This window comes from Microbacterium sp. I2, assembly GCF_051364985.1.
Lineage (GTDB): Bacteria > Actinomycetota > Actinomycetes > Actinomycetales > Microbacteriaceae > Microbacterium.
On record NZ_JBLWIH010000010.1, the window covers coordinates 57116 to 169737 of the forward strand.

General features: G+C 69.4%; 108 protein-coding genes, 5 tRNA genes and 1 other RNA gene (2 of these 114 running past the window's edge). 72 read left to right on the forward strand and 42 right to left on the reverse strand.

What is annotated here, in order from left to right; all coding sequences use genetic code 11:
- The 3 genes from ACLKM7_RS09410 to ACLKM7_RS09420 form a co-directional block, all read right to left on the reverse strand.
- Window positions 1-14, reverse strand: partial view of a hypothetical protein gene (locus ACLKM7_RS09410; protein ID WP_436446941.1) — the beginning only. It extends 289 nt beyond the left edge of the window; the window shows 14 of its 303 coding nt (coding positions 1-14); its start codon is at window positions 12-14; the stop codon falls past the left edge of the window.
- A 119-nt stretch (window positions 15-133) separates the two neighbouring features.
- Window positions 134-1117, reverse strand: a complete 984-nt coding sequence (locus tag ACLKM7_RS09415; RefSeq protein ID WP_436446942.1) for a hypothetical protein — start codon at window positions 1115-1117, stop codon at window positions 134-136.
- Between the two features lie 74 nt (window positions 1118-1191).
- Window positions 1192-1884, reverse strand: a complete 693-nt coding sequence (locus ACLKM7_RS09420) for an NTP transferase domain-containing protein (protein ID WP_436446943.1) — start codon at window positions 1882-1884, stop codon at window positions 1192-1194.
- Window positions 1885-2079: 195 nt separating this feature from the next.
- Between ACLKM7_RS09420 and ACLKM7_RS09425 the strand changes: the two genes are divergently transcribed.
- Genes ACLKM7_RS09425 through ACLKM7_RS09435 form a run of 3 tightly spaced genes read left to right on the forward strand, consistent with a single transcriptional unit; the run spans window position 2080 to window position 5368 of the window.
- On the forward strand, window positions 2080-3519 hold the full coding sequence (locus ACLKM7_RS09425; protein WP_436446944.1) for an ABC transporter ATP-binding protein: 1440 nt from the start codon (window positions 2080-2082) through the stop codon (window positions 3517-3519).
- Window positions 3495-5060 (forward strand): hypothetical protein, encoded by a 1566-nt coding sequence (locus ACLKM7_RS09430; protein ID WP_436446945.1) that lies wholly within the window; start codon window positions 3495-3497, stop codon window positions 5058-5060. The genes ACLKM7_RS09425 and ACLKM7_RS09430 overlap by 25 nt, the downstream gene beginning before the upstream one ends.
- A 41-nt stretch (window positions 5061-5101) precedes the next feature.
- The gene (locus tag ACLKM7_RS09435) at window positions 5102-5368 is read left to right on the forward strand and encodes a DUF3039 domain-containing protein (protein ID WP_168914262.1); all 267 of its coding nucleotides are present in this window, start codon (window positions 5102-5104) and stop codon (window positions 5366-5368) included.
- Between the two features lie 19 nt (window positions 5369-5387).
- Here the strand turns inward: ACLKM7_RS09435 and ACLKM7_RS09440 are convergent, their stop codons facing one another.
- Window positions 5388-6737 carry a nicotinate phosphoribosyltransferase gene (locus ACLKM7_RS09440; protein WP_436446946.1) on the reverse strand — a complete coding sequence of 450 codons (1350 nt, stop codon included), beginning with the start codon at window positions 6735-6737 and terminating at the stop codon, window positions 5388-5390.
- A 41-nt stretch (window positions 6738-6778) separates the two neighbouring features.
- Here ACLKM7_RS09440 and murI point away from each other — a divergent pair, with 41 nt between their 5' ends.
- From murI to rdgB, 3 genes are read left to right on the forward strand one after another with little or no spacing between them, the layout of a single operon-like run.
- Window positions 6779-7642, forward strand: coding sequence for a glutamate racemase (gene murI / locus ACLKM7_RS09445; RefSeq protein ID WP_436446947.1), 864 nt, complete (start codon window positions 6779-6781; stop codon window positions 7640-7642).
- Window positions 7643-7656: 14 nt separating this feature from the next.
- On the forward strand, window positions 7657-8403 hold the full coding sequence (rph, locus tag ACLKM7_RS09450; RefSeq protein WP_436446948.1) for a ribonuclease PH: 747 nt from the start codon (window positions 7657-7659) through the stop codon (window positions 8401-8403).
- Between the two features lie 17 nt (window positions 8404-8420).
- The gene (gene rdgB, locus ACLKM7_RS09455) at window positions 8421-9059 is read left to right on the forward strand and encodes an RdgB/HAM1 family non-canonical purine NTP pyrophosphatase (protein WP_436446949.1); all 639 of its coding nucleotides are present in this window, start codon (window positions 8421-8423) and stop codon (window positions 9057-9059) included.
- Between the two features lie 11 nt (window positions 9060-9070).
- Here rdgB and ACLKM7_RS09460 read toward each other — a convergent pair whose 3' ends face one another.
- Window positions 9071-10687, reverse strand: a complete 1617-nt coding sequence (locus ACLKM7_RS09460; protein ID WP_436446950.1) for a CocE/NonD family hydrolase — start codon at window positions 10685-10687, stop codon at window positions 9071-9073.
- Between the two features lie 105 nt (window positions 10688-10792).
- On the opposite strand from ACLKM7_RS09460, the gene ACLKM7_RS09465 reads away from it, so the two are divergent.
- Window positions 10793-11704 carry a cation diffusion facilitator family transporter gene (locus tag ACLKM7_RS09465; protein WP_436446951.1) on the forward strand — a complete coding sequence of 304 codons (912 nt, stop codon included), beginning with the start codon at window positions 10793-10795 and terminating at the stop codon, window positions 11702-11704.
- An 11-nt stretch (window positions 11705-11715) separates the two neighbouring features.
- Here ACLKM7_RS09465 and ACLKM7_RS09470 read toward each other — a convergent pair whose 3' ends face one another.
- Window positions 11716-14310 carry an ATP-dependent DNA ligase gene (locus ACLKM7_RS09470; RefSeq protein ID WP_436446952.1) on the reverse strand — a complete coding sequence of 865 codons (2595 nt, stop codon included), beginning with the start codon at window positions 14308-14310 and terminating at the stop codon, window positions 11716-11718.
- A gap of 46 nt (window positions 14311-14356) precedes the next feature.
- On the opposite strand from ACLKM7_RS09470, the gene ACLKM7_RS09475 reads away from it, so the two are divergent.
- Entirely contained in the window at window positions 14357-15295 is a 939-nt protein-coding gene (locus ACLKM7_RS09475) for a Ku protein (RefSeq protein WP_436446953.1), read from the forward strand.
- A gap of 27 nt (window positions 15296-15322) precedes the next feature.
- Here the strand turns inward: ACLKM7_RS09475 and ACLKM7_RS09480 are convergent, their stop codons facing one another.
- The 4 genes from ACLKM7_RS09480 to ACLKM7_RS09495 all read right to left on the reverse strand — a co-directional run bounded on the left by ACLKM7_RS09480 (window position 15323) and on the right by ACLKM7_RS09495 (window position 17813).
- Complete coding sequence (locus ACLKM7_RS09480; protein WP_436446954.1) at window positions 15323-16102, reverse strand: DedA family protein; 780 nt, start codon at window positions 16100-16102, stop codon at window positions 15323-15325.
- Between the two features lie 57 nt (window positions 16103-16159).
- A tRNA-Leu gene (locus tag ACLKM7_RS09485) sits at window positions 16160-16241 on the reverse strand.
- 68 nt (window positions 16242-16309) lie between these two features.
- On the reverse strand, window positions 16310-17518 hold the full coding sequence (locus ACLKM7_RS09490; protein WP_436446955.1) for an NAD(P)/FAD-dependent oxidoreductase: 1209 nt from the start codon (window positions 17516-17518) through the stop codon (window positions 16310-16312).
- A gap of 82 nt (window positions 17519-17600) precedes the next feature.
- Complete coding sequence (locus tag ACLKM7_RS09495; protein ID WP_436446956.1) at window positions 17601-17813, reverse strand: PLDc N-terminal domain-containing protein; 213 nt, start codon at window positions 17811-17813, stop codon at window positions 17601-17603.
- Window positions 17814-17915: 102 nt separating this feature from the next.
- Here ACLKM7_RS09495 and ACLKM7_RS09500 point away from each other — a divergent pair, with 102 nt between their 5' ends.
- The 7 genes from ACLKM7_RS09500 to ACLKM7_RS09530 all read left to right on the forward strand — a co-directional run bounded on the left by ACLKM7_RS09500 (window position 17916) and on the right by ACLKM7_RS09530 (window position 22418).
- Window positions 17916-19064 carry a CpaF family protein gene (locus tag ACLKM7_RS09500; RefSeq protein ID WP_436446957.1) on the forward strand — a complete coding sequence of 383 codons (1149 nt, stop codon included), beginning with the start codon at window positions 17916-17918 and terminating at the stop codon, window positions 19062-19064.
- Entirely contained in the window at window positions 19061-19918 is an 858-nt protein-coding gene (locus tag ACLKM7_RS09505; RefSeq protein ID WP_436446958.1) for a type II secretion system F family protein, read from the forward strand. The genes ACLKM7_RS09500 and ACLKM7_RS09505 overlap by 4 nt, the downstream gene beginning before the upstream one ends.
- Window positions 19906-20844 carry a type II secretion system F family protein gene (locus ACLKM7_RS09510; RefSeq protein ID WP_436446959.1) on the forward strand — a complete coding sequence of 313 codons (939 nt, stop codon included), beginning with the start codon at window positions 19906-19908 and terminating at the stop codon, window positions 20842-20844. The genes ACLKM7_RS09505 and ACLKM7_RS09510 overlap by 13 nt, the downstream gene beginning before the upstream one ends.
- A 38-nt stretch (window positions 20845-20882) precedes the next feature.
- Entirely contained in the window at window positions 20883-21071 is a 189-nt protein-coding gene (locus tag ACLKM7_RS09515; RefSeq protein ID WP_436447222.1) for a hypothetical protein, read from the forward strand.
- Window positions 21072-21158: 87 nt separating this feature from the next.
- Window positions 21159-21509, forward strand: a complete 351-nt coding sequence (locus tag ACLKM7_RS09520) for a TadE/TadG family type IV pilus assembly protein (RefSeq protein WP_436446960.1) — start codon at window positions 21159-21161, stop codon at window positions 21507-21509.
- Window positions 21510-21588: 79 nt separating this feature from the next.
- Window positions 21589-21975: a TadE family protein gene (locus tag ACLKM7_RS09525; protein WP_436446961.1), complete on the forward strand. Its 387-nt coding sequence runs from the start codon at window positions 21589-21591 to the stop codon at window positions 21973-21975.
- Window positions 21972-22418, forward strand: a complete 447-nt coding sequence (locus ACLKM7_RS09530) for a pilus assembly protein TadG-related protein (protein WP_436446962.1) — start codon at window positions 21972-21974, stop codon at window positions 22416-22418. The genes ACLKM7_RS09525 and ACLKM7_RS09530 overlap by 4 nt, the downstream gene beginning before the upstream one ends.
- A gap of 34 nt (window positions 22419-22452) precedes the next feature.
- On the opposite strand, the gene ACLKM7_RS09535 is transcribed toward ACLKM7_RS09530, so the two are convergent.
- A complete protein-coding gene (locus tag ACLKM7_RS09535; protein WP_436446963.1) occupies window positions 22453-22806 on the reverse strand; it encodes a hypothetical protein in 354 nt (117 codons plus the stop codon).
- A gap of 196 nt (window positions 22807-23002) precedes the next feature.
- Here ACLKM7_RS09535 and ACLKM7_RS09540 point away from each other — a divergent pair, with 196 nt between their 5' ends.
- On the forward strand, window positions 23003-23827 hold the full coding sequence (locus tag ACLKM7_RS09540; RefSeq protein ID WP_436446964.1) for a serine protein kinase RIO: 825 nt from the start codon (window positions 23003-23005) through the stop codon (window positions 23825-23827).
- 170 nt (window positions 23828-23997) lie between these two features.
- Here the strand turns inward: ACLKM7_RS09540 and ACLKM7_RS09545 are convergent, their stop codons facing one another.
- Window positions 23998-27852: a S8 family serine peptidase gene (locus tag ACLKM7_RS09545; RefSeq protein WP_436446965.1), complete on the reverse strand. Its 3855-nt coding sequence runs from the start codon at window positions 27850-27852 to the stop codon at window positions 23998-24000.
- A gap of 118 nt (window positions 27853-27970) precedes the next feature.
- On the opposite strand from ACLKM7_RS09545, the gene ACLKM7_RS09550 reads away from it, so the two are divergent.
- Window positions 27971-28945 (forward strand): transcriptional regulator TrmB, encoded by a 975-nt coding sequence (locus tag ACLKM7_RS09550; protein ID WP_436446966.1) that lies wholly within the window; start codon window positions 27971-27973, stop codon window positions 28943-28945.
- An 18-nt stretch (window positions 28946-28963) separates the two neighbouring features.
- Here the strand turns inward: ACLKM7_RS09550 and ACLKM7_RS09555 are convergent, their stop codons facing one another.
- Window positions 28964-30265, reverse strand: coding sequence for an MFS transporter (locus ACLKM7_RS09555; RefSeq protein WP_436446967.1), 1302 nt, complete (start codon window positions 30263-30265; stop codon window positions 28964-28966).
- A 26-nt stretch (window positions 30266-30291) separates the two neighbouring features.
- Here ACLKM7_RS09555 and prfB point away from each other — a divergent pair, with 26 nt between their 5' ends.
- From prfB to smpB, 4 genes are all read left to right on the forward strand, one after another.
- On the forward strand, window positions 30292-31401 hold the full coding sequence (gene prfB / locus ACLKM7_RS09560) for a peptide chain release factor 2 (RefSeq protein WP_436446968.1): 1110 nt from the start codon (window positions 30292-30294) through the stop codon (window positions 31399-31401).
- A gap of 67 nt (window positions 31402-31468) precedes the next feature.
- The gene (gene ftsE / locus ACLKM7_RS09565) at window positions 31469-32641 is read left to right on the forward strand and encodes a cell division ATP-binding protein FtsE (RefSeq protein WP_436446969.1); all 1173 of its coding nucleotides are present in this window, start codon (window positions 31469-31471) and stop codon (window positions 32639-32641) included.
- Entirely contained in the window at window positions 32638-33552 is a 915-nt protein-coding gene (gene ftsX / locus ACLKM7_RS09570; protein WP_168914244.1) for a permease-like cell division protein FtsX, read from the forward strand. The genes ftsE and ftsX overlap by 4 nt, the downstream gene beginning before the upstream one ends.
- 72 nt (window positions 33553-33624) lie before the next feature.
- Entirely contained in the window at window positions 33625-34101 is a 477-nt protein-coding gene (gene smpB / locus ACLKM7_RS09575) for an SsrA-binding protein SmpB (protein ID WP_168914243.1), read from the forward strand.
- Window positions 34102-34110: 9 nt separating this feature from the next.
- On the opposite strand, the gene ACLKM7_RS09580 is transcribed toward smpB, so the two are convergent.
- A complete protein-coding gene (locus tag ACLKM7_RS09580; RefSeq protein ID WP_436446970.1) occupies window positions 34111-34785 on the reverse strand; it encodes an SIMPL domain-containing protein in 675 nt (224 codons plus the stop codon).
- Window positions 34786-34952: 167 nt separating this feature from the next.
- Between ACLKM7_RS09580 and ssrA the strand changes: the two genes are divergently transcribed.
- Window positions 34953-35323, forward strand: a transfer-messenger RNA (tmRNA) gene (gene ssrA / locus ACLKM7_RS09585).
- A gap of 335 nt (window positions 35324-35658) precedes the next feature.
- On the opposite strand, the gene ACLKM7_RS09590 is transcribed toward ssrA, so the two are convergent.
- Both ACLKM7_RS09590 and ACLKM7_RS09595 read right to left on the reverse strand, forming a co-directional pair.
- Window positions 35659-36093, reverse strand: a complete 435-nt coding sequence (locus tag ACLKM7_RS09590; RefSeq protein WP_436446971.1) for an N-acetyltransferase family protein — start codon at window positions 36091-36093, stop codon at window positions 35659-35661.
- A gap of 1051 nt (window positions 36094-37144) precedes the next feature.
- Complete coding sequence (locus tag ACLKM7_RS09595; protein WP_436446972.1) at window positions 37145-38341, reverse strand: epoxide hydrolase family protein; 1197 nt, start codon at window positions 38339-38341, stop codon at window positions 37145-37147.
- Window positions 38342-38403: 62 nt separating this feature from the next.
- On the opposite strand from ACLKM7_RS09595, the gene ACLKM7_RS09600 reads away from it, so the two are divergent.
- On the forward strand, window positions 38404-39438 hold the full coding sequence (locus ACLKM7_RS09600; protein WP_436446973.1) for a helix-turn-helix transcriptional regulator: 1035 nt from the start codon (window positions 38404-38406) through the stop codon (window positions 39436-39438).
- Window positions 39439-39603: 165 nt separating this feature from the next.
- Window positions 39604-39831, forward strand: a complete 228-nt coding sequence (locus tag ACLKM7_RS09605; RefSeq protein WP_436446974.1) for a hypothetical protein — start codon at window positions 39604-39606, stop codon at window positions 39829-39831.
- Between the two features lie 107 nt (window positions 39832-39938).
- Here ACLKM7_RS09605 and ACLKM7_RS09610 read toward each other — a convergent pair whose 3' ends face one another.
- The 3 genes from ACLKM7_RS09610 to ACLKM7_RS09620 form a co-directional block, all read right to left on the reverse strand.
- Entirely contained in the window at window positions 39939-40610 is a 672-nt protein-coding gene (locus tag ACLKM7_RS09610; protein WP_436447223.1) for a Type 1 glutamine amidotransferase-like domain-containing protein, read from the reverse strand.
- Between the two features lie 145 nt (window positions 40611-40755).
- Window positions 40756-42084, reverse strand: coding sequence for a flavin monoamine oxidase family protein (locus ACLKM7_RS09615; protein WP_436446975.1), 1329 nt, complete (start codon window positions 42082-42084; stop codon window positions 40756-40758).
- Between the two features lie 13 nt (window positions 42085-42097).
- Window positions 42098-43150: a helix-turn-helix transcriptional regulator gene (locus tag ACLKM7_RS09620; protein ID WP_436446976.1), complete on the reverse strand. Its 1053-nt coding sequence runs from the start codon at window positions 43148-43150 to the stop codon at window positions 42098-42100.
- A 107-nt stretch (window positions 43151-43257) separates the two neighbouring features.
- Between ACLKM7_RS09620 and ACLKM7_RS09625 the strand changes: the two genes are divergently transcribed.
- Window positions 43258-43680, forward strand: coding sequence for a VOC family protein (locus tag ACLKM7_RS09625; protein WP_436446977.1), 423 nt, complete (start codon window positions 43258-43260; stop codon window positions 43678-43680).
- 39 nt (window positions 43681-43719) lie between these two features.
- On the opposite strand, the gene ACLKM7_RS09630 is transcribed toward ACLKM7_RS09625, so the two are convergent.
- Window positions 43720-45117 carry an MFS transporter gene (locus ACLKM7_RS09630; protein WP_436446978.1) on the reverse strand — a complete coding sequence of 466 codons (1398 nt, stop codon included), beginning with the start codon at window positions 45115-45117 and terminating at the stop codon, window positions 43720-43722.
- 62 nt (window positions 45118-45179) lie between these two features.
- Here ACLKM7_RS09630 and ACLKM7_RS09635 point away from each other — a divergent pair, with 62 nt between their 5' ends.
- Complete coding sequence (locus ACLKM7_RS09635; protein ID WP_168914227.1) at window positions 45180-45605, forward strand: winged helix-turn-helix transcriptional regulator; 426 nt, start codon at window positions 45180-45182, stop codon at window positions 45603-45605.
- Between the two features lie 30 nt (window positions 45606-45635).
- On the opposite strand, the gene ACLKM7_RS09640 is transcribed toward ACLKM7_RS09635, so the two are convergent.
- The 4 genes from ACLKM7_RS09640 to ACLKM7_RS09655 form a co-directional block, all read right to left on the reverse strand.
- Entirely contained in the window at window positions 45636-46214 is a 579-nt protein-coding gene (locus ACLKM7_RS09640) for a TetR/AcrR family transcriptional regulator (RefSeq protein WP_436446979.1), read from the reverse strand.
- Entirely contained in the window at window positions 46214-47095 is an 882-nt protein-coding gene (locus tag ACLKM7_RS09645) for an alpha/beta fold hydrolase (protein ID WP_436446980.1), read from the reverse strand. The genes ACLKM7_RS09640 and ACLKM7_RS09645 overlap by 1 nt, the downstream gene beginning before the upstream one ends.
- Before the next feature lie 61 nt (window positions 47096-47156).
- Window positions 47157-47696: a YaeQ family protein gene (locus ACLKM7_RS09650; protein ID WP_436446981.1), complete on the reverse strand. Its 540-nt coding sequence runs from the start codon at window positions 47694-47696 to the stop codon at window positions 47157-47159.
- Window positions 47697-47707: 11 nt separating this feature from the next.
- On the reverse strand, window positions 47708-48253 hold the full coding sequence (locus tag ACLKM7_RS09655) for a CGNR zinc finger domain-containing protein (protein WP_436446982.1): 546 nt from the start codon (window positions 48251-48253) through the stop codon (window positions 47708-47710).
- A gap of 401 nt (window positions 48254-48654) precedes the next feature.
- Between ACLKM7_RS09655 and ACLKM7_RS09660 the strand changes: the two genes are divergently transcribed.
- The 7 genes from ACLKM7_RS09660 to ACLKM7_RS09690 all read left to right on the forward strand — a co-directional run bounded on the left by ACLKM7_RS09660 (window position 48655) and on the right by ACLKM7_RS09690 (window position 56586).
- On the forward strand, window positions 48655-49161 hold the full coding sequence (locus ACLKM7_RS09660; RefSeq protein ID WP_436446983.1) for an SRPBCC family protein: 507 nt from the start codon (window positions 48655-48657) through the stop codon (window positions 49159-49161).
- The gene (locus ACLKM7_RS09665) at window positions 49158-50633 is read left to right on the forward strand and encodes a phytoene desaturase family protein (protein WP_436446984.1); all 1476 of its coding nucleotides are present in this window, start codon (window positions 49158-49160) and stop codon (window positions 50631-50633) included. The genes ACLKM7_RS09660 and ACLKM7_RS09665 overlap by 4 nt, the downstream gene beginning before the upstream one ends.
- A 79-nt stretch (window positions 50634-50712) precedes the next feature.
- On the forward strand, window positions 50713-52614 hold the full coding sequence (gene nhaA, locus ACLKM7_RS09670) for a Na+/H+ antiporter NhaA (protein WP_436446985.1): 1902 nt from the start codon (window positions 50713-50715) through the stop codon (window positions 52612-52614).
- Between the two features lie 11 nt (window positions 52615-52625).
- The gene (locus ACLKM7_RS09675; RefSeq protein WP_436446986.1) at window positions 52626-54260 is read left to right on the forward strand and encodes an FAD-dependent oxidoreductase; all 1635 of its coding nucleotides are present in this window, start codon (window positions 52626-52628) and stop codon (window positions 54258-54260) included.
- 28 nt (window positions 54261-54288) lie between these two features.
- Window positions 54289-54642 (forward strand): UBP-type zinc finger domain-containing protein, encoded by a 354-nt coding sequence (locus ACLKM7_RS09680; protein WP_436446987.1) that lies wholly within the window; start codon window positions 54289-54291, stop codon window positions 54640-54642.
- A gap of 22 nt (window positions 54643-54664) precedes the next feature.
- Window positions 54665-55549: an aminoglycoside phosphotransferase family protein gene (locus ACLKM7_RS09685; protein WP_436446988.1), complete on the forward strand. Its 885-nt coding sequence runs from the start codon at window positions 54665-54667 to the stop codon at window positions 55547-55549.
- A gap of 71 nt (window positions 55550-55620) precedes the next feature.
- On the forward strand, window positions 55621-56586 hold the full coding sequence (locus ACLKM7_RS09690) for an SDR family NAD(P)-dependent oxidoreductase (RefSeq protein ID WP_436446989.1): 966 nt from the start codon (window positions 55621-55623) through the stop codon (window positions 56584-56586).
- A gap of 31 nt (window positions 56587-56617) precedes the next feature.
- Here the strand turns inward: ACLKM7_RS09690 and ACLKM7_RS09695 are convergent, their stop codons facing one another.
- On the reverse strand, window positions 56618-57124 hold the full coding sequence (locus tag ACLKM7_RS09695) for a DUF2231 domain-containing protein (protein WP_436446990.1): 507 nt from the start codon (window positions 57122-57124) through the stop codon (window positions 56618-56620).
- Window positions 57125-57377: 253 nt separating this feature from the next.
- Between ACLKM7_RS09695 and ACLKM7_RS09700 the strand changes: the two genes are divergently transcribed.
- The gene (locus tag ACLKM7_RS09700) at window positions 57378-58259 is read left to right on the forward strand and encodes a manganese catalase family protein (RefSeq protein WP_436446991.1); all 882 of its coding nucleotides are present in this window, start codon (window positions 57378-57380) and stop codon (window positions 58257-58259) included.
- A 21-nt stretch (window positions 58260-58280) separates the two neighbouring features.
- On the opposite strand, the gene ACLKM7_RS09705 is transcribed toward ACLKM7_RS09700, so the two are convergent.
- Window positions 58281-58871, reverse strand: a complete 591-nt coding sequence (locus ACLKM7_RS09705; RefSeq protein WP_436446992.1) for a hypothetical protein — start codon at window positions 58869-58871, stop codon at window positions 58281-58283.
- Window positions 58872-58968: 97 nt separating this feature from the next.
- Window positions 58969-59793: an inositol monophosphatase family protein gene (locus ACLKM7_RS09710; protein ID WP_436446993.1), complete on the reverse strand. Its 825-nt coding sequence runs from the start codon at window positions 59791-59793 to the stop codon at window positions 58969-58971.
- Window positions 59794-59887: 94 nt separating this feature from the next.
- On the opposite strand from ACLKM7_RS09710, the gene ACLKM7_RS09715 reads away from it, so the two are divergent.
- The 10 genes from ACLKM7_RS09715 to ACLKM7_RS09760 all read left to right on the forward strand — a co-directional run bounded on the left by ACLKM7_RS09715 (window position 59888) and on the right by ACLKM7_RS09760 (window position 68910).
- Window positions 59888-59963: transfer RNA gene (locus ACLKM7_RS09715), tRNA-Lys, on the forward strand.
- 191 nt (window positions 59964-60154) lie between these two features.
- Entirely contained in the window at window positions 60155-61366 is a 1212-nt protein-coding gene (locus ACLKM7_RS09720; RefSeq protein ID WP_436446994.1) for a substrate-binding domain-containing protein, read from the forward strand.
- A 19-nt stretch (window positions 61367-61385) separates the two neighbouring features.
- A complete protein-coding gene (locus ACLKM7_RS09725) occupies window positions 61386-62171 on the forward strand; it encodes an ABC transporter ATP-binding protein (RefSeq protein ID WP_436446995.1) in 786 nt (261 codons plus the stop codon).
- Window positions 62168-62884 (forward strand): ABC transporter ATP-binding protein, encoded by a 717-nt coding sequence (locus ACLKM7_RS09730; protein WP_436446996.1) that lies wholly within the window; start codon window positions 62168-62170, stop codon window positions 62882-62884. The genes ACLKM7_RS09725 and ACLKM7_RS09730 overlap by 4 nt, the downstream gene beginning before the upstream one ends.
- Complete coding sequence (locus ACLKM7_RS09735) at window positions 62881-63756, forward strand: branched-chain amino acid ABC transporter permease (protein WP_436446997.1); 876 nt, start codon at window positions 62881-62883, stop codon at window positions 63754-63756. Before ACLKM7_RS09730 ends, ACLKM7_RS09735 begins: the two co-directional genes overlap by 4 nt.
- A 68-nt stretch (window positions 63757-63824) precedes the next feature.
- Entirely contained in the window at window positions 63825-64877 is a 1053-nt protein-coding gene (locus tag ACLKM7_RS09740; protein ID WP_436447224.1) for a branched-chain amino acid ABC transporter permease, read from the forward strand.
- A gap of 13 nt (window positions 64878-64890) precedes the next feature.
- Complete coding sequence (locus ACLKM7_RS09745; protein WP_436446998.1) at window positions 64891-66522, forward strand: class I adenylate-forming enzyme family protein; 1632 nt, start codon at window positions 64891-64893, stop codon at window positions 66520-66522.
- Window positions 66519-67211, forward strand: a complete 693-nt coding sequence (locus tag ACLKM7_RS09750) for a TetR/AcrR family transcriptional regulator (protein ID WP_436446999.1) — start codon at window positions 66519-66521, stop codon at window positions 67209-67211. The genes ACLKM7_RS09745 and ACLKM7_RS09750 overlap by 4 nt, the downstream gene beginning before the upstream one ends.
- Window positions 67208-67960: a 3-hydroxybutyrate dehydrogenase gene (locus ACLKM7_RS09755; RefSeq protein WP_436447000.1), complete on the forward strand. Its 753-nt coding sequence runs from the start codon at window positions 67208-67210 to the stop codon at window positions 67958-67960. The genes ACLKM7_RS09750 and ACLKM7_RS09755 overlap by 4 nt, the downstream gene beginning before the upstream one ends.
- A complete protein-coding gene (locus ACLKM7_RS09760) occupies window positions 67957-68910 on the forward strand; it encodes an alpha/beta fold hydrolase (protein ID WP_436447001.1) in 954 nt (317 codons plus the stop codon). Before ACLKM7_RS09755 ends, ACLKM7_RS09760 begins: the two co-directional genes overlap by 4 nt.
- Window positions 68911-68927: 17 nt before the next feature.
- Here ACLKM7_RS09760 and ACLKM7_RS09765 read toward each other — a convergent pair whose 3' ends face one another.
- Window positions 68928-69716 carry an IclR family transcriptional regulator gene (locus tag ACLKM7_RS09765; RefSeq protein WP_436447002.1) on the reverse strand — a complete coding sequence of 263 codons (789 nt, stop codon included), beginning with the start codon at window positions 69714-69716 and terminating at the stop codon, window positions 68928-68930.
- A 105-nt stretch (window positions 69717-69821) separates the two neighbouring features.
- Between ACLKM7_RS09765 and ACLKM7_RS09770 the strand changes: the two genes are divergently transcribed.
- From ACLKM7_RS09770 to ACLKM7_RS09780, 3 genes are read left to right on the forward strand one after another with little or no spacing between them, the layout of a single operon-like run.
- Window positions 69822-70622: a CoA transferase subunit A gene (locus ACLKM7_RS09770; RefSeq protein WP_436447003.1), complete on the forward strand. Its 801-nt coding sequence runs from the start codon at window positions 69822-69824 to the stop codon at window positions 70620-70622.
- A gap of 1 nt (window position 70623) precedes the next feature.
- Window positions 70624-71277, forward strand: a complete 654-nt coding sequence (locus ACLKM7_RS09775; protein ID WP_436447004.1) for a CoA transferase subunit B — start codon at window positions 70624-70626, stop codon at window positions 71275-71277.
- On the forward strand, window positions 71274-72455 hold the full coding sequence (locus ACLKM7_RS09780; protein ID WP_436447005.1) for an acetyl-CoA C-acetyltransferase: 1182 nt from the start codon (window positions 71274-71276) through the stop codon (window positions 72453-72455). The genes ACLKM7_RS09775 and ACLKM7_RS09780 overlap by 4 nt, the downstream gene beginning before the upstream one ends.
- A gap of 3 nt (window positions 72456-72458) precedes the next feature.
- Here ACLKM7_RS09780 and ACLKM7_RS09785 read toward each other — a convergent pair whose 3' ends face one another.
- Window positions 72459-72713 carry a hypothetical protein gene (locus tag ACLKM7_RS09785; protein WP_436447006.1) on the reverse strand — a complete coding sequence of 85 codons (255 nt, stop codon included), beginning with the start codon at window positions 72711-72713 and terminating at the stop codon, window positions 72459-72461.
- A 135-nt stretch (window positions 72714-72848) separates the two neighbouring features.
- Between ACLKM7_RS09785 and ACLKM7_RS09790 the strand changes: the two genes are divergently transcribed.
- From ACLKM7_RS09790 to serA, 11 genes are all read left to right on the forward strand, one after another.
- Window positions 72849-74369, forward strand: coding sequence for an alpha,alpha-trehalose-phosphate synthase (UDP-forming) (locus ACLKM7_RS09790; protein ID WP_436447007.1), 1521 nt, complete (start codon window positions 72849-72851; stop codon window positions 74367-74369).
- The gene (gene otsB, locus ACLKM7_RS09795) at window positions 74366-75157 is read left to right on the forward strand and encodes a trehalose-phosphatase (protein ID WP_436447008.1); all 792 of its coding nucleotides are present in this window, start codon (window positions 74366-74368) and stop codon (window positions 75155-75157) included. The genes ACLKM7_RS09790 and otsB overlap by 4 nt, the downstream gene beginning before the upstream one ends.
- Window positions 75158-75167: 10 nt before the next feature.
- Window positions 75168-76874, forward strand: coding sequence for a dihydroxy-acid dehydratase (ilvD, locus tag ACLKM7_RS09800; protein WP_436447009.1), 1707 nt, complete (start codon window positions 75168-75170; stop codon window positions 76872-76874).
- 44 nt (window positions 76875-76918) lie between these two features.
- Window positions 76919-78721 carry an acetolactate synthase large subunit gene (locus ACLKM7_RS09805; RefSeq protein ID WP_436447010.1) on the forward strand — a complete coding sequence of 601 codons (1803 nt, stop codon included), beginning with the start codon at window positions 76919-76921 and terminating at the stop codon, window positions 78719-78721.
- Window positions 78722-78724: 3 nt separating this feature from the next.
- A complete protein-coding gene (gene ilvN, locus ACLKM7_RS09810) occupies window positions 78725-79234 on the forward strand; it encodes an acetolactate synthase small subunit (RefSeq protein WP_436447011.1) in 510 nt (169 codons plus the stop codon).
- A gap of 53 nt (window positions 79235-79287) precedes the next feature.
- On the forward strand, window positions 79288-80313 hold the full coding sequence (gene ilvC / locus ACLKM7_RS09815) for a ketol-acid reductoisomerase (RefSeq protein WP_436447012.1): 1026 nt from the start codon (window positions 79288-79290) through the stop codon (window positions 80311-80313).
- 108 nt (window positions 80314-80421) lie between these two features.
- The gene (locus ACLKM7_RS09820; RefSeq protein ID WP_436447013.1) at window positions 80422-81144 is read left to right on the forward strand and encodes a copper homeostasis protein CutC; all 723 of its coding nucleotides are present in this window, start codon (window positions 80422-80424) and stop codon (window positions 81142-81144) included.
- 105 nt (window positions 81145-81249) lie between these two features.
- Complete coding sequence (locus ACLKM7_RS09825) at window positions 81250-84558, forward strand: lamin tail domain-containing protein (protein WP_436447014.1); 3309 nt, start codon at window positions 81250-81252, stop codon at window positions 84556-84558.
- Window positions 84555-85085, forward strand: coding sequence for a DNA polymerase III subunit gamma/tau (locus tag ACLKM7_RS09830; protein WP_436447015.1), 531 nt, complete (start codon window positions 84555-84557; stop codon window positions 85083-85085). Before ACLKM7_RS09825 ends, ACLKM7_RS09830 begins: the two co-directional genes overlap by 4 nt.
- On the forward strand, window positions 85082-85456 hold the full coding sequence (locus ACLKM7_RS09835; protein ID WP_436447016.1) for a bacitracin resistance protein: 375 nt from the start codon (window positions 85082-85084) through the stop codon (window positions 85454-85456). Before ACLKM7_RS09830 ends, ACLKM7_RS09835 begins: the two co-directional genes overlap by 4 nt.
- Window positions 85457-85589: 133 nt before the next feature.
- Window positions 85590-87194, forward strand: a complete 1605-nt coding sequence (serA, locus tag ACLKM7_RS09840) for a phosphoglycerate dehydrogenase (RefSeq protein WP_436447017.1) — start codon at window positions 85590-85592, stop codon at window positions 87192-87194.
- Window positions 87195-87201: 7 nt separating this feature from the next.
- Here serA and ACLKM7_RS09845 read toward each other — a convergent pair whose 3' ends face one another.
- Entirely contained in the window at window positions 87202-87747 is a 546-nt protein-coding gene (locus ACLKM7_RS09845) for a TetR/AcrR family transcriptional regulator (protein ID WP_436447018.1), read from the reverse strand.
- A 63-nt stretch (window positions 87748-87810) separates the two neighbouring features.
- On the opposite strand from ACLKM7_RS09845, the gene ACLKM7_RS09850 reads away from it, so the two are divergent.
- From ACLKM7_RS09850 to ACLKM7_RS09870, 5 genes are all read left to right on the forward strand, one after another.
- Window positions 87811-89352: an MFS transporter gene (locus ACLKM7_RS09850; protein ID WP_436447019.1), complete on the forward strand. Its 1542-nt coding sequence runs from the start codon at window positions 87811-87813 to the stop codon at window positions 89350-89352.
- A gap of 7 nt (window positions 89353-89359) precedes the next feature.
- A complete protein-coding gene (locus tag ACLKM7_RS09855; RefSeq protein ID WP_436447020.1) occupies window positions 89360-90442 on the forward strand; it encodes a 3-isopropylmalate dehydrogenase in 1083 nt (360 codons plus the stop codon).
- 65 nt (window positions 90443-90507) lie between these two features.
- On the forward strand, window positions 90508-91614 hold the full coding sequence (locus ACLKM7_RS09860) for a branched-chain amino acid aminotransferase (RefSeq protein ID WP_436447021.1): 1107 nt from the start codon (window positions 90508-90510) through the stop codon (window positions 91612-91614).
- A 9-nt stretch (window positions 91615-91623) separates the two neighbouring features.
- Entirely contained in the window at window positions 91624-92391 is a 768-nt protein-coding gene (locus ACLKM7_RS09865; RefSeq protein WP_436447022.1) for a fumarylacetoacetate hydrolase family protein, read from the forward strand.
- A gap of 8 nt (window positions 92392-92399) precedes the next feature.
- Window positions 92400-93695 carry an MFS transporter gene (locus ACLKM7_RS09870; protein ID WP_436447023.1) on the forward strand — a complete coding sequence of 432 codons (1296 nt, stop codon included), beginning with the start codon at window positions 92400-92402 and terminating at the stop codon, window positions 93693-93695.
- Window positions 93696-93721: 26 nt separating this feature from the next.
- Here ACLKM7_RS09870 and ACLKM7_RS09875 read toward each other — a convergent pair whose 3' ends face one another.
- Entirely contained in the window at window positions 93722-94786 is a 1065-nt protein-coding gene (locus ACLKM7_RS09875) for an aminotransferase class V-fold PLP-dependent enzyme (protein WP_436447024.1), read from the reverse strand.
- Between the two features lie 82 nt (window positions 94787-94868).
- Between ACLKM7_RS09875 and ACLKM7_RS09880 the strand changes: the two genes are divergently transcribed.
- From ACLKM7_RS09880 to ACLKM7_RS09890, 3 genes are all read left to right on the forward strand, one after another.
- Window positions 94869-95852 (forward strand): LysR family transcriptional regulator, encoded by a 984-nt coding sequence (locus ACLKM7_RS09880; RefSeq protein WP_436447025.1) that lies wholly within the window; start codon window positions 94869-94871, stop codon window positions 95850-95852.
- 11 nt (window positions 95853-95863) lie between these two features.
- Window positions 95864-97393, forward strand: a complete 1530-nt coding sequence (gltX, locus tag ACLKM7_RS09885; RefSeq protein ID WP_436447026.1) for a glutamate--tRNA ligase — start codon at window positions 95864-95866, stop codon at window positions 97391-97393.
- 69 nt (window positions 97394-97462) lie between these two features.
- Window positions 97463-97534 (forward strand) — tRNA-Gln (locus tag ACLKM7_RS09890).
- A gap of 342 nt (window positions 97535-97876) precedes the next feature.
- On the opposite strand, the gene ACLKM7_RS09895 is transcribed toward ACLKM7_RS09890, so the two are convergent.
- The 6 genes from ACLKM7_RS09895 to ACLKM7_RS09920 all read right to left on the reverse strand — a co-directional run bounded on the left by ACLKM7_RS09895 (window position 97877) and on the right by ACLKM7_RS09920 (window position 105133).
- Window positions 97877-99166, reverse strand: a complete 1290-nt coding sequence (locus ACLKM7_RS09895) for an APC family permease (RefSeq protein WP_436447027.1) — start codon at window positions 99164-99166, stop codon at window positions 97877-97879.
- A gap of 41 nt (window positions 99167-99207) precedes the next feature.
- Window positions 99208-100563: a dipeptidase gene (locus ACLKM7_RS09900; protein ID WP_436447028.1), complete on the reverse strand. Its 1356-nt coding sequence runs from the start codon at window positions 100561-100563 to the stop codon at window positions 99208-99210.
- On the reverse strand, window positions 100560-100997 hold the full coding sequence (locus ACLKM7_RS09905; RefSeq protein ID WP_436447029.1) for a hypothetical protein: 438 nt from the start codon (window positions 100995-100997) through the stop codon (window positions 100560-100562). The genes ACLKM7_RS09900 and ACLKM7_RS09905 overlap by 4 nt, the downstream gene beginning before the upstream one ends.
- Entirely contained in the window at window positions 100994-102484 is a 1491-nt protein-coding gene (locus tag ACLKM7_RS09910) for an APC family permease (RefSeq protein WP_436447030.1), read from the reverse strand. Before ACLKM7_RS09910 ends, ACLKM7_RS09905 begins: the two co-directional genes overlap by 4 nt.
- A 284-nt stretch (window positions 102485-102768) precedes the next feature.
- Window positions 102769-103905, reverse strand: coding sequence for a M24 family metallopeptidase (locus ACLKM7_RS09915; protein WP_436447031.1), 1137 nt, complete (start codon window positions 103903-103905; stop codon window positions 102769-102771).
- Between the two features lie 301 nt (window positions 103906-104206).
- Complete coding sequence (locus ACLKM7_RS09920; protein WP_436447032.1) at window positions 104207-105133, reverse strand: aminoglycoside phosphotransferase family protein; 927 nt, start codon at window positions 105131-105133, stop codon at window positions 104207-104209.
- A 74-nt stretch (window positions 105134-105207) separates the two neighbouring features.
- On the opposite strand from ACLKM7_RS09920, the gene ACLKM7_RS09925 reads away from it, so the two are divergent.
- Genes ACLKM7_RS09925 through ACLKM7_RS09940 form a run of 4 tightly spaced genes read left to right on the forward strand, consistent with a single transcriptional unit; the run spans window position 105208 to window position 109334 of the window.
- Entirely contained in the window at window positions 105208-105987 is a 780-nt protein-coding gene (locus tag ACLKM7_RS09925; protein WP_436447033.1) for a DeoR/GlpR family DNA-binding transcription regulator, read from the forward strand.
- Window positions 105984-106922: a 1-phosphofructokinase gene (gene pfkB / locus ACLKM7_RS09930; RefSeq protein WP_436447225.1), complete on the forward strand. Its 939-nt coding sequence runs from the start codon at window positions 105984-105986 to the stop codon at window positions 106920-106922. Before ACLKM7_RS09925 ends, pfkB begins: the two co-directional genes overlap by 4 nt.
- A 29-nt stretch (window positions 106923-106951) precedes the next feature.
- Window positions 106952-109015, forward strand: a complete 2064-nt coding sequence (locus tag ACLKM7_RS09935) for a PTS fructose transporter subunit IIABC (RefSeq protein ID WP_436447034.1) — start codon at window positions 106952-106954, stop codon at window positions 109013-109015.
- Between the two features lie 49 nt (window positions 109016-109064).
- A complete protein-coding gene (locus tag ACLKM7_RS09940; protein WP_168914177.1) occupies window positions 109065-109334 on the forward strand; it encodes an HPr family phosphocarrier protein in 270 nt (89 codons plus the stop codon).
- A 70-nt stretch (window positions 109335-109404) separates the two neighbouring features.
- On the opposite strand, the gene ACLKM7_RS09945 is transcribed toward ACLKM7_RS09940, so the two are convergent.
- Window positions 109405-110043, reverse strand: coding sequence for an MBL fold metallo-hydrolase (locus tag ACLKM7_RS09945; RefSeq protein WP_436447035.1), 639 nt, complete (start codon window positions 110041-110043; stop codon window positions 109405-109407).
- A 98-nt stretch (window positions 110044-110141) separates the two neighbouring features.
- Between ACLKM7_RS09945 and ACLKM7_RS09950 the strand changes: the two genes are divergently transcribed.
- Both ACLKM7_RS09950 and ACLKM7_RS09955 read left to right on the forward strand, forming a co-directional pair.
- Window positions 110142-110217, forward strand: a tRNA-Glu gene (locus ACLKM7_RS09950).
- Window positions 110218-110262: 45 nt separating this feature from the next.
- Window positions 110263-110338, forward strand: a tRNA-Glu gene (locus ACLKM7_RS09955).
- Window positions 110339-110580: 242 nt separating this feature from the next.
- Here ACLKM7_RS09955 and ACLKM7_RS09960 read toward each other — a convergent pair.
- The 4 genes in view from ACLKM7_RS09960 to ACLKM7_RS09975 are tightly spaced (at most 32 nt apart) and all read right to left on the reverse strand, a layout consistent with a single transcriptional unit that may run on beyond the window.
- On the reverse strand, window positions 110581-110937 hold the full coding sequence (locus ACLKM7_RS09960; RefSeq protein WP_436447036.1) for a DUF202 domain-containing protein: 357 nt from the start codon (window positions 110935-110937) through the stop codon (window positions 110581-110583).
- Window positions 110934-111296, reverse strand: a complete 363-nt coding sequence (locus ACLKM7_RS09965; protein ID WP_436447037.1) for a YidH family protein — start codon at window positions 111294-111296, stop codon at window positions 110934-110936. Before ACLKM7_RS09965 ends, ACLKM7_RS09960 begins: the two co-directional genes overlap by 4 nt.
- Window positions 111297-111328: 32 nt before the next feature.
- Entirely contained in the window at window positions 111329-112516 is a 1188-nt protein-coding gene (locus ACLKM7_RS09970; protein ID WP_436447038.1) for a DUF4349 domain-containing protein, read from the reverse strand.
- A protein-coding gene (locus ACLKM7_RS09975) for an RNA polymerase sigma factor (RefSeq protein WP_436447039.1) crosses the window boundary here: on the reverse strand, window positions 112513-112622 show its 3' portion. Its footprint extends 448 nt past the window's final position; the window shows 110 of its 558 coding nt (coding positions 449-558); its start codon lies off the right edge, out of view — the gene reads right to left on this strand; it ends in the stop codon at window positions 112513-112515. The genes ACLKM7_RS09970 and ACLKM7_RS09975 overlap by 4 nt, the downstream gene beginning before the upstream one ends.

Genomic DNA, 112622 nt, shown 5'->3' on the forward strand with positions numbered 1-112622 from the left:
AGAGCGTGCAGCATGGCGGCCACCGTAGGAGCCGGAGCCGACGCCAGGGACGGGATTCCCCGGTCATCGGAGCGCGCTGTGCAAAGTCCCCGGCGGGGCCCTGCGGCGTCAGTGCAGGGGAGGAGCCGCGAACTCAGCGATCGTCGGGGCGAACCTCTGGATCGGACGCGAGCTCGTCGAGGTCCGCTTCGAACCCGTCCGGGCCGCTCGAGCCCTCGATCTCACGCTGCGGACGGCGCACGACTCTGCTTCCGAGCCGGCCGACGGCACCCGCGCTCCGTGTCACACCGCCGACCACCGCCGCACCCGCTCTGCGGATGCCCACGCCCGCCGCGCGCTCCAGGCGCTGGGCTCCAGGACGCGGTTCGAGGTCGGGCGGAAGGACGGATGGAGGCGGGCCGAACGCTCGGCGGGCATTGACCAGCACACGCCTGCCCAAGATGTTGTTGCCCGCACCGCCGATCGCCGCGCCGATGCCGAACGGCAGAGCCTTGCCGATCCAGGATGCTCCGCCTCGCGCGGCGAACTGATGGATGAACGTGGTCTTGAGCCGGTCAACGAGCGGGCCCACCGCGGCGCGGGGGAGCGTCTTGGTGACGAGCTCACCCCAGTACTTGTCGCGAGACGGGCCGCGTCCGGCTACCTGACCGGCGAGCTGGGCGACGAGGTCGACGCCCTCCTTGCCGAGCATGAGTGTGAGCACGAGGGCGCGGGCGCGGTCAGGGTCCGCCACGGGAATACCGTGCACCTCGGTCACCGATTGCGCGAAGAGCGCGGTGGCCTCGAGGAACGCCACCGTCTCCACGCCGCTGAGGGCGAGGGTCACGCCCGTGCCGATGCCCGGTACGACCGCGGTCGCCCCCACGGCGGCACCACCGGTCGTCACGGCGGCGAGATAGCGACGCTCGAGGATCCTTACGATCTCCGCGGAGGATACATCCGGATGCCGAAGGCGAATGCTCCGCAGATGTGCGAGCACGACCGGGCGCTGGATGGCGAGCACCCGATCGAGTGCACGGATCGATCGAGGATGTTCGTCCGAGCCGGCAGGCGGCAGCCCGCCCTGCCACGGAGAGTCTTCGGGCAGGGTGTGGATACGGTGCACCTTGTCGGCCATCGCGCCGATCCTAACCGCCGCGGCTGTCGATCGACGGGGGTTGACACGCCCCGTGAGGGCCGCGCGACGGAGGCTCAGACGAACAGGTTCGCGCGCTCGAGGTCTTCGGCGAAATCGACCTCGACGGCGTACAGGTCCGAGATGTCCAGCGGCTGGAGGAGAAGTCCATCCTCGACGATCGCCAGCTCGAGGCCGCGCTCGAAGTAGTCCTGGTCGTCGACGCGGCTCAGCTGCCGCATGAACGCCTTCTTGTCGCGGCTCGAGATGTAGTTGATGCCGACGGCCTCGCCGATCCCGCCCTTGACGGTCTTGGAGAGCTCCTTGATGTGCCCCTCGGGCGTGACCGTGTACTTCACCTCTTCGTCGCTCACCTTGGACGTGTTCACGGTGACGAACGACTGATCGCGCTCGATGAGCTCGATCGCGCGCCCGAGGACGCGGGGGTCGAAGACGACGTCGCCGTTCATCCAGAGCACGCCACCCTTGCCGGTCTTCGCGAGGGCGCGAAGCAGGCTCTTGGATGTGTTGGTCTGGTCGTAACGGTCGTTGTACACGTAGTGAACATCGGGGAACGCCTCGACGATCGCCTCGGCGCGGTAGCCCACAACGGTGGTGATCTCGGCGTCACGGCCGAACGCGGCACGGATGTTGTCGTGCTGCTGCTGCATGATGCTGCGGCCGTCGCTGAGCTCGGTCAGCGGCTTGGGCAGGCTGCGCCCGAGCCGCGAGCCCATTCCGGCTGCGAGGATGACGGTTTGAAGGGTCAAGGTAACTCCTGAAGTCCGCGATTCACTGTCGGTTCACCGACAAGACACCCCTTCGTGCCTGGCCCATGGTAGCGATGACGCCTGGGAACGTGCAGAATGATCGGCCGCCGTTGCTGATTTGTGACATAACGCGGATGCCGAGATTCGGCGTCACCGACTTCCCCGTCTGACGGGGGCCCTTGATACGTTTGTTTGGTGACAGCCTCCCTCCCGGTGCCGAATGACATCGATCCGGAAGAGCCGGACGGTCACGCCAGTGCGCCGGTCGTCCGGCTTCCCGCAACGGTGAAGCCAGCCTCTGACGCGCATGAATCCCCCCGCAAGCCGCGGCCTAAGGGCGGGCGCAAGCCTGCAGCCAAGACCAAGCGTCCGACGCAGGCTGCGACTCCGGTTGCGGATCCGGGCCCGCCACCCCCGTTGCCGACGGACCTGGATGTCGCAGCGATCGTCGCGGCCGACATAGTTGTGCCCCCGAAGCCGCCGCTTCCCGCGCCGCCCACCGACCCACATCCTCCCGCGGCCGCGGAATCCGGGATCGGTGTCCCGACCGAACCCGAGACCGTTCCGGTCGAGCCCGAGATCAAGCCCGAAGCCGAGGCCGAGCCCCAGGCTGAAGCCGAGTTCCAGGCCGAGACCCATCCGGCGGACGCAGTCGCGGCAGAGCGTGAATCCGAGTCGGTTCCGGCGGCGGCCGTCGTCGAGGAAGAAGTAGCCGCGCCGGTCGAGCTCCCGACGGTGGTCGAAGCGGAAGACGCGTCGGCCGCGCCGGATATCGCTCCAGCACGCGAGTCCGAGCCCGAACTCGAGCCTGAGCTCGAGCTCGAGCTCGAGCCCACGGCCGTCCCGGTCGTGGGGCCGCCTGCGGCTGCGGCATCCGGTGATGTCCTCGTCCTCCGGGGCGTCACGAAGCGGTTCGGCGGCACGCATGCCGTCGAGGGCATCGACCTGACCATTCCCGCCGGCACGTTCTACGGTCTCGTCGGCCCGAACGGCGCCGGAAAGACCACGACGCTGTCGATGATCGCCGGACTGCTGAAGCCCGACCGCGGCACGATCCGGGTGGGTGGGGTGGATGCCGCGGCAAAGCCGGTTGCGGCCAAGAAGCTCATGGGCGTGCTGCCCGACCGCCTCCGCACGTTCGATCGCCTCACCGGACGACAGCTCCTCTATTACTACGGTGTGCTGCGGGGGCTCTCTCCGGCGGTGGTGGAAAGCCGCACGGCCGACCTGGCGCGCGCGTTCGATCTGGAAGGTGCGCTGGGGCGCAGCGTCTCGGACTACTCAGCGGGCATGCTCAAGAAGGTCATGCTCGCGGGAGCGCTGATTCACTCTCCACGCCTGCTCGTGCTCGATGAGCCGTTCGAGGCCGTCGACCCGGTTTCCAGCGCCATCATCCTCGACATCCTCTCCACGTACGTCGCACACGGGGGGACGGTGATCCTCTCCAGTCACGGCATGGAGCTCGTGGAGCGCGTCTGCACGCGCGTGGCCGTGCTGGTGGCCGGGCAGGTGCTGGCTGAGGGCACCGTCGACGAGGTCCGCGGCGAGCTGACCCTCGAACAGCGCTTTGTCGAGCTCGCCGGCGGCCTCAGCGACGTGGAGGGCCTGGAATGGCTGCACACGTTCTCCGACTGAGGCTGGCGCTGCTCTTCGGGACGCTGCGCGGCCGCCCGCCGCACGTGGTCCGCGTCGTCGCGGGGCTGGTGATCCTCGCCGCGGCGACCGCTGCGGCATGCTGGGCGATCCTGACCATGCGGGACGCCGACACCGACGTCGTCCTCGCCGTCACGGTCCTCGGCGGCTCGGGCGTCACGCTCGGATTCGCGCTCGCACCGCTCATCGGCGCGGCGGAAGACCCGCTGGACCCGCGACGATTCGCACTCCTCGCGCCGTCGCGAGGGCGGCTGGCCGCAGCACTCGCAGTGGTGGGCCTGATCAGTGTGCCCATCCTCGTTCTGCTCGCGATCGCCGTCAGCGCCGCCGTGGTGTGGTCGGAGCAGGGCGTGCCGCCCGTGTTCACGATCCTCGGGGTCGTCTTCGGAATCGTCACGTGCTCGCTTCTGGCGCGGGTGTGCATGGCCCTTGCGGCACTGTTCCTTCGGGAGCGCCGTTCTCGCGAGCTGTCGGGCGTGTTCGTTCTGGTGGTGCTCGTCGTGGTGGTTCCCGTCGGCGTCTTCCTGTCATCCCTCGAATGGGAGGGCACCGTTCCGCCCCAGCTGGTCGAGGCGGTCTCGACCCTTGCCGTGACCCCGCTGGGTGCCGGATGGGCGTTGCCGGGAGTGGTGGCGACCGGCGGCAACCTCTGGCTCACCGTCGCCGTCGCCGTCGCGACGGTTGCGGTCCTCGGCCTGCTGTGGGCGTGGGCCGTGCATCGGCTGCTCACCACCACCGAGCGCCCGCTGTCCACCCGCGACCGTGGCGGTCTCGGTTGGTTCGCCGTCGCGCCGGGCACACCGGGTGGCGCGATCGCCGCACGCAGTCTGCACTACTGGTTCAGGGATCGGCGCTATGTCGTCAACGCGCTGATCATCCCGATCGCCGCCGCGATCACGGTCGTCCCTCTGCTGATCGCGGGGGTTCCCCCCGAGATCGTCGTACTGGTGCCCGTGCCGTTCGCGGCGCTCTTCCTGGGGTGGCTGCCGCACAACGATGTCGCGTACGACTCGACCGCGGTGTGGATGCACGTCGCCAGCGGCGTGCGAGGGATCTCGGACCGCGTCGGTCGCCTCGTCCCCGTCGTCCTGATCGGGGTGCCCTTGCTGGCCGTCGCGATCCCCGTCGCGATCTCCCTGCACGGCCGGTGGGCGCTGCTGCCTGCGATGGTCGGCGTGTGCGCCTCGCTCTTCCTCGCCGGTCTCGGACTGTCGAGCGTTTCGTCGGTGCTGGCACCCTATGCGGTCTCGCGCCCGGGCGAGAGCCCCTTCCAGCAGCCGCAGCGCACCAGCGCCACGGGCGCCATCGCGCAGGCGCTCGTGATGCTCGGCGGGCTCGCGCTGGCGATCCCCGCGCTGTGGTGGTCGTGGCGCGCGCTGAACGGCGAGACGGATGCTGCGACCACCGCGATGTGGACGGGTATCGGTGTGGGACTCGGCGTGCTCGTGGTCGGAGTCGTCGTCGGATCGTTGGCATTCGAACGACGCGGCGGGCGGATCATGGAGTTCGCGGAGGCGACGTGACCCGGGTCCCGCGCGCTGCCGACGGGCTAAACTGACTCACCATGAGCACACCTGTCGAAGGCCCCGATCAGGGTGGACTCGCGACCCTCGACCGCGAGCTCGAAGAGCTCATTCGCGAAGAGAGCGTCGAGCCGGGCGATCATGAGCGCTTCTCGCACTACGTGAAGAAGGACAAGATCCTCGAGTCGGCCATCACCGGCAAGCCGGTGCGCGCGCTGTGCGGGAAGAAGTGGACGCCGGGCCGAGACCCCGAGAAGTTTCCGATCTGCCCCACCTGCAAAGAGATCTACGAGTCCCTCGGCGGCTGAGCACCCGGGCCGGTCCGGCTCACTCCGCGTCGACGTAGACGGTGGGGATCGCGGGGTCGGATCGACTGAGCGCGAGAGCCCGCACCGGCAGCTCTTCGCGCACGCGCGCATGATGTGCGCGCGCCGCCTCGACGCCCGCGGCTCCTTCGTACGAGGTATCCGGTTCTCCCGCGGCCATGAGCGTGACTTGCAACGCACGCGCTCCCGGGTGTGATGCCACAGTCTGGAGCTGTTCGAAGCCGTCCGAGACGGCGATCAGCTCGCTCGTGGCCGTGCCGTCGTCGAGAGTGCGGAAGGCGGCTTTGCGACCGCCTTTGGAGCTTTTGTCGGTCGAGGACTTGGCTACCGCGACCCAGCCGCCGGTGGCGTCCTGCCGCGCGACCAGCTTGTAGACCATGCCGGCCGTCGGGCTGCCGGAGCCGGTGACCACCGAGGTCCCCACCCCGTACGAATCGACCGGGGATGCCGCGAGCGACGCGATCGCGAACTCGTCCAAGTCGCTCGTGACGGTGATGCGGGTGCCGGCTGCCCCCAGGTCGTCCAACTGGGCGCGCACATCGGCGGCCACGGTCGGCAGGTCGCCCGAGTCGATGCGGACACCGCCCAGCCCGGTTCCCGCGACCCGGATCGCCGTCGCGACGCCCTCGCGGATGTCGTACGTGTCGACCAGGAGCGTCGTCTCCACGCCGAGCGCCTCGATCTGTGCGCGGAACGCTGCCTCCTCGCTGTCGTGCAGCAGGGTCCAGGAGTGCGCGGCGGTGCCCATGGTCGGGATGCCCCAGCGCCGTCCCGCCTCGAGGTTCGAGGTCGCGCCGAAGCCGGCGATGTAGGCCGCTCGCGCGGCGGCCACCGCCGAGGACTCGGCCGCACGCCGCGAACCCATCTCGGCAAGAGGCCGCTCGCCGGCGGCGACGCTCATGCGTGCGGCGGCCGTGGCGATCGCGGAATCGTGATTGAGGACGCTGAGGGCGAGCGTCTCCAAGACGACGGCCTCGGCGAAGGTGCCCTCGACAGTCAGGATCGGCGAGCCGGGGAAGTAGAGCTCGCCCTCGCGGTAGCCGGTGATCGAACCGGTGAAACGGTAACCCTCGAGGAAGTCGAGTGTTGCGGCATCCACCACCTTCTCGTCCCTCAGGAATCGCAGCTCATCGTCGCCGAACGTGAAGTCGCGGATGAGCTCCAGCAGGCGCCCCGTGCCCGCGACGACGCCGAATCGTCGTCCTCCCGGCAGGCGGCGGGCGAAGAGCTCGAAGACGCAGCGGCGCTCGGCGGTGCCGTCGCGCAAGGACGCGTCGAGCATCGTGAGTTCGTAGCGGTCCGTCAACAGGGCGGTCGAGGGGCCGCCGTCCTGAGCCTGTCGAAGGGTCATGCGGGTCAGCCTAGTGATCGGCTGGCGTAGGCTGGGGCATCGTGACCCTTCGACAGGCGCAGGACGGCCGATTGGATCGAGAAGGCACCGGCGCGCCGATCGGAATCTTCGATTCCGGTGTCGGCGGGCTCACCGTCGCCCGTGCTGTCTCGGCGCAGCTGCCGCGCGAGTCGATCCTGTACATCGGCGACACCGCGCGATCGCCGTACGGGCCGAAGCCCATCGCCGATGTGCGGCGCTACTCGCTCGAGATCCTCGACGCACTCGTCGATCAGGGCGTGAAGATGCTGGTGATCGCGTGCAACACCGCCTCGGCGGCGATGCTGCGCGACGCGCGGGAGCGCTACGACGTCCCCGTGGTCGAGGTGATCGGCCCTGCCGTGCGCACCGCGATGTCGACCACCCGCAACGGCCGCATCGGCGTCATCGGCACGGCCGGGACCATCGGATCGGGCGCCTACCAGGACATGCTCGAGGTCAACGAGCGGCTGACGGTGTTCGCGCAGGCGTGCCCGCGCTTCGTCGAGTTCGTCGAAGCCGGCGTCACCGACTCGCCCGAGGTGCTGGCGGTCGCCGAGGAGTATCTCGCGCCGCTGCGTCACGCCGGCGTCGACACGCTCGTGCTGGGCTGCACGCACTATCCGTTCCTCGAAGGCGCCATCAGCTATGTGATGGGTCCCGAAGTGAGCCTCGTCTCGAGCGACACCGAGACCGCGAAGGACGTCTACCGGCAACTCGTGTCACGCAACCTGCTCGCGGGACCGGATGCCACGCCCCGCCACGTCTACGAGGCCACCGGCGCATCGGCCGACGAGTTCCTCGACCTCGCGCACCGGCTCATGGGCCGCGAGGTGAGCTCCGTCCGGCTCGTGCAGACCGGTGCCATCGACCTTCCGACCGCCTGACCCGAGGAGCCCTTATGACCGAACTTGTGCGCGCGGACGGTCGCGCCGCCGACCAGTTGCGTCCCATCACCATCGAGCGCGGGTGGTCGAGCCATGCGGAGGGATCGGCGCTCATCTCGTTCGGCGGCACGAAGGTGCTGTGCACCGCGTCGTTCACGAACGGCGTGCCGCGCTGGCTGGTCGGCAAGGGCAAGGGCTGGGTCACCGCGGAGTACGCGATGCTCCCGCGCGCGACGAACAGCCGCAACGACCGCGAGAGCGTCAAGGGCAAGATCGGCGGACGCACGCACGAGATCTCCCGGCTGATCGGGCGCGCGTTGCGCGCCGTCGTCGACACCAAGGCTCTGGGGGAGAACACCATCGTCATCGACTGCGACGTGCTGCAGGCCGACGGCGGCACGCGGACTGCGGCGATCACGGGCGCCTACGTCGCCCTCGCAGACGCGATCGAGTGGGGTCGCGCGAAGAAGTTCATCGGCCAGAAGGCCACGCCCCTCCTGGATTCGGTCGCGGCGGTGTCGGTGGGCATCGTCGACGGTGAGCCGCTGCTCGACCTCGCGTACGTGGAGGACGTCCGCGCCGAGACCGACATGAACGTGGTGGTGACCGGCCGCGGACTCTTCGTCGAGGTGCAGGGCACGGCCGAGGGTGCGCCGTTCGACAAGCGTGAGCTCGATGCGCTGCTCGAGCTCGGCGTGAACGGCTGCGCAACGCTGCGCGGGCACCAGCTGGCGGCCCTCGAGCCGGTCGCTGCGGAGTGACGGACGGGAGCCGGTCGTTGAGCGAGCGAAGCGAGTCGACACGCAGCCTCGTGCTCGCGACACACAACCCGCACAAGGTGCAGGAGTTCCAGGCGATCGTCGCGGCCACCCGGCCTGACCTCCAGGTGATCGGCTACGACGGACCGGAGCCGGTCGAGGACGGCGTCACCTTCGCCGAGAACGCCCTGATCAAGGCCCGAGCCGCGGCCGCGCACACCCGCCTCCCGGCGCTCGCCGACGATTCGGGCATCTGCGTCGACGTTCTCGGCGGGGCGCCCGGGGTCTTCTCGGCGTACTGGGCCGGACACGCGAAGGATGCCGCCGCCAACCTGAACCTCCTGCTCGACCAGCTGTCGGACATCCGGGATCCCCACCGCACCGCACAGTTCGTGTCGACGATCGCCCTCGTCGTGCCGGCGGGGTCCGCCGGGTCGGATGCGGGCGTCGAACACGTCGTCGAAGGCATCTGGCCCGGACGCCTGGCCGCGGCGGCCGCCGGGGCCGGCGGGTTCGGGTACGACCCCGTGTTCGTGCCGGACGGCCAGCCCGCGGACGCCGAGCGGACCGTCGGCGAATGGACCGCTGCGGAGAAGAACGCGGATTCCCACCGGTCCCGTGCGTTCGCCGCCCTGGTCCCGCTCCTCGCTGGGCTGTGACCCGAGCCGGCTCAGCCGAGTGAGGTGATCGGCAGCTCGAGCGCCGAGGGATGCCCTGGTCCCGCGTGCACGGTGCACGTGACGCGCGGGCTCGACCGATAGAGCGCGGGGAAGGATCCCCACAGCGGATTGAGCGGCGACAACTGACGCCCGCCGACGTGAAGGCGCAGCTCGTCGCCCGCACGGAAGAGCGTCGCGGACGGTGCAAGGCCGATCTCCACCGGCTGCGGCTCCCGGGTCGCAAGGACCCTGCGAGAGCCCGTTGCGACGTAATCCCGCCCGAACCCGTAGGAGCCCTCGAAGGAGACGAAGCGGCCGGCGGTCCATTTCGACAGTCCGGCGAACAGCGACAGGGGTGCGTCGTCGGCTGCGCTGATCCAGAGCCGCACGCGAGCCTCGCCGGTGACCTCGGTGTCTTCGTCGAAGATCCACGAGAAGACCGCGGCACGGCGGCGTGCCCGGAACGTGACCCGGGAGGCCTCCCCGGGCACGGCAGCGTCGAGTGTGCCGTTGCTGCTCAGATGGAGCGCGCGGGTCTCGCCAGGCGGGGGCCATCGGTCTTCGTGGCGGACCGCGAGCACCTCGTCGCGCCGCTCCCGGACCTCCAGCCGCACGCGCGGCAGAGTGTGCGGAGCATCCTGGAGATGTGTCTGGAGAAAGGCGAGCTGCGCCGCCTTCGCCTCGTCGCCGTAGAAGGTCGCCCACTTGCCGCCGCGGTGCGTGTACAGGTGACGGACGGATGACGAGACCTCGTGGAAGGCCCGGAACGACCCCCTCGTGTGCAGATTCGCGTCCGAGAAGCTGCCGCATACGAGCATCGGCACCTCGATCCGCTCCAGATCGGGCACGAGGGCATCCCACCACGCGTCCTCGTCGGGACGCGCGACAGCCTCGGCACCGAGGTCGGGCACCATACGCGCCGATCGGCGCACCAGCGTCGTCCACAGCCGCGAGAACCCGATCTCGCGGACGCCGCCCGGATAGAAGAGATCACGGTACGCGTTCGTGAACCCCTCCCAGGGCACGATCGCCCGCAGGTGCGGCGGGCGGGTGGCGGCCACCTTGTACTGCGAGATGGCGAGATACGACACGCCCAGCATCGCCACGCCGCCGTCGCACCACTCCTGCTGTGCGATCCACTCGATCGCGTCATGGAGGTCCTGAGCCTCGGCGTCGCTCATGAGCGATCCGACGCCGTCCGAGCGGCCCGCCCCGCGCACATCGAGGTTGACGAGTGCGAACCCGTGCGGCACCCACCACGACGGGTCCGGCGCCTCCCAGCTCGTCTCGTCCGAGATGTGGAGCTGCTCGGTCTGGCGAAGAGCACGGAATTGCGGGTTGATGCGATACCCGCGCCGGGTGCGACGGGGAAGGACGTCCTTCCCATAGGGGTGTGCGCAGAGGATGGCCGGCACGGGGCCGGCGCCGGCGGGCAGATAGACGTTGGCCCGCAGGATGGTGCCGTCCCGCATCGGGATCTCGGTGTCCTGCTGCTTGCGCACGCGAGGACCCATCGGCGTCACGACCACCGGGGGTCGCAGCATCCGCGAGATCCGTTCGATGGCGTATCGCCCGGCGCCGGAACGTCGCCATGGGCGATCGGTCGTGGGCGTCGTGCGCTGCGTCACAGCGGCACGCTAGCATCCACCTGCATCGCCTCCGTGAGAAGGACACTCATTCCCGAGTAGGTGAGGTGCGCCGCCCGGGCGCAGTCCGCCGCCTAGCCTGGAGGCATGCACGACCATGCGCCGAGTGGCGTCCGCGAGGCGGGTAACCGTCGCCTGCTGGCGATCTCGCTCGCGATCACCACGGTCGTGATGGTCGTCCAGATCATCGGCGCTGCGCTCTCGGGTTCCCTCGCACTGCTCGCGGACGCCGCCCACATGTTCACCGACGCCGCCGCATTGGTGATCGCCCTCGTGGCGAGCATGGTCGCTGCGCGGCCGGCCAACGATCGCCGCACCTTCGGATACCAGCGCGCGGAGGTGTTCGGAGCCCTGGTCAACGGCATCATCCTCATCGCGCTGTCGGCGTGGGTCGCCGTCGAAGGCGTCTCGCGCCTCGTGTCGCCCTCCGATGTCGAGGTCGCCGGCGGGCTCATGCTGGGCGTCGCGATCGTCGGTCTGATCGCCAACGCGGTGGCGATGTGGCTGCTGAGCTCGGCGCAGCGCCGCAGCATCAACGTGCGCGGCGCCTACCTCGAAGTGCTCGGCGACCTCATCGGCTCGGCCGCGGTCATCGTCGCGGCGATCGTGATCCTCATGACCGGATGGGCACAGGCCGACGCGATCGCATCGCTGTTCATCGCGGCGATGATCATCCCGCGCGCGATCGGGCTGCTTCGTGAGGTCGTCTCGGTCCTCGCGGAATCCGCGCCGAAGGGCACGCACGTTCGCGAGATCCGCGAGCACATCCTCGGCACGCCCGGTGTCGTCGATGTGCACGACGTGCACGTGTGGCAGCTGACCCGCGGCGCCCCGGTGTTCTCGGCCCACGTCGTGGTCGACGGGGCTGCGCTGCAGGACGGCAGGGCCTCCGGCATCCTGAGCCAGCTGCAGACATGCCTGTCGCAGCACTTCGACGTCGAGCATTCGACGTTCCAGCTCGAGCCGGCCGGTCACGTCGAGCACGACGCGCACGCGTGAGGCGTCGGGTGCTACAGCTCGGCGGGCTGATCCTCGCGTCGTACTTCGTCAGGGCTCTTGTCGGGTCGCAGTCCGCGCCAGCGGGAGTGACGCAGGATTCCACCTGGGGTGAACTCGCCGTACTCGACCTCGCCGACCAGCTCGGGCCGCACCCAGAGTGCGTCGCGGGCGTCGAGCGCCGGCACCCCGATCAGGGGGTTGTCGTCCACCCGCAGCGGCAGCAGCTTCTTCATCAGCGACGCCAGGGTCGAGTCGCTGAAACCGGTGCCGACGCGGCCGGCGTAGCGCAGGCCGTCAGCATCCGGGATGCCGAGCAGCAGCGAGCCGAACGTGCCGCTGCGGCCGCCTTTGCCCGGCCGGATGCCGGCGATCACCACCTCCTGCGTGTGGGTGATCTTGACCTTGAGCCACGACTCCGCGCGAGCTCCCCGGACGTAGCGAGACGCGGGGTCCTTCACCACGATCCCTTCGAGCCGCAGCTGCCTGCTCGCTTCGAGCGCCGCGTCGACGTCGTCGAACACGGGCGGCACGGCGATCGCGTCGACCGTGTCGTCTGCGATCGCTTCGAGGACATCGCGGCGCTCGTGCAACGGCAGACCGGTGAGGTCATCACCGTCGTGCGCGAGCACGTCGAACAGGTAATAGCGCACGGGGGTGCGTCGTGCCTCGCGGGCGATGTCGCCCGCACGTTCGAGGTTCATTCGGGTCTGCAGCAGCGGAAAGCTCGGCCGCCCGTCCGGCTCCAGCGCGACGAGCTCGCCGTCGAGCACCGCGGGCTCATCGCCCAATCCCGCGTCGACGGCGGTCAGTTCCGGGTAGCGGTGAGTGAGGTCGTTGCCGCTGCGCGCGTACAGACGCAGACGCGACCCGTCCCACACTCCGACCGCACGGATGCCGTCCCACTTCGCCTCGACCCACGCCGGCTCGCCCCATCGCGCCGCCGCCTGACGGGCGAGCGCGGGAGTGGCCGAAGTCGAGAGCATCGGTTTGAGATCCTCGACCGTCGCCCGGGTGGCGGTGCTCTCGGAAACGCCATTGAACTTCCGGTTCACACGGGTCCCCGTCTGAGGATCCGGAGAGCTGTGTGAACCGGAGCTCACATGCGGTTTCTGAGCACCATCGCCCCGTGCGGATGCGTGTCGACCGTGATGCGGCGCGTCGGCCTGCGGGCTGGGCTCGACGGGTATGCCGTCCGGCTGCGGCCGGCCGTCGGCATCCGTCTTCATCCGATGCAGCAGCCAGCTGGACTTCTCACCCTCGCCCTCGGTGCGGATGAGGGCCAGCCGGACGCGTCCGAGCGGACCGCCGGGCCGCCCCTCGAGCGTCGCGATGATCTCGTCGTCCCGCCACTTCTCGAGGTCATACCGACCGTCGTCCCAGATCGTCACGGTGCCGCCGCCGTACTCGCCCGCGGGGATCGTGCCCTCGAAGGCGGCGTACTCCATCGGGTGGTCCTCGGTCTGCACGGCGAGGTTGTTGCGTTTGTACGAATGCGGTACGCCGCGGGGCACCGCCCAGCTCACCAGCACGCCGTCGCGCTCGAGGCGGAAGTCCCAGTGCAGTCGCGTGGCGTGATGCTCCTGGATGACGAACCGCGGCTTGTCGTCCGTGGGGGCCGCCCCGAGCGGGTTGCGCGGCACCGGCTCGGGCGTGCGGTCGGCGCTGCGCTTGGCGATGTACGGGGCGAGCGGCCCGGTCTCGGCTTCGCGACCGCCCGCGTGGAAGCCCAGCGGCGCCATCGGGTCGCCGAGGTCCTCGATACGCTCGAGCACCTCGGTGAAGTCCAGGTGGCGCAGGTCGGGGTCGTCCAGCTCCTCCCACGTGCGAGGGGCGGCGACTGTGGGATGCATGCGACCCCGCAGGGAGTACGGTGCGATGGTCGTCTTCGAGCCGTTGTTCTGGCTCCAGTCGATCAGCACCTTGCCGCGTCGCTCGGACTTCTTCATGCTGCTGACGACAAGGTCGGGATGGTCCGCCTCGATGGCGCGGGCCAGCTCATTGGCCAGCGCCGACGCCTGCTCACTCGATTGCCCGGGCGGCAGTGCCGCGTACAGGTGGATCCCCTTGCTTCCGCTGGTCACCGGGTAGGGCTCGAGCCCCATGCCTTCGAGGATCGTCCGCGCCCAGCCGGCGACCGTGGCGCATTCGGCGAGGCCGACGCCGGGGCCTGGGTCGAGGTCGAGCACGAGGCGATCCGCGTCGCCGCGTTCGCCGTCCGGAGCGAAGCGCCACTGCGGCACGTGCAGCTCGAGGCTCGCGACCTGCGCGAGGTAGACCAGGGTGGGCACGTCGCCGACGAGCGGATAGTCCTTCGCTCCGGTCGAGTGGGGGATCGGCATCCGTCGCACCCAGGAAGGCGCACCGCGCTCGAGGTCCTTCGCGAAGAAGACCATGCCGGGATCGTCCTCGGTGCCGACGCCGTCGGGCCACCGCTTGCGGGTGACCGGGCGCCCGACCACGTGCGGGATCATGACCTCGGCGATGCGCGTGTAGTAGTCGATCACCTCGCCCTTGGTGGTTCCGGTCTCGGGGTAGAGCACCTTGTCGAGGTTGGTGATGCGCAGTCGCCGTCCACCGATGCGCACCAGTTGCTCTCCGCCGGGCATGGGTTCAGGGTAGCCGTGACCGGTGTTACCGGTGTGTACTTGTGGGATGAGGGCGATCTGGAAGGGTGCACTGACATTCGGGCTCGTGAACGTGCCGGTCAAGGTGTACTCCGCGACCGAGGACCACGATGTCTCGTTGCATCAGGTGCACAACAAGGACGGCGGACGCATCCGCTATCAGCGCGTGTGCGAGATCGACGGCGAGGTCGTGCCGTACTCCGACATCGACAAGGCGTACGACGACGGCGAGAAGACCGTCGTGCTCACCAAGGACGACCTGGCGTCGCTTCCGGCCGAGAAGAGCCGTGAGATCGACGTCGTGGAGTTCGTGCCGAGCGACCAGATCGATCTGCTCACGCTCGATCGCGCGTACTACCTCGAGCCCGACTCGGCCTCTCCGAAGGCCTACGTGCTCTTGCGCAAGACCCTGGAGCAGACCGACCGGACCGCGATCGTCCGCTTCTCGCTGAGGCAGAAGACGCGCCTGGCCGCTCTGCGCGTGCGCGGTGACGTGCTGGTGCTGCAGACGCTGCTGTGGGCGGACGAGGTGCGCGAGGCCGCGTTCCCGGCTCTGGACGAGTCGGTGCGCATCTCGGCGAAGGAGCTGGAGTTGTCGGCATCCCTCGTGGAGAGCTTCGCCAGCGACTTCGATCCCGAGGAGTTCACCGACGAGTACCAGGCAGAACTGCGCACCCTGATCGAGGCGAAGCTCGAGAAGGGCGACGCCGTCGACACCGCCGAGACCTTCGGCGACCACGAGGAGGAGGAGACCGGCGGTGAGGTCATCGACCTCATGGCAGCCCTGCGCGCGAGCGTCGAGAAGTCACGCGCGGCGCGCGGCGGCTCTGACGCGAAGGAGTCCACGAAGAAGGATGCCGGGTCCTCCGCGAAATCCGAGAGCACGGCGTCCGGCTCGTCGGCCAAGAAGCCTGCAGCCAAGAAGGCCGCCGAGAAGAAGCCGGCAGCCAAGAAGAAGGCTTCCTGACGCGCCGACCCGATTCCGGGTCCCGGCTCAGCCCTTCGGGGCCTCGCCGTGCTCGGGTCCGCGCTCGAACACCTCGGGGTCGAGGACGAGGGCCTCGGCCTCGGACTCGTCGGTGACGACGTCCTCGCCGGCCGCGGCGGCCTTCTTGGCCTTACGGCGCTCGCGGAGGTAGTGCCACAGCGTGACGAGGGCGGTGCCGCCGACGGCGATCAGCAGGATGACATCGATGTACTCGGTGACGAGGTCGCGCACGAACGGGATGAAGCCGATCGCGTAGCCGAACATCGTGAGCCCGAAGCCCCACAACACGGCGCCGATGAGGTTGTAGAGCGTGTACTTGCCCTTGTGCATGTGGCCGACGCCGGCCGCGACGGGCGCGAAGGTGCGCACGATCGGCACGAAGCGGGCGAGGATGATCGTCAGGCCGCCGAAGCGTTCGAAGAACGCGTTGGTGCGCTCGACGTTCTTGACGCTGAACAGACCGCTCTCCTTGCGCTCGAACACCGCCGGACCGGCCTTGTGGCCGATGAGATAGCCGACCTCCCCGCCGACGAACGCGGCGAGCCCGATGAGGAGCGCCACCCACCACACACTGATTCCGAAGACGCCGTTCGGCGCCGCCGCGGTGGAGTGCGACAGCAGCCCCGCGATGACCAGGAGGGTGTCACCCGGGAGCAGGAAGCCGACGAGCAGGCCCGTCTCGGCGAACACGATGAAGCAGACGACGACGAGCGCCCACGGGCCTGCCCATGCGATGATCGCGGCCGGATCGAGCCAGGGGATCAGGGCGGTAGGAACTGCGTGCACGGTGGGATTCCCGTCGGTCGAGGTGTCGGCGGTCGGCGAAGTCTGCGAACGTCCGCGTGCGGAAGGTGGGACTTGAACCCACACGCCCGGAGGCACAGGAACCTAAATCCTGCGTGTCTGCCAATTCCACCACTCCCGCGAGTGGGATCAGTCTACTGACGCCGCTGGGGGTCGGCTGTGGGGCCGACCCCCGTATTCGTGCCCCGGTCAGCGGGATAGCACCGCGTTCCCCTCCGCCGCGAGAGCTGCGCGCACCCGGTCGGCGCGTCGCGTGTCCTTGACGAGCCACCGGTGCGCGCCTGGCCTGCGCGCCTCCGTCTTGATCTGCGAGATCGGGCTCTTGCAGGCCTCCTCCTTGAGGAGTGCGCCCAGGCGTCCGGGCACGTGCAGGCGGATCGCCGTGTCGTCGAACCGCGCGAACTGGAAGACGCCGTACTCCCGTCCGAGGCTCACGCACATCGCGCCGATGCCGCGGTCGAAGCCGGCCGGTTCCCCGCCGGCGATGCGGCTCAGCACGGTGTCGGCCGCGTGCGAGCCGAGCGGCAGCGCCGCCTGACAGCTCATGCGCAACGGCACGTGCGACGGGGAAGCGGCGTCCCCGGTCGCGACGATGCGGTCGTCGTCGACGCTGGTGAGCGTCTCGTCGGTGACCAGCCGGCCTTCCGCGTCGGTCGTCAGCCCGCTGTCGCGGGCGAGACCGGCGGCGGCGAAGCCCGCGGTCCAGATCGTCACGGCACTGGTCACCGAACGCCCGTCGGCCAGTTCCACCGCGTCGGGCGTCACGGCCACGGCGGTGGCGCCCTCGCCCTCGAGCAGGACCACGTGGAGGGCCTCCAGGCGGCGACGGATGGTTCGCCGCGCGCTGGGATGGCTGTACGGGCTCAGGATCCGACCGCACACGAGCGTGACGCGGCGGCCGAGCTCGGCCAGCTCTGCGGCCGTCTCGATACCGAGGGGCCCCGATCCGACGACGACGACGGGCGCATCCTTCGGTGTGCCCGCGAGGACCCCGCGGACGCGTTCGGCGTCCTCGAGAGTCGAGATCGGCAGCGCGAACTCCGCCGCGCCCGGCACCTCCATCGCGGCGCTCGAGCTTCCCGCCGCGTAGACGAGATAGTCGTACGACAGCGGTCCGCCCCTCTCGAGAGCGACGCGTCGCCGCGCTGGGTCGATCGCCGTTGCTGTGTCGACCACCAGCTTCACGTCGCCCGCCAACAGCTCGTCGAATGGCATCACGGCGTCGTCGGATCCACCGACGAGCTGGTGCAGCCGAACCCGCTCGACGAAGCGGTCGCGCGGGTTGACGAGCGTCACCGACACATCGCTCCGCTGCGTGAGGCGATTGGCCGTCATCACTCCCGCATAGCCGCCGCCGATGACGACGACGTCGATCCTGTGTCCTGTTGCGCCCAGCATGGGTGCCTCCTTCGTGTCGATTCCTTCGACATGGAGACACCGCGCGGCGGGAGGATGTGACATCCCCCGCCGCTGGTGGGCGCTACCGGCGGATGCCGAACACGAAGTAGCTGGCCGGGCCGATCCAGTTGACGAGGATCGCCGGGATCCATGCGGCCTTCGGCCCGCGCACGTCGTCAGGGTGGCGGTTCGCGAGGTCCCAGAACGCCAGGAAAGCGAACACGACCTGCACGATCCCGGCGATGCCGAGGCCCGCCTTCGCGCCGGGGGAGAGCTCCATCTTGGTCCTGCTCATCATGGTCCTTCCGTCTCTGAGACCATCCTGCCCCGCGCTCGCTCGGCGCGCATCTGTGGATAACTTCCGGATGCCTCCGCCCCGACTTGCGAGGATGCTTCGGTGACCCTCGCGCCCACGCCCGTCTCGACGCTCGTCGCCGAGCGCGTCCGCGAGCGGCTCCGGGCTGAGCGCGCCGATCCGTCGCGGGACCCGGATCTGGCCGCACAGATCGCCCGTGCCGAAGTGCGCAGACACAACGACTTCGCACTCGCGAGGGGTTTGGCTCCGGTCGACGACGAGGCCGCCTGCGTGCGGGACGTGCTCGCGTCGGTCGCCGGATACGGTCCGTTGCAGGCGTACCTGGACGATCCCACCGTCGAGGAACTGTGGATCAACGCGCCCGACCGCATCTTCGTGGCGCGCGGGGGAGTGCCGGAGCGCACGCCGCTCGTGCTCACCGAGACCGCCGTACGTGATCTCGTGGAGAGGATGCTGCAGTCCAGCGGCCGTCGAGTCGACCTCAGCCAGCCCTTCGTGGACGCCTCGCTTCCTGACGGCTCCCGCCTGCACGTGGTGATCCCCGACATCACCCGGCGCCACTGGGCCGTCAACGTCCGCAAGTTCCTGCCCGCGTACCGGGATCTCGGCCGCCTCGTCGCGGCCGGCTCTCTCGATCCGTCTGCGGCGCATCTGCTGCAGGAGGCGATGGTGCAGGGTCGCTCGGTGCTCGTCTCGGGCGCGACCCACGCGGGCAAGACGACCCTGCTGGGAGCGCTCATCGCCGCCTGTCCGGCCACGCACCGGATCGTCACCGTCGAGGAGACGTTCGAGCTCGCGGTCGGCGCCGCCGACATCGTCTCGCTTCAGGGCCGGCAGGCGAGCCTCGAGGGAACCGGCGAAGTCACGCTGCGGCGCCTGGTCAAAGAAGCACTCCGCATGCGCCCCGATCGTCTTGTGGTCGGAGAGGTCCGCGACGCCGAGGCACTCGACCTCCTGCTGGCGCTCAACACCGGTGTGCCGGGTGCGGCGACCATCCACGCGAACTCGGCCCGCGAGGCGGTGCGCAAGCTCGCCGCCCTGCCGCTGCTGGCCGGACGCAACATCGACTCGTCCTTCGTGCTGCCGGCGGTCGCGGCATCCGTTCATCTCGTCGTCCACTGCGAGCGCGATGCGTCCGGCGCTCGCCGCGTCGTCGAGATCGTCGCTCCGACCGGGGTGGACGGCGGCGTGATCGCGGCAAGGACGCTGTACCGAGCGGGCGCCGCATGACGTTCGTCTGGGGAGCGGTGCTCGCGGCAGGCCTCCTGCTCGCGTTGTCGCCCTGGCTGTGGCCGTCGGTGGCGCGCGGTGCGTCCGAGGCGAAGCCCGGCCGGCTCTCGCGGCTGCTCGAGGACTCCGGGATGGCGCGCATGTCGCCGACATCGGTCGTCGTGGTCGCCGGGTGCTGCGCGGCCGTGGCTGCTGCGACAGCGTGGCTCGTCACCCAGGTGGCGGTCCTCTCTCTGGTCGCTGCGGCAGCGGGCGCACTCGCCCCCTTCACATGGCTGCGCGCTCGACGTTCGCGACTGCTGCGCACGCGCCGCACGCTCTGGCCGGACGTGTGCGACCTGCTGATCGCATCGGTGCGGGCGGGCATGTCGCTCCCCGACGCCGTCGCGAGCCTCGCCGACTCCGCCCCGGCGGAGCTGCGGCCCGCCTTCGCCGCGTTCGCACGCGATGTCTCGGCCTCGGGCCACTTCGATTCCAGCGCGCAGCGACTCAAGGCGAACCTCGCGGATCCGGTCGCCGACCGCATCGTGGAGACGCTGCGGATGGCTCGTCAGGTCGGCGGCACGGAGCTCACAGCCGTGCTGCGGGCCTTGGCGACATCCGTCCGCGCCGACGCCGCGCTGCGCGCCGAGGTCGAGTCGCGTCAATCGTGGATCCGTGGCGCTGCAGTGCTCGGCGTCGCCGCGCCGTGGGTGATCCTGGCACTCCTGGCCATGCGTCCCGAGGGCGCGAGGGCGTACGGAAGCCCCGAGGGCATCGCCCTGATCCTCGCCGGCGCCGCGGTCTCGTTCGTCGCCTACCGCGTGATGATCCGGCTCGGCCGGCTTCCCGAGCCGAGGCGGTGGTTCGGTTGATCGGCGGCGTCACGGGAGAGCTCGCCTACGCGGTCGTGCTCGGCACCGCGCTCGGAGTCGGCGTGTGCCTGCTGCTCTCGCTCGCCCCGCGCTGGGGTGCACCCAGCCTCGCCCGGCGCATCGCCCCGTACATCCGGGACGTCACCGATCCGCGGGGGCTCGATGTGACGACTGGGCCGGGCTATGATCCGACTCTGGCGTGGGTGGCGCTGCAGCGCCGGTTCGCCCGGGTGATCGGCGGGGATGAAGCGGTGACCCGGCGCCTGCAGCAGGCCGGGTGGACGATGGATGCCGCCCGCTTCCGTGGCAGGCAGCTCGCGTGGGCGGTGGTCGGGCTCGCGGTGGGCGGTGCGCTCGTCGTGGGGCTCGTGCTGCTGGGCAGGGGCTCACCGGCGCTGGGCCTGCTGCCGCCGCTGGCGGCGGTCGGCGGCGCATTCGCGTGCGACGCGTGGCTCACACGCGCCTCTCGGGCGCGGGTCGGCCGCATCGAAGAAGAGCTGCCGACGGTGCTCGAGTTCCTCGCGCTGTGCCTCTCGGCGGGCGAGGGGATCCTCGACTCGCTGCGGCGCGTGGGCGACGTCGGTGCGGGGGAGCTCACCGCCGAGCTGCGGGGTGTCGTCGTCGCCGTGGGAACCGGATCGCCCCTGTCGGAGTCGCTCGGGCGGATGGCGGTCCGCCTCGAGATTCCGGCCCTCTCGCGGTCGGTCGACCAGTTGGTCGCCGCGATCGACCGCGGCGCGCCTCTCGCGCACGTGCTCCACGCACAGGCTCTCGATGCGCGCGAGGACGCCAAGCGAGGCCTCATCGAGCGGGCAGGCCGCAAAGAGATCTACATGCTCGTGCCGCTGGTGTTCCTGATTCTGCCGCTGAGCGTGCTGTTCGCGGTGTTCCCGGGGATCTTCATGCTTCGACTGGGTATCGGCTGACCTCACGGTCGGAAGGAGAAGAGATGAACACGATGTGGATGCGTCGCGCGATCGACAGACTGCGCGCCTCGGGGCGGGACCTCGTGGACGACGAACGAGGCGATGTGCCGGGCTGGGTGCTGATCACGCTCATGACGGCGGGGCTGGTCGTGGTGATCTGGGCGCTCGCCGGCCCGGCGCTGGCCGGGCTGTTCGAGCAGGCCATCGAGCGGGTCTCGGGCTTCTAGCGCGTGCGCTGTTTCCGTGCCCGTCTCGCGACGGGCCTGCGCGCCCGATTCGCGGCGGCGAGTGCGGGTGAAGAAGGCTCCAGTCCGGTGGAGTTCGTGCTCGTCGGCACGCTCTTGACCGTGCTGACGCTGGGTGTGCTGCAGTTCGGTCTCGCCGTGTACGTGCGCAACGTCGTGCACGATGCGGCCGTCGAAGGCGCCTACCACGCGGCGCTGGCAGACACGTCGCTCGATGAGGGAGCAGCGCGCACGCGCGACATCGTGACGCGGACCGTCGGTGCCGAGTACGCCGCCGACGTGAGGGTGCGCGAGACCACCGACCTCGGGCATCCCACCGTGGAGGTGCGGGTCGCCGCGACCCTGCCGCTGGTCGGCCTGCTCGGGTCGCCGAGATCGATGGAGGTGATCGCGCATGCGCCCATCGAGTCGTTCGACTGACACTGACACTGACACTGACACTGACGCCGACCCGGACCGCGCGGACGATCGCGGGTCGGCAGCACTGGAGTTCATCCTCGTGGGCCTGCTGATGCTGGTGCCCTTGGTCTATCTCGTCGTCGCACTCGGGTCGATCCAGCAGCAGTCTCTCGGCGCCGAGGCCGGGGCGCGGCACCTCGCGCGCGCGATCTCGACCGCGGCCGACGCCGCCGATGCCGACGCGCGTGCCGAACGCGTTCTCGCCTCGGTGCGCGACGAGTACGGACTCGACGACGTCGACGTCGATATCGCCTGCCGGCCGGCCGGCGTGTCGTGCCCCGCGGCGGGCGCGACCCTGATCGTGACTGTCCGCAGCGCCGTGACGCTGCCCCTTGTACCGCCGGTGCTCGGGCTCGACCAGATCGCGTCGATCCCGGTGGAAGGGTCGGCCGCGCACAAGGTATCGCGATTCTGGGGTGCGTCGTGACACGTCTGTGCGACTCTCGCGCCGGGCAGGGGCAGGGGCAGGGCGACGACGAGGGCAGCATCCTGATCCTGACCCTCGGCTACGCGGTGCTCGCGCTCGTCGCGATCCTCATCTGCGTCGCCGCGACGAGCCTGTACCTGTCGCAGAAGCGCTTGGATGCGCTGGCGGATGCCGCCGCCCTCGCTGCCGCGGACGGCTTCGAGGTGACCGTCGTCGACGGTGCACCGGTCGCAACCCTGACGGATGCGGCCGTCCGGCGTCAGGCGCAGTTGATGGTCGCCGAGGTCGGTCGGGACGCGGTGCTCGTATCTGCCGAGACGCCGGACGGCGTCTCGGCGCGAGTGACGGTCGCCGGCACGTGGCATCCGCCCGTCGTCACGCTGTTCGTGCCGGACGGCGTGGCTCTCGAAGCGACCGCCACGAGTCGCACCGCGCTGCGCTGACACCGGTGCTCGGCGCAGCGACCCGTCGAGACCATCACCAGCCGTGCAGGTTGAACCATTCGCGTCGACTGCTGGCCTCGGCATCCGTTTCGAGCGCATCCGTCGTGTCGTGCTCGACGAGTCGTCCGGCACCGTCGAGGGGCACGAACCGCTGGCAACGCGCACACAGCGCTCGGCCGTGGGGGTACCCGTCGCCGAGTTGCGCAGCGGGCTCGCCAGGTTCGCCGGAGCCCGGGCATTGCGGCGGGTCGGCGGCGGCATCCGTCCACATGATCGTGCGGTGACGATGCAGACCGGGGTGCCCGAGTGGCCGCGTGCAGCGACGGCCCGCACTGCTACTGCGGCAGAACCGGACAACCCCGCCGTCGGTCGAATCCGATCCGCTCATGTGGACGAAGGTAGCGCGACCGCTGGTGCGCGGGAGCGGAATGTCGCTAGATTGAACGCCGCACCGGTGCGCCGCACCCCGGCCGGAAGGAGGAACACGATGGCTGTCTTCGCCATGTCTCGCGTCAGTTCCGCTTCCCGCGAGGCCGCCGGCACCCACTGAGATCGGCGGCCTCCAGCCACTGGAGTCTTCCCCGATGTCACCTCTGCGCTTCGACGCAACGTTCGCTTCCGACGCCCCGCTTCTCGAGCCGGGGCCCGATCAACGCTGGACCACCCGGCCGGCATCCTCTCCCACCCAGCGCGGACCGCTCCCGTATCCCGACTGGGTGGTCACCGAGGCCGGTGCCTTCGACACCGAGCTCGGCATCGTCAAGACCGGCAAGGAGGCCGACCTCTTTCTGATCGAGCGGGCCGTTCCCGGCACGACGGGCACGCTGCTCGCGGCGAAGCGATATCGCAACACGCATCACAGCGACTTCCACCGCTCCGGCAGTTACGAGGAGGGGCGCGTGATGCGCAACACGCGCGACGCGCGCGCCGTCAACAGGAAGTCGGCGCACGGCCGCTCCGTGGCCGCGGGGCATTGGGCCGCGAGCGAGTTCGCGGCGCTGTCACTCGCCTGGCGGTCGGGCGTGCCGGTACCCTATCCCGTGCAGGTGAGCGACACCGAGGTGCTGATGGAGTTCATCGGCGACGGGCGCGTGGCCGCGCCGCGGCTCGCGCAGTCGCGGCTGCACGGCGGTGAGCTCGCCGATGCGTACCGCCAGGTCGTCGAGATCCTCACGACGTTCGCTCGCGCGGGGTTCGCGCACGGCGACCTGTCGCCGTACAACCTGCTCGACCACCACGGCCGCGTCGTGGCGATCGATCTGCCGCAGATCGTGGATGTCGCCGCGAACCCGCAGGGCATGGACTTCATGTACCGCGATGTCGTGAACGTCTCGACGTGGTTCGCGCGCCGTGGCCTCGACAACGACCCCGAGGCATTGTTCGCCGACCTCGTCGCCACGATGTGGTGACGCGGGCGGCTTCCAACCGTCGCAAGTGGTCGCTCGGATCACCGGAGTACGGCCGTTTGCGACGGTTCGGCAGGGGGAGGGCAGGGGGAGGGAGAGGGGGGAGGCGGGGAGGCGGCGCAGGGGCTCCACCCGCCGAAGCGGATGGAGCCCCTGCCGGCCTGCGGATCGGGTCAGCCCCGGCCGTTGCCGCCGCCCTTGACGGGCGTCGCCTGGAACGCCTTCTCGATCTCCTGCGAGAACGTGTTGCCCGCGGCATCCGTCGCCGTCACCCGCAGGTCGACCCAGCCGCCCTTGTCGGACACCGGGATCTGAGCGGCGTAGCCGCTGACCCACGCGCGAGAGGTCACGAAGATGTCGCCGTCGCCCTCGACCGGGCCGGTCGGGGCGTCCGTGGTGGCCGGCGCGAGGGGAACCGGCACCCACTCGCCTCCGGCGGTACGGGCCTCGAGCGTGGCGGCGGTGATGGCTCCCGCGGGTGCCGTGCCGGCGACGTGGCCCAGTTCGAGACCGAGCGGGATGCTGGAGCCCTTGCGTCGCCTCTCACCCACCAGGTTCTCGTCATTGACCTCGACGTCGTAGAACGCCTGGATCATCGGCAGGAGCCGGTTCTCCCAGTCGCCGAGCTGCCCGGCCGAGCGGAAGGTCCACTCACTGACGGTCTTGGTGGATCCCGCGAGGTGTGCGCCGTCGTGCGTCGCGGTGCTCACGACGCGCCAGTCCTGCTCGCCGTCGGGAAGCGCATCGATCATGGCGCCCTGCCCTCGGGTCTGCTTGACCAGCTCGCCGTCGAGATAGATGTCGGTCAGCTGCTCGACGGTGGAGGGTTCCATCCAGGTGTCGAACGCTCCGGTGTGATCGGCGCTGCCGCCGTCCGCCCAGCTCGGAACGTTGATCTGGGCGTAGTCCGACACTCGGTACGGCACCCAATAGCCGAGCCCGACGTAGGGACGCACGATCCCGCCGAAGTATTCGGCTTCGAGATGCTCGCCCGGCTCGTAGGTGCGGAGGATGTCGCGCATCTCCCATCGGACCGCTTCGACGCCCACGCCCTGGTTCCACCGCAGATCCTCGGTGTTCACCCACTCCTCGCGCGTCACGCCCCGCTCGGCGATCATGAAGTAGCCCGCCCCGTACTCCGCACCCGGTACGAAGTCGTACCGGAACTCGCCCAGCGGCTCGGTCTGACCGTGATAGGTGGTGTCGATGCGGGTGAGGTCCTGCGGCGCATACGCGAGGTCATCCGGGATCTCGCCGGCGCTGTAGCGGGCGATGTCGTACACCACGTCCGCGTACTCGTCGCCGATGGCCGTGACTGTCACCTTCTTCTTCGCGATGTCGGCGCGCAGCTGGCGACCCTCGACTCCGCTGATCGCGGCAACCGGGATCGGTGCGTTCGACTCGAAGTCGTCGGAGCCCACCCACGTGCTGAGCTCGCCGTCGGCGTCGTTGGCGAGGATGAGGAGCCTCGCGCCCGCTGCGCCCGCGTTGGCGGCGGCCTGGCCGGGCGTGACCGCGTCCGAGCGGGTCACGACGGCGACCCTTCCGGCGACGTCCACCGCCGCGAACTCCTCAGCGCTGCCCTGTCCGGCGTCGACGGCCACGGCCTTGATCTGCCCGGTGAGGTACTTCGACCCGACCTGGAGCACGATGTCGAGCGGCTTCTTGCCGGCCGCGACCGTCAGCATCGGCTCCCACAAGCGCCAGCGCGTGGTGAAGTCGAACTCGGCGTCGTCGACCTTCATGGGCTGAGCCCACAGCTCGTCGACGAGCACGGGCACCATCGCGCTCGCGGTGAAATCGTCCGCCTGGAAGTCCATGCGGGCGAAGGACTGCTCGAGGTCGTCACGGCCGACGTCGACCGTCACCTCCTCGGCCGCGCGGGCATCGAGTGCGACCGTCGAGTCCTGTGCCAGCGAGAGCTTGGGGTCACCCGTCAGCACCATCGCGACCGTGTCGGGCGTCCGGTTGACCTCCATGTAAGACATGACCGAGTAGTCGCCCTTCCGCAGGCGCAGCGTCGTCTCGCCCTCGACCAGCACCGGCTCGGCCCACTGGGCGGCGGCATCCCACAGCATCGCGTACGCGTTCACCGGGTTGCCCTCGAAATCCGTCGCCGTGATGGTGAGGTCGTAGCGCTCGGCCTCGGCGATCGTGCCGAGTGCCGTGCGCGTGACGGCCACGCCGTCCACCGACCCGACGAGCGCGCCCGACAGCTGCGTGCCTGCGGGGACCTTGGCGGGGTCCACGGTCATGGTGACCGTGGCGGTGCGGCCGGCGGGAATGGTCAGCGACTCGGCGTCCAGTGTCAGCGCCTCGCTCACGACGGCCGACAGCGGGCCCGGCCCCTCACCGGAGCCCGGCGTGGTGTCGGTGAGCGTCGCGGTGAGCGCGACCGTGAGCTCGGCATCCGTGCGGTTGGTGTATTCGACGGTGCGCTGCACCGGGGTCGGCTCCTCGCCCCACATCAGCATGCCGAAATCGCCGGAACCGGATGCCACGACCGGAGCCTCGATCGCAGCGTCCACGTCGATGACCCCGGTGCCGCCCTGGTACGAGGTGTAGCCCAGGTCCGTGGCGGTGCTCGCCAGTGCGGCCTTGAGCTGCTCGGTCGTGTAGTCCGGGTTCGCGCTGAGGAGGATCGCCGCGGCACCCGCGACGTGCGGCGTCGCCATCGACGTGCCGCTCATCGCGATGTAGGCGCCTTCGCCGCCGCTGTCCGCCGAACGCGCAGCCGTGACGTCATTGCCGGGGCCGGTCACATCGGGCTTCAGCGCGCCGGAGCGCGACAGCGGACCCTGGCTGGTGAAGTACGACAGTGCACCGGACGGGTCATCCACCGAACCGACCGTGAAGGCCTGCGCGGCCGATCCCGGGGCGCCGATCGACTCGGGCGAACCGGCGTTCCCGGCCGCCACGACGAACAGCGAGCCGGTGGACTCGGCGATCTGGTTCAGCGACTCGGCCATGAGGTCCTTGCCGTCGGAGGGCGACATCGACCCGAGGCTCATCGACACGATCGGCGCGTTCTGGCCCGCCCACTCCATGGCGTCGATGATCCAGGAGTCCTGACCGTAGCCGTCCGCCCCCAGTACCTTGCCTATGAGCAGGTCGGCGCCGTCGGCCACGCCACGATGGGTGCCGTCCGAGGCGGCGCCGGTGCCCGCGACGGTCGAGGCGACGTGCGTGCCATGACCGTTGGGGTCGTCGGCGACCTCCTCCCCAGGAACGAAGCTCTGCGAGCCTTCGAGGATGCGACCCTGCAGATCGGGGTGGGTGTCGTCGTATCCGGTGTCGAGCACCGCGACCGTCACGCCGTCACCGGTGTAGCCGTCTGCCCACGCCTCGGGGGCGTCGATGTACCCGACGCTCCCGTCGAGTGAGGCCTTCACCTTGCCGTCGAGGTGGATCGCCTCGATGCCGTCCGCGAGGGAAGGGCTGGCAGAGAACGCACGGGCACTCGGAGCAGTCAGCGCGTCCCAGGCGGCCGCGGCTTCGGCGTGGCCGAGGGTCGCGGCGGCACCGCCGATGCTCGGCAGTTCGGCTCGCACCTCAAGACCCGGTGCCGGTGCCGAGAAGCCACGAGCGGTGGCGGCACCCTGTTCCAGAATGATCGGCGTCGCGTCGACCGAGGCGTCGTCGTAGCCGAACTCGATGAGCAGCGAGACGTTGAAGAGGTCGTGGTCCAGCGCGCCCGAGGTGAGGTACGGCAGTGCCGCGTCGGGCACGACGTGCAGCTCGTCGCCCACTTGGTACGTCCGGACGCCGGCGCCAGGTGTGACTGTCGCGACGTCGACGGTGTGCGTGCCGTCGGACAGGTCGGTCACGGTAACGCGGTCGCCGGTGATCAGCGTGACGGAGTGGGAACTGCCGGCGACCGCCGCGGCGACAGCGGGGGGACCGTCGACATCGGAGACGGCGGTCGCCGGCAGGGTGGCGAGGCCGATGCCTGCGATGCCGATCGCCAGACCGCTCGTGGCGGCGACGATCGGGCGCACGCGGCGGCCGATGGGCTGGAGTCGTGACATGCGTGAGCCTCTCTGGGGGTAGGGGTCGATATCGAGCATCGCCCTCTGCGGGCCTAGAGTGGTGGCGGAGAAATGCCATGGCCACCATCCGCCACGGTCGGCAGGCGACGATGGACGCATGGGGAAGGTCACCGTGCTCGAAGCACTCGGACTCGATGAGGCGCACACCGCCGTCTACCGGCGCGTGCTGCAGCAGCCGTCCGCCTCGACGGTCGAGATCGCCGGCAGCCTCAGCATGTCGCTGCCACGCGTGCAGCCGATCGTCGACGAGCTCGAGCGTCTCGGATTGCTCGCACGTCAGGCCGCGAGCAGCGATCGCTTCACAGCATCCCCACCCAACATCGCCCTGCGCCCCTTGCTTCTCGAGCGCGAGCGCGGCATCAGCCGCGCGCACGAGGCTCTCCTCGAGCTGAACGACCTGTACCGCCGCTCGACAGAGCAGCGCAGCGTCGCCGACGTGGTCGACGTGGTCATCGGCGACGACGCCGTCCGGCAACGCGTCGCCCAGCTTCAGGCGGCCTCGACCGCGCAGGTGCGGGTGCTGGTGCTGAACGAGATCGCGCTGCTCAGCGGCGAGGAGAACATCGAGGAGGATCGGGCTCTCGCGCGCGGCGTGCGCTACCGCGTGATCGTCGAGAGCGCGGTGCTCGAACGCCCCGGCTTCCTGGCCGCGGCGCGCGACATGTCGCAGATCGGCGAGGAGATCCGCGTCCTTCCCACCCTCCCGACCCGCATGTTCATCGCCGACGATCAGATGGCGCTCGTGCCGATGCACACTCAGGGCGAGGACGACGGGTTCGGCGCGCTCCTCATCCACCCCAGCGGCCTGCTCGATCTCGTCGTCTCGATCTTCGAGGAGTACTGGCGCGCCGCGACGGAATTCCTGCCGGTGGCCGCCGCCCACGTCGCCGAGGACGTCGACCGCGATCTGCTGCACCTTCTTCTCATGGGGGTGACGGATGCCGCGGCGGCGGGGCAGCTGGGAATCTCGTTGCGCACGGTCCAGCGCCGGGTCGCCGACCTCATGGACGTCGCGGGTGTGACCACGCGCATGCAGCTCGGAGCCGAGGCCGTGCGCAGGGAGTGGGTCTGACCCGCACCGGCGACGCGGTCAGTCCCGGGCGCGCGGAACGAAACGCGGCACCCATCGCACGAACGCGAGGGCGCCGACCAATCCGATCGCCCCCGTGACGCCGCTCGCGACCGCGAGCGTCGCGGTCGCGGCGATGGCCGAGACGAGCAGCGGCGCCACCGCGCCGCCCGCGTCGGTGAGGGTGCGCCACGAGCCGAGGAAGGGCGCCGGGTCGGCCTTGGGCGCGACGTCGGCTCCGAGGGTCAGCAGGATGCCGCTGGAGAGCCCGTTGCCGACGCCGAGCACGGCGGCGAACATCGCGAACCACATGGCGGCCTGATCGGTGTCGTGGGTGAACGACAGCGCGATGAATCCGGTGCCCATCAGCAGCATCGCGGGCAGCGCCGCCCACAACCGGCCGAAGCGATCCATGACCTGGCCGCTCGCGTAGAACAACGCGAAGTCGATCGCTCCCGAGATGCCGACCACGAGTGCGATCGTCTGCGCGTCGAGACCGATCGAGACGCCCCACAGCGGCAGGACGACCTGGCGCGCCGAGCGGACGGCGGAGAGGGATGCTGCGGCCAGACCGAGCCGTGAGAGGACTTCGCGGTGGCGCCACATGGTCCGGAACACACCGGTGCGCGGCGCACGGCTCGACGCAACCGGGATCGTGCCGGTGACCGGCTCGCCGGTGTCTTCGGTGAGGGCCGCGTCGTCGGCATCCCGTGTCGCGGCCGGCGGCAGGAAGTGCGTCTCGGGGTCGGGGCCGAGCAGCACGAGCAGGATCGTGGCGACGAGGCAGACCCCGAAGAACCAGATCGTGACGTGCTCGTCGCCGAAGACGGCGATGAGCGCGGCGGCGACGAAGGGGCCGACGAACATGCCGAGACGGAAGGTTCCGCCCAGCAGCGACAGTGCCCGTGCGCGGAATGCCAACGGCACTCGCGTCGTCATGAAGGAGTGACGTGCCAGCCCGAACGCCGCGGCACAGAACCCGATGAGGAACACCGCGACGGCGAACAACCCGAGCGAGGGTGCGAGGGCCATTCCGAGGATGCCCGCGAGCGAGACGACACCGGCGATCGCCATCGTGAGCCGCTCGCCGATGCGTGCCACCGCCCAGCCGGCCGGGATGTTGCCGCACAGCTGGCCCACCACCAGTGCCGAGGCGACCAGCGCCGCCACGGCGACGTCGGCACCCAGGTCGGCCGCGATCACGGGGATGATGGGCAGCACCGCCCCCTCGCCGAGCGCGAAGAGGACGGTCGGCCCGTACACCATCGGCCCGAACCGCCAGAGCACGTCACGTGCGGTGGGGGAGTCCGGGCGGTCGGCCATGTCCAACCACGTTAGTCTGGAGTGTCATGCTCGACTTCGATCCTTCCGCCGACATCCAGGCGCTGCGTTCCACGTTCTCCGACATCAAGTCCGTGGTCGACGTCGACGCACTCACCACCGAGATCGCGCGTCTGAGCGAGGAGGCCGGCGCTCCCAACCTCTGGGACGACGTCGACAAGGCTCAGAAGGTCACCAGCGCCCTCAGTCACCGCCAGACCGAGCTCAAGCGCATCACCGATGTCGAGCAGCGCCTCGACGATCTCGACGTGCTCGTCGAGCTCGCCAACGAGATGGACGACGAGGACTCCGCCGAAGAGGCCCGCCACGAGATCGCCGAGCTCGAAGACATCATCGGTCAGCTCGAGGTGCAGACCCTCCTGGACGGCGAGTACGACGATCGTGCGGCCGTCGTCACGATCCGCTCCGGTGCCGGCGGAGATGACGCGACCGACTTCGCCGAGATGCTCATGCGCATGTACCTGCGCTGGGCCGAGCGCCACAAGTACCCGGTGAAAGTCCTCGACACGTCCTTCGCGGAGGGCGCCGGAATCAAGTCCGCGACGTTCGAGGTCGACGCGCCCTATGCGTACGGCACGCTGTCCGTCGAGGCCGGAACGCACCGTCTCGCGCGCATCAGCCCGTTCGGCTCGGCGGACAAGCGTCAGACGAGCTTCGCCGCCGTCGAGGTCATCCCCGTGATGGAAGAGGCCGTCGAGGTCGACATCCCCGAGGGCGACCTGCGCGTCGACGTCTTCCGTTCCTCCGGTCCCGGCGGCCAGTCTGTCAACACGACGGACTCGGCTGTGCGCCTCACGCACCTTCCGACCGGCATCGTCGTGTCGATGCAGAACGAGAAGTCGCAGATCCAGAACCGCGCAGCGGCCATGCGTGTTCTGCAGACCCGCCTCCTCCTGCTCAAGAAGGAAGAAGAGGCCGCCAAGAAGAAGGAGCTCGCCGGGGTCATCACCGCGAGCTGGGGCGACCAGATGCGTTCGTACTTCCTCTACGGCCAGCAGCTCGTGAAGGACCTGCGCACCGGCTACGAGGTCGGCAATCCCGCGGTCGTCTTCGACGGTGATCTCGACGGCTTGATCGCCGCGGGCATCCGCTGGCGCAAGCGCAAGACGGACGACTGACCCGGATGCCGCGGCACCGGGTGTCGCAGGCGGGTCGGGCGGGGCATCCGCATAGGCTCGATAGGCCATGATCCGGTTCGAGAACGTCACGAAACGCTTTCGCGGCACCGCGAAGCCTGCCCTGAGCAACGTCGACTTCGAGGTGCAGCGCGGTGAGTTCGTGTTCCTCGTCGGAGCCTCCGGCTCGGGCAAGTCCTCCTGCCTGCGTCTGATCCTGCGGGAGGAGACCCCGTCGGAGGGGCGCGTCATCGTGCTCGGGCGCGACCTGCGCACGCTGTCGAACCGCAAGGTGCCCTACTTCCGCCGTCACGTCGGCGCCGTCTTCCAGGACTTCCGGCTGCTGCCGACCAAGACGGTCTTTCAGAACGTGGCGTTCACGTTGCAGGTGATCGGCTCGTCGAGGGCGTTCATCCAGCAGGCGGTCCCCGAGGTGCTTGCGCTCGTGGGCCTCGCCGGTAAAGAGAAGCGCTTCCCGCACGAGCTGTCCGGCGGTGAGCAACAGCGTGTCGCGATCGCCCGCGCGCTGGCGAACCGGCCGCAGGTGCTGCTCGCCGACGAGCCGACCGGAAACCTCGACCCGGGTACCTCGGTCGACATCATGCAGCTGCTCGCGCGGATCAACGCCGGTGGCACGACCGTCGTGATGGCGACGCACGAGGCCGGTTTCGTCGACCAGATGCAGCGGCGCGTCATCGAGCTGAGCTACGGCGAGATGGTGCGCGACGAGCGACACGGCGGCTACGGCGACACCTCGGGCCTGCCGAGCCTCGCACCCGAGCCCGAACGCGGTGCCGCCGCCGTGGCCGCGCTGACGGCCGTGCTCGAGGTGCAGCGCGAAGCAGCCCTGGCGGCCGCAGCGGGCCTTGACCCCACGGTCGTCGATGCCGACGACGACGACATGACGGATGCCGCGGCCCTCGCCGCAGCGCCGCGCACAAGCGCACCCGAGCCCCGCGTCGCTCCGGAACGGCCGACGCCCGAGCCAGCGGGCCCCGCCGAGGCCGTTGAGCCTGTGCCGCCTGCGCCGGTGGAATCCGTTCCAGCGTCGGGATCGGAAGACGAGCGGATTCCCACGCCGCCTCAGGTCGAGGCATCCGTCCCGCCCACGCAGACGTCCAGTCACACCCAGCCGATCCCGGTCGCCGACCTCGCCGAGATCGACGTCGCCGAACTCGGGCTCGCCGACCGGCTGGGCCTGGGCGAGACCGATCCTGACGACGAAGTGGGGCCCACGTCATGAGGTTCGGTCTGATCATGTCCGAGGCCTTCACGGGGCTGCGGCGCAACCTCTCGATGGTCGTGTCGGTCGTGCTCGTGACGTTCGTATCGCTCACGTTCGTGGGCGCCGCGATCCTCATGCAGATGCAGATCGGCAAGATGCAGGACTACTGGGCCGATCGCGCCCAGGTGCAGATCTTCATGTGCACCTCGATCTCGCAGACCGACACGTGCGCGGCGGGCGTCGCGACCGAGGAGCAGGTGACCGCGGTGCGTGAGCAGCTCGAGGGGGAGGCGCTGTCGCCGCTGATCCGCGACCTGCGCTTCGAGAGCAGCCAGGAGGCCTACGAGAACGTCGTCGAGCTGCTCGGCGAGGACTACGCAAGCGTCATCACGCCCGACCAGATGAACCAGACGTTCTGGATCAACCTCGTCGATCATCGCCAGTCCGACGTCATCAGTGAAGCGTTCACAGGGATGCAGGGCGTCGAAGAGGTCAAGGACGAACTGCAGTACCTGGAACCGCTGTTCTCGGCACTCACGATCGCGACGTACATCGCGGTCGGCATCGCCGCGCTCATGCTCGTCGCCGCGGTGCTGCTAATCGCCACGACCATCCGGCTGTCGGCCTACGCGCGCCGGCGAGAGCTCGGCATCATGCGCCTGGTGGGCGCGTCCAACCGCTTCATCCAGACGCCGTTCATCCTCGAGGGCGTGTTCGCGGCGTTGATCGGGTCTCTGCTGGCCAGCGCGGCGGTCATCGCCGGCGTGCACTTCGGTGTCGATCAGTACCTGCGCAACCGTGTCGAGTTCGTGACCACGTGGGTCGGCATGGGGGAGGCGTGGCTCGTCGTTCCCGCCATCATCCTCGTGGGTGTCGCGCTGGCGGCGCTGTCGGCGGGCTTCGCGATCCGGCGCTGGCTGCGCGCGTGACGCGTGGCGCACGTGGCGAGGTAGACTGACAGGCTGCCGCGCGACGGGTGCGGTCCGGATCGAGGAGCAGTCATGCCCAAGGAACGCGGTGAGAAGGTCGTCGCGACCAATCGTCGCGCGCGTCACGAGTACGCCATCGAGAAGACGTACGAGGCCGGCCTCGTGCTCACGGGCACCGAGGTGAAGTCGCTGCGCGAGGGCCGCGCCAACCTCAGCGACGGCTACGCCTACATCGACGGCGGCGAAGCGTTCCTCGACGCGGTGCACATCCCGGAGTACTCCCAGGGCCATTGGACCAACCACTCCGCCAAGCGCACGCGCAAGCTGCTGCTGCACAAGGACGAGATCATCAAGCTCTCGCACGCGGTGTCGGCCGGCGGCTACACGCTCGTGCCGTTGAAGCTGTACTTCTCGGACGGTCGGGCGAAGGTCGAGATCGCCGTGGCGAAGGGCAAGCGAGAGTTCGAGAAGCGGCAGACGATCCGCGAGCGCGAAGACAAGCGCGAGGCCGAGCGCGCCATGCGTTCGCGCAACCGCCTGGGCGAGTAGCGCGACGTCTCAGCGGGCGCTGAACCGGGCCTCGACGGCCGCCGAGACGACGATGTCTTCCGGCTGCAGCTGCACAGCCGGTCCCGAGCCGGCATCCGCGGCGAACGACGCCTTGGCCATGAGTCCGCGAGGCGCGGGACCCGACTCCGGCCGGTCCTGACGTGACAGCAGACCGACGTCGGCGATCTCGAGAGGCGTGACGTTCTCCAGGCGCAATGCGTTCGCATACGCGGTCGCGCGGGTCACCGCCACGCCGACGGCCTCGGTGGCGACGTCGCGTTCAGTGACCGCACGCGTCTCGGGCGTGAGCTGCCACTCGATCCAGCCCAGCTGCACGCCCTCGCGCTCGGCGACGTCACCGGCCCACCAGGACAGGACCGCGAAATCCGTGAACGTCGCCGAGAAGTCCACACTCGCGTAGTGCACCGGCGCGAGGCGCTTGCCCTCGTTGTTCCACGGGCGCTCGGACCACACCGAGACCCGCTGGCTCGTCCACTCGACGACCGTGCCGGCGGACTTGCGGGAGGCGAGATCGTCTCGGACAGGCTCGGTGAGGGCGGCCATGCGCTCGACGACGGCGCCGCGCTCGGGACCCTCCGTCTTGATGGTGAGGTGCGCGATCGCGCGCTCGGGGGCGACACGGGTCTCGTGCTCGCCGCGGACCGTGATGACGACGTCGTTCATGACGCCGACTCTACGCGGGCGGGACGCGGTCGATGCGAAGCGGAATGGTGGGGCCGAGGCATCCGTTATAGACTGATGTGCTCGGATGCCACGGCGTCCGGTTTGGAAACTCCACAGTGTGACAGCGGCCCCTTCGCAAGAAGGAACCTTCCTCCAACGAGGATCACGGGGATGATCGGTTTCGACATCGCCTGCGAATCTGCGTGCAGCGGGCCGAGGATGCAGGGTTATCTCGTGAACGCTCCCTGCAAAACAATAACTGCCGAAAAGAAGCAGTCCGCGTTCGCCCTCGCTGCCTGAGCAGCGAGCCCGACGCCGTCAATCCGTGACTGATCCCGTCACGGGTATTGGCGTCATTTAGGGATCTTGCTGTGTGACGTCGCCTGAGCGTCACACGGGACTTTCTTCAGGCTGGGCTTGTCGACTTAGGTGTCTGTGACAAAGGTCGGAGCCGAGTAGAACGCTTTCACAGACTGCGCCCGGAGAAACCGCAGTTACTCAGCGATGGACGGGGGTTCGATTCCCCCCATCTCCACCAACCGCTGTCACAGAACGAGGCCCCGAGATCTGCGTGACAACGCAGGGCTCGGGGCCTTGTTCTTTGTCGAGGTGCGCTAGCCTAATGGTGAGCGAGCGAACCGTGTCAAAGCCTCCGCAACCGCGCGACATCGTCACCGCATCGGACTTGAGGCCGAGTAGGCCATGGACGGCTTTCACGTACCGCCGGATTGACCGGTCTCGGGCATGCTCGCTTCAGTGCGAATGACAAACGCACCCTCCGGGCATCCTGAAGGGGGCGGGCTCACCGGGCACCGAGGGCGTGCGTCCCTCGGTGGACCTGGCCGCGGCTGGCAAGCTCTCGCGTGAGGACGTCTAATGATCGATTCGGTCGGGACGTCGTCGTTCCAGGAGGAACTCGTTGATGCGGAATCCCGCGCTCGCGTAAAGCGAGACGGCCGCCTCATTCGCGCTGACAGTGACTCGATCGATCCCTTCAGCGTCGGCTACCTCGAGGAGCGAAGAAACGAGGGAGTACGCGATACCAGTGCGTCGAAACGCCGGCACGACGAAGACGCTCTGGATGTCTCCCGTCTTGCGGACTGGCTGGTCGATGTTCGGCACCCGGTCGAACACGACGAGCCATGCCATCCCGACGAGCAGGCCTTGGTAGTCCGCCACGCGGGTTATGAGCGACGCCCCCTGCGATTCCATCCATGTCGCAAGAGTCTGAGCAAACCTGCGACGCTGTTCCGGCGTCGCAGGTTCGGGAAGCCCTGCCCACTGCTCCTTGAGTTCGGCCAGTGCCAAGCCATCCTTCGCCGTCGCAGGCCTCACCCGAACGTCCGACACACTAGGAGCCTGACGACGTTCGGCCAGTGGCACAAGGGACCGGCATCCGCACGGCCAGCACTATGCTCTCGAGTCGTGGGTCACATCCTGATCACGGGCATGTCTGGCGTTGGAAAGTCATCGGTGCTGAACGAACTCTCGTCGCGGCCATCGAACCGTCGACGCCTGCTCGAGGATGCAGCGAAGTCGGGCTCCCGGGTGGATCACGAGCGCCTAGGGAGCTTGGCCGCATTCGTCACCCGTGCCGACGGCATGGATGCGCTTGACACTGAAGAGTCGGCATCTGTGTGGGGAACCACCGATGCGAATTGTGTCAACGCGGGCATATACCCCACCGAGCAAGCGGAGGGCGGATGCAACGGCGCTCCGCCTCCATCAAGCTTGGCGTCACTGGAGCAGTACTCTGCGTTGCCGCGATAGGAATACTGATCGCTTTGTGGTTGGGGGCTGCAGGACAAATCCAGTGGAGCCCATCCGGGTCTCTGTGGGCATTCAGCCATGAAGACCTGCCGGAGAGCGGCAAGAAAGCCTGAACCTGCTGAACGCATGTCGCAGGTCCGCCTGATAGCACGCCGGCGCGCTACCGACGGCGCGCTCGTCACGCGAAGATTGCGGCGCCGCCGGACTTTCCACAGCGCCGATCGCGGGCGCCCGCTCATGGATCGAGCTTCGTGCGCCCCTTTGCGGAGCTCCACATTGCAGGACAGAATGTCACCGTGCGTTACATCGGTCCCGCGATCGTCCTGGGTCTCGCTTCAGCGGGTTCCCTCGCTGCGATCTGGCTTGCAGCTGGGGCGCTCTCCCTTGGAAGGACCGGGCCAACGCTTCTCCTCGCGGTCGCCCTGACGATCGCCTCCTTCGTCATGGCTGCGTGGGCTGTCGGCAGGATACGTCTGACTCGAGCGATAACACCCGAGGCGACCATCTCGCCACCTGACGAATCCAGATAGCAACCTCGCCCGCCGGTCCGCCGTCGGCGGGCCGGCGGGCGCTCATCGTGCAACGAGCGTCAGCGCAGGGCGGCGAAGAACTCACGGAGGTCGCCGCACAGTGCCGCGGGTACCTCCATCGCGGCGAAGTGACCGCCCACCTCATGCTCCGCCCAGAACACGATGTTGTCGTTGTCGCGCTCGGCGAACGCGCGGATCGTGCGGAAGTCGTTCGCGAACACCGAGACCCCCGTCGGGGTGTGGTTGACCGGCGCCGGCTGGCCGTGCTGCGCCACACGGGCGTCCTGGAAGTACTGGCGGGCAGCCGATCCCGAGGTGTTCGTGAACCAGTAGACCGAGGCGTTCGCGAGCACCTGCTCGGTCGTGAGCAGGTTTCCGTCGCCGAAGCCGACGATCAGTTCATTCCATGCGAGCAGTCCGACCGGTGAGTCGGCGAGTGCGTGCGCGATCGTCTGGGGCCGGGTCGACTGCATCGCCGAGAACCCGGCACGGGCCTGGAAGTTCGCGAGGATCGCGAGCGCTTCGTGGTCCTTCGGGGTCAGGCGTTCGAACTCGGCCGGGTCGCCTGAGGGGAACGAGAAGAGCTGCAGCACATGCGTTCCGACGAGCCCCTGGGGCGCGAGTAGCCCGAGCTCGCGCCCGATGAGCGAGCCGCCGTCGCCGCCATGCGCCCCGTACCGCTCGTAGCCGAGGCGCGTCATCAGCGTGTCCCACGTGGCGGCGATCTTGGCCGAAGACCATCCGCCCGAGGTGAGCGGTGAGCTGAAGCCGTACCCGGGCACCGAGGGGATCACGACGTGGAACGCGTCTTCGGACCGCCCGCCGTGCGCGACCGGGTCGAGGAGAAGGTCGATGAGGTCGATGTACTCGAGGAACGATCCGGGCCAGCCGTGGCTGAGCACGATCGGCAGAGCGTCGGGCTCTGCCGAACGGACGTGGAAGAAGTGGATGCGCTGCCCGTCGATCTCGGTGACGAACTGCGGGTACGCGTTGATCTTCGACTCGACGGCGCGCCAGTCGAAGTCGTCTCGCCACTGCTCGGCCATCTGCTGCACCCAGGACGTGGGTGCACCGTACGACCAGTCGTCGCCGGGCGCCGGCGGCGCGAAACGGGCGTTCGCGAGCCGCGCGCGCAGATCGGCGAGCTCGGCCTCGGGGACCTCGACGCGGAACGGGCGGATCGAGGCATCCGTCTCTTCCGTTGCGTGGGCGTCGAGGGCGGTGGTGGACAGGACCGGTGTGATGGTTTCGCTCATGATCCGACGGTAGAAACGAATCCGGAGAGGATGCTTCCTGTTTCGCATGGCATGCTCGAGAAATGCCCACGACCGCCGTGCGCCTGCTGGCCCTGCTGTCGCTCATGCAGGCGCGGCCCACCTGGACCGGCCCCGAGCTCGCCGAACGTCTCGGCGTCTCGGACCGCACGATCCGCACCGACGTCGATCGACTGCGCGAGCTCGGCTATCCGGTCGCCACCGACCGCGGCGTCCACGGCGGCTATCGCCTCGAAGCGGGGGCGCGGATGCCGCCGCTGCTGCTCGACGACGACGAGACGACCGCGATCGCGATCAGCCTCTCCACGCTGGGGCCGCAGCTGATCGCGGGCATCGATGAGAGCGCGGCGCGCGCGCTCGCAAAGCTCGAGCAGGTCATCCCGTCGCGGCTCCGGCAGCAGGTGGCGGCGTTGCGGGATGCTACCGAGACGCCGCAGACGCCGGCGCGTGCGCGCCGGGACGAGACGCCTGTCGCGCCCCAGGTGCTCGCCGCGCTCGCGACCGCGATCCAGGAATCCGAGTGGTGCCGCTTCGATTACGTCAAGGCCGCCACGGGCCACGCGCCGGGAGCGTCGGAGAAGCGTCGCGTCGAGCCTTGCCGCCTGGTCGCGTGGAACGGCCGCTGGTATCTCGTCGCCTACGACCTCGACCGAGATGACTGGCGCACGTTCCGTGTGGACCGCATGGCACTCGGGGCGCGCACCTACCGCCGCTTCGACGCCCGGACGCTGCCGACGGATGCCTCGACGCTGGTGCTGCGCGGCGTCGCGGGCGCCAGCTGGCGCGCCCACGCGCGCGTCATCGTCCAAGCCCCCGCCGCCGAGGTGCTGGCTCGGATCGACGCGACCGTGGGCACCGTGGAACTGCTCGATGAGTCGACCTCGGCGCTGGTCACCGGGGCCGACAGCCTCGAGCGCATCGCGGCCTACCTCGGCATGCTCGGGCTCGACTTCACTGTCGACCGGCCGGCGGAGCTCAGGACGCACCTGCGCGCCCTCGGGCAGCGCTACCTCGCTGCGGCCGATCCCGGCGTGGCCCCGGCCACCTGGTCGACGACGACGCGCCGCACCGACTTCTGAGCTGGCCACAGGTTCGTGCGGCGTCCCTCATGCCCGTCTCCACGTGCCCGCGTGCCACCAACCCGCTGCCGTTCGACTACCTTCGAGGCGTCAAGTCCCGCGACTCAGCCGAAAATCGGCACGGTGAGCGACCGGCATCCGAGCGAACTCGAGTAGTTTCAACGTATGGCGAGAAAGCTTGGGCTGATGTTCAGCGGCGCGGTCCTCATCATGATCTTCCTGGTCTGGATGCTCTTCAAAGGCACCGACGTCGTACGATCCTGGATAGAAGCAAACCAGGTGCTGGGTCTGGTCGCATGGGGAGCTGCCTGGCTTTGTCTGCTCGGTGGCGCCGCCCTCGTGGTGCGCGCCCTATTCCCCCAGCGCAGGGAGCCGGTAGCCGAGGGCGAGTAGTAGCGAAGTTCCGCTGGTTCCCGTCGTGCTTCTGTCGACCGTCGTCCCGACCCTATCCGCTCGCTGAAGGGTCCGAGGTGAACGGTGGGAAGAGTCGTTGAGGTCCGTCAGGCGTTGAGTTCCAGCCATTTCCCTTCGGAGACCACTCGCACCTCGCCTTCTTGTATCGCGAGCGCCGTGTGGTCGTCGATCGCGAAGGAGTGTCCCTCGATCTCCGCCGCCCAGCGTGCGGCGCTGTCGGAGGAGTTGGAGTCCCAGCCGGGGTAGTCCAGGTGCGGGAAGATCGAGAAGTCCACCAGGCCGAGTGCCTCATCACTGCCCTCGACATCCCATTCGACGAACTGTTTGCCGATGCGTGGCGTCATGACCATGCTGCCCGCACTCACCCCGACCCACACGGTATCCGCAAGCGAGGGCAGCAGGTCCGCCAGCCCCGACTCGCGCATCCAACGGCTGAGATAGATGGCCTCGCCACCGTCCACCAGCAGGGCGTCAGCAGCGGCCACCCACGACTCCCAGCGTTCCCGTCCGATGGTCGGCAGGGCGCTCAACTCGAGAACCCCGACCGATCTCCAGCCGAGCTCCGTCAAACCTTGCTGATCTGGCCATCGCCCGGCTGTCGACATCCACACTGTCTGCGGAGAGCACATCGGGTGTCCCCATTGCGCCGTGGGAATGAGGAGCGCGTGGCATTCTTCGATCGGTTTGCCGAGCAGCTCGACGAGTGCTGAGCGGATTGAGGAGTTGGTGACGCCTCCCGACGTCAGCAGCATCTTCACGATCGAGTCCTCCGTGCTGAACTCGTCGTAGTCCACACCACCACCGGATACGGGCGCAAGTGGTTCACGGACTTCGGAATGGCAATGCTCGGATCTGCTGAGAGGCGCTCTTCCCTGTGCTCACGGAACGTTCCCGGCGGCGACGTCAGCCCTCGGTCCAGAGGTCGTCGATGGGGATCTCTCGCTGAAGGATGCGGGACGCGGCGCGGTGACCCGAGAGCATCGCCGCAGGCACGGTCGCGGGATCGTCGGTCCAGGTGGCCTCTCCGGCGATGTGCAGCACGCCCCCGACCGGGTTCGCGAGGTCGTCGTGATCGCTGGTGTTCGAACCCACCGTCATGTACGCGTACGAACCCCGGGCGAAGGGATCGTCCTGCCACGCCGTCACGTGCACCTGTGTCGGCTGCTCCACCCGGGCGCCGTACAGCCGCCGCAGCTGCGCCAGGGCCGACTCTGCGATGCGATCGTCCGACCAGCCGCGAGTCTGTACGGCCGCCTCTCCGGAGAGGAACGTCAGGAGTGTCGGGGTGCCGTGCAGCCGCGTGAGGTCGTACCAGGAGTGCCACCAGCTTCCCTCGGGGCCCTGCTGCCGGATCGCGTAGACGCCGTCGTCCCAGAACTTGGTGGGGAACCGCAGCACAACCTTCTCAAAGGCGTTCATCTTGAGTCGACGCAGCGCACTCGCCTGAGGCTCGGGCAAGGCGGGCTCGATCGCGAAATCCTCGGACCGCAGGACGCCGACCGGAACTGTCACGACCACATCATCGGAGGTGGCCGTCGTGCTGCCACTCGAGACCGTGGCACCGTGCGCGGACCAGGCCACGCGCGAGACGACGTGCCCGAGCCGGATGTCGAGACCCGTTGCCAACCGTGCGGCGAGTTCGTCGTAGCCGTCGGGGAAGACGACCTCGTCACCGTCGATGGAGTCGTCGTCGAGGCCGTGTGCAGCCAGCTGGTCGCGCTGAACCCCGTATTGCTCCTCGGCCCGGTGTTCGAGGAACTCGCGGACCCGCAGCGCCCGCTCGTGGTCCCAGCGCTGGGCATCCAGCGCCGTCTCGGTCACGTCCCGGTACGAGGCATCTGCCTTCGAGTCCGCGATCACCCGGGCGAGCGCGACGTCGATGGCGTCGAGGTCGTCGACGAAGCGTCGGACGGCGGCATCCGAGAGCCGTTCTCCCGACGGTCCGTAGTAGGCGATCGGGCGGCTCGCAGGCTGGTAGCCGCCGACCGTGAACTCCATCATCGGCATCCCGAAGGCCGCCGCCGCGGCGGCAACGGGGCTGCCGGTCACGCCATGGATCCACGAGGCGCCCAGATCGGTGATGAGCCCGTGCGAGCGATCCGTGAGCACCCGTCCGCCGATGCGCTCTCGCGCCTCGAGCACGACGACATTCCGGCCGGAGCGGGCCAGGAGCCGTGCGGTGGTGAGACCGGCGATACCCGCGCCGATCACGATCGTGTCGAAATGATCCACACCGACCTCCTCTTCAGCGCGGCGCGCCGGTGGCGTCGACGCTATCGGCCTCTCGGCGATTCCGTGCGAGCGGGGAGTTGATAGCGGAGGTACCCGCTGCGGCTCGCGACGCCCGAGCGGCGAGGTCTGCGAACGTCGCGCTGAGCTCCGGCGGCTCGACGACGTCGATCTCGGCGTCGAAGCGCGCCAGAAGGGCGGCCAGCGCCGGCCACGACCACGCTCCGGTCTCGAACAAGCAGGAGTCGGCGTCGATCGGGGTGACGACACCGTCGCCCGCGAACGGAAGGACTCTCGCGGCCGCGGCGTGCACGACCACGGTCGCCCGGCAGGGCCAGGCATCGGCATCCGTCGCCCCTCGGAATCGGGCGCGCAGAAACCGGTGCGGGTCGCCGCCGGGCACTGTGCGCGGAGCGAAGCGTGCGCCGCGGTGTGACCGCAGACGCATGCGGTCGACGCGGTAGACGCGCCAGTCCTCGCGTTCCGTGTCCCAGCCGACGACGTACCACCGGCCCCTGGTCGCCACGAGATGGTGCGGCTGCGTGCGCCGAGGCGCGGTGACCTCCCCGGCCGCGGCCTCGAACTCTTCGCCTACCCGGGCGTAGTCGAACCGGAGCTCTTCGCGGGCGTGGATGCCCGCCGAGATCCCTTCGAGAACCGCGGCGTCGACCGGTTCGCGATCCTCGGCTGCGGCAGTGAAGTCGATCGCGTCGTACCGATGACGCAACCGCGCCGGCATCACCTGTCTCACCGTTGCCAGCGCACGCAGCGCGGCCTCTTCGATTCCGGCCGACGACAACGCCGCCGCACGAAGCGCCACGGTCACCGCGACCGCCTGCTCGTCGTCGAACAGCAGGGGCGGCAGCTCACTCCCTGCCTCGAGCCGGTAGCCGCCGTCGGGACCCATCGTCGCCTCGACCCGGTATCCGAGTTCGCGCAGCCGATCGACGTCACGGCGCACGGTGCGCGGACTCACCCCGAGGCGATCCGCGAGACGTGCGCCCGGCCAGTCGCGCCGCGTCTGCAGCAGCGACAGGAGGGTCAGCATACGAGAAGACGCCGTGGGCATGAATCGATGATGCCTCGGGTAGAGGACACATCCTGGCCGCCACCTTCCGAATCATCGATGACGTGGCCGCCATCCGGAGGCCCGTAGACACAGACAGGACGAGTTCCATGACCATCGCAGTGACTCCCCACCTCAACTTCCGCGGCGCAGCACGGGAAGCCCTCGAGTTCTACCGCACCGTCTTCGACGGCGAGCTAGCGATCATCAGCTACGCCGATATGGGCACGGCCGACGCCGACACCGCCGCCCTGGTGGTGTGGGGTCAGGTGTCGGCTGAGAACGGGTTCCGCATCATGGCGTACGACGTGTATCCGCACCTCCCGTGGGATCAGGGGCACGACCCCTTCTTCGTCTCGGTGCGGGGGACGGATGCCGCCGAGCTGACGCGCTACTGGAAGAAGCTGAGCGACGGGGCCACGGTGCGTCAGCCGCTCGACGCGTCGCCGTGGGCACCGCTGTACGGGCAGCTCACCGATCGCTTCGGCGTCACATGGGTGCTCGACATCGCGGCGACGCACCCCGCCGGCTGACGGGTTCACGCGGGGCCTGGCCGTCGCCGGGCCCCGCGCTCACGACACTCGCAGGCGCGGTCGACCCGCAACGGCCGCGATGATCCCCAGCACGGCCAGCGCGAGCGGCACCCACAGCGCGGCGCGGTACGCGCCCAATGGCTCGCTGCCGGCGTTCACGGCGATGGTGAGCACGGCACTCGTGACGGCGAGGCCGATCGCAGCGCCGAACTGGAAGAAGGTGTACAGAATGCCGCTGGTCAGTCCCTGATCGCGATCCGCGATGCCGTCGGTGGCGGCAATCGTGAGCGGTCCATAGGCGAACGTGAACGCGAGGCCCAGCGCAAGGAAGCTCGGGAACATCAGGGCATAGGTCCAATCGGGCCCCACCGGGAGGAACAGCAGGTACGACAGGGCCGCGAACATCAGTCCGCCGATCGCCACCGGCCACGTGCCGAACCGAGCGACAAGCCGCGGCGTGACGGTCGGCGCGAGGATCGCATCGATCGCCATCACGACCATTGCCAATGCGGTTTGCAACGCGGTCCAACCCCGCAGCTCCTGCAGATACAGCACGACGACGAATTGAAAGCCCATGAAGCCGGCGGCCAGGGAACCTGCGCCGAGGTAGGCGCGCAACAGGGCGCGTGAGCGAAGGAAGGCGGATGGGATGATCGGCGCGGCCGCCGTGCGCTGGCGCACTCCGAAGGCGACGAGTGCGATGATCGCGCCCACCGCCGCGGCGATCACAATGGGCCACGCGCCATGGGAAGCCTGCTCGACGGCCAGCACCGTCATCACGATGCCCGCGGTGAGCGCCACCGCCCCGATGGCGTCGAAAGGACTCCGATCGCGCTCGGCGGTGTCGCGCGGGATGAGCGTGAGCGCACCGACGAGGATGAGCGCCCCCAGCACGACAGGTGCGAAGAAGACCCACCGCCACCCGATCGCTGTGAGAAGGCCGCCCGCGACGAGGCCGAGGGAGAAGCCGGCGGCGCCGATTCCCGCATAGATGAGCACGGCACGATTGCGGGCCGATCCTTCGGCGAATCCAGTCGTGATGATCGAGAGACCCGCGGGCATCATGAACGCGGCCGCGATACCCGTCGCGAACCGCGCAACGACGAGCATCCAGCCGTCTTCTGCGAATCCGCCGGTCATCGAGAAGACGATGAAGACGCTCAGAGCGATCAGGAACACCCGCCGCCGGCCGAATCGGTCGCCGACGCGGCCACCGAGGATCATGAACCCGCCGTACGCAACGACGTAGCCGCTGAGGATCCACTGCAGCTGAGTGGTCTCCAGCCCGAGATCGGCGCGGATGACCGGCAGCGCCACGTTGAACATCGCGATGTCGATGCCCTCGAGGAACGCCGCGCCGCACAGGGTGATCAGCAGCAGGATCCCGCTGCCGCGCAGCTGAATGCCCGTCGAGCCGGCTTCGGTGGTCGTAGTCACAGTGCTCCTCAGGTGGTCGGTTACTTCTTGTGCCTGACAGCATCGTGCGTCATCATGGGCGCATGACGGAAGTACGCACTTCGGAGTACGTCGGTTCCTGCGAAGTCACCGATATGCCGAACGACCCGTTCCAGTGGGATGCGCGAGAAGACTGCGAAGTCCGCCAGATCCTCGATCGGATCGCCGACAAGTGGTCGCTGCTGGTCATGGCGCTGCTCGAGAACGGCACGCTTCGGTTCACGGAGCTGCTGCGCCTCGTCGACGGAGTGAGTCAAAGAATGCTCACTGTCACACTCCGGCAACTGGAGCGCGACGGGCTGGTGTCACGCACCGTGCACCCGGTCGTCCCTCCCCGTGTCGACTACTCGCTCACGGACCTCGGTCGTAGTCTCAACGCGACAGTCCTCGCCCTCGTGACCTGGACCGAGTCGCACCAATCCGACATCGCCGTCGCGCGCGCCCGGTACGACGAGTCTGCCGCGAGCTGATCCTCGGGCGGCCAGCGTGGATGCGCCGTGTCACCGCTCGTAGACGGCGACCATGTGCGCGAACGTCTCGATCGCACCTTCCAGTTGCGCTGCTGTGAGTGGCCCGATGATCCGAGCGGCCGACAGGAGTCCGATCGTCGCGCTCGACAGCGCGATCGCAAGGTGCTCCGGGTTGACGCCGTTCGCGAGTGCGTCCCGTCGCTCCAGCTCGCAGAGCCACGCGACGACGGAGCGATGGCGCGCGCGGTACCGGCCGTCGGCCACGGCGTCGACGTGGGATCCCAGAATGCCCCGATCATCCAGGAATGCCGCGCTCATGAGCTCATCCGCCAGGAGTGCGCGCGCCGCCGCGCGATACGCCGCCGACAGAGAGGGACGGATGCCGAGCTCCGCGTCGACACGAGCCTGAAGGCGCGCAGTGGCACGAGTGAGGACTCCATCGAGGATGTCGTGCTTGCTCGCGAACTCCAGATAGACCGCGCCCTTCCCGATCTCGGCTCTCTCGGCGACCCGCGCAACGCTCATCGCGTCGAATCCTCGGTCCAGGACGAGCGCCTCCGCGGCGTCGAGGATGCGTTCCCGCCGGTTGTCGATCAGGGGGCGTGGCATCAGCGAAGCCCGTCGAGGAAGCCGTGTACAGCCGGGAGCACGACGTCCGGACGGTCCCGCTGCACCCAGTGCCCGGCACCCTCGACCGGCAGCAGCCTGGCATCGGGAAGCAACCGGGCTGCCGCCCGTGCGCGGGCGATCGGCACGCCGCTGTCACGCGAGCCGTGGACGAGGAGGGTCGGCGTGTGGATCGAAGCCAGCCGCGCCGTGTAGTCGGTGCGCAGGGTCGACCATCGGACCTGATCGCGCTGCCACTCGCCGAACGCCCGCATGCCGTTCCCAGAGGCGGCTTCGGCGATGACAGCGTCGACGAGCGCCGGCGTGCGTGCGCCGGGATTCCGTACGATCTCGCGCAGCCCGCGCTCCATGGCCGAGGCGCTGCGGGAGTACGAGCGCGTGAGGGCGGCGAGCATGCCCGTGCGCAGCATCATCGCGGTCGCGAAGTGACCGAGGCCCCCCAGAGGGCCGTCGTTCAAGCGCGGCATGATCCCGAATGAGCCGAACAGCATCGCGCCCAGGGCGTCGCCGGGACGCTCGAGGAGATGCCCGAGGGTGAGTCCGCCGCCCAGCGACAGGCCGCCCAGCACGTAGTCGCTCGGAGCCAGCGCATCGATGAGTTCGCCGACGTAGCGGACGAGATCGGCCTGCGTGAGCGGCCAGTCCGCCGGTGCGGAGCGTCCGAAGCCCGGGTGGTCCGGTGCGATCACTCGATACCCGTTGTCTGCCAGGACTGCTCCGAACAGCCCCCACGACAGCTCCGCGTTGTCTGCGCCGCCCCCGTGCAGCAGCACGACGGTCAGCCCGATCGGGCGCGCCGGCGCCCACTCGAGATACGAGACGACGGCACCCGTCAGCTCGATCGTGTTGCGCGCCGCGTTCATCCGCCTCCGCTCGTTGTGACCAGTGTAACGAGTCTGGTCACTACGGCCAAGTCAGGGGGAGTCAGGCGACCTGCTGCTCGTGGATCGGCGACTCTGACGTCTGTCCGTTGAGTTCGAGATACATGCGCCGCTCGGTGAGGGAGAGCGTCATCGCGTTGCGGCGCTCGAGCGCCGCCACAGCCTGGTCGATGAAGCCGGGATCGAAGCTGTAGAGCGAGATCTCGTCCGAACGGTGGATGCGCTTGCCGGCCCATGGCGCGGCCACCTTCGCGGGGTCGCGGTGCGTGTAGACCACGGTGCGAGCCGCCTGCATGCTTCCGAAATGCAGGCGCGCGGCATCGGGGGCCCCCACTTCGATCCACGCGGTGATCGTGCCGGTGAGATCGCGCACGAGCACGGCGGGCTCGTCGGTCGACGAGATCCCCTCGCTGAACGCGATGCCCTCGTCGAATTCGAGGCAGTACGCCAGGACCCGCGTCAGCATGAAGGCGTCCGTCTCGGACGGATGACGCGCCACCCGCAGCGTGAAATCCTCGTAGACCCCGCGGTCTACGTCTGCCAGCTGGACTGCGAAAGTGTGGATCGTCGCGCCGGCTGCCATGAGGTCCGAGCCTACTCGGCGGTCAGTGAGCCGCGCGCGCGATGACGGCGAACCGCGTCGCGATTCGCGCATCGGACGGAGCAATACCGCTGCCGCCCGTTCCGGGTCACATCGACCACGACGTTGCGGCAGTCGTCGCCCGGCGCGCGACCGGCGGCGCATCGCGACAGCCGGTGCATCCCGCGCGTTGTCAGGTGCAGCGCCGTGCCCACGCTGATGACCGCATGGAGCACACGCGAGAGCGTGTCGTCGTCGTCGCGATAGTGCAGATGCCAGCCTTCGCCGTCGTGATCGGTGAGCCGGGGGTAGGCCGCGACGGTCGCCATGTGGGCGTTGAGAAGCGTCGCGCGCTCGCGGGCATCGTCGGTGTCGACGACGCGCAGCCAATCGTCGATCACGTCGCGGGATCGCTCGTGGTCCTCGGGCGACTGGGCGAACTGCATCGTCATGCCGAAATCGCGTGTGCGCGAGACGATGCCACCACGGTCGGCGGGCCACTCGTTGGCGAGAGAGGCGGCGAGCAGGACCGCGTACTCACCGTAAGGGTTGAGATGCATAAGACCATTACAGCATCGTGTCGGGTATGACGACACTCCCCACCTCGCAGAACACTGGATCGTGCGACCTGCGCGACGTGCACGAACACGGTTGGATGGTCGAGTCCGCGCACTCCACCTCGGAGGGACGCGTGCTGTACGTGAGGTGTGCGGAGTGCGGGACCAGGCGTGTCGACCTGCAGCAGTGGTCCGCGACACCACCGGAACCGCTCACTCGGACGGTCCCTGCTCCTGAGACGCAGCCGGCACCCGCGGCAGCGGCCAGGACCGACATCGTCGCGAAGGCCGATGACCGGGCCTAACCACAGGCTCCCGCGGCGCGCAAGTGCCTCGGCCGCGGCATCCGGCTGACATATCGTCGTGCGCAGAACACCGAATGCCATTCGAGCGAGGGGGAGACGATGTCACGCAATGCGCGCGAGTTGCGCTGCAGCCCGGAGGACGTGTTCGAGGTGCTCGGCGACGGGTGGCTCTATCCCTCATGGGTGGTCGGCGCGTCACGAATGCGGGAGGTCGATGAGAGCTGGCCTATGGCGGGCGCCGAGCTTCACCATTCCGTCGGCGTGTGGCCCGTGCTCATCGATGACAAGACAGTGGTGGAGGAGTTCATCCCCGCCCGGCGCATGGTCATGCGCGCTCGCGGCTGGCCACTGGGCGAGGCGCGCGTGACGCTCGACGTGAAGCCGCGTGGTGACGGCTGCGTCGTGCGGATCCAGGAGGAAGCCGTCGCCGGCCCGGGGCGGTTGATCCCGGCACCGCTGCTTGACCTTCCGTTGGCGTGGCGAAATGCCGAGACGCTGCATCGGTTGGCGTACCTTGCTGAAGGACGGGGGTCGCGAACCAGCGGCGAGACCACGGCCGAACAAGAGATCGACGCGGCGGGAGAGGGCGGGACGAGCGAGACGTGAGCGACGACACGCGCAGCACCGCCGATCTGGATGCGGTGGTGGTGGGGGCAGGGCCGAACGGCCTTGCCGCGGCGGTGACCCTCGCCCGCGCGGGTCTGAGAGTGCGCGTCTACGAACGTGCGGATCAGGCAGGCGGAGGCGCCGCGACGAAGGAGCTGACCTTGCCCGGCTACCGGCACGACGTGTGCTCGGCCGTGCACCCGCTGGCGTTCGAATCGCGATTCTTTCGCGAGTTCGGTCTGCGCGAGCGCGTGAAGTTCCTCACCCCCGAGGTCTCGTTCGCGCACCCGCTCGATGGCGGTCGCGCCGGTATCGCCTATCACGACCTCGACCGCACACGCGAGAGGCTGGGGCGTGACGGCGGCGCATACGAGCGACTGATGAAGCCGCTCGTCGAGCGCTCGACCGCGGTGGCGGAGTTCACCGGAGGCCCGCTCCTGCGTGTGCCGCGCGACCCTGTCACCGCGCTCGCGTTCGGGCTGCGCGCCCTGGAGCAGGGCAGTCCGCTGTGGAACGTGCGTTTCGGCGATGATGTCGCACCGGCGATGCTCACCGGCGTCGCGGCGCACACGATCCTGTCGCAGCCGAGCCTCGCTGCCGCGGGCGCCGGGCTCGCTCTCCACGCCTATGCTCACGCCCGTGGGTGGCCCATCCCCGTGGGCGGCAGCCAGGCGATCATCGACGCGTTGGTCGAAGACCTGCAGGCACATGACGGCGAACTCGTCCTCGGTCACGAGGTGGCGTCGCTGCGCGAGCTGCCGCGGGCTCGGGTCACACTGCTCGACGTCACTCCCCGCGCGCTGGTGCGCATGGCCGGCGACGCGATGCCGCCACGATACCGCCGTGCCCTCGAGCAGTTCCGGTATGGCGGTGGCGTCGCGAAGGTCGACTTCGCACTGAGCGAGCCGGTGCCGTGGACCGAGCCGGAGATCCGAAGGGCCGGGACGGTGCATGTCGGCGGCACCAGGGCTGAGATCGCCGACGCCGAGAACGACGTCAACCGCGGCAGGCTGCCCGAGCGTCCCTACGTGCTGGTCTCGCAGCCTTCGCTGTTCGATCCCAGCCGTGCTCCGGCCGGAACGCACACGCTGTGGACATACACTCACGTGCCGGCGCGGAGTCCGGTGGATCGGCAGGAAGCGGTGATCCGCCAGATCGAGCGGTTCGCGCCCGGCTTCCGCGACACGATCCTCGCCATGAGCTCGCGCAGCGCCGTCGACGTCGAGCGGCACAACCCCAACTACCCCGGCGGGGACATCGGTGCCGGGGCTCCCACGCTGTGGCAGATGCTGCGCCGTCCCGTGCTCAGCAGCGACCCGTGGCACACGCCGATTCCCGGCGTGTATCTGGCGTCGGCGTCGGCGTCGCCCGGTCCGGGCGTCCACGGCCTGGCGGGCTGGTTCGCCGCGCGGAGCGCGTTGCGTCACGACTTCGGCACACGGGCGTTGCCCGACCTCTCGCCGCGCGGCTGAGAGCGGGCTTTCGAGGCGGACCCGACGGCATCCGTTACAACGCCCCGCTGACGCGCCGCGCGTGCGAGAATTCCGGGCAGTGGACAATCTCACCGTCATCCAGCGCTCACCCGATCCCGAAGAGGTCGACGACCGCTCGCGCACGCGCCGCTCGATCGCCGACAAGATCCGGGCCGTCGGCCAGAATCGCATCGGCGCCCTGCTGCTGCTGCTCGCGACCTTCGCGGCCATCGTGTGGGCGAACGTCGCCACCGGATCCTACGAATCGTTCTGGGAGACGCACCTCACTGTCGGTGTCGGCGACATCCAGCTCGACTTCACGCTGCACGCGCTGGTCAACGATGCGCTCATGGCAATCTTCTTCTTCACCGTCGGTCTCGAGGTGCGTCGCGAGTTCGCGATCGGCGAGCTGACGAGCTGGTCCCGCGCCATGGTGCCGGTCGTCGCCGCGATCGCAGGGCTCGCCCTTCCCGCACTGCTGTTCGTGTTCATCGCCCGGGGCTCCGGCTATGAGCACGCGTGGGGCGTCGTGATCTCGACCGACACCGCTTTCCTGGTGGGCGCGCTGGCGCTGGTCGGTCCGCGCGTGCCAGGTAGGCTGCGCGTCTTCCTCCTCGCGCTGGCAGTCGTCGACGACATCGGAGCGCTCTCGATCATCGCTGTCGTCTACACCGAGAACTTCCAGCCGCTGCCGCTCCTCATCGCAGCCGTCGGGCTGGCGGGGGTGTACTTCACCCGGTACCTGCCCACAGGGCGAGGACCCGTCTACGCGACCCTGGCCATCATCGTGTGGCTGGCATTCCTCGCGTCGGGCGTGCACCCTACACTCGCCGGCGTCGCCATCGCGCTGCTCGTGCCGGTCTACCGCCCCGATCGCCGGGACGTCGAGCACGCCCTCGAACTCGCACGCACCTTCCGGCAGTCCCCGAACAGCGAATACGCGCGCGCCGCGGCGAACAGTCTGCGCGAGTCGATCTCGATCAACGAGCGGCTCCAGAGCGCCTACGCGCCGTACATCGCGTACGTCATCCTGCCGCTGTTCGCCCTCGCGAACGCGGGGGTGGTGCTCAGTCCGGAGATCTTGTCGGGCGCCATCGCCTCGCCCCTCACGTGGGGGATCGTCGTCGGCCTCGTGGTCGGCAAGATGCTCGGCGTGTTCGGCTCCGCCGCCGTCATGAAGCTGCTGCGGATCGGCGAGTTCGGCCCCGGACTGACCTTGGACCGCATCGCCGGCGGCGCGGCGCTGTGCGGCATCGGCTTCACGATCTCGCTGTTCATCGTGGATTTGTCGATCAGCGACGAGCAGGCTCAGAACGAGGCGCGTGTGGGTGTGCTCGCGGCATCCGTCATCGCATTCCTCTTCGCCACGGTCATCTTCCGGATCTCGGATGCTGTCCGCCCGGGCGGCGACACGCGCCAGACGCTCGCCCGCCCGGTCGACCCTCGCCGCGACCACGTCTTCGGGCCGGCGGATGCGCCGTACACGATCGTCGAGTACGGCGACTTCCAGTGCGGCTTCTGCCTCAAGGCCTCGGGATCGATCCAGGAGGTCCACGGGGTGCTCGGCGACCGGCTGCGCTACGTGTGGCGACACGCGCCGCTCACGCAGTACCACCCCAACGCGCTCGCGGGGGCGGAGGCGTCGGAGGCCGCGGCGCTGCAGGGCCGCTTCTTCGAGTTCGAACGCGGTCTGTTCGCCGACCAGGAGAACCAGCGCCCCTCCGACATCGTCCGGCTGGCGCGCGACCTCGGTCTGGACGTCGACCGGTTCGAGCGCGATCTCACCTCACCCGAGGTCACCGGCAGGGTGCAGGACGACATCCTGGATGCCGAGGCCATGGGAATCACGTCGGTGCCGACTCTGTTCATCAACGGCCGCCGGCACACCGGTCCGTACGACGCGCAGTCGCTGATCCGCGCGCTCGAGCGGACGGCGCCCGATTCCGCGAAGATCAACCCTGAAGCCCCTGCGGCTCACTAACCTTGGTCGCGATGGAAACCCACACGCTGGACCCGCTCCAGAACCCCGAGATGTCTGACGCGCAATGGCAGCGCCTGTGCGGCTTCGGAGTCGCCGACTCGGTCGCCGCGGGCGACTACCTCTTCCGATCCGGCGATCGAGACTACGACCTCATCCTCGTCGAGGAGGGCGAGGTCGAGGTCGTGCGCGATTCGCTCTTCTGGATCGAGGAGGCGGTTCTCGCCCGCATGGGACCACGCTCGTTCGTCGGCGAGCTCGGACTGCTCAACGGGCAGGGCGCGTTCCTGTCCGCGCGCGCGACCGAGCCCACGCGAGTGCTGCGGGTGTCCCGCACCGAGCTGCGCCGGCTCATGGCCGAAGACGACGACCTGTGCGACCTCGTCCTGCACGCACTGTGGGCGCGGCGCGAGACGCTGCGGCGAGGTCCTGCCGCCCTCACGCTGAAGTTCATCGGCGAGAGCTCGTCCCGCGAGTTCCTGGCATTGCAGCGGTTCGCGGAACGGCTCGATCTGGTGCACAAGTCGGTCGCTGTCTCGCCGGTCGAGATGGGCCAACACGCGAAGCTCGGTGTCACGGCCGAGGACCTGCCGATCGCCTACATCCAGGGTGAGCCGATCATCCGTGCGACACCGGGTCTGGTGGCCGACCGGCTGGGCTTGAGCTATGAGCCCAACGGCGACGAGATCGTCGACCTCGTCGTGATCGGTGGCGGACCCGCCGGCCTCGCGGCCGCGATCTACGGCGCCTCCGAAGGCCTCAGCACCGTCCTGCTGGACGCAGTCGCCCCCGGCGGCCAGGCCGCTTCGACCTCGCGTATCGAAAACTTCCTCGGCTTCCCCTTCGGTGTCAGCGGTGGAGACCTCATCGGGCAGGCGAGCCTGCAGGCGCTGAAGTTCGGCGTACGCGTGTACGCACCCTGCGAGGCGGTGGCCCTCGCGTCGGTCGACGACGACCTGCTGGACGTCACTCTGGCGGATGGGCGCGTGATCCGGGCGCGGAGCATCATCGTCACGTCCGGTGCCGCCTACCGGCGATTGAACCTCGACCGATGGCCGGATTTCGAGCGGTCGGGCATCTACTACGCGGCGACCCAGCTCGAATTGCGTCAGGTGATGCAGTCTCCGGTCGTCGTGGTCGGCGGGGCGAACTCGGCGGGCCAGGCGTCGCTGTACCTGGCCGCGAACGGATGCCCCGTGCACCTCGTCGTGCGCGGCGACGACCTCGGCCGCCGCATGTCGTCGTATCTCGTCGACCGTCTGCTGGAGGACCCGCGGATCCAGGTGCACACCGGCGCGAACGTGGTCGGACTCGACGGTGGGGACCTCCTGGAACGCGTCCACATCGACCGTGTGGGTGAAGTCGACGCGCGAGGCCTGTTCTGCTTCATCGGGGCCGATCCGGCCACGGGATGGCTGTCGTCGCTCGACCGTGATCCCGACGGGTTCCTCCGCACCGGCACCGACATCGCGTGGCAGCCGCTCGCCCACTGGCAGCGACTGGGGCGAGAACCTCTGCCGTTCGAGACGTCTACGCCGCGTGTCTTCGCGGCGGGCGACGTGCGACGCGGATCGATGAAGCGGGTGGCCGCCGCGGTCGGCGAAGGCTCCAGCGCGGTCGCGTCGGTGCATCGCGCCCTCGCCGGCTGATCGCCCGGCGTCGGACGAGAGGAGAACGGTGTCGGACGTGATCGACGTGTCGGCGGAGCCGAGCGGAACCGGATGCTTCGAATGCGAGCGAAATCGATCCTGGTGGGTCCACCTGCGCCGATGCGCCGCGTGCGGTCACATCGGCTGCTGCGACTCGTCGCTGGGGCGACACGCTTCCGCGCACGCGCGTGAGACCGGTCATCGTCTGGTCCAGAGTTTCGAACCGGGCGAGGACTGGTGGTGGGACTACTCGAGCGGGGACTGGGCGAGCGGTCCACCTCTCGCGCCTCCGACGAGCCACCCCGACGATCAGCCCGCGCCGGGACCCGCGGGGCGGGTGCCTGAGGGCTGGCGTCGATTGCTACGCGACGCCGGTCGGTGAGGGTGCCGGGTACCGTGGATCGGTGACTCAGAACGCCATCGACGCGTCGCGGATCGACTCGGCCCTCGCGCGCGAACTCGTCGCGACGCAGTTCCCGCATTGGGCAGATCTACCGCTGCGCCCGATCGAGCGTGGCGGCAACGATCACCGCATGTTCCGGCTCGGGGACGACCTGCTCGTGAGGCTGCCCGCCGCGCCGGGCTACGTGCCGCAGGTGGCCAAGGAGCAGCAGTGGCTGCCGCGTCTCGCGCCGCTTCTGCCGCTGCCCGTCCCGGAGGTGCGCGGTGTCGGCGCACCGTCTGACGAATTCCCCGCGCCGTGGTCGGTGTACAGATGGCTGGCAGGTGAGCCCGCTGCGACCGCTCGACTGGACGATCCGGTGGCCCTGGCCCGTGATCTTGCCGATTTCCTGGTCGCCCTGCGCCAGGTTCCGGTGGCGGCGGATGCGCCTCAGCCTGGTCTGCACAGCGCATTCCGGGGCGGCTCGCTCGAGCACTGGGACGACGAGATGGGCGACATCCTGCACCGCGTGCACGGGCGTGAGCGCGACATCGCCGCCGGCATCTGGCGAGACGCCCTGGACGCGACGTTCCTCGGACCCGACGTCTGGTTCCACGGCGACGTGTCGGTGAACAACCTGCTGCTGACGGACGGCCGCCTGTCGGGTGTGATCGACTTCGGCTGCTCGGCGGTGGGCGACCCGGCGTGCGACACGGTCATGCGGTGGACGCTCTTCCGGGGTCGGGCGCGCGAGGAGTTCCACCGACGGCTCGACCTCGACGAGGCCACGTGGGCGCGAGGCCGGGGGTGGGCACTGTGGAAGGGGCTCATCATGATCACCAACGAGCCGCCGGGGCAGGCGGAATTCGCCCGTCGCGTGCTCGATGAGCTGATCGCGGGCGTGTAGCGGCCGATCTGTCAAGGGTCGGGTGCGAGCGGGTGAGGGCCCGTACCGTCACGGGGATGGGACCTTTCCGGATGACACGCGCCGCCCCTTCGGAGAACTCGCCGGTGGTGGTGATCACGGGCGCGTCCAGCGGCATCGGCCGTGCGACGGCGCGCGAGTACGCTCGGCGCGGGAGCCGGCTCGTGCTGGCCGCGCGGAGCGCCACTGCGCTGGAGCCCGTGGCCGCGGAATGCCGCGCCCTCGGCTCCCGGGTGCGCGCGATCGCGACCGACGTCGTGCGCGAAGAGGCGGTGAACGCCCTCGCAGCCGAGGCGATCGCCGAATTCGGTCGCATCGACGTGTGGGTCGGCAACGCCGGGGTCATGAGCTACGGCGCCTTCGAACGGACGCCGCCCCGCATCTTCCGCCAGGTCGTCGAGACCAACCTCATGGGACAGGTGCACGGAGCCCGCGCAGTCCTGCCGCACTTCCGCCGACAGGGCCGCGGAACGCTCGTGATCGTCGGGTCGTTGTACTCCCGCGTCGGCTCTCCCGAGATCTCGTCCTACGTCACGAGCAAGTTCGGTCTTCAAGGCTTCGCCGAGTCTCTTCGTCAGGAGCTGCGGGGGAGCGGCATCCGTCTGCGTCTGATCCTTCCCGCGACGATCGACACGCCCATCTACCAGCACGCCGCGAACTTCACGGGGCGGCGCGTGCACCCGCTACCTCCGGCGACCTCGCCGCGACGGGTCGCTCGTGCGATCGTGCGCGCACCGCGCCGCCGCCGCTTCACGACGTTCGTCGGCAACGCACAGCGGGGCGGCCTGGTGCTGCACGGCGTGTGGCCGCGCGGCTATGACGCGGTCGTGTCGACGCTGAAGCACCGCGTCGAGCTGCGTGCGGGTGGCGCATCGCCAACAGCCGGCACCGTCCTGGCGCCGAATGGCGGCGGAGATACGGTCACCGGCGGCTGGCGGTGGTGGCCGGGCCGAGTCGTCGGGGGAGTGCTCCTGGCAGGCACGGTAGTGCTGACGGCCGCTACGCTGCGGCGTGGTTGAGCTGGGCGCACGCGTCGCAGACCGTGCGGGCTCAGCGGAACCCCTCGGCCTGCGTGCGTTCGTCCGCCACCCGCACGCCGTAATGGTAGGCGAGCTTGCCGCCGAGCCATCCTGAGACGCCGAGCGCGCCGAGTGCCACGATGCTCAGGATGAAGCCGACGATGCTCACCTCGTCGTCATCAGCCGACCACCGCAGCAGCAGATTCACGAGGAAGAGCACCGTCACGCCGAGATTGAGCGCCATGTGCACGGTCGCCGTCTTGCGGGCAGCGGTGCCCCGCGCGAGCTGGGCGTAGTCGACAAGTCCGATCGCCGCGGCGAGCACCGCGCCGACGATTCCGATCAGGATCAGGACCCGCGCTCCCACGACGAAGGGGGCCGGGTCGTCCGACGCCAGCCCGATGATGTCGAACACGAGGCTGGCCGCCCACGTGCCGATCGGGATCGTCACCAGGATCGGATGGAACGGGTGCCCGTATGGTCCGGCGATCGCCGAACGAGGGCGCTTGGCGCGCTGCTGTGGCGTGGTCTCGGACATGAGGGCTCGTCCTCCTGGAGCTGGTGCGGTCTGGTCGATGGACCCAGTGAAGCGCTCGACATCGAAATCGCCAGGGGGCTTGCGCCCTCCGGTGTCGTCATGGCAGGAGCCTCCGCGCGATCGCGCCCGCGGAGGCTACTCGCTTGAGTGACCGGATGCCACCCCCTGAGAGCCTCGGATCGTCCTGCCTACTCTCGCCGGACGGCGGCCGGTCCGGCCGGCGATGGGGGATGAGTTCGACAAGGAGCGATGGATGTTCTTCCACAAGCAGGAGCTGCAGTTCTCGGCGTCCCCGGCCAAGCCCGACGCCGTCTACGCCCGGCGGATGCAAGAGGTCCTCGGTGGCCAGTACGGCGAGATCACCGTGGCCATGCAGTACGGGTTCCAGTCCTGGAACTGCCACATCCCCGGCAAATACCGCGATCTCCTCTACGGCATCGCCGCGGAGGAGTTCGGTCACGTCGAGATGCTGGCGATCATGATCGCCCAGCTCCTCGAGAAGGCGCCGGTGGAGCAATCGGAGCAGGCGGCGGCGTCCGACCCCGTGCTGGGCGCCGTGATCGGCGGCATGGATGTGCAGTCCGCGATCGTCGCGGGTGCCGGTGTGCGCCCCGTCGACAGCAATGGCAACCCTTGGCAGGGCTCCTACATCACGGCGAGCGGCAATCTGCTCGCCGACTTCACCGCCAACGCCAACGCCGAGATGCAGGGGCGTCTGCAGGTCGCCCGCATCTACAACATGACCGACGACCCGGGCGTTCGGGAGTTGCTGTCGTTCCTCCTCGCACGCGACACGATGCACCAGAACCAGTGGATCCGCGCCGCCCAAGAACTGCGCGACGAAGGAGTGGAGGACCTCCCAGTGCCGAGCAACTTCCCGCTCGGACGGGAGCAGCGCGACGTGGCCTACGAGTACATCAACTTCTCCGACGGCGCCGCTGCTGCCGAGGGATCGTGGGCATCGGGGCCGACTCCCGACGGGAAGGGCGAGTTCACCTATCTCGACGGGCCCGAGACGTCGGTTCCGATGCCTCCGCCGACGCAGCCCGATCCGCGGCTGTACGGCACCGACGCGAAGCCGAACATCGTCGACAAGGCGGCCGGGGTGGTCAAAGACAAGCTCAGCGACAAGTGAAGGCGGCGCTGACCGCTGGTGTCAGCTCTTCGGCCACTCGATCAGCAGCAGGTTCTGCTTGGTGTCCGCGAGCTTGACCCAGCCGTCCGCGAACAGGTAGGTCATGCCATAGCCTTCCGCGTCGGCGGAGATCGTCGTGTCGGGGCTCTCCGTGATGTAGGTGCCCTCCGGGCCCTCTTCACGGATCCAGCCCTGCTCGACGAGCTTCGACTGGGCGTCGGCGGCATCGCCGTCAGAGATCGGCGCCCAGCCGAACATCTGGCCGTGATCCCCGGCGGGACCTTCGAAGTCGGCCCACACGCACTGCAGCCCTTCGGCGACCTCGATGCTTCCGATGTAGAAGGGCTCGGCCTGCGAAGTCCAGCCGAGGCTCTCGAAGTCCTTCGAGACGGCTTCGCTGATCAGCGTCTCGCACGTCGGTTCGTCGGTGTCGGCGGGTTCCGGCTCGGAAGTCGCCGACGGCTCCGGCGACGGTGCCGACGGCGTGGGCGCCACGTCGGTCTGTTCGAGCGGGGCCGCCTGCGGCGAGCCCGCGCACGCGGTGAGCGTCAGCGCGGCGAAGAGCGCGACCACGGCTGCGGTGCCGAGGCGGGAACGTGCGGGGAACGTCACGGGGTCTCCGGGGAGGTCGGGGGAGGGTGGGGGTGTGGGGTTGTGGGGTTGGTGGGGGTTTGGGGTAAGGCGGGGTAGAAGCGGGGAGCGGGCGGGGTCAGTCGGAATGGAGGAGATCGAGGTACGCGTCGTGCAGCAGGCGATTGGTCGCGAGTGAAGAGCGCTCCGAGATCGAATCGCGGCCGTCGAATGACGTGAAGCGGCCGCCGGCCTCGGTGATGATCGGCACGAGGGCGGCGATGTCGTACTCCTGCACCCCGAACTCGGCGACGAACTCCAGGCGTCCCTCGGCCAGCAGCATGTACGGCCACGCGTCGCCGTAGCCGCGATCGCGCCACACGGCGGAGGTCAGGCGTTCCAGAGCGGCGAGCCGGCCGGCATCCCGCCACTGCGCGATGCTCTGGAAACTCACACTGGAATCGGCGACCGAGTCGACGCTCGAGACGGCGAGTCGCCGCGGTCCCGCCGGTGTGTCGGTCCAGGAGCCGAGACCGGTCGCAGCCCACCAGCGACGCCCGATCGCGGGCTGGCTGGCGACTCCGACCCGTGGCACGCCGTCGATCGCCAGCGCGATGAGCGTCGTCCACATCGGGATGCCCTTGAGGTAGTTCGCGGTGCCGTCGATCGGGTCGATGATCCACTGGCGATTCGAGTCGCCGGTGACGCCGTATTCCTCGCCGAAGACGCTGTCGTGCGGGCGCTCCGCCTCCAGCAGGGCGCGGATCGCGCGTTCCGTCGCGAGGTCGGCCTCGGTCACGTGCGTCGAGTCCGCCTTCGTGCGGATGTCGAGATCGGCGGCATCGAAGCGGGGCATGGATGCCGCGTCCGCCGCATCGGCCAGCAGCAGCGCGAGAGCGAGATCGGCCGTCAGATCCTCCTCGATCGGCGCGTCGAACGTCGGGTCGGGGAGGGCGGAAGTCACATCAGCCAGGATATCCGGCGCGCGCCGACCTCGATTTTCGTTGACGCAATCGTGATGGTAATGTTGACCCTCGGTTCGCCACGTTGCGGATCACGCACCTCTAGCTCAATCGGCAGAGCAACTGACTCTTAATCAGTGGGTTCTGGGTTCAAGTCCCAGGGGGTGCACCACATCGCGAAGGGCGGCCCGGCGGGCCGCCCTTCGTCGTTCCGGCTCGTCGCGATTCGGTAACGACACCGCTTGGAGAGCCTTCTCGACTTGACCGGAGAGCCGCCGGCTTCGTAGATTGCAAGAACCTGAATCAGATTTCAGGTTCTGCCTCCCGAGGCACCAGATCCTTCCAATGGGGAAAGGCACGCACATGCGGGTTACGAAGAAGTCGCTCCGAGGTTCCGTGATAGCTTCCGTGGTCGCCACGGCCGCGCTGGCGTTGGCCGCCTGCGCACCGACGGCAGCCCCCGGCGGGGGATCCGACGGGGAATCGGCTCCCTCCGAGGTGACCGTCGGCATCGTCACCAGTGAGTCCGGGCCGCTCGCCGGTTACGGCAAGCAGTACCTCGACGCCTTCAAGGCCGGGCTCGACTACGCCACCGACGGCACCAGCGAGATCGACGGCACGACGATCACCGTGGAGTACCGCGACGACGCGGGCGACCCCGACAAGGCCGTCACCGCCGTCAAGGAGCTGATCGGCGAGGGCGTCAACATCATCGCCGGCACCGCCTCGTCCGGGGTCGCGCTCGCGGTGGCCGAGCAGGCCGCACAGAACCAGGTGCTGTACATCTCGGGGCCGGCTGCAGCCGACGCCGTCACCGGCGTCAACGAGTTCACCTTCCGCTCGGGGCGCCAGAGCGCACAGGACGTGGCCACCGCCGGAACGTTCCTCGACGACATCGAGGGCAAGACCATCGCGGTGTTCGCGCAGGACAACGCCTTCGGCCAGGGCAACGTGGCGGCCGTCGAGGCGATCCTCGGCAGTCAGGGCGCCACGGTCACGCCGGTGCTGGTGGCCGAGGACGTGACCGAGTTCACACCGTTCGCGCAGCAAGTGCTGTCGGCCTCGCCCGACCTGGTCTTCGTCGCGTGGGCGGGAGCGACCTCGGGAGCGATGTGGCAGGCGATGAGCCAGCAGGGCGTGCTCGACGAGATCCCCGTCGTCACGGGGCTCGGTGACGCCGCGACGTTCGGCGCCTACGGTGAGGCATCCGAGAAGATCAACTTCCTCAACCACTACTTCCCGGGCGCGCCCGACAACGACGTCAACACCGCGATGGTCGAGGCGATCGAAGAGGCCGGCGGCACGCCTGACCTCTTCAGCCCCGACGGCTTCAACGCGGCCATCATGATCGTCCACGCGATCCAGGAGGGCCAGGGCGACGTCGACGCCATGGTCGCCGCACTCGAGGGCTTCGAGTTCGAGGGCCCCAAGGGTGCCATGGCGGTCCGCGCGAGCGACCATGCCCTCATCCAGCAGATGTACCAGGCGCGCCTCGTCGCCGACGGCGACACCTTCGTGCCGGAACTGGTCGACACCGTGCCGGCCGAGGACGTCGCGCCGGCCGAAGCCGAGTGACGCGGAGCGCCGGCCCAGCATGAGCACTCCCGTTCCGCCCGCGCCCCGCCGCGGCTCACGTCTGCAGGTCGAGGCCCTCGGCCTGCAGATCGGGGGCGCGACCATCCTGAAGGACGTCGCCCTCGACATCGCCGCGGGCAGCCTGGTCGGGGTCATCGGCCCCAACGGCGCCGGAAAGACCACGCTCTTCAACGTGATCTCTGGCCTGGTCAAGCCGACCGCCGGCCGCGTGCTGCTGGACGACCGCGACATCACGTCGGCCTCGGTCCCGGCGCGGGCGCGGGCGGGACTGGGACGAACGTTCCAGACCTCGAGCATCTTCCCGCGGCTGAGCGTGCTCGAGAACGTGCGCCTCGCGGCGCAGGTGTCGCTGGGCGGGTCCGGGTCGCTGCTGCGCTTTCCGCGGCGAACGGATGCCGCCACCGAGCTCGCGCTCGAGAAGCTCCGGATCGTCGGACTCGATCACAAGCACGCAGCCGCGGCGGGCGACATCTCGCACGGCGACAAGCGCAAGCTCGAGATCGCCGTGCTGCTGGCGACGGAGGCGAGCATCGTGCTGCTGGACGAGCCGATGGCAGGCGTCGCCTCCGGCGATGTGGCGGGGCTCGTGGAGAACATCCGCGACCTGCACCGCGAGAAGGGCTGTACCGTGCTCATGGTCGAGCATCACATCGACGTCCTGATGGGACTGGTCGATCGCGTCGCCGTGATGTACTTCGGCAGCATCATCGCTTACGACGTGCCCCAGAAGATCATGGAGGATCCGCTCGTGCAGAGCGCGTACCTCGGGACGGCGGCAGCATGACCGCCGGCGAGGCGATCCTGAAGGTGGCGGGACTGCGCTGCACGATCGCGGGCCAGCAGGTCGTCGAGGACGTGTCGTTCGAGGTTCCGGCCACGGGCATCACCGCGGTGCTCGGCCGCAACGGCGTCGGAAAGACGTCGACTCTTCGCGGCATCCTGGGTCTCATCCATCGCCGTGGCACCGTGACGCTCGCCGGCGAGCGCATCGACGGGCTGCCCACCCACCGCATCGTGCGGCGTGGCGTGGGCTACGTCCCCGAGGACCGCGAGGTCTTCGCCAAGCTCTCCGTGGCAGAGAACCTCGCCCTCGCCGAGCGTCAGAAGAACCCGCGTCGCGAACTCGTCGCCGAGCTGTTCCCCGACCTCGTCGCGCGCCGCGACCAGGCCGCCGGCACCCTCTCGGGCGGTCAGCAGCAGATGGTCTCGGTCGCCCGCGCCCTGATCAACGACAACCGGCTGCTGCTGGTCGACGAGCCCACGAAGGGGCTGGCACCGAAGATCGTGACCGAGGTGGCCGCCGCTCTGGAACTGGCGTCGCAGACGGTCCCGATCCTCCTGGTCGAGCAGAACCTCGAAGTGGTGCGCCGCCTGGCCGACGATGCGATCGTCATCGCCGGCGGGCGCGTGGTGCACGTGGGCAAGGCCCGCGACATCCTCGACGATGACGACCTGACCCGCCGCCTCCTCGGCGTGCACGCGGAGGCAGCGGCGTGAGCTCCATCGTCCTGACCCTGATCACCGGCGTCGGCCTCGGCGCCCTGTACTTCCTCGTCGCGAGCGGGCTCAGCCTGATCTATGGGCTGATGCACGTGCTGAACTTCGCCCACGGCGCCTTCCTCACCTTGAGTGCCTTCGCCGGCTGGATGGTCGCGCAGGCCCTCGGCACCGAGTCGTGGGGATCCTTCCTGCTGTCGGTGCTCGTCGGCGCCGGAGTCGGCGCTCTCTTCGCGACGGTCACCGAGCTCGTGCTCATCCGTCCGCTGTACGAGCGCCACATCGAGCAGGTGCTCGTGACCGTCGGCCTCTCGATCGCCGCGGTGGCACTGTTCGAGGGGATCTGGGGCACCGACCCCATCCACATCGCCGGGCCGGCGTGGCTGCGCCAGACCACCGATGTGCTGGGCGCCCGGATCCCCAACACCTACTGGGTGCTCATGATCGCCGCAGTTCTCGTGCTGCTGGCGCTGGTGCTGTTCCTTCAGAAGACGCGCTACGGCATGATCATCCGCGCGGGAGTCGAGAACCGCTCGATGGTCACCGCCCTCGGCATCGATGTGCGCCGGTCGTTCACCCTCGTGTTCGCGATCGGTGGCGCGGCCGCGGGCATCGGCGGCGTGCTGGCCATGCACTATTCGACGTTCGTGTCGGCGCACCTCGGCCAGACGCTGCTGATCTTCGCCTTCATCGTCACGGTGGTCGGTGGCCTCGGCTCGCTGACGGGCGCAGCCGTGGCATCCGTCCTCGTCGCCGTCCTGCAGCAGTTCGCCAACTCGTACCTGGGCGGCACGGGCGACTTCATCGTCGTGATCCTTCTCGCGCTGGTGCTGCTGGTGCGACCCACCGGACTCCTGGGGAGGAAGGCATAGTGTCTCGACACACTCGACAGACGGCCCGGTACATCCCCGCGATCGTCGGTGCCGCGCTGGTCGTCTTCATGGCGATCCTGCCGCTGCTGAACATCTCCATTCCTGGGATCCTCCCCACGCCGACCTATATGCCCGGCACGCTCGCACTGCTGTCGCTGTGCATGGTGTTCGCGGCACTCGCTCTGTCGTACAACCTTCTGCTCGGATCGGGCGGGATGCTGTCGTTCGGCCATGCGCTGTACTTCGGTGCCGGTGCGTACGGGCTGGGCATCGCGCTCGAGCACTTCGGCGTGCCGCTGTGGCCCGGCATCTTCGTCGCGCTCATCGGCGGCATGGTGATCGCCCTGGTCACCGGAGCGGTGTCGATGCGCGTCTCGGGCATTCCGTTCGCGATGGTCACGCTCGCCTTCGCGCAGGCCGGCTCGGTGCTGGTGCGTCGCAACTCGCAGGTCACCGGGGGCGAAGAGGGGCTGAGCCTGAACACCGAGATGGTGCCGGACTTCCTCATCGGCGTGGTCAACACGCGCAACCTCTATTGGTTCACGCTCGTGGTGCTGGTCGTGGTCTACCTGGTGACTCTGTGGGTCGACACCTCGCGACTCGGGCACCTCGCGCGGGCCACGCGCGAGAACGAGCAGCGCGTGCGGGTTCTCGGACTGTCGCCGTATCGCGTGAAGCTCATCGTCTTCGTGATCGCCGCGATCCTGGCGAGCCTGGCGGGCGTGGCGTACATGCTGCTGCAGTCGGGCACTGTTCCGCGGGCGGTCTCGGCCGATCTCACGATCACCATCCTCGTCATGGTCGTCCTGGGTGGCGCCGGGTTCCGCTGGGGTGCGATCGTTGGCGGTGTGCTGTACACGCTGCTCGACCAGCGCCTCACGGTGCTGGCGGGGTCCGAGGCGATCGCGGGGCTCCCCGACGTGCTGCGCATCCCGTTGTCGGAGCCGCTGTTCCTGTTCGGCGTCCTCTTCATCCTCGTGGTGATGTTCCTGCCGGGCGGGATCGCCGGAACCATCGATGCCGCCGTCCGCCGGCATCGCGGCGAGAAGGTGCGCGACCCGCTGCGTCAGATGGACGACGCCGATGACACGGCAGACGCGCCGGTCGAGGCCCGCGTGTGACGGGGGTGAGCACATGATGTGGGATGCGGATGCCGTTCTCGACCCCGACGTCGAAGACGGGCCTCACACGATCGGCCGCTGGCTGATCGATCGTGCGGCGACGTCACCTCAGCGGACCGCGGTGGACGACCGTGGCGTCACGACCGACTACGGAACGCTCGCGGCACGAGCGTCGGCGCTTGCGGAACGACTGCGCCGAGCCGGCTATGCGGCGGGCGACCGCATCGCGACGGTGTCGGGCAACACGACCGATCACGTCGTGGCGTTCTTCGCGTGCGCGCTGGCGGGCATCGCATTCGTGCCATTGTCGTGGCGGTTGACCACGCGCGAGCTGGCCGACGTCCTCACGCGGACGGCGCCTTCGCTCGTGCTCATCGAAGACGAGCACGTGGCACTCGCCGGTGAGGCGATCCGCGCCGTCGACGCGAGCGCGCAAAGCGGCGCTGAACGGATGCTGCAGGTCGCGGTGCTCGGAACGACGGGAGTCGAAGCGACCGTACCCGTCTCGCTCCGGCCGAGACCCTGGCGCCCCGTGCGCGACGACGATCCGCTGCTGGTGATCTTCACGTCGGGCAGCGAAGCCGCCCCGAAGGGCGTCGTGCTCACGCACGCCAACTGCTTCTGGAACAACCTGGCGCTCGCCCAGGCGCTGCCCCTGCACCACGACGATGTCGTCCTTGCGATGCTGCCGCAGTTCCACGTGGCGGCATGGAACTGCCAGCCGCTGCTGGCGTGGTGGGCGGGCGCGACGGTCGTCCTCGAGCGTTCGTTCCAGCCTGCCCGCGCGCTGCGTCTGATCGCGGAACGCCGGGTGACGGCCATGATGGGGGTCCCGACGCAGTACGCGATGCTGGCGGCCGACCGTGAGTGGGAGACCACCGACGTGTCGTCCCTCCGACTGGCACTGGTCGGCGGCGCCACGATGCCGACCGCGCTTCACGCGGCCTGGACCGGACGCGGCGTCCCGCTGACCCAGGGCTACGGACTCACCGAAGCCGGCCCCAACGTGCTGCACCTGCCCGCCGACGAAGCCGCCGGCACGCCGGGCGCTGTCGGACGCCCGTATCCGCACGTGACGGTGCGAGTGGTCGATCCCGACTCGGGGCTGCCGCTCGAGGGCGAGGCGACCGGTGAGCTGTGGGTGCGCGGGCCGAGCGTCTTCGCCGGCTATCTGGGCGACGACGATGCGACGGCACGCGCGATGAGCGGTGGCTGGCTGCGATCGGGCGACCTCGTCGCCCGTGACGCCGAAGGCCGCTACCGCGTCGTCGACCGGCTGAAGGACATCTTCATCTCGGGCGGCGAGAACGTCGCCCCGGCCGAAGTCGAGTACGCACTGTGCCTGCACCCGCTCGTCGCGGCGGCGGCGGTGGTCGGCGTGCCCGACCCGGTGTGGGGCGAGCGCGGGGTCGGTTTCGTCGTGCCCGTCGCCGGCGCGGCCCTGTCGAGCGATGAGCTGCTGGCCCACGCCCGTCGCAATCTCGCCGCCTTCAAGGTGCCGGTGCGCATCGAGCTGGTGGACGAGCTGCCGCGTTCGACGATCGAGAAGCTCGCCCGATCCCGGCTTCGCGAGCGGGCACGGGCCGTCATGGCACGAGATCGCGCGGGGGAGCGCGAGCACACTACGAAGGAGGTGCGGCGATGAGCAGTTCCGGCGAACTCGTCGACGACGCGCAGGCCCCGGTCTCATCGGCGACGGGCCGTCCGCTGACCAAGCGCGGTGAAGCCACGCGACGCCGCCTGCTCGAGGCGGCGGAACTGGTGTTCGCCGAACAGGGCTACCACGAGGCATCCATCGTCAAGATCACCGAGCGCGCCGGAATCGGTCTGGGCACGTTCTATCTCTATTTCGACAGCAAGCAGGCGATCTTCGAGGCGCTCGTGCTCGATCTGAACCGGCGTGTACGCCACTCGATGTCGGAGTCCATGGAGGGTGCGTCGTCGCGCCTGGAGGCTGAGCGTGCCGGGTTCGCGGGCTTCTTCCGCTTCACGGCCGAGCACCCGGCGCTGTACCGCGTCGTGCGCGAGGCGGAGTTCGTCTCTCCCGAGGTGCTGCGCCTGCACTACACGCGCATCGTCGAGGGGTACGAGGCCGGATTGCGCGCCGCGCAGGCGGCGGGCGACGTGGACCGGGCACTCGATCCCCAGACCACCGCGTGGGCGCTCATGGGCATGGGCGAGCTGATCGGCATGCGCTTCCTGTTGTGGGAGCGGGACGCCGACGGCCGGCCGCCGTCGGAGCTGGATCCGGTCGTCTTCGCGGGCATGACCCGGTTCATCGACAACGCGCTCGCGCCGAGGACCGGCGCGGCGCAGGGGGAGGAGCAGGGATGAGCGACAACGATCTGGCCGGCAGGCGGGCTCTCGTCACGGGCGGTGCCAGCGGGATCGGGCTGGCGTGCGCCCACGAGTTCGCGGCGCGCGGCGCGCACGTGATCATCGCCGACCTGAACGCGCAGGCCGCGATGGATGCCGCCGCCGAGGTCGGTGGGGAATCCTGGGTCGTCGACCTCTCCGTGACCGCGGCTCTCGACGAGCTCGCGCTCGACGTCGACATCCTGGTGAACAACGCGGGCATCCAGCGAGTGAGTCCGATCGCGGACTTCGATCCCGACGCCTTCCGCCTGCTGCTGCGCCTGATGCTCGAGTCGCCGTTCCTGCTCATCCGGGCGGCGCTGCCGACGATGTACGAGCGCGGCTGGGGGCGGATCATCAACATCTCGAGCGCCCATGGGCTGCGCGCCAGTGCCTTCAAGTCCGCCTACGTGTCGGCCAAGCATGGCCTGGAGGGCCTGTCGAAGGTGACCGCACTCGAAGGTGCGCCGCACGGTGTCACGAGCAACTGCATCAATCCGGCCTATGTGCGCACGCCGCTGGTCGAGAAGCAGATCGCCGACCAGGCGAAGGTCCACGGCATCCCGGAGTCCGAGGTGGTGGAGAAGATCATGCTCACCGAGACCGCGATCAAGCGGCTCGTCGAAGCCGACGAGGTGGCCTCGCTCGCCGGATGGCTCGCGTCCGACAAAGCGGGCATGGTCACCGGCGCCTCGTACACGATGGACGGCGGGTGGACAGCACGATGAGCGGCAGACGGATGCCGGGCGCCGAGCCGTCGACGGCCGACCTGGCACGAGCGGGTCACGGCTACCGGACCGCGGACATCCCGGTGTCAGGCGGCGCGCTGCGTGTCGGCATCTGGGACCCGGATCCAGCGGTGGCGGATGCGCCGAACGTGCTCCTCATCCACGGGGTCACGTCATCGCACCTCGCGTGGCCGTTCGTCGTGGACGGACTGCCCGGGGTCCGCGCGATCGCGCCGGACCTGCGCGGGCGTGGTGCCAGCAACACGCTGGCGGGGCCCGCGGGCATGTCGGCGCACGCCGCCGACCTCGCTGCGGCGTTGGACGCCCTCGGCGTCGAGCGCACGGTCGTGGTCGGGCACTCGATGGGCGCGTTCGTGGCCGTGGTGCTCGCGCATCAGTATCCGGAGCGCGTGTCACGGCTCGTGCTCGTGGACGGCGGGCTTCCGCTCGACGTCCCGGCCGGACTCAGCACCGACGAGCTGGTCGCGGGTATCCTGGGGCCGACCGCCGCGCGGCTGTCGATGCGGTTCGCTGACGCGGGTGAGTACATCGAGTTCTGGCGGCGGCATCCCGCCTTCCGCGCGGATTGGACGCCCGAGCTCGAGCGGTACCTCGCGTACGACCTCGTGGCCGACGGGCAGGGGGCGCTGCGTCCGGCGACAAGCTACGACACCACCGCCGACGACACGCGCGACATGAACACCGGTGGCGCGCTGCCGGCGGCGCTGGCCGGGCTGCAGCACCCCATCCGTATGGTGACCGCGCCTCGCGGACTGCAGGACGAGCCGCCGGGCCTCTACGCGCCCGAGCACCTGGCCCGCGTGCTCGCCGCCCATCCCGGGATCGCGCACGAGAGGCTCGAGGGTCTCAACCACTACACGATCGTGATGTCGCCGGCCGGGGCGGATGTTGTGGCCGCGGTCGTGCGCGAAGAGCTCGCCCGGGCCTGAGCGGTTCGAAGGCGGGGTCAGCGACCAGCCGCGATGCGGGTGGTGAGCTGGTGCGCGTGCGCGAGCAGCGTGCGCCCGAGCTCGGGCAGGCGGTCGGCTCCGAAACGGAACTCGACGCCCGTGAGGCTGAGCGCCCACTGCGGATGCCCCTCCTTCGTGAACACCGCGGCGCCCAGTCCGAACGAGCCCTCGACGATGAGGCCGGGGTTGACGGCGTAGCCGCGCTCCTGGGTGTCGCGCAGGCGCGCCCTCAGCCGCTGCTCACCGTGCGGCGCACCCCACTCGGACCCCAGCTCAGGGTGGCGGGCGAAGTACGCGTCCACATCGTGGGGTGGCAGGAAGGCGAGGATCGCCAGGCCCGCCGAGGCGACGCCGAGCGGGAACCGCACGCCTTCCGACAGGACGAACGAGCGGATCGGAAAGCTGCCCTCTTCGCGGAGGAGGCACACCGTCTCGTCACCACGGCGCACCGAGAGGAACGCGCTCTCCTCGGTCCGCACCGCGAGCGACCTCACGATGTCGCGCGCGATCGCGGTGATGTCATAGCGGGATGCCGCCACGGTGCCCATCAGGAAGAGCTCGGGTCCCGGCATCCATCGCCCGCTCTTGTCGTCCTGGTCGACGAGGCCCTCGTGGCGCAGTGCGGTCAGGAGCCGATGCGTGGTCGGGCGTGTGAGATCCGCACGGCGAGCCAGATCGGCGACCGACATGCCCTCGTCGCCGGCGGAGGTGACCAGTCGCAGCAACTGTGCAGCCCGCGCCACCGACTGGGCGCCCGGAACGCTCCGCTTGGCGACGTTGTCCACGATATGGACGCTACGCCCTCGTCTCTCCACATGGCAAGCCGCACCGTGGACACCGGGCCGCGATGCTCGCAGGATGGTCGAAGACATCACGAGCGAAGGAGCAGGATGATCGACAAGACGTGGGGCTCGGCGGCCGAAGCCGTCGCCGACATCCCCGACGGCGCCTCCCTCGCGGTGGGAGGGTTCGGGCTCTCGGGCAACCCCATCGCGCTCATCGAGGCGCTCCTGGCGCAGGGGACGACCGACCTCAGCATCGTCAGCAACAACTGCGGGGTCGACGACTGGGGCCTCGGGATCCTCTTGAACGCCAAGCGCATCCGCAAGATGACGTCGTCGTATGTGGGGGAGAACAAGGAGTTCGAGCGGCAGTTCCTTTCGGGCGAACTCGAACTCGAGCTGACGCCGCAGGGCACGCTGGCCGAAAAGCTCCGCGCCGGCGGTTCGGGAATCGCCGCCTTCTTCACGCAGACCGGCGTCGGAACGCAGGTCGCCGAGGGCGGCCTGCCGCGCCGCTACGACGGGCACGGCGGCATCGCCGTCGCATCGCCGGTGAAGGACGTCCGCACGTTCGAGTTCGCCGGCGCGCCCCGCGAGTTCGTCCTGGAAGAGGCGATCGTCACCGATTTCGCACTGGTCCACGCGCTGCGGGGCGACCGCCACGGCAACCTCGTCTTCAACAAGTCCGCGCGCAACTTCAACCCGCTGGCCGCCATGGCGGGGCGGGTGTGCATCGCTCAGGTCGAGGAGCTCGTCGAACCCCGCGAACTCGACCCCGACAGCATCCACCTGCCAGGCATCTACGTGCACCGCATCGTGGAGGTCGGTACCGACATCGAAAAGCGCATCGAACGTCGCACGGTCTCGGTCGCCCAGGCGGCCGCGCGCGAGATGCCGGAAGGAGCCTGACATGGCGCTCACCCGCACCGAGATGGCCGCCCGTGCCGCACAGGAACTGGCTGACGGAGCATATGTGAACCTCGGGATCGGCCTGCCCACCCTCGTGCCGAACCACGTGCCCGAGGGCGTGACGGTCGTGCTCCAGTCCGAGAATGGGATCCTCGGCGTCGGACCCTACCCGACCGAGGAGCACGTCGATCCCGACCTCATCAACGCCGGGAAGGAGACGGTCACGACTCTCCCCGGCGCCGCGTTCTTCGACTCGGCGACCAGCTTCGGGATGATCCGCGGCGGCAAGATCGATGCCGCCGTCCTCGGCGCGATGCAGGTGGCGGCCACCGGTGACCTCGCCAACTGGATGATCCCCGGCAAGATGGTCAAAGGACCGGGCGGCGCGATGGACCTCGTTCACGGAGCGGCGAAGGTGATCGTGCTCATGGAGCATGTCGCCAAGGACGGCAGCCCCAAGATCGTCCACGAGTGCTCGCTGCCGCTCACCGGTCGGGGCGTGGTGGACCGCATCATCACGGATCTCGCGGTGATCGACGTCACCGACGACGGCCTCGTGCTCGTCGAAGTGGCGCCCGGCGTCACTGTGGCGGACGTGATCGCCGCGACCGAGCCGGACCTCGCCGTCGCAGAAGAGCTGAAGGTGGAAGCATGAACCAGGACATCGTCATCGTCGCCGCCGCGCGCACCCCGCAGGGGCGACTGAAGGGTCAGCTCGCACCGCTCACCGCGGTGCAGCTCGGAAGCGCCGCCATCCGCGGCGCCCTGGAGCGGGGCGGCATCCCGGCGGACGCCGTCGACGCCGTGCTCATCGGCCAGGTGCTCGCCGCAGGAGCCGGGCAGAACCCCGCCCGTCAGGCGGCCGTGGGCGCCGGCATCCCGTGGGACGTGCACTCCGGCTCGGTCAACAAGGTCTGCCTGTCGGGACTCACCGCCATCATCGACGGCGCCCGCATGATCTCCGTCGGCGACGCGACCGTCGTGGTGGCCGCCGGCATGGAGTCCATGACTCGCGCTCCCCACCTGCTCATGGGGTCGCGCGACGGCTGGGCCTACGGCTCGATCGAGGTGCTCGATCACATGGCCTTCGACGGGCTCACCGACGCGTACGACCGCGAGAGCATGGGGGCCTCGACCGAGCGGCACAACGGGCGACTCGAGGTCACGCGCGAGATGCAGGATGCGGTCGCGGCACGGTCGCATCAGCGCGCCGCCGCGGCGCAGGCCGCGGGCATGTTCGACGCCGAGATCGTGCCGGTGCAGATCCCGCAGCGCAAGGGCGACCCCGTCGTCGTGGCGAAGGACGAGGGCATCCGTCCCGAGACCACCGTCGAGACGCTCGCCGGGCTGCGGCCGGCCTTCGCCGAAGGCGGCTCGATCACGGCGGGCAATTCGTCGCAGATCTCCGACGGCGCGTCGGCGGTCGTGCTCACCACGCGCGCGCACGCGGACGCGAACGGCTGGCCGGTGCTCGCCGCCCTTGGCGCCTCGGGACAGGTCGCCGGACCCGACAACTCGCTGCACTCGCAACCGGCGCGCGCGATCGAGAAGGCCTGCGCCAAGCAGGGGATCGCGGTCTCCGACCTCGACCTCGTCGAGATCAACGAGGCGTTCGGCGCCGTCGTCGCCCGATCGCAGACCGAGCTCGGCCTCGCCGATGACGTGGTCAATGCGCACGGCGGCGGCATCGCGATCGGGCATCCGATCGGAGCATCCGGCAATCGCCTCGTCGTCCACGCGGTGCACGAGTTGGTTCGTCGCGGCGGCGGCACGGCGGCGGTCGCCCTCTGCGGCGGCGGCGGTCAGGGCGACGCGCTGATCCTCACACGGTGAGCGTCAACCCTTGATACGGCGCTTGACCAGCTTCTTCTCGCGTCCGTGGACGGGGGAGTCGTTGGCGATGAGCTCACCACGCGATGCCCGGCGCACATCGACGATCGCACCGACGGCGAGGGCGATGGAGATCCCCCAGCTGAGCCAGGCGAGGGCGGTCCGCCACGTGAAGGGCTCGTTCTCGCGGAGGCCGCGCAACAGCGTCATGCCTCCGGTGAAGGCCGCGATGATCCCCGTTCCGAAGAGGTATTTGCGCATACGTTCACGCTATCGCGCGCGGCGCGCAGCCACGGCCCCTTGACATCCGGCGTCTGCCGCGTCAAGGGGCCTCGGCCGATTCTCAGGGCGCGCTAGCCTGGGGGTGCCTCGTCCCCCGCACCGTCAGGAGCCCGTGTGACAGCCCGCGCGACATCCCCGCAGACCACGCCTCGACGACAGGCCGAGCTCGTCGTCGTCGCAAATCGACTGCCCGTGGACCGTGTCGTCGACGGTGACGGCGAGCCTTCCTGGAGGCGGTCGCCGGGTGGCCTGGTCACGGCGCTCGAGCCGGTGATGCGCCGGGCAGACGGCGCGTGGGTCGGCTGGCCGGGCCAGCCGGATGTCGACGTCGAGCCGTTCGAGTTCGAGGGGACGCACCTGGTTCCGGTGGCGCTCAGCGCCGAAGAGATCGAGCTGTATTACGAGGGCATGTCGAACGACACGTTCTGGCCGCTCTACCACGACGTGATCTCAGAGCCGCGGTATCGCCGCGTCTGGTGGGACGCGTACGTGCGCGTCAACCGGCGCTTCGCCGAGGCAGCGGCCGCCGTCGCGGCGGACGGGGCGACGGTGTGGGTGCAGGACTACCAGCTTCAGCTCGTGCCGCGCATGCTCCGCGAGGCCCGGCCCGACCTGACCATCGGCTACTTCCACCACATTCCCTTCCCGGCATACGGCCTCTACTCGCAGTTGCCCTGGCGGCGTCAGGTGCTCGAGGGGCTGCTCGGCGCGGACGTGATCGGCTTCCAGCGCGTCGCCGACGCGGGCAACTTCGCCCGCGCCGTGAGGCGCCAGCTGCGGTACGAGACCAAGGCGTCGGGCATCACGGTGCCCAATCCCGACGGGTCGAGCCGCCGCGCGCTGGCGAAGGCCTACCCGATCTCGATCGACGCCACCTCGTACATCGAGCTCGCCCGGCGCGAGGATGTGAAGGCTCGCGCCGTCGAGATCCGCGAGAGCCTGGGCAACCCGAAGAAGATCCTGCTCGGCGTCGACCGGCTGGACTACACCAAGGGCATCCGTCACCGGATGAAGGCGTTCGGCGAACTGCTGGAGGACGGCAAGCTCTCGGTCGAGGACGTGACCCTCGTGCAGGTGGCCAGCCCGAGCCGGGAGCGGGTCGGGGCCTACATGCAGCTGCGCGACGAGATCGAGCTGACGGTCGGTCGCATCAACGGCGATCACGACACGATGGACCACACGGCGATCCGCTACCTTCACCAGGCGTACCCGCGTGAGGAGATGGTGGCCCTGTTCCTGGCCGCAGACGTGATGCTGGTCACCGCGCTGCGCGACGGCATGAACCTCGTGGCCAAGGAGTACGTCGCCTCTCGCATCGACAACCGCGGCGTGCTGGTGCTGAGCGAGTTCGCCGGTGCCGCCGACGAGCTGCCCAGTGCGGTGCGCATCAACCCGCACGACATCGACGGCATGAAGGACGCCATCATGCGCGCGATCGAGATGCCCTCGGCCGAGCAGGGCCGCCGCATGCGCGCGCTGCGCAAGAAGGTGATCGACAACGATGTCGCGCGCTGGTCGCAGTCCTTCCTCGATGCCCTCGCCGACGCGCGCGACCACCACCGGCCGACGGCTCCCGGCCGTCTGGAGGGACCCGGACGATCGGATGCGACCACGGCGAGAGGGGCGCGCTCATGACGGAGGTCTCGGCCGATGAGCGCTCGGCGATCGCCGGGATCACGGCATCCGCTCTCCTGCTCGTCGCCCTCGATTTCGACGGCACGCTGTCGCCGCTCGAGGACGAGCCGATGGATGCGCGGATGCTGCCGGCCGCGCGGGCCGCGGTCGACGCGCTCGTGGCGGCGCCGCGCACCCTCGTGGCGTTCGTGTCGGGCCGGAGCCTGGTCGATCTGCGCCTGATCGCCGAGCACGACGACTACTCCCAGGTGCTTCTCGCGGGATCCCACGGCGCCGAGTTCTGGCTCCCCGGGCGCGGCGTCGTCACGCACGCGGAGGATCACGGCGACGTGCGGCTGCGCGATATGCTCCGCACCCACGCCGAAGAGGCGACCGCGCACCTGGAAGGCGTCTGGATCGAGCCGAAGACGTTCGGCTTCGGCGTCCACACCCGCCGGGCCGAGCCGGCCGCGGCGGATGAGGCGAACCGGCTCGTCGACGCGATCGTGGCCGCCGAGGCGCCCGAGTGGCGCCGGCGCACCGGCCACAACATCGTCGAGTACGCGTTCCGCCACGAGGGCAAGGATTCCGCGATCGCCGAACTGCGGGAGCGGACGGATGCCTCGGCCGTCCTCTTCGCGGGTGACGACGTCACCGACGAAGACGCGCTTCGCAGCCTCGGTGCCGGCGATCTCGGAGTTCACGTCGGGACCGGCCCCACGGCGGCCTCGCTGTGCGTGCCCGACATCGAGGCGCTCGCGCGGCTGCTGAGCGTCATCGCCGCCGAGAGGGCCGCTCGGCGGCAATAGACTCGCAGTCATGCCCCAGCCTGACAACTCCATCGACATCAAGCCGCGCAGCCGCGTGGTGACGGACGGCATCGAAGCCACGACCTCGCGCGGAATGCTCCGTGGCGTGGGCATGGGCGACGAGGACTGGGACAAGCCGCAGATCGGCATCGCGTCGAGCTGGAACGAGATCACCCCCTGCAACCTGAGCCTGGACCGCCTGGCGCAGGGCGCCAAGGAGGGCGTCCACGCGGGTGGCGGCTACCCGCTGCAGTTCGGCACGATCTCGGTGTCGGACGGCATCTCGATGGGCCATGAGGGGATGCATTTCTCCCTCGTCTCGCGCGAGGTCATCGCCGACTCCGTCGAGACCGTGATCATGGCCGAGCGGCTGGACGGATCGGTGCTGCTCGCCGGCTGCGACAAGTCGATCCCCGGCATGCTGATGGCCTCGGCCCGCCTCGACCTGTCGAGCGTGTTCCTGTACGCCGGCTCCATCGCACCGGGCTGGGTCAAGCTCTCGGACGGCACCGAGAAGGAGATCACGATCATCGACTCGTTCGAGGGCGTCGGCGCGTGCCTGGCCGGTCGCATGAGCGAGGCCGACCTCAAGCGCATCGAGTGCGCGTTCGCGCCGGGAGAGGGCGCCTGCGGCGGCATGTACACCGCCAACACGATGGCCTCCGTCGCCGAGGCGCTCGGGCTCTCGCTGCCGGGTTCGGCCGCGCCGCCGTCGGCCGACCGCCGCCGCGACTACTTCGCCCACCGCTCCGGTGAGGCCGTGGTCAACCTGCTGCGCCTGGGCATCACGACACGCGACATCCTGACCAAGGAGGCGTTCGAGAACGCGATCGCCCTGGCGATGGCGCTCGGCGGCTCGACGAACGTCGTGCTGCACCTGCTGGCGATCGCCAGAGAGGCCGAGGTCGACCTGAGCCTGCACGACTTCAACCGCATCGGCGACAAGGTGCCGCACGTGGCCGACATGAAGCCGTTCGGCAAGTACGTCATGAACGACGTCGACCGCCACGGCGGCATCCCGGTGATCATGAAGGCGATGCTCGACGAGGGCCTGCTGCACGGCGATGCCCTGACGGTCACGGGCAAGACGCTCGCCGAGAACCTCGCCGACCTCGATCCCGACCCGATCGACGGCACCGTCATCCACACGTTCGACAACCCGATCCACGCCACCGGAGGCATCACGATCCTCCACGGTTCGCTGGCGCCCGAGGGTGCGGTCGTCAAGACAGCCGGCTTCGACGCCGCGGTCTTCGAAGGACCCGCGCGCGTCTTCGAGCGTGAGCGCGCCGCGATGGACGCGCTCGAGGCGGGGCAGATCGAGAAGGGCGACGTCGTCGTCATCCGCTACGAGGGCCCCAAGGGTGGTCCCGGCATGCGCGAGATGCTCGCGATCACGGCCGCCATCAAGGGCGCAGGGCTCGGAAAAGATGTACTACTCTTGACGGACGGACGATTCTCAGGCGGCACAACCGGCCTGTGCATCGGCCACATAGCACCCGAAGCGGTGGACGCAGGTCCCATCGCCTTCGTGCGCGATGGTGATCTGATACGGGTCGATATCGCGGCTCGCTCTCTCGACCTACTCGTCGACGAAGCTGAGCTCGACTCCCGCCGCTCTGGCTGGGAGCCGCTTCCCCCGCGCTATACCCGTGGCGTCCTTGCCAAGTACTCCCGACTCGTGCGCTCCGCTGCGGAGGGCGCGACCACGGGCTGAACGCGGCTACCGACACATCCCTCCGACTGATCCGAGGACTCACCATGCCCGCCGAAACCGCTGCGGCCGTTCCACGGCCACCCGCTCGCACCGCCACCGCGCCCGTGCTCACGGGCGCAGAGGCGGTCGTCCGTTCGCTCGAGATGCTCGGCGTCACCGACGTCTTCGGGCTGCCGGGCGGCGCCATCCTCCCCGTCTACGACCCGCTCATGGACTCGACCGCCCTGCGCCACATCCTCGTCCGTCACGAGCAGGGCGCCGGCCATGCCGCCGAGGGCTATGCAGCGGCGTCGAACCGGATCGGCGTCGCGATCGCGACGTCCGGCCCCGGCGCCACGAACCTCGTCACCGCGATCGCCGACGCCTACATGGACTCTGTGCCCATCGTGTGCATCACCGGCCAGGTCTTCTCCAACCTGATGGGGACGGACGCCTTCCAGGAGGCCGACATCGTGGGCATCACGATGCCGATCACCAAGCACTCGTTCCTGGTCAAGGACGCCGCCGAGATCCCCGCCGCGATCGCCGCGGCGTTCGAGATCGCCGGCACCGGACGCCCGGGACCTGTCCTCGTGGACATCACCAAGGACGCCCAGCAGGCCGAGGCGCCGTTCGTGTGGCCGCCGAAGATCGACCTGCCCGGCTACCGCCCGGTGACCAAGGCGCACGGCAAGCAGATCCAGGCCGCCGCGCAGCTGATCGCCGAGGCCAAGAAGCCCGTGCTCTACGTCGGAGGCGGCGTGGTGCGGGCTCAGGCGTCGGCCGAGCTGCGGACGCTCGCCGAGTCGACGGGCGCGCCCGTGGTCACGACGCTGATGGCGCGTGGGGCGTTCCCCGACTCTCACCCGCAGCACCTGGGCATGCCGGGCATGCACGGCACGGTGCCGGCGGTGCTGGCGCTGCAGGAGGCCGACCTGCTCGTCTCGCTCGGTGCCCGGTTCGACGATCGCGTCACCGGCAAGGCGGCGCTGTTCGCACCGAACGCGAAGGTCGTGCACGTAGACATCGACCCGGCCGAGATCTCGAAGATCCGCACCGCGGATGTGCCCATCGTGGGCGATCTGAAGGACGTGCTGGTCGATCTCGATGTCGCCTTCCGCGCGGTCAGTGCCGGGAGCACTCCCGACACCGCGGAGTGGTGGTCGTTCCTGGACGGACTGCGCGACGAGTTCCCGCTCGGCTACACCCAGCCCTCGGACGGTCTCATGTCGCCGCAGTACGTGATCCAGCGGATCGGCGAGCTCACCGGCCCGGAGGGCATCTACGCCGCCGGCGTCGGACAGCACCAGATGTGGGCGGCGCAGTTCATCAAGTACGAGCGTCCCAATGCGTGGCTCAACTCCGGCGGGGCCGGAACGATGGGCTACTCGGTGCCGGCCGCGATGGGCGCGAAGGTCGCGGAGCCCGATCGTCACGTGTGGGCGATCGACGGCGATGGCTGCTTCCAGATGACCAATCAGGAGCTCGCGACCTGCGCGATCAACAACATCCCGATCAAGGTCGCGATCATCAACAACTCCTCGCTCGGCATGGTGCGCCAGTGGCAGACGCTGTTCTACAACGGGCGCTACTCGCACACGGACCTCAATACCGGCCATGACACGGTCCGCATCCCCGACTTCGTGAAACTGGCCGAGGCGTACGGCTGCCTCGCGATCCGCGTCGAGAAGGAGGAGGACGTGGATGCCGCGATCAAGACCGCGCTCGAGACGAACGACCGGCCCGTGGTCATCGACTTCGTCGTGAGCGCCGACGCCATGGTGTGGCCGATGGTGCCGCAGGGTGTCAGCAACAGCTATGTCCAGTACGCGCGCGACCATGCGCCCGCCTTCGAGCAGGAGGACTGACACATGCCCAGTCACGTGTTGAGCCTCCTGGTGGAGGACAAGCCGGGTCTGCTGACCCGCGTCGCCGGTCTCTTCGCGCGCCGCGGCTTCAACATCGAGTCGCTCGCGGTGGGCGTCACCGAGGTGCCGGGGCTCTCGCGCATCACGGTCGTCGTCGACGTCGAGGAACTGCCGCTGGAGCAGGTGACCAAGCAGCTGAACAAGCTCGTGAACGTCATCAAGATCGTCGAGCTCGACCCGGTGTCCTCCGTGCAGCGCGAGCACATGCTGGTCAAGGTGCGTGCCGACAACCAGAGCCGTTCGAACGTGCTCGAGGTCGTGAACCTCTTCCGCGCGCAGATCGTGGACTACGCCCCCGACGCGCTCGTGGTCGAGGTCACCGGCGACAAGGGCAAGGTCGACGCGTTCCTGCGTGCCCTCGAGCCCTTCGGCGTCAAGGAGCTGGCCCAGTCCGGCCTGGTCGCCATCGGCCGCGGCGGCAAGAGCATCACCGAGCGCGTGCTGCGCGGCTGAGCCGCAGCATCCGATCGATCTTTCTGAACCACAACCCAAGGAGAAACACGAAGATGGCTGAGATCTTCTACGACGCCGACGCCGACCTGAGCATCATCCAGAGCAAGAAGGTCGCGATCGTGGGCTACGGCTCGCAGGGCCACGCGCACGCCCAGAACCTGCGTGACTCGGGCGTCGAGGTCGTCATCGCCCTCAAGGACGGCTCGAAGTCCACCGAGAAAGCCCAGGAGGAGGGCTTCGACGTCAAGTCCGTCGCCGACGCCGCCGAGTGGGCGGATCTCATCATGATCCTCGCCCCCGACCAGCACCAGCGCTCGATCTTCACCGAGAGCATCAAGGACAAGCTGACGCCCGGCAAGACGCTGGCCTTCGCCCACGGCTTCAACATCCGCTTCGGCTACATCCAGGCGCCCGAGGGCGTGGACGTGATCCTCGTCGCCCCCAAGGCTCCCGGCCACACCGTCCGCCGTGAGTACGTCGCGGGTCGCGGCATCCCCGACATCATCGCGGTCGAGCAGGATGCGTCGGGCACCGCGTGGGCGACCGCGCTGTCGTACGCCAAGGCCATCGGCGGCACGCGTGCCGGCGTCATCAAGACCACCTTCACCGAAGAGACCGAGACCGACCTGTTCGGCGAGCAGGCCGTGCTGTGCGGCGGTGTGTCGCAGCTCGTCCAGTACGGCTTCGAGACCCTGACAGAGGCCGGCTACCAGCCGCAGATCGCGTACTTCGAGGTCCTGCACGAACTCAAGCTGATCGTCGACCTGATGTGGGAGGGCGGCATCGCCAAGCAGCGCTGGTCGGTGTCGGACACCGCCGAGTACGGCGACTACGTCTCGGGCCCGCGCGTGATCGACCCGCACGTGAAGGAGAACATGCAGGCTGTGCTCGCCGACATCCAGTCGGGGGCGTTCGCCAAGCGGTTCATCGACGACCAGGACAACGGCGCGGTGGAGTTCCACGAGCTTCGCGAGAAGGCCGCTCAGCACCCGATCGAGTCCGTGGGCAAGGACCTGCGCGCGCTCTTCGCCTGGAAGCAACAGGACGAGGGGTACGTGGAGGGCTCGGCCGCGCGCTGATCCGTCAAGACCGCCGTCCGATCCGGCACGGCTCCGACCGGCCGTCCTCGCCCCCACCACGGGCGAGGGCGGCCGGTCCTCTTTCGGTGACGCTTTAGGATTCTCGGCATGCCCGCATCGCGTGTCGTCGAGATCGCCGTCCAGGGTCCGTCCGGTGCGCGGGCGGCCGTGGAGTCCGGAGCCTCCCGGCTGGAGCTGTGCCAGGCGCTCGAGGTCGGCGGCCTGACGCCGTCGCTGGGGGTGCTGGAGTCCGTGCTCGCCGCCGTGGATCCGGCCGTGGTGAACGTGCTCGTCCGGCCACGAGGCGGCGGCTTCTGCTACGACGCGGAGGAGGTCGCGCTCGTCGAGGCCGACATCCGCGCGTGCGTCGATCGTGGCGTGGGCGGCGTGGTGGTCGGCGCACTCGACGCAGACGGTGCGCTCGACGTCGCCGCCCTGCGCCGGTGGCGGAATGCCGCAGGGCCGGCAGCCCTCGTGTTCCATCGCGCCATCGACGCGGCGCGCGACCCTGACGCAGTCTTCGACGCATTGCGCGACGAGGGCGTCGATCGCGTGCTGACCTCGGGAGGCGCATCCCGATCCATCGATGGAGTCGCGCGGCTGGCGGCCTTCGCCGCGCGCGCCGGCGGCGCGATCGAGGTCATGGCCGGCGGTGGCGTGCAGCCCGGCGACATCCCGGCGCTGTTCGGTGCGGGAGTGGATGCCGTGCACCTCTCGGCGCGCAGCCGTGCCGGCCTCGAAGCCCGTTCGGGTCCGGGCGGCGGCGCGGCCGGGCACGACGTGACCGACGCCGCCATCGTGGCGGCCGCGGTCGCAGCGGCGGCGCGCTGATCTGCTCCGCATCGCCGGCAGGCGCTGCCCAGGCGTCCTGCGGCGTTCATCCGGAGGCTCTCGGGACGCTTCCGGTCGTTCACGCGCGAGTCCGACGCTGGCGTCGTGCAGGTCGCATTGCGCCCTCGGGCGATCGTCACAGCATCCCTTCTCGTCACCACTCTGCTCTCGGCTGCGGCCCCCGCAGCCGACGTGCGTCCGCCCGGCCCGTCCGTGGTCATCGATGAGATCAGCCCCGGTGGTGGTCCGGGAGGTCCCGGCGCGTCCGGCGGCTTCTTCGAGCTGCGCAACGCCTCGGACCAAGCGGTCGACCTCGACGGCTGGGCGATCTATCGCTGCGACGCCGAGGGCCTGCGGGCGAAGGCATCCCGGCCCGAGATCGACCTCAACGGCGTGACGCTCGCGCCGGGGGAGCGCTACACCGCGACCCACATGGGCTGGCGGGGCGAGCCGGCGGACGCCGTCTTCACCGCCGTACTGCCGCACGAAGGCTACGGGCTCGTGCTGCTCGAGCCCGGCGGTGCGGTCGCCGACAGCGTGGCGATATACCCCGGCGACCCCGTGCCGACCCAGAGCGAGTGCGGGATGCCGGATGCCCCGGCCGCGACGGCGTTCGCCCTCGGTGAGAGCTGGCAGCGCGGGCGCGAGGGGTGGATCCGGGCGCGGGCGACCCCCGACGCCACGAATGCCGTCACCGAAGAGGCGGCTCGTGCGTCCGGCATCCGTATCGACGAGCTGGCTGCCGCCGGACCGGCGGGGCACGGCGACGACTTCGTCGAATTGCGCAACACCGGCCCCGAGGCCGAGTCGCTCGCGGGCTGGGCGCTCTACCGCTGCACCGCCACCGGGCTCTTGACCCGCGACACGCTGCAGCATCGTTTCGCCGGCGAGGAATCGCTCGCGCCCGGCGAGAGGCTCGTGCTTGGCGGCCCCGAGTTCACCGGCGAGGCCGCCGTCCGCACGCGCACGTCGCTCGCCGATCTCGTGTCGGGCGTGCTCCTGGTCGACGCCGACGGCCGCCGCGTCGACGGGGTGACGGTGTCGTCGCGTGGCGACACCGCGTGTCAGGACGGCGGTGAGCGTCTCGCGGCCGAGCTCGACCACCGGTCGGGCGAGAGCTGGCAGCGCACCTCGGACGACGGCTTCGTGATCGCGGCGCGAACTCCGGGGGAGCGCAACCCCGAACGGGACGCTCCGGTCGTATCGAGGGCGTTCGACTACCCCGCGCGTCCGAGCGTCGCGATCAGCGAGTTCGCCACCGATCCCGAGATCGCCGGCGCCACCCGGTCGCACTACGTCGAGCTGGGCAACTTCGGTCGCAGCACCGTCGACATCTCGGGGTGGCGGATCGTCGCGTGCGGCAGCGACGGCTTCCGCGCGTTCGACGATGTCGCGGTCGCCGCCGAGGGTACTCGCCTCGCGCCGGGCTCGACGTGGCTCGCTGCCCTGGCCGGCACTCCGGCGGCGACGGGCGCCGACACGCGGTTCGAGCACGCGTGGGAACTCGGCGGTGGCGGCGTGTGGATCGAGGACGCCGCGGGCCGGCGCATCGACAGCATCGGCGTCTTCCATCGCAACGAGATGGACGACAGCGTCGAGCGCGCGAGCTTGTGCACGAAGGGCCTGTCCCTTCCCACATTCGGCGTCGACCGGCTGCAGAGCGAGACGTGGCAGCGCGCCGGGTTCACCGCAGACGACGCCACGGATTTCGTCGCTGCGCCGGCCACACCGGGCGTCCTCGCCGACCGTGACCCCCGGGCGCCGCACGCCCTCGCCGACGAGGCCCTCGAGCGTGCTGTGGCGGCCGCGCCGGCCGCACCCGAGACGCCGTCTCGCGGGGCCGACACCGCGGGCGCCGAGACACCGCGAGCCGAGGCGCACGTCGTCGCGGCGTTCGCGGGGGCGACGGACGAGCCGCTGACCAAGCACCGCCTGGCCGACGAGGTGGCGATCGATGCCGCAGAGATCGACATCGCGGCCAGAGACGACGGCTACCGGCTGCCCTACCTGCGGCTGATCGTCGCGGCGACCGGCGACGGTGTCGTGGGCTGGTCGGGTCGCACCGTCGGCCGCGCCGCCGTGCGGCTCTCGGTCTGGAGTCCGGATGCCGGCGCGTGGCGCACGCTCGACGAGCAGGCCGGCACGCGGACGGCGACAGGGACGGGTGCTGAGGAGAGCGTCCGGCTGACGGGCGAGGTGGCCGGTCGTGAGGTCGACGACGGCCGCGTCGAGCTGCTCGTTCAGGTGGTTCCCGCCGAGGATCCCGCCGTGACGGCAGAAGCCGGCATCGCGGATGCCTCCGCCTATGACCTGGCGCTCAGCCACCTGACCGACACGCAGTATTACTCGGAGGCGTATCCCGAGGTCTATGCCGACCAGGTGGGGTGGGTCGCGGCCAATGCGGAGGTGCGCAAGATCGCGTTCGCCACGCACACCGGCGACCTGGTGCAGAGCTGGGTCGATCCCGACCAGGTCGAGGATCGGGCGCGGCGAGAGTTCGAGGTCGCCTCCGAGATGCAGCGTGTGCTCGACGATGCGGCGGTACCGAACAGCGTCCTGCCGGGCAACCACGACAACAAGCGCGGCGTGACGAACGAGCTGTTCAACGAGTACTTCGGCCCGGCGCGGTACGCGAACGAAGCCTGGTATGGGGCATCCATCGCTCCCGGCGACAACAGCGCGAACTGGTCATCGTTCGAGGCCGGTGGGGCGCGCTTCGTCATGATCTCGCTGCCCTACGCCTACGCAGAGCGTGAGGTCGCCTGGGCGGAGGGCGTGGTCGCGGCGCACCCCGACGCGAACATCGTCATCTCGACGCACGAGCATCTGACACCCAAGACGGACGAGCAGGATGCCGAACGCTCGACGTCTTCGCGCTGGGTGTCGCACGGCGACCTGCTGTGGGAGCGCGTCGTGGCACCCCATCGCAACGTCGTCCTGGTGCTGTCGGGACACTTCCACGGCATCGGCTCGATCGTCACCGAGAACGCCGGCGGCATCGCGGGGCACAGCGTGCTGGAAGCTCTCGCCGACTACCAGGAGTTCCGCACCCACACAGGCGAGCGGGCGACGGGGTTCCAGCGCCTCCTCCAGATCGACCTCGCGTCGGGGACGCTGGCGGTCGACACCTTCTCGGTGGGACTCGGCGCCACGGCGAGCCACCCGTACGACTACGAGCAGTTCGTCCCCGACAACGGCCACGACACGACCGCGTCGAACGAGCGGCCGTGGCGCGTGCTCGAGCGCGGGCTGCAGCACCGGTACACCGAGGCCGACGATGAATTCGCCGTGAGACTGCACCTGCAGTACGCGAAGGCGGTCGAGACGGATGCCGTCACCTTCGCCGCCGCGGATGCCGCCGCTGCCGACGGGCACGAGGACGACTCCGCACTCGCGGCTAGTCTGGAGCCGTGAACGGCCGAGACGACGATGCCCTGAGCTGGTCGGGAGACGACGACCCGACGCTGGACGCGGGCGTGCCGGAGGCGGACCCGGATACCGCCGGTCCCGTGCTGCCGGATGGATACGTGGCAGTCGGGAAGGGGAGCGAGGCGGTCGGCGAGGCGCAGGACTCCACCGGCTCCGCCCATGCCGACGCGCCGAGCGACGCCGGGTCGGGAGCAGGAGAGGTCGCCTCCAAGACCCCGATGGGCAGCGCCGAGCTCATCACGCTGGGCGTGCTGGGCGGGGTCTATGCGCTGTTCGCGATCGGGTGGCTGATCGGCGGACTGCGGCTCCAGGGCCGCGCGCAGTATCTCGTCTTCGACGTCATGTACCAGGGCAGTCTGTGGCTGGCGGTGCTCGCGCCGGTGTTGTGGTTCGTCACAGCGTTCCTGCTCACGCGCGGTTCGCGCGCCTGGGTGAGGTTCGCGTGGCTCGCGGCCGGTGTCGTGCTGCTGCTGCCGTGGCCGTTCGTGATGATCGGGGCGGTGGGGCAATGAGCGATAAGACGACGCAACCGGCCGCGTCGGGCTCCATCGAGCGGCGGACTCCGACGTGGCTGGTCGCCACGATCTCGGGCCTGGTCGGACTCTTCTACGCGTACGCGGTGTGGAACGCGATCGGCAATCTCGTGGTGACGCTCGGGGCCTTCGGCGATGCAGGGCTCACGCTGAACGCGCTGGGCTGGTTCATCTGGATCTTCGCCGCGGTCTTCCCGCTGCTGGTGTGGGGAGCCGCGTTCGCGCTCGGCTACCGGCGTGCGCCGCACCAGCTCCTGCTGCTCATGGTCACGGGGCTCGCGCTGGTCGCCGTGTTCTGGCTCAACGTCGTCGCGTACACCACGCTCAACTCGGCCTCCTTCCTCGCGTGACCGGCGTCACACGGTCAGGCGGTCGGTGACGCGCGCGATAGGCTGAGCAACGGCCTCGCCCCCGCTGGCGTGCGGCGCGGCATCCGGTCCGCACTGCTCCGCGCCCTCGCGCATCGCCTCGAAGGAATCACCTGTGACGAAGCCTGTCGTCCTCATCGCCGAAGAGCTCTCTCCCGCCACGATCGACGCTCTGGGTCCCGACTTCGACGTGCGCTACGTCGACGGAACCGACCGCCCCGCTCTGCTGTCGGCCCTCGCCGACGCGAACGCGGTGCTCATCCGGTCCGCGACCAAGATGGACGCCGAGGCCATCGCCGCGGCGCCCGTGCTGAAGGTCGTGGCACGTGCGGGCGTCGGCCTCGACAACGTCGACATCAAGACGGCGACCACCGCCGGGGTGATGGTGGTCAATGCGCCGACGTCGAACATCATCTCCGCCGCGGAGCTGACGGTGGGCCACATCCTGAGCCTCGCCCGTCGCATCCCCGCCGCGCACGCCTCGCTCGCGGCCGGACAGTGGAAGCGCAGCGCGTACACCGGCACCGAGCTGTTCGAGAAGACCGTCGGCATCATCGGCTTGGGCCGCATCGGCGCCCTCATCGCAGCGCGTCTGCAGGCGTTCGGCGTCAACGTCGTCGCGTACGACCCGTATGTCACGCCGACGCGCGCGCAGCATCTGGGCGTGCAGCTGCTCGAACTCGACGAGCTGCTCGCGCAGAGCGACTTCGTCACCATCCACATGCCGAAGACCCCCGAGACCACCGGGATGATCGGCGCCGAGCAGTTCCGCCGCATGAAGCCGACCGCGTTCGTCGTCAACGTGGCGCGCGGTGGCCTGATCGACGAAGCGGAGCTTCACACCGCCCTCACGACGGGCGAGATCGCCGGCGCCGGACTCGATGTCTTCACCAGCGAGCCGCCCGCCGAGGACGGCACGGCCTTCCCGCTGCTCAGCCTTCCCAACGTCGTGGTCACGCCGCACCTCGGCGCCTCCACCGACGAGGCGCAGGAGAAGGCGGGCGTCTCGGTCGCCAGATCGGTCAAGCTCGCTCTTGAAGGCGACCTCGTGCCGGACGCCGTGAACGTCGCCGGTGGTGTCATCGATCCCTTCGTCCGTCCGGGCATCGCCCTCGTCGAGCAGCTCGGCCAGTTCTTCACCGGCCTCGCGCACAGCGCGCTCACGAGCCTCGACATCGAGGTGCGCGGCGAGCTTGCGCAGTACGACGTGAGCGTGTACCGCCTGGCCGCGCTCAAGGGCATCCTGGCCAACGTCGTCAGCGAGAACGTGTCGTACGTCAACGCCCCGCTGTTCGCCGAACAGCGCGGCATCGAGACGCGCCTGATCGTGGAGGCGGAGAGCCCGCTGTACCGCAACATCACGATCCTGCGCGGCACCCTCGCAGACGGCTCCGTTCTGACGATCGCCGGCACGCTCGCCGGCACGCGCATGGTGCCCAAGGTGGTCGGAATCAACGGCTACGAGATCGAGGTGCCGATCGAGCGCCACCACCTGGTGATGCGGTACGCCGACCGGCCGGGGATCGTCGCGATCTACGGTCAGAAGCTCGGCGACGCCGGCATCAACATCGCGGGGCTCCAGGTCGCGCAGGCCGATGCCAGCGGACGCGCGCTGTCGGTCCTGACGGTGGATTCGCCGGTGCCCGAGGAGCTGCTCGAAGAGATGCGTCAGTCCGTCGGCGCCGACCTGTTCCGCCGTATCGAGGTCACCGAGGACTGACTCGGCGTCAGCTCTTCGCCGCGCGCTCCACCAGGGCGACGAGGGCGTCCATGGCCGGACCGCGCGGCACGGGTCCGGGGATGGACCCGCCCGAGAGCGCGTTGTTGAAGTAGAGGCCGTCGCTCACCAGCATCACCAGGTCGAGCGCGGTGTCGTCGGCGGCGTGCGGCCGCAGCGTCTGCGCCCACAGCTCGCGGATCTGCCGCAGCGACTCGCTCGCCGCCGTATTCCCGCCCTGCGCAAGCCGGGAGGTCGCGAGGATCGCCCGGTCGAGCGGGTCGTTCTGCATCGCCGACGAGCGCAGGAAGTAGCCGATCGGACCCTCCGGCGACGCGGCCATCGCCGCGACATCGGCATCCGCCAGCGCTCGCAGCCGCTCGATGAGTCCGGCCTCGAGCGCTTCCTTCGAGGCGAAGTGGTAGAGCAGCCCACCCTTGGACACTCCGGCGGCGCGAGCCGTGGCATCCATCGTCGCCGCCCGTTCGCCGTCGTCGACCAGAATGCGCTCGAACGCGTCGAGCACCTTCTCACGGGCCAGGGGAGGGCGGCTCATGCGGTCGATCGTATCGACAGGCGCCGCGGCATCCTGTTACTATACCGGCTGGACGGTATAGAAATGATGACTCTCACTCAAGAACTCTCCCTCGCCGACGCGCAGGGCCGTCGCGTGGGCTGGCGCGGCTGGGCCGCGCTGGTCGTGCTCATGCTGCCGGTGCTGCTCGTCTCGGTCGACAACACCGTGCTGAGCTTCGCGCTGCCGTCGATCGCCCTCGATCTCGAGCCCACCAGCACGCAGCAGCTGTGGATCATCGACGCCTACCCGCTCGTGCTCGCGGGTCTTCTGGTGACGATGGGCACGCTCGGCGACCGGTTCGGACGGCGTCGGATGCTGCTGATCGGCGCCGTCGGCTTCGCCGCGGTCTCGGCACTCGCGGCCTTCGCGCCGACCGCGGCATGGCTCATCGCCGCGCGCGCGGCCATGGGCGTGTTCGGAGCGATGCTCATGCCGTCGACGCTGTCGCTCCTGCGCAGCATCTTCACCGACCGCGACCAGCGACGACTGGCCATCGCGGTGTGGGCCTCGATGTTCTCGGCCGGCGCTGCGCTCGGCCCGATCGTCGGGGGACTGCTGTTGGAGCACTTCTCGTGGGGGTCGGTGTTCCTCATGGCGGTGCCGGTGCTCGTCCCGCTCCTGATCCTCGCCCCCCTTCTCGTGCCCGAGAGCCGCGATCCCCATCCCGGCCGCATCGATCCGATCAGCATCGCGCTGTCGATGGCGACCATGATCCCGGTCGTGTACGGGATCAAGGAGCTGGCGGTGCACGGCTTCGGCGTCACCGCCTGGCTGCCGGTGCTCGCCGGCCTGGGCTTCGGCGTCGTCTTCGTCCGCCGGCAGCTGCGAGCCAAGACGCCGATGCTCGACATGCGCCTCTTCCGCCAGGGCACCTTCAGCGGCGCGCTGCTCGTGAATCTGCTCAGCGTCATCGCGCTGGTCGGGTTCCTGTTCTTCGTCGCACAGCACCTGCAGCTCGTGGTGGGCCTGTCGCCGATGCACGCGGGCCTCGCTCTGGTGCCGGGACTCGCGATGATGATCGTCGCCGGGCTGGCAGTCGTGCCGATCGCCAAGAAGTGGCCTGCCCGGATCGTCGTTCCGGTGGCACTGGTCTTCTCGCTCGCGGGCTACCTCGCGGTGGCGTTCGCCACAGGCCCTGACAGCCTGGGCGCGCTCGTCGGCGCCTTCGTGGCGCTCGGCATCGGCATCGGCGCCGCCGAGACCGTGTCGAACGAGCTCGTCCTCGCCAGCGCGCCGCCCGCGAAGGCCGGCGCCGCCAGCGCGGTCTCCGAGACGGCCTACGAACTGGGCGCGGTGCTGGGCACGACCGTGCTGGGCGGCATCCTGACCGCGCTGTACCGTGCCGAGCTGGTCATTCCGGAGGGGATTCCGGATGCCGCCGCCGACGCGGCGCGCGAGACGCTCGCCGGTGCGGTCCAGGTCGCGGGCGACATCGGCGGGGCCGCCGGCCTGGCGCTCCAGGAGGCCGCGGCACACGCGTTCGACGCCGGCGTGACCGTCACCGCCCTCATCGGCGCGGGGCTCGTGGTCCTGGCGGGCGTCATCGCGGCCACTACCCTGGGAGGGTCCCGCTCGACCTCGTAGGAGCCCCATGTCGTCCCCAGCACCGTCGCGTCCGCACGAAACCAGGCCCGTGAAGCTCGCCGTCATCCCCGGTGACGGCATCGGACCCGAGGTGGTCGCCGAGGCCGAGAAGGTGCTGGATGCGGTGACCGCGGGCAGCGGCATCCGCTTCGACAAGACCCGGTTCTCGCTGGGGGCCGCGCGGTTCCTCGAGACGGGCGAGACGCTCACCGAGGCCGACCTCGAAGCCATCAAGGGGCAGGACGCGATCCTGCTCGGCGCGGTGGGCGGCGTGCCCGGCGATCCGCGGCTGAGGGACGCCAACATCGAGCGCGGACTGCTGCTGAAGCTGCGGTTCGAACTCGACCACTACGTCAACCTGCGGCCGTCGAAGCTGTACCCGGGCGTCCCGGGTCCGCTCGCCGAGCCCGGTGACATCGACTTCGTCGTGGTGCGCGAGGGCACCGAGGGCCCCTACGTCGGCAACGGCGGGTCCATCCGGACCGGAACCCCGCACGAGGTCGCGAACGAGACCTCGGTGAACACCGCCTTCGGCGTCGAGCGGGTGGTGCGCTACGCGTTCGACCTGGCTGAGCGCCGGTCGAAGCGGGTGACCCTCGTGCACAAGACGAATGTCCTCGTGCACGCGGGCGGAATCTGGAAGCGACTGGTCGACGACGTGGCGCGAGAGCACCCCGACGTCGCCGTAGACTATGTCCACGTCGACGCGGCCACCATCTATCTGGTCACGAACCCGGGCCGATTCGACGTGATCGTCACCGACAACCTCTTCGGGGACATCCTCACGGACCTGGCAGGCGCCGTCACCGGTGGCATCGGCCTCGCCGCTTCGGGCAACATCAACCCCGACGGCGCGTTCCCCTCGATGTTCGAGCCCGTGCACGGTTCGGCGCCCGACATCGCGGGTCAGCAGAAGGCCGACCCCACGGCTGCGATCCTCTCCGTCGCCCTGCTGCTCGATCACCTCGGGCTCTCGGGCGAAGCACGGCGCGTCACCACCGCCGTCGAGGACGATCTCGCGAGCCGGGGCGGCACACCTCGCACCACGGCGCAGATCGGCGACGCCATCGTCGCACGCCTCCGGGCGTAACCTGGAAGCCACAGGCAAGCGCCGCACCGAGCCGCGGGACATCCGCACGAAAGCACAGGTACGTCATGACCCTCATCGACTCCGATCCCGACACCGGACTCGCTCCGCTCGAGTTCACCGTCAACCGCAACCTTCAGGCGAAGACGCCGGCGCAGCGCGACGAGATCCTCGCCAATCCCGGCTTCGGCACGAGCTTCACCGACCACATGGTCGACATCTGCTGGTCGGTCGGCGGCGGCTGGCATCGTCCGCGCGTGCAGCCCTACGGGCCGCTGTCGCTGGATCCCGCCGCGGCGGTCCTGCACTACGGCCAGGAGATCTTCGAGGGCATCAAGGCCTACCGGCACGCGGACGGGTCGATCCACACCTTCCGGCCCGACCAGAACGGCCGGCGCATGCAGCGGTCGGCACGGCGGCTCGCGCTGCCCGAGCTGCCGGTGGCGTACTTCATCCAGTCTCTGCGCGAGCTCATCGCCGTCGACGGGGCATGGGTGCCGGCGGGCGCCGACCAGAGCCTGTACCTGCGCCCGTTCATGTTCGCCAAAGAGGCGTTCCTCGGCGTGCGGCCCGCGCACAAGGTGGGGTATTACGTCATCGCCTCTCCCGCGGGCGCGTACTTCAAGGGCGGCGTGCAGCCGGTGTCGATCTGGCTCAGCGAGGATTACGCACGCGCGGGCAAAGGCGGCACGGGCGCAGCGAAGACCGGCGGCAACTACGCCGCGAGCCTGCTGCCGCAGTCCGAGGCGTACGAGAACGAATGCGACCAGGTCGTCTTCCTCGACCAGGACCGCAACGTCGAGGAGCTCGGCGGCATGAACGTCGTGTTCGTCTACAAGGACGGCACACTCGTGACCCCGCAGTCCGACTCGATCCTCGAGGGCATCACGCGCGATTCGATCCTGCAGCTGGCCGCCGATCGCGGGCACAAGGTCGAGGGGCGCGCGGTCTCGTTCGACGAGTGGCGCCAGGGTGTGGCATCCGGCGACATCGTCGAGGTCTTCGCGTGCGGAACCGCCGCCGTCGTCACGCCCATCGGCCTGCTCAAGGGCAAGGACTTCATCGACGAGCAGCCGACCGGCGATCTCGCGCTCTCGCTGCGCGAGGAGCTCACCGACATCCAGTACGGCCGTCGTGAAGACAAGCACGGCTGGCTTGTCCGCCTTGACGGATAAGGTCGACGGGTGAGGATCGCGCGCTTCAGTCACAACGACGCCATCAGGTTCGGGATCGTCGACGAGGGTGAGCTGGTCGTTCTCGCCGGCGACCCGATGTTCGCCGGATACGAGACGACGGGGGAGCGGGTCCCGCTCGCGGACGTCGCGCTGCTCGCACCGGTGATCCCGCGCTCGAAGGTCGTGTGCGTGGGCCGCAACTACCGCGATCATGCGGCGGAGCTCGGCAACGACGTCCCTGAGGCGCCGATGCTGTTCTTCAAGCCGAACACGTCCGTCATCGGGCCGGGGGATGCCATCGCGCTGCCTCGTGGCTCGGAGTTCGTCAGCTTCGAGGGTGAGCTTGCCGCCGTCATCGGCAGGATCGCCAAGAATGTCGCTGCCGAGAACGCACTCGACTACGTGTTCGGCTACACGATCGCCAACGACGTCACCGCGCGCGACTGGCAGAAGTCCGACGGGCAGTGGGCCCGGGCGAAGGGGTTCGACACATCGTGTCCGCTCGGCCCCGCGATCGAGACCGACTTCGACCCGAACGGCAGCGCCGTGCTGACGACGCGGCTGAACGGCGAGGTGCGCCAGCAGGGGCCGATCACTGACATGATCTTCTCCCTCGCCGACGTCATCGCCTACGCCTCGGCCGCCTTCACGCTCCTTCCCGGGGACGTCATCCTCACCGGCACCCCCGCGGGCGTCGGCCAGATCGTGGCCGGTGACGTGGTGGAAGTCGAGATCAGCGGTCTCGGCATCCTGCGCAACACCGCCCGGAACGCCTGAGGCCGCCGATGAGCGGGATCAGTCCGGATGCCGCCACCGACGCCGCGGGCGCCGAAGCCACCGATCACACCGTCAGCCCCGCCGAAGTCGCGCGCGTCCAGCGGCGGACCGTATGGACGCTCTCGCTCGGTCAGGTGCTCGGCGGGCTGGCCTTCGGGGCCACTCTCTCGCTCGGTGCTGTGCTGGCTGCCGAACTGTCGGGCGACGAGGCGTTCTCGGGGCTTGCAGCCGCGGCCGTCACCCTGGGCACCGCGGTCACGGCGGTTCCGCTGGCGCGCCTCGCGCGCTCACGCGGGCGCCGCCTTTCGCTGACCGTCGGCATGGCGATCGCCCTCGTGGGCGTCGTGCTCGTCGTGGTGGCGGTGGCGGCCGGCTCGTTCCCGCTGCTGCTGGGCTCGTTCCTCCTCGTCGGCGCGGGACAGGCTGCCAACCTGCAGTCGCGTTTCGCCGCCGCGGACCTGGCGACCGACACGACGCGTGGACGTGACCTGTCGATCGTGGTGTGGGCGACGACCATCGGAGCGGTGCTGGGCCCGAACCTCACCGGCCCGGGCGAGCTCATCGGCGATGCGGTGGGCATGCCGCCGCTGACCGGGCCGTACCTGTTCACCGTGGTCGCCCAGCTGATCGCGATCGCGGTGTATCTCACGACCCTCCGGCCCGATCCGCTGCTCCTGGCGCAGCGCGTCGTGGCGGCGGCGCCCAAGACGGCCACCGCGTTCGTCAAGCCCGACAGTCCGGTCGCCGCGCGCTACGCCATCTTCGCGATCGCCGCCGCGCACGGCACGATGGTGTCGGTCATGGCGATGACGCCGGTGCACCTTCTGCACCACGGCGCATCTCTGGCCATCATCGGTCTCACGCTGAGCCTGCACATCGCGGGGATGTACGCGTTGTCGCCGGTGTTCGGCATCCTGGCCGACCGCGTCGGTCGAGTACCGACGATCCTCGTGGGTCAGGCATTGCTGGCCGCAGCCCTCCTCACCGCGTCGTTCGGGGCGGAGTCGACCGTCGCCGTGACGGTCGCGCTCATCCTGCTGGGTCTCGGCTGGAGCGCGTCGACGGTCGCGGGCTCGACGCTGCTGACCGAAGCATCTTCCGAAGAACGCCGCACCCGCCGGCAGGGATTCAGCGACTTCGCCATGAGCATCGTCGGCGCAGGCGGCGCCATTCTCGCCGGCCTCGTGCTGGGCTGGATCGGGTACGGCGGGCTCGCGCTGGTCGTCGGGGTCCTCGTCGTGTCGAGTCTGCTGCTGTCGCCCCTGGGGCTGCGCGTCGCTGCCCGCGCGGCGCCTGCGGGCTGACCGGTCCGGATTACCGCTCCGCGAGGTCAGCGCCCGAGGGCGGCGATCGCCCGCTCGACGTCGGACTCGTCGTTGAACACGTGGAACGCGATGCGCGCGCGGCCGGCTCGGCCGGATGCCACGATCCCCGCGTCGGTGAGCCGAGCGAGGTCGTCGCCGCCGGGGTCGCTCCACGTCACGATGGCCGAGGCCCGCTCGGGTTGCGGCATCCCCATGCGACTGCCGAAGGCCGCAGCCAGTCCGGTAGTGTGCGCGTACAGCGTGGCCGGGTCGAGTGAGGCGAAGAGCTCGAGGGCGGGGGCCGCCCCGACGAACGCCTGCCACGCCGGCGAGACGTCGAACCGACGCGCGTCGCGGGCGAGCCGGCTGTCGCCGCCGTAGCACGACGCCCACGGATCGTCCCCGGCGTACCAGCCGGCCAGACGCGGCGGCATCACGGCGGCGAGCCGATCCGAGACGGTCAGGAACGACACGCCGCGCGGCGCGCACAGCCACTTGTAGGCGTGGCAGATGACCGCGTCGAAACGGGATGCCTCGACCGGCAGCCACCCGACGGCCTGGGTCGCGTCGCACAGGGTCATTGCCCCGTGCTCCGCGGCGGCTGCCGCGATCGCGTCGGCGTCGGCCACTTCGCCGGTCGCGGACTGTACGGCCGAGAACGCCACCAGGCTCGTGTTCGCGTCGACCGCTTCGGCAAGAGCATGGAGCGGCGCGGTGCGGACTCGGATTCTGCGTCCGGCGTGCACGAACGGCAGCACGATCGATGAGAACTCGCCGTCCGGCACGACCACCTCTGCGCCGTCGGGAAGTCCCGCCGCGACGAGTGCCGCCGACGCCGAGACCTGCGAGCCGATCGCCACCCGGGCGACCGCGATGCCGACCAGCGACGCGAAGAGCGTCCGGGATCGCTCCACGGCGGCGGAGTACGCGGCGATGTCGGGTCGCCCGGCCGCAGCCGACTCGAGGTCGGCGCTGACCGCCGCGACAGTCGCGCGGCTGGGGAGCCCCACCGTGCAGGCGGCCAGGTAGCCGGCACCGCCGGCGAAGGCGGCGCGTGCCTGCGACATCGAAGGCGAGGTGGCGCGTGGCATGGTTTCAGCCTGCGCCCGGTCGACACCTCGTGTCTACGACCGGTATCGCATGACTCATATGACAGAAGCTTATGATTTGCGGATGAGCGACATCCCCGCCCGTGAGGACTCGGACCCCGGCTTCGACGCCCGGGAGCTGCGCGTCGTGAAGGCCGTAGCCGACAGCGGTTCGATCACGGGGGCAGCCGCGCAGCTCGGCTTCAGTCAGCCCGCGGTCAGTCAGATGCTGCGTCGTCTGGAGGCGCGTCTCGGCGTCGCGCTCCTGGAGCGAGTGGGACGTGGGGTGCGTCTGACCGAGGCCGGACGCGTCCTGGCCCGGCACGCGACCGCGGTCACGACGGCCCTGGACGCAGCGGCGGGTGAGCTCGCCGAGCTGCGGGGCCTGCGTGTCGCGCGCGTGCGTCTCATGGCGTTCCCGTCGGCGTCTCCGACGGTCGTGCCGAGGCTCCTCGCCGACCTCGCGCGGAAGCATCCGGGGATCTCGTTGACATACGTCGAGGCCGAGCCGCCGGAGGCGGTCCAGGCGGTCAGAGAAGACCGCGCCGACATCGCTCTCACCTTCAGCTATCCGGGCGACCGAGAGGATCCGCACGGCTCGAGCGCGCGCGGTCTGGCCGTGCGCGCCCTGGGCACGGACGACCTTCTCGCCGTGCTGCCCGCCTCGCACGCCGCCGCCGGCAGCGAGGTGGTCGACGTGGCGATGCTCGCAGCCGAAGACTGGATCGCGGGGTGTCCCCGCTGTCGTGGCCACCTGCTCGAGCTGTGCGGAAGGGCGGGATTCGCCCCGCGGATCGCTTTCGAGACCGACAACTTCGTCGCCGTCGAGGGACTGGTCGCCCAGGGCATCGGTGTGGCGACGCTTCCGCGAATGGCGGTGGAATCCTTCCCCCAGCTGCCCGGGGTGTCTGTCGTACCGCTGCCGGCGGGCGAGCAGCGCACGATCCACGCGGTGACGGCGCGCGGCGCCGACCGCGTGCCCGCGGTGCGTGCGACGCTCTCGGCACTGTCACGGCTGGTCGGCGCTGACGGTCTGCGCGGCCCGGAGCGCACAGCATCCCGCAACTAGACTGGCTGGCGATGCCTTCTTCGCCTGATCCCCGCACCACCACCGCGACCGGCGCCGATGTGCGCGTGCGGTTCTGCCCGTCGCCGACCGGCCTGCCGCACGTCGGACTCATCCGCACCGTGCTCTTCAACTGGGCGTACGCGCGCCACCAAGGCGGCAAGCTGATCTTCCGCATCGAAGACACCGACGCGGCGCGGGACAGCGAGGAGAGCTACCTGCAGCTGCTCGAAGCGCTGCGCTGGCTCAAGATCGACTGGGACGAAGGTGTCGAGGTCGGCGGCCCTCACGCTCCGTACCGGCAGTCGGAGCGGCACGACGTCTACCGCGATGTGCTGGCGAAGCTCGTCGAGGCCGGCGCGGTGTACGAGAGCTACTCGACCGCCGAAGAGATCGATGCGCGCAACGAGGCCAACGGCCGTGCGAAGCAGCTCGGCTACGACAACTACGACCGCGACCTCACCGAGGAGCAGAAGGCGGCGTTCCGCGCCGAGGGTCGCGAGCCCGCGTGGCGCCTGCGCGTGCCCGACGAGGATCTCACCTATGTGGACCTGATCCGCGGCGAGGTCACCTTCCCGGCCGGCTCGTTCCCCGACTTCGTGCTCGTGCGGGCCGGCGGTGTGCCGCTGTACCCCTTCGTGAACCCCGTCGACGATGCCCTCATGGGCATCACCCACGTCATCCGCGGTGAAGACCTCATGCCCTCGACCGCGCGGCAGCTCGCGCTCTACAGCGCTCTCGTGGACGCCGGCGTGACGACCTTCATCCCGCGCTTCGCGCACATGCCGCTCGTGCTGGGGGAGGAGGGCAACAAGAAGCTCTCCAAGCGCGACCCCAAGGCGGATCTCTTCCTGCAGCGCGAGAAGGGCTTCATCCACGAGGGCCTGCTGAACTACCTCGCCCTCCTCGGCTGGTCGATCGGCCCCGACCGCGACGTGTTCTCGCTCGATGAGCTCGTGGCGGCGTTCGACATCGCCGACGTCAACCCCAACCCCGCCCGCTTCGACCAGAAGAAGGCCGAGTCGATCAACGGCGACCACATCCGGATGCTTCGGCCCGAGGACTTCGCAGCCCGACTGGTGCCCTACCTCGCGGCCGCGAACGTCGTGTCCGACCCGCCGACCCCTGCGCAGCTGGCCACGCTGGCCGCGGCGGCGCCCCTGGTCCAGGAGCGCATGCAGCTGCTCGGCGACGCGCCAGGGCTGCTCGGGTTCCTGTTCACCGACACGGTGACGTACCAGGACGACGCTCTGGCATCCCTGCCCGCGAACGCCGGCGAGGTGCTCGTCGCCTCCGTCTCCGCGCTGGAACTCGTTCCGGAGTCCGAGTTCACGACGGCTGCGGTGCAGGAGGCCCTCGCCTCGGCGCTCGTGTCTGCCGTTGAGGACGGTGGGCTCGGACTCAAGCCGCGCGTCGCGTACGGGCCGCTGCGCGTCGCACTCAGTGGTCGACGAGTCTCGCCGCCGCTGTTCGAGTCGATGGAGCTGCTCGGAAAGCCCGAGACGATCCGTCGCCTGAGTGCGCTCGTCGACGCGCGCGGCTGACTGCTCGGTTTGGAACACGTGCCGCGGTCGCGTAGACTTGCTCCTCGGCACGGCTTCGGCTGACAGCCTTGGGGTATGGTGTAATTGGCAACACGGCGGTTTCTGGTACCGTTGTTCTTGGTTCGAGTCCAGGTACCCCAGCAAGACGAAAACCCCCGGTCACACCGGGGGTTTTGCTTTGCGCCCACTCGGTGCCGGCCAGATCCGGGCGTCGGCGAGTGCTCTCCGCTTTGCCTGAACGGCCCGGAGGCCGCAACGAGACCAGATGTCGCTGCGCAGAAATGCGCGGAGTCTTCGCGTCCTGGCCGCGACGTGCGCGGACCGGGCCATCAGGTAATAGGCGGACGCCAGAACACGCCTCCCAAGCGCTCAGAGCCAGGATCAGGGTTCCTGCAAGAGCGAGCGTCCAGTCGTTGAAATGTCGGTGGCCATGGGGTGCTTTCTCCGAAGCAGTGGCCAGCCTGCCGTATCAGGCGGCTTAGGCTACGGAACGTCAGCGGGGTCGGTTGCGGCGCTAGGGCCCCGCCGTGTACGGGCCCTCTTCCAGACGAAGTCCAGCAGGAAGGCCGCGACGAGGATGACGACGAGGGCGACCGCAGTCTTGGGTTCGTTCACCAGGGTCGTCATCGTGAAGACCACGAATGTTCCCAGTGTGGCGATGAGTGCGACGATCAGCACGATCAGGCTGGCGCCCGTCTCCCGGTAGGTCTTGAAGTGCGAAGCGGTCACCGCCGAGAAGATGAGCAGAGCGACCGCGCTTCCCAGCGACGCGATGCTGTTCAGGTCGAGGGCGATGATCATGAAGATCGTCAGCAGGGCCATGACGACGAGCCCGACCGGCGCCCGTCGACCGATGTGGCGTCCGAATGCGGTCGGGAACTGTCCGACCGCGGCGAGGTGGCGGGTCATGCCAGTCGACGGGTAGAGGCTCGCGTTCACCGCGCCGGCAGTGGAGAACAGGGCCGTGATGACCATGAGCACGTATCCCGCTTGGCCGAGGGTCGGCTTCGCGGCTTCGGCGAGGGCGGTGGCACCGTACTCGACGACCTGCTCCGCGGTCAGTGTGCCGAAGACTCCGAGTGACACGGCGACGTAGACAGCGGTCGCAATTCCGAGGGCGAGGTACATCGCCCTCGGCAGCTGACGAGATGGCCGCGGGAGGTCACTTGCCGTGAACGTGATCACACCGAAGCCGAGAAACGCGAAGAAAGTCAGGGCCACGCTCGAGATGATCTCGCGCACCCCCGGATATCCCGCGGGATCGAGGAGCGCCGGGTCCCAGTTGGCTATCGTGACGATCGCGAACAGGCTGAGGATGCCGAGGACCACCTTGACGATCAGAGACTGCACTCGAGCAACCGCAGTTGATCCGACGATGTTCAAGGTCGTCATCACCAGCACCAGCAAGACCGCGAACGCGACCGCCCATATGGGGTCGTCGCCCGTCACGACCGCGCTGGCATAGCCGCCGAAGGAAGTCGCCACCATCGCCGCGACGATCGCCCCTGTCATATAGAAGAGCCACGAGACGATGCCGGTGATGTGGCCCTCTCCGAAGCCCTTCGCCAGGTAAGTCAGCATTCCGCCAGACGACGGATACGTCGCGCCGAGCTTCGCGAACGAATAACCCTGCAATGCGGCGATCATCCCCGCGATCAGGAACGACAGCCACACCGCCGATCCCGCCACCGCGCCGGCGGCACCGAGCAACGCGAAAATGCCGGCGCCGACCATCGCTCCGACACCGATGAACGATGCCTGAAGAACTGTCATCTGCTTCTTCGGAGCGCCGTCGGACGACGGCGAAGGAATGGTCACCCTGCCACCACTGCGGAGTAGTTCTTGAGGAAGATCGCCTCAGCCAGCGCGCAGAGTTCGATCTCCTGCGGGTCGACGCTCTCGTTCGGCGCATGGATGGCAGTCAGTGGTTCCTCGACACCCATGAGGATGATCTCGGCTCCGGGGTAGGTGTCAGCGAAGACGTTGCAGAGCGGGATCGATCCGCCCTGCCCCAACGTTGTCATGGGTACGCCGAACGCCTCGTCCATCGCACTGGCCATGGTCCGATACGCGGGTCCGCTGGTCTCCGCGCGGAAGGGGGCCCCCATCGCCTCGGTCTCGACATCCACGTGCACGCCCCATGGCGCTGCCACGCGGAGATGGGCGACGAGGGCGTCGCGGGCGACGACCGGGTCCATCCCGGGAGGGAGCCGCAGATTGAGTCGGGCGGCGGTCCGCGGGACCAGCGCGGCGCTCGAGCCGAGCACCGGCGGGCAGTCGATGCCGAGCACGGTGATGGCAGGGCGTGCCCACAGCATGTCGGAAACGCTCCCGTCGCCCACGAGCTGAACGCCCTCCAGGAGGCCGGCGTCGCTTCGGAACTGCTCCGGGGGATAGGGCTCTCCCGTCCAGTTCCCAGAGCCGTCGAGCCCGGTGATGACCGTGTTCCCCTCCGCATCGTGCAGGGTGGCGAGCATCGCGATGAGCGCGCCGAGCGCGTCGGGGGCCGGCCCGCCGAACATGCCGGAGTGCACTTCCGAGGCCAGTGCCTCGACGGAAACGACGACGTTGACCATGCCTCGAAGGCTGACCGTCACGGCGGGCCGTCCCACAGCCGCGTTGCCCGTGTCGCACACCAGGATCGCGTCGGCGCGGAACAGATCGGGGTTGGCGGCCACGAATGCCTCCAGACCACCCGTGCCGGCTTCCTCGGACCCTTCGACCACGAGCCTGAGATTCACCGGAGTATCGTCGCCGAGTGCCCTCAGCGCCAGCAGGTGCATGAGAATGTTGCCCTTGCAGTCGGCGGTGCCGCGGCCGTACCACCGGCCGTCCACCTCATGAAGCTCGAACGGCGGCGTGCGCCAGGCGGCATCGTCGAGGGGCGGTTGCACGTCGTAGTGCGCGTACAGCAGCACCGTCGGCGCGTCGGGGTTCGCGCATGCCCGTGAGCCTACGACGGCGTCACTGCCGTCGGGCGTGCGATCGAGTCGGACGTCGTCGAATCCCAACTCGAGGAACTTGTCGCGCACCCAGTGGGCCGTTTGCGTGGATCCCTCGACGGGGAACTGACGCGGGTCAGCCACTGACCTGAACGCGACGAGCTCCCCCAGCTCGGAGCGCACCGCCCCCATCAGGGTGTGGACTTGGGAACGCAGGTCCACACTCATGACCTATTGACTGTGTCGAGGCCGTCGATGAACTCTTGGTAGTTCGGCAGCTCGTCGGGGCAGTAAACGCCGATGACGAGCAGCTGGCTCTTCAAGATGCGATCCTCGACGATCACGGGCCGCCGGCCGGGGCCCGTGGCTCCGTTGGAGAGTTCACCCAGAACGAGTGCCCGGGTGAGGGCGCCGTTCGGGTCGGCGCAGGCCGTTCCCCCGTCATCCCCGTACACTCTGGCGATCTGATCGGTCGTGGGAGCCAGCATCCCGGCCGTCTCTAGGGCCTGGACCAATTGCGTGGCCTTCTCGTCGGCTGCGGCGTTCTGCCGGTCGGTCCTGAACATCAAGAGAGCGACAACAGCGAGACCGATAAGGATGATGATGACCACCGTGTAGATCACCCCACGCTCGCGGCCGCTCTGTGGCGTTGACTCGGTCATGATTCGGTCACCTCCGATGCGGCCGGAGCGTCCGGCTCTTCGGTCTCGGCAAGGGCGGGTTGCTTCCACGACGGCTTGCGGAACCTGTAGAACAGGAACGGCACGAGAATTCCGAGTCCGAGCGCGCCGCCCGCGACGATGAAGAAGTAGACGATGGGGTTCTGTCCGCCGAACTGCGACGGCGGGATGAACCCGACCAGCAGTGCCGCGAGCGAGGCAGCGAAACCGACGCCGCAGAGGCTGCGCAGAATCGGCGAGCGGAAGCCGCGCGGGTGGTCGGGCTGACTTTTTCGCAGTCGCACGGCGGCGACGAACATCAGCAGGTACATGATCAGGTACACCTGCGTCGTGATCACCGAGAAGATCCAGTAGGCGCTCGAGACGTCCGGGATGAGTGCATACCCGAGTGCGATCACTGTGGTCACAAGCCCCTGCGTCACGAGCAGGTTCTGCTGCACACCCTTCTTGTTCATCTTCTGCAGGAACGGCGGCAGGTATCCTTCTTCGCGCGAGATCAGGAGCAGACCTCTCGAAGGCCCGGCCAGCCAGGTGAGCATGCCACCCAGAGATGCTGCGACCAGCATGATGCCGATGATCGGGGTGAGCCACTGCCAACCGAAGTTCGCGAAGACCAGATCGAACGCCTGCATGACACCCGCGGTGAGCGAGAGCTCATCTGCCGGGACGATCCAGCTGATCGCGAGCGCCGGCAGGATGAAGATGAGCAGCACGAGGCCCATGGCGAGGAACATCGCCTTGGGGAACTCCTTTGCTGGGTTGCGCATCGACGACACGTGCACCGCGTTCATCTCCATCCCGCTGTAGGACAGGAAGTTGTTCACGATCAGCACGAGGCTGGCAAGTCCCGCCCACTGCGGGAGCAGGTTCGCCGCGGTCATCGGAGCAGCCGACGGATTGCCCTGACCCAAGAAGACCGCGCCGAGAATGATCAGGATCGCTCCTGGGATCAAGGTGCCGATGATCAGCCCGCCACTGGCGAGCCCGGCCACGCCCTTGGTGCCGCGTGCGGAGATGAACACGCCCGACCAGTAGCAGACCATGATCACCAGCGCGGTCCAGACTCCGTTACTGGCCAACGCGGGATTGAAGACGTAAGCGAGCGTGGCCGCAACGAAGCCGAGCAACGTGGGGTAGTAGAAGATCGTCATCGCGAACTGGCACCAGACGGCGAGGAAGCCCATCGGCTTGGAGATCCCCGCCGCCACCCACTTGTAGACACCGCCCTTCCAGCCGGAGGCGAGCTCGGCGGATACCAAGGAGGTAGGAAGCAGGAAGACGACCGCGGGAACCACGTACAGGAATACCGAAGCGAGACCGTAGACGGCCATCGTCGGGGCTGCTCGCAGGCTCGCCACCGAACTCGTCGTCATCAGCGCCAACGCGATCCACGAGATGAAGACTGCCTTCGGCAGCTTAGGGCGTGACGGTGCGGCAAGCGCATCGGAGGCGGAACCTCCGGCGCTCATGACCTTCTCACTTCTCGAGGCGACTGCTGAATGATCATTGCGATGTCCATCGCTGCTTTCCTTCGAACGATCCAGGTATCGAACGCCCCAGGCGCTCAGTCAAGGACCTATTCTTTGCACGAGCATCACCCGGACCGGGTGACAAAATTGCGCCGGGTTCGACGGCCTCTCGGCGGCTGGGGCAGCGGCGGATTGGTTCCCTTGCCGTTCTCGCGTGCGCAGAGGATCGGCGCATACGCGCTTCTCTCGGCGGCGCTCGGTGTGCTTTGGGGATCGAGCCGCCGCTACTCGACGATCACCATCTCGTGGGGCGTCCGATTGAGCCGTCGCCCGCCCACGGACGTGACCGTGACGATGTCCTCGATGCGCACGCCGAACCGCTCCGGGAGGTAGACGCCCGGTTCGATCGAGAAGCACATGCCGGGCTGCATCGCCTGTCGTTCGCCTTCGACCATGTACGGCGGTTCGTGCGTGGTCAGCCCGATCCCATGGCCGACTCGGTGGATGAAGTAATCCCCATAGCCGGCCTCGGTGATCACCGCTCGCGCCGCCCGGTCGACCTCCTGACACTCGACGCCGGGTCGGACCGCCTCGAACCCCGCCTGCTGAGCTCGGCAAACGACCTCGTGCACCTCGCGCTCCTCGTCGGACGGCTCGCCGACGTGTACCGTGCGAGTCGTGTCCGACCCGTAGCCATGCTTGAGGCCCCCGAAATCGAGCACCACCATGTCGCCGCGCTCGATGATCCGGTCACCCATCTCGTGGTGCGGGCTGGCCCCGTTCGGGCCGGAACCGACGACGGTGAAGTCGACCTGCGAATGACCGAACCGACGCAGAAGTGCCGCCAGCTCGGTGCCGATGTCGGTCTCGCTGCGACCGGTGAAGCGGACGCCGAGGATCTCCCCGTACGCCGCATCGGCGGCCGCGGCAGCCGCGGCGAGCCGCTCGAGCTCGTCCTCGTCCTTGATCGCCCGCAGCATCGGAAGCGCGGTGGTCATCGACACGTACGACGTGTCAGGCAGCCGGCCCTGGAGCGCCAGCAGGTGCATCGCCCAGGCCGAGTCCGACAGAGCATAGCGCCCCGGCCCGATCAGTCCCGCCGAGGCCTCGTAGGGATCGTTGCCGTCCGTCCAATCCACGAGCCCGAAGGCGGGGGCGCCGGGTGTCGCCTCCGCGTCGGGTCGCTCGAGCCTCGGGACGATCATCGTCGGCTGGCCGTCGACCGGCACGACGAGCAGGGTGATGCGTTCGGTGATCGCGACCGGCGCGTACCCGGTGAGGTAGATCAGGTCGGGCCCGGGGGTGACCAAGAGTCCGGTCAGCCCCGCCGCTTCCGCAGCCTGCGCCGATCGGTGCAGCCTTGCGGCGAAGTCGTCGACGGTGAACGGAGCAGGTTCAGCCGGTATCGCTTGATCGGTCATCGGGCCCCCTCGCCGCGAGTCGCCCCGTTCCGGAACGACGATGACCCAGAATCTACTCCGCCCGCGGTTGGTGGTGGGGTGGGTCAGAACGAGGATGAGTCCGCAGAGCTCCGGGTGGTCGGTACGCATGCGTTGCTCGCGCGCCTTCCTGATGGGTGGGGGAGTCGAGCCCCCATGAACAACCGTTGTTCTTGGTTCGAGTCGAGGTACCCCAGCAAGACGAAAATCCCCGGTCACACTGGGAGCTTTGCTTTGCGCCCACTCGGTGCCGGCCAGGTCCGGGCGTCGGCGACCGGGCGTCTCAGCTCGGCGCCTGAGGGAGCACCTCGGCGGCGGCAACCCGACCCAGCTGGAAGTAGTCGGGGTTGTCATCGCTGTGGGTCAGCAGCGTGAGCGCGACGGCGGCAGCCCACGCGTGCGAGCGGCGCCAGGTGGCCTCATCGTAGCCGGAGCCGGTCGCCGCGATGAACCGGGCGCGGCCCGCGGCATCGAACGCGAGCCACGCGACGGCGAGGTCGTAGGCGGGATCCCCTGCGGTGACGTCGCCGAAGTCGATGATCCCGGTGAGCGTGCCGTCGTGCGACACGATGTTGCCCGGATGCAGGTCGCCGTGGATCCACACCGGCTCCCGGCCCCATTCGGGCGCCGTGAGCCCGGCTTTCCAGATCGCGCGCAGCGCGTCGGCGGAGGCGGCATCGAGTGTTCCGGCAGCGGTGAGGACGTCGATCCGCTGCGTGACCGCGGTGTCACGAGTGGCCAGCGGGCGGCCACGGACCGGATTGACCGGAAAACCGTCCGGCGCCTCGACGTGCAGGGCGTGAAGTGCGGCGGCGAGCGGCTCCGCCCACGCGCTGCGCTCGGCGCGCGCCACATCGAGGCCGCGCGCACCCTCGATCCACGGGACGATCGACCACGCCCACGGGAAGTCCGACCCGGGCGTGCCGGCGACCACCGGCTCCGGTACGTCGACGCCGAGTGGGCGCAGGCGTCGGGCGATGTCCGGCAGTACGAGCTGCTCGTTCCGTACGAGCGGGGCGGCCAGTGCGCGACGGGGGAGCCGCACGGCCAGCGCGTGCCCCAGCCGCCAGACCTCGCTGTCCCATCCTTCGGCGACCTTCTCGAGCGCGAGGGTCGCGGCATCCGGTACCGCCTCCCGCGCCTGCGTCTCGAGGAGTGTGCGGATGAGTTCGGTGTCGATCGTGATCTCGGCGGTGGGCTTGTCGGGCACTGTACGAAGATACTCGCTTGTGTTTATGTTGGAATTTGTTGTAATGTGTGGGAATCCAACGAAGGGTCCACAGCATGTACGCGACGGAGCGCCACGAGCAGATCGAGCTCCTTCTGGCCGCAGAGGGCCGGGTCGGCGTCGTCGAGCTCGCCGAGCGCTTCGACGTCACCACTGAGACCATCCGTCGTGATCTGGACCATCTCGAGTCCTTGGGCGCATTGCGCCGCGTCCATGGCGGAGCGGTCGGCCGAGAACGGGCGAGCACGCGCGAGCCCTCTCTTGCCGAGCGCGAGCACCACCACGGCAGCGCCAAGGCGGCCATCGGACGCCGCGCCCTCGAGGCCCTCCGTGCCGACTTCAGCGGCTCGGTCTTCCTCGATGCCGGTACGACCACCGCGGCCGTGGCCTCGGCTCTCATCCCGCGACTGCCGGGTGCGCGCATCGAGGTCGTCACGCACGCGCTCTCGCTCGGACACACCCTGTCGGCGGTGCCCGGAACCGCACTGTCCCTGATCGGCGGCAGGGTGCGCGGACTCACGGCTGCCGCCGTGGGAGCCGACACCGTGCGCGCGATCGAATCGCTGCGCCCCGACGTCGCCTACATCGGCACGAACGGCGTCTCGGCGAGCTTCGGCCTGAGCACGCCCGATCCTGACGAAGCGGCCGTCAAGCGGGCCATCGTGAGGTCTGCGCGACGGGTCGTCGTCGTCGCCGATGCCGACAAGTTCGGAGCCGAGCTGCTGGTGGGCTTCGCGTCGCTGCGCGACATCGACGTCCTCGTCACCGACACCGCGCCCGACGGTGACCTGGCGGAAGCGTTGGCCGATGCCGAGGTGGAGGTGTGGCTGGCATGATCGTGACGCTCACCGCCAACCCGTCACTGGACCGTACGGTGACGGTGCCCGCGCCGCTCGTGCCCGGAGACGTGCAGGCGGCGACATCGGCACGGGAGGATGCCGGAGGCAAGGGCATCAACGTGGCTCGCGCTGTCGCCGCGGCCGGCGAGCAGTGCATCGCCGTGCTGCCTCTCGCGCACGACGACCCGTTCGCCGCGGCGCTGGACTCCGGTGCCCTCGAGACCGAGCGCGTGCCGGTGCGGGGCCATGTGCGTGCCAACCTCGCGATCACCGACCCGGCAGGCGTCACGACCAAGCTCAACCTGCCCGGTGCGAGCCTGTCGGCCGACGAGGTGGCCGCCATCATCGACGCGGTCGTCGCGCGTACGGCGAAGGCTCGCTGGCTGGTGCTCGCGGGCTCCCTTCCGCCGGGAGCCCCGGACGATCTCTACGTGAGGGTGATCCACGCGGTGCGTCGCGCTCACCTTGACGCACCGCTCATCGCCGTCGATGCCGCCGGCCCCGCCCTTGCGGCGGCGGTCGCCGAGGGCGCACCCGATCTGATCAAGCCGAACGACGACGAGCTGGCGGGTCTGGTCGGGGCGGGCCTCGACCACGCTGACGCGTCGGCGATCCTGGACCTCGCACGCGGCATCGTGCCGAGCCGTGTCGAAGCCGCGCTCATCACCCTGGGATCTCGCGGCGCTCTGCTGGTCGAACCCGGCGGTGCCTGGACGGCGTCGCCGCCGCCGATCAACGTCGTCAGCACGGTCGGCGCCGGCGACAGCTCGCTCGCCGGCTACATCCTGGCGCACCGGGCCGGCGCCGATCCGGCGCAGCGACTGCGCCAGGCCATCCGCTACGGCGCGGCCGCGGCATCCCTTCCCGGTACGCAGGCGCCGACGCCGGCCGACTTGCCGCTCGGCGACGTGCACGTCACGCGCCTGGCCTGAACTTCACCCACCGACCGCAGGAGGTCATCGTGTCCGAAACCATCACCCCGGGGCTCGTCAGCCTCGATGCCCCGCTCGGCGACGACAAGGCCGCCGTCATCCGCGCGCTCGCGGCACGCGTCGTCGCGGAGGGAAGAGCCACCGACGCCGACGCGCTCTTCGACGACGCGTGGGCCCGCGAGGAGAAGGACGAGACGGGACTGCCGGGCGGCATCGCGATCCCGCACGCCAAGAGCGCGGCCGTCACGACTCCGTCGCTCGCCTTCGCCCGGCTGGCGCCGGGTGTCGACTTCGGCGCCCCCGACGGTCCTGCCGACCTCGTCTTTCTGATCGCGGCACCCGCCGACGCCGCAGAGGCGCATCTCGCCGTCCTCTCAAAGCTCGCGCGCAGTCTCATGCAGGCCGACTTCACCGCGGGCCTTCGCGCCGCGGGGGATTCCGACGCGGCGGTGGCGATCGTGCGGGAGGCGATCGGCGAGGCCGAGCCCACGGCAGCCGACGCACCTGCGGGCCCTCCCACGGCTCCGGACGTGGCGCCCACGGAAGCCGAGGCATCCGGTCTGTCCATCGACGGCCGGCCGGCGCGGATCGTCGCCGTGACGGCCTGCGCGACAGGCATCGCTCATACGTTCATGGCCGCCGACGCGCTCACCGCCGCCGGGCGCCATGCCGGCGTCGAGGTGGTCGTCGAGCCGCAGGGCTCCAGTGGCTATCAAGCACTGCCGGCCGACGTCATCCGCAATGCGGACGCCGTCATCTTCGCCACCGACGTCGACGTGCGCGAGCCGCAGCGGTTCGCCGGAAAGCCGGTCGTGCGCTCGGGCGTGAAGCGCGGCATCGAGCAGCCCGACCGTCTGATCGCCGAAGCCGTCGCCGCTGCGGGCGACCCCTCCGCGACGCGCGTCGGCGGTGACGCCGGCGCCGCCACGGCGGCGCCCGCGGAGAGGCTGTCGTGGGGCGCGCGCATCCAGCGGATCCTGCTGACCGGCGTGAGCTACATGATCCCCTTCGTCGCGGGCGGCGGCCTGCTCATCGCGCTCGGCTTCCTGCTCGGCGGTTACGACGTCACCGAGAACGCCGCGACGATCATCACCCAGAACGCGCTGTGGAATCTGCCGGAAGGGGGAGAGGACCTGTTCCTCGGGCCGCTAGGGCTCTATCTGGGCTCGGTCGCCTTCATGATCGGCGCCACGTCGATGGGCTTCCTGGTGCCGGCGCTTGCGGGGTACATCGCGTTCGCCATCGCGGACCGGCCGGGCATCGCACCCGGCTTCGTCGCGGGTGCCGTGGCCGTGCTGATGAACGCGGGCTTCATCGGCGGCATGATCGGCGGTCTGCTCGCCGGCTTCGTCGCGTGGTGGCTCGGCAGTCTGCCGGTGCCGCGCTGGCTGCGAGGGCTCATGCCGGTCGCGATCATCCCGCTTCTGGCGTCGATCGTGGCGTCCGGCCTCATGGTGCTCTTCCTCGGCCGCCCGATCGCCACACTGATGGAAGGGCTGAACGCGTGGCTGACCGAGCTGGCGGGCACCTCCGGCATCGTGGTCGTCGGCGTCATCCTCGGCCTCATGATGTGCTTCGACCTGGGCGGCCCGGTGAACAAGGTCGCGTACGCGTTCGCGACCGCGGGCCTTGCCGCCGCGTCGGCCGACAACCCGACGCCGTACCTGATCATGGCGGCGGTCATGACGGCGGGCATGGTCCCGCCGCTGGCGATGGCACTGGCCTCGACGGTCCTCGCCCGCGACCTCTTCCCGCCGGTCGAGCGCGAGAACGGCAAGGCGGCCTGGCTGCTGGGCGCCGCGTTCATCAGCGAGGGTGCCATCCCGTTCGCCGCCGCCGACCCGCTGCGCGTCATCCCGGCATCGATGCTCGGCGGCGCCGTGACCGGTGCGCTGTCGATGATGTTCGGAGTCCAGTCGCTCGCCCCGCACGGCGGAATCTTCGTGTTCTTCGCCATCAACCCCATCTGGGGCTTCCTCATCGCCCTCGCGGCCGGTACCGTCGTGTCCGCGCTCGCTGTCGTGGCGCTGAAGAGGTGGGTCGGTCGCAAAGAGCTCGAGCAGGCCGAGGCAGGCCTGGCCGTGGCGGCGTGACCGCCCCGCCCGCCCGGACCCGATGACCCCGACAACGAGGAGATACACCATGGCACAACGTCAGGCCACCATCGCCAGCAGCTCCGGGCTCCACGCCCGGCCCGCGAAGCTGTTCGTCCAGGCCGTCCAGTCCAAGTCCGTCCCCGTCACGATCGCCGTCGATGGCGGTCCCGACCTCAATGCCGGCAGCATCCTGTCCCTCATGGGGCTGGGTGCCTCACATGGTACGGTCGTGACACTCAAAGCCGAAGGCGACGGTGCCGAGCAGGCCCTCGACGAACTCGTGGAGCTTCTCGAGACGGATCTCGACGCGCAGTAGCCGTCGGCGCAGAGACGAGACGACGGATGCCGCTGGTCGAAGCCGCTGCGGCATCCGTCGTCCGTATCGCTCAGACGTCGGTGGCGTCACCGGGGTCGAGCGCCAGGAACTCGCCACCGCCCTGCTCGGTGGCCCATCGCAGCCGTGCACGGGCCATGTCGCGCCCGACCACAGAGAGCGTCATGTCGTGGGTGCCGAACGCCCGCCGAGGCGCGACGGCGAGGACGAAGTCCATCGCCTCCCCGATCTTCAGCCACGGTGCGCCGATGGGCGCCGCGAGCAGATCGATCTCACGGCCCTCGGGTACGACGTAGGAGTCGCCCGGGTAGTAGAACGCGTCATCGACGAGCACGCCGACATTGTCGACGACTGGGATGGACTCGTGGATGACCGCATGGCGTCCGCCGAAGAACTCGAGCCGGAAAGGGTCGACCTCGACGGTGTCGCCGGGGCGGACGACGGTCACCTCGTATCCCGCCGCGGCCTTCGCCAGACCCTCGGGACCGAAGATCGGCGTGCCCGGGAACGTGCCGAGCAGACGGTCGAGATGATCGGGGGTCCAGTGGTCGGGATGCTCGTGGGTCAGCACGATGCCCACGACGTCGCTCACGTCGCCCAGGGGAGCGGTGAACGACCCGGGATCGATGACGAGGGTCTTGCCGGCGTTCCCGAGTGTGAGGGTCGCGTGTTCGAACTTGGTGACTCGCATGAGTCGAGTCAACAGCCCGGCTGTGGCGCAGGCAACACGGGCCGCACCGATTTGGAGGGGGTATCCCGGACGTGGCATAATCGAACGGTTGCCTGAACGGCCCCATCGTATAGCGGCCTAGTACGCCGCCCTCTCACGGCGGTAACGCGGGTTCGAATCCCGCTGGGGTCACCAGTCAGGCAACACAGCAGATCCGCCGGTTCTCCGGCGGTGACGTGCGGCCCCATCGTATAGCGGCCTAGTACGCCGCCCTCTCACGGCGGTAACGCGGGTTCGAATCCCGCTGGGGTCACCAAAGACAATGCGCCCCCGTTCGGTCACGAGCGGGGGCGCATTGTCGTTGGTCGTGCCCGCAGGGTGAGAAACGCTCGCACGCGGGGGGTCCCGCTCCGCCGGAGGCTCCGCGCGACGCGCTAGCGGCGCGTGGAGGGGCGGAGTGGCCGAATCCCGCTGGGGTCACCAACGAGAAAGCGCCCCGTTCGGTCACGAGCGGGGGCGCTTTGTCGTTGGTCGTGCCCGCAGGGTGAGAAACGCTCGCTACAACACGTAGGGGAGCAGGACCACGACCGCGGAGAGGATGCCGCAGCCGCCGACGAAGAGCGCCAGCAGCAGCATCAGCCCCGCCCCCGGCATCCGTTCCGGGCGCTCCTCGAGCAGGGCCCGCGTCACCCGGGCGTGGCGAGCGCGAGAGCGCAGCCACAGCAGCATCGCGAACGCGACGCCCACGATGCCCGGCGCCAGCCACGCCTGCTGCAAGCCTGGGGACGGGGCGATGGCGGGCAGGACCCGGAGGGCGATGAGCGAGCCGACGCCGATGGCGAGTGCGGTGCGACGCCACGCGAGCTCGGTGCGCTCGGGCTGCAGCCCCGGATCGAAGAGCCGGCGTTCGGTCACCGCAGCACCACGCCGACGAGCACGAGTGCCCCCACCGCCACGATCGTGACGGCCAGCGCGATGCTCGTCGCCGAGCCGGGGAGCGGCGACGCTGAGCGCAGGGCCCGTTCGGTGCGGCCCCATTCGAGCCACGCGAGCACCGGCACCACGAGGCCCGCGGCGATGAGGATGAGGGATGCTGTCAGCCGCAGTCCCGGGTGCAGGTCGAGGCCGAGGGCCTCCAAGGCGACGCCGCCGGCGATCAGCGCGAGCGCAGTGCGGTTCCAGGCGAGGAACGTCCGTTCGTTCGCGAGACTGAACCGCACGTCGGGTTCTTCACCGGTTCCATAGACCGATTGCGGAAATCTGCTGCGGGGCACCGTCCCACACTATCGACGGCGCCCCGTGCCGGTCATTCGGACGCGTCGGCGGGAGCCTCCGGCCGAGGGGCGCCCGCGGCGGGTCGGGCCGCGGCATCCCTCCTCCGCTGGCGCCGGCGGCGCACGATGCGCACGATGCCCCACACGATGAGCGCCGCCACGGCGACCACGGCGAGCCAGGGCAGGAGGAACCCGAGCGCCACCACGATTCCGTTGAGCGTCGCGACCAGCCCGTTCCAGCCGGCGACCAGGCCGTCGCCGAATCCCGCCGGGTCGGCCGTCACGGTCTCGATCTCGGGGGCCAGCGTGACGGTCAGGGTCGACATCGCCACCTGCGTCTCGAGCATCTCGAGCTGCTGCTGATACGACTCCAGCAGTGCCTGCCGCTCCGAGAGCGCCGACTCTGCGGCGATCAGATCAGCGACGCTCTCAGCCTGCGCCATGAGCGACGTCAGCCGGTCCACAGATGCCTGCGCCGCCTCGATCCTCGCGGCGAGATCGACTGTCTGCTCGGTGACGTCCTGCCGGTTCACGGAGGATGCGGTGACGTCGCCGACCTCGGCGAGCTCGTCGACGAGGCCGGTGAGCTGGTCGGACGGCACGCGCACGGTGATCCATGTGCTGCCCGGCGGCTGCGGGTACGGGTACGGCATCGTGTCGTAGACGACCCCGCTCGACGGGTCGACGGCGGACGACGGCGCGCCGTCCGCGCTCAGGTTCATCGACTCGACGTAGCCGCCCCGTGCGATGGCGGCGTCGCTGATGGTCCGGGCGGCGGCCTCGACGTCGTCCACCGTCACGGACGCGGAGGCCGTTGTGATGATGTCGCGGTCGGCCGTCCCCTCCGCGAGGGAGGTGTCGCGTGCCGAGGACTCAGACGACTCCGTGGATGCATCCGGCGCTTGCATCTCGACGGGGGAGTCCGCCACTCCGCCCTCCGCGCCGCCGATTTCGTCCGCCGGCGCGATCGCCGAGCCGTCGGCGGCGCCGCCGGATCCGGACACCAGTGGTCCGATGCTCGGCGCGATGATGGCGGCCACGGCGATGACGGCCGCGGCCGCACCGCCGGCCAGCCAGAGCCGCCCGCGGCGGGCACGGCGGGCGGTGGCGACGTCCCGCTCGCGGGCGATGTCGGTGAACAGCGCCTCCTCGATCTCGTCGACGCGCTGTGCGCTCAACTCGGGCAGGGGCGCCGGGGCGCCGGGCTGCTGCGTGTTCATGTGCTCTCCTTCACGACGGTCCGCAAGCGCGTGCGGATGCGGGAGAGACGGTTGCGGACGACCCCGTGCGTGACCCCGAGCTCGGCGGCGGCGGCCTCATAGGCGT

Excerpts from the sequence above, each read along its gene's own strand:
- ACLKM7_RS09415 (WP_436446942.1), bottom strand. The coding sequence starts at position 1,117 with ATGGCCGACAAGGTGCACCGTATCCACACCCTGCCCGAAGACTCTCCG.
- ACLKM7_RS09430 (WP_436446945.1), top strand. The coding sequence starts at position 3,495 with ATGGCTGCACACGTTCTCCGACTGAGGCTGGCGCTGCTCTTCGGGACG.
- ACLKM7_RS09435 (WP_168914262.1), top strand. The coding sequence starts at position 5,102 with ATGAGCACACCTGTCGAAGGCCCCGATCAGGGTGGACTCGCGACCCTC.
- ACLKM7_RS09440 (WP_436446946.1), bottom strand. The coding sequence starts at position 6,737 with ATGACCCTTCGACAGGCTCAGGACGGCGGCCCCTCGACCGCCCTGTTG.
- rph (WP_436446948.1), top strand. The coding sequence starts at position 7,657 with ATGACCGAACTTGTGCGCGCGGACGGTCGCGCCGCCGACCAGTTGCGT.
- ACLKM7_RS09465 (WP_436446951.1), top strand. The coding sequence starts at position 10,793 with ATGCACGACCATGCGCCGAGTGGCGTCCGCGAGGCGGGTAACCGTCGC.
- ACLKM7_RS09470 (WP_436446952.1), bottom strand. The coding sequence starts at position 14,310 with ATGCCCGGCGGAGAGCAACTGGTGCGCATCGGTGGACGGCGACTGCGC.
- ACLKM7_RS09475 (WP_436446953.1), top strand. The coding sequence starts at position 14,357 with ATGAGGGCGATCTGGAAGGGTGCACTGACATTCGGGCTCGTGAACGTG.
- ACLKM7_RS09490 (WP_436446955.1), bottom strand. The coding sequence starts at position 17,518 with ATGCTGGGCGCAACAGGACACAGGATCGACGTCGTCGTCATCGGCGGC.
- ACLKM7_RS09495 (WP_436446956.1), bottom strand. The coding sequence starts at position 17,813 with ATGAGCAGGACCAAGATGGAGCTCTCCCCCGGCGCGAAGGCGGGCCTC.
- ACLKM7_RS09505 (WP_436446958.1), top strand. The coding sequence starts at position 19,061 with ATGACGTTCGTCTGGGGAGCGGTGCTCGCGGCAGGCCTCCTGCTCGCG.
- ACLKM7_RS09515 (WP_436447222.1), top strand. The coding sequence starts at position 20,883 with ATGCGTCGCGCGATCGACAGACTGCGCGCCTCGGGGCGGGACCTCGTG.
- ACLKM7_RS09535 (WP_436446963.1), bottom strand. The coding sequence starts at position 22,806 with ATGAGCGGATCGGATTCGACCGACGGCGGGGTTGTCCGGTTCTGCCGC.
- ACLKM7_RS09540 (WP_436446964.1), top strand. The coding sequence starts at position 23,003 with ATGTCACCTCTGCGCTTCGACGCAACGTTCGCTTCCGACGCCCCGCTT.
- ACLKM7_RS09545 (WP_436446965.1), bottom strand. The coding sequence starts at position 27,852 with ATGTCACGACTCCAGCCCATCGGCCGCCGCGTGCGCCCGATCGTCGCC.
- ACLKM7_RS09550 (WP_436446966.1), top strand. The coding sequence starts at position 27,971 with ATGGGGAAGGTCACCGTGCTCGAAGCACTCGGACTCGATGAGGCGCAC.
- ACLKM7_RS09555 (WP_436446967.1), bottom strand. The coding sequence starts at position 30,265 with ATGGCCGACCGCCCGGACTCCCCCACCGCACGTGACGTGCTCTGGCGG.
- prfB (WP_436446968.1), top strand. The coding sequence starts at position 30,292 with ATGCTCGACTTCGATCCTTCCGCCGACATCCAGGCGCTGCGTTCCACG.
- ftsE (WP_436446969.1), top strand. The coding sequence starts at position 31,469 with ATGATCCGGTTCGAGAACGTCACGAAACGCTTTCGCGGCACCGCGAAG.
- ftsX (WP_168914244.1), top strand. The coding sequence starts at position 32,638 with ATGAGGTTCGGTCTGATCATGTCCGAGGCCTTCACGGGGCTGCGGCGC.
- smpB (WP_168914243.1), top strand. The coding sequence starts at position 33,625 with ATGCCCAAGGAACGCGGTGAGAAGGTCGTCGCGACCAATCGTCGCGCG.
- ACLKM7_RS09580 (WP_436446970.1), bottom strand. The coding sequence starts at position 34,785 with ATGAACGACGTCGTCATCACGGTCCGCGGCGAGCACGAGACCCGTGTC.
- ACLKM7_RS09595 (WP_436446972.1), bottom strand. The coding sequence starts at position 38,341 with ATGAGCGAAACCATCACACCGGTCCTGTCCACCACCGCCCTCGACGCC.
- ACLKM7_RS09600 (WP_436446973.1), top strand. The coding sequence starts at position 38,404 with ATGCCCACGACCGCCGTGCGCCTGCTGGCCCTGCTGTCGCTCATGCAG.
- ACLKM7_RS09605 (WP_436446974.1), top strand. The coding sequence starts at position 39,604 with ATGGCGAGAAAGCTTGGGCTGATGTTCAGCGGCGCGGTCCTCATCATG.
- ACLKM7_RS09620 (WP_436446976.1), bottom strand. The coding sequence starts at position 43,150 with ATGCCCACGGCGTCTTCTCGTATGCTGACCCTCCTGTCGCTGCTGCAG.
- ACLKM7_RS09625 (WP_436446977.1), top strand. The coding sequence starts at position 43,258 with ATGACCATCGCAGTGACTCCCCACCTCAACTTCCGCGGCGCAGCACGG.
- ACLKM7_RS09635 (WP_168914227.1), top strand. The coding sequence starts at position 45,180 with ATGACGGAAGTACGCACTTCGGAGTACGTCGGTTCCTGCGAAGTCACC.
- ACLKM7_RS09640 (WP_436446979.1), bottom strand. The coding sequence starts at position 46,214 with ATGCCACGCCCCCTGATCGACAACCGGCGGGAACGCATCCTCGACGCC.
- ACLKM7_RS09645 (WP_436446980.1), bottom strand. The coding sequence starts at position 47,095 with ATGAACGCGGCGCGCAACACGATCGAGCTGACGGGTGCCGTCGTCTCG.
- ACLKM7_RS09650 (WP_436446981.1), bottom strand. The coding sequence starts at position 47,696 with ATGGCAGCCGGCGCGACGATCCACACTTTCGCAGTCCAGCTGGCAGAC.
- ACLKM7_RS09655 (WP_436446982.1), bottom strand. The coding sequence starts at position 48,253 with ATGCATCTCAACCCTTACGGTGAGTACGCGGTCCTGCTCGCCGCCTCT.
- ACLKM7_RS09660 (WP_436446983.1), top strand. The coding sequence starts at position 48,655 with ATGTCACGCAATGCGCGCGAGTTGCGCTGCAGCCCGGAGGACGTGTTC.
- ACLKM7_RS09675 (WP_436446986.1), top strand. The coding sequence starts at position 52,626 with ATGGAAACCCACACGCTGGACCCGCTCCAGAACCCCGAGATGTCTGAC.
- ACLKM7_RS09690 (WP_436446989.1), top strand. The coding sequence starts at position 55,621 with ATGACACGCGCCGCCCCTTCGGAGAACTCGCCGGTGGTGGTGATCACG.
- ACLKM7_RS09695 (WP_436446990.1), bottom strand. The coding sequence starts at position 57,124 with ATGTCCGAGACCACGCCACAGCAGCGCGCCAAGCGCCCTCGTTCGGCG.
- ACLKM7_RS09700 (WP_436446991.1), top strand. The coding sequence starts at position 57,378 with ATGTTCTTCCACAAGCAGGAGCTGCAGTTCTCGGCGTCCCCGGCCAAG.
- ACLKM7_RS09720 (WP_436446994.1), top strand. The coding sequence starts at position 60,155 with ATGCGGGTTACGAAGAAGTCGCTCCGAGGTTCCGTGATAGCTTCCGTG.
- ACLKM7_RS09725 (WP_436446995.1), top strand. The coding sequence starts at position 61,386 with ATGAGCACTCCCGTTCCGCCCGCGCCCCGCCGCGGCTCACGTCTGCAG.
- ACLKM7_RS09730 (WP_436446996.1), top strand. The coding sequence starts at position 62,168 with ATGACCGCCGGCGAGGCGATCCTGAAGGTGGCGGGACTGCGCTGCACG.
- ACLKM7_RS09740 (WP_436447224.1), top strand. The coding sequence starts at position 63,825 with ATGGCGATCCTGCCGCTGCTGAACATCTCCATTCCTGGGATCCTCCCC.
- ACLKM7_RS09745 (WP_436446998.1), top strand. The coding sequence starts at position 64,891 with ATGATGTGGGATGCGGATGCCGTTCTCGACCCCGACGTCGAAGACGGG.
- ACLKM7_RS09750 (WP_436446999.1), top strand. The coding sequence starts at position 66,519 with ATGAGCAGTTCCGGCGAACTCGTCGACGACGCGCAGGCCCCGGTCTCA.
- ACLKM7_RS09755 (WP_436447000.1), top strand. The coding sequence starts at position 67,208 with ATGAGCGACAACGATCTGGCCGGCAGGCGGGCTCTCGTCACGGGCGGT.
- ACLKM7_RS09760 (WP_436447001.1), top strand. The coding sequence starts at position 67,957 with ATGAGCGGCAGACGGATGCCGGGCGCCGAGCCGTCGACGGCCGACCTG.
- ACLKM7_RS09770 (WP_436447003.1), top strand. The coding sequence starts at position 69,822 with ATGATCGACAAGACGTGGGGCTCGGCGGCCGAAGCCGTCGCCGACATC.
- ACLKM7_RS09775 (WP_436447004.1), top strand. The coding sequence starts at position 70,624 with ATGGCGCTCACCCGCACCGAGATGGCCGCCCGTGCCGCACAGGAACTG.
- ACLKM7_RS09780 (WP_436447005.1), top strand. The coding sequence starts at position 71,274 with ATGAACCAGGACATCGTCATCGTCGCCGCCGCGCGCACCCCGCAGGGG.
- ACLKM7_RS09785 (WP_436447006.1), bottom strand. The coding sequence starts at position 72,713 with ATGCGCAAATACCTCTTCGGAACGGGGATCATCGCGGCCTTCACCGGA.
- otsB (WP_436447008.1), top strand. The coding sequence starts at position 74,366 with ATGACGGAGGTCTCGGCCGATGAGCGCTCGGCGATCGCCGGGATCACG.
- ilvD (WP_436447009.1), top strand. The coding sequence starts at position 75,168 with ATGCCCCAGCCTGACAACTCCATCGACATCAAGCCGCGCAGCCGCGTG.
- ACLKM7_RS09805 (WP_436447010.1), top strand. The coding sequence starts at position 76,919 with ATGCCCGCCGAAACCGCTGCGGCCGTTCCACGGCCACCCGCTCGCACC.
- ilvN (WP_436447011.1), top strand. The coding sequence starts at position 78,725 with ATGCCCAGTCACGTGTTGAGCCTCCTGGTGGAGGACAAGCCGGGTCTG.
- ilvC (WP_436447012.1), top strand. The coding sequence starts at position 79,288 with ATGGCTGAGATCTTCTACGACGCCGACGCCGACCTGAGCATCATCCAG.
- ACLKM7_RS09820 (WP_436447013.1), top strand. The coding sequence starts at position 80,422 with ATGCCCGCATCGCGTGTCGTCGAGATCGCCGTCCAGGGTCCGTCCGGT.
- ACLKM7_RS09835 (WP_436447016.1), top strand. The coding sequence starts at position 85,082 with ATGAGCGATAAGACGACGCAACCGGCCGCGTCGGGCTCCATCGAGCGG.
- ACLKM7_RS09845 (WP_436447018.1), bottom strand. The coding sequence starts at position 87,747 with ATGAGCCGCCCTCCCCTGGCCCGTGAGAAGGTGCTCGACGCGTTCGAG.
- ACLKM7_RS09850 (WP_436447019.1), top strand. The coding sequence starts at position 87,811 with ATGATGACTCTCACTCAAGAACTCTCCCTCGCCGACGCGCAGGGCCGT.
- ACLKM7_RS09855 (WP_436447020.1), top strand. The coding sequence starts at position 89,360 with ATGTCGTCCCCAGCACCGTCGCGTCCGCACGAAACCAGGCCCGTGAAG.
- ACLKM7_RS09860 (WP_436447021.1), top strand. The coding sequence starts at position 90,508 with ATGACCCTCATCGACTCCGATCCCGACACCGGACTCGCTCCGCTCGAG.
- ACLKM7_RS09870 (WP_436447023.1), top strand. The coding sequence starts at position 92,400 with ATGAGCGGGATCAGTCCGGATGCCGCCACCGACGCCGCGGGCGCCGAA.
- ACLKM7_RS09875 (WP_436447024.1), bottom strand. The coding sequence starts at position 94,786 with ATGCCACGCGCCACCTCGCCTTCGATGTCGCAGGCACGCGCCGCCTTC.
- ACLKM7_RS09880 (WP_436447025.1), top strand. The coding sequence starts at position 94,869 with ATGAGCGACATCCCCGCCCGTGAGGACTCGGACCCCGGCTTCGACGCC.
- gltX (WP_436447026.1), top strand. The coding sequence starts at position 95,864 with ATGCCTTCTTCGCCTGATCCCCGCACCACCACCGCGACCGGCGCCGAT.
- ACLKM7_RS09895 (WP_436447027.1), bottom strand. The coding sequence starts at position 99,166 with ATGACAGTTCTTCAGGCATCGTTCATCGGTGTCGGAGCGATGGTCGGC.
- ACLKM7_RS09900 (WP_436447028.1), bottom strand. The coding sequence starts at position 100,563 with ATGAGTGTGGACCTGCGTTCCCAAGTCCACACCCTGATGGGGGCGGTG.
- ACLKM7_RS09905 (WP_436447029.1), bottom strand. The coding sequence starts at position 100,997 with ATGACCGAGTCAACGCCACAGAGCGGCCGCGAGCGTGGGGTGATCTAC.
- ACLKM7_RS09910 (WP_436447030.1), bottom strand. The coding sequence starts at position 102,484 with ATGAGCGCCGGAGGTTCCGCCTCCGATGCGCTTGCCGCACCGTCACGC.
- ACLKM7_RS09915 (WP_436447031.1), bottom strand. The coding sequence starts at position 103,905 with ATGACCGATCAAGCGATACCGGCTGAACCTGCTCCGTTCACCGTCGAC.
- ACLKM7_RS09925 (WP_436447033.1), top strand. The coding sequence starts at position 105,208 with ATGTACGCGACGGAGCGCCACGAGCAGATCGAGCTCCTTCTGGCCGCA.
- pfkB (WP_436447225.1), top strand. The coding sequence starts at position 105,984 with ATGATCGTGACGCTCACCGCCAACCCGTCACTGGACCGTACGGTGACG.
- ACLKM7_RS09940 (WP_168914177.1), top strand. The coding sequence starts at position 109,065 with ATGGCACAACGTCAGGCCACCATCGCCAGCAGCTCCGGGCTCCACGCC.
- ACLKM7_RS09945 (WP_436447035.1), bottom strand. The coding sequence starts at position 110,043 with ATGCGAGTCACCAAGTTCGAACACGCGACCCTCACACTCGGGAACGCC.
- ACLKM7_RS09970 (WP_436447038.1), bottom strand. The coding sequence starts at position 112,516 with ATGAACACGCAGCAGCCCGGCGCCCCGGCGCCCCTGCCCGAGTTGAGC.